The following is a 114343-nucleotide window of genomic DNA, read 5'->3' as shown; positions in this document are numbered from 1 at the left end:
ACCCCGTCGTACGGCGGTGGCGGTGACGGCGGCGCCGGGCACGGCTCGGGCGGCTGGGGCTCCTCCTACCAGCAGCCGGCGCCGAAGAACGGCGGCGGGCGCGGCCGTCTGCTCGCCGCGGTCCTGGTGGCCGCGCTGGTCGCGGGCGGCGCGGGCGGCGGCCTCGGCTACACGCTGGCCAAGGAGAACGACGGCAACGGCTCGACGACCGTCTCGGCGTCCACCAGCGGCGGCAACGTGAAGCGTGACCCGGGCACGGTCGCCGCCGTGGCCGCCAAGGCGCTGCCGAGCACGGTCACCATCGAGGCCGAGAGCAGCAGCGGCGAGGGCGGCACCGGCACGGGCTTCGTCTTCGACAAAGAGGGCCACATCGTCACCAACAACCACGTCGTGGCCGAGGCCGTCGACGGCGGCAAGGTGACGGCGACCTTCCCCGACGGCAAGAAGTACGACGCCGAGGTGGTCGGCCACGCACAGGGCTACGACGTCGCGGTCATCAAGCTGAACGACGCCCCCTCGGACCTGAAGCCGCTTCCCCTGGGCAACTCCGACGAGGTGGCCGTCGGCGACTCGACGATCGCCATCGGCGCGCCCTTCGGCCTGTCCAACACGGTGACGACGGGCATCATCAGCGCGAAGAACCGCCCGGTCGCCTCCAGCGACGGCAGCGGCAGCCAGGCGTCGTACATGAGCGCCCTGCAGACCGACGCGTCCATCAACCCGGGCAACTCCGGCGGCCCGCTGCTCGACGCGCAGGGCAACGTGATCGGCATCAACTCCGCGATCCAGTCCACCAGCAACGGCGGCTTCGGCACGGGACAGGCCGGCTCGATCGGCCTGGGCTTCGCCATCCCGATCAACCAGGCCAAGTACGTCGCCCAGGAACTGATCGAGACGGGCAAGCCGGTGTACGCCAAGATCGGCGCGTCGGTCTCCCTGGAGGACACGACGGGCGGTGCGAAGATCACCGAGCAGGGCGCGGGCGGCTCCGAGCCCGTCGACCCCGGCGGCCCCGCCGACAAGGCCGGCCTGCGGCCCGGCGACGTCATCACCAAGCTCGACGACCGGGTCATCGACTCCGGCCCCACCCTGATCGGCGAGATCTGGACCCACAAGCCGGGCGACGAGGTCACGATCACCTACGAGCGCGACGGCAAGGAACACACCACGGAACTCACCCTGGGCTCCCGCGTGGGCGACAGCTGACCTCACCCACGAACCCCGAACCCGTTACCCTTGTCCCCGCGCCGCCGATCACCGGCCGGCGCGGGGAGGCGTGCCCGAGCGGCCGAAGGGAACGGTCTTGAAAACCGTCGTGGCAGCGATGTCACCGTGGGTTCAAATCCCACCGCCTCCGCGCGACGAGCAGTGAGAACGGCCCCCGACCAGGTGCACGGTCGGGGGCCGTTGTGCGTTGTGGTGCTCGTGCGCGCTTCAGCGGGTGGGGGTGTCGCTGGACATCGTCAGGTCTGATCTTGTTGCTTCATGGAGGGCGTTCAGCGCCTTCACCAAGGGGATCGGGCGAAGTCCGGCCGTCCCGTTCGAGGGGACGCGTGCTGTTCCGAGGAGTTCCCGGGGCCGCTGGTCGACGGTGTGTGCGGCGGTGGTGGCCTTGTCGTCGCTCAGCAGGACGAAGGTCTCGAAGAGGATCGATCTCCTCTTCTCGTTCCCCTCCATCTCGGTCGGCGCGTCCCACCGGGTGGCCAGGCCGGACGACGTACCCGCGCGGGAACCTTCCGGCCGGGGAGTGCGGGTCAGGGGCGTTCGCGGGTGGCCGGGTTGTTCAGGCAGAGGGCGATGTTGCGGACCGCGGCGGTGAGTTCCTCGATCACCCGGGCCGCCTGCTCGGCGTTGTGGAAGGACGGGGTTCCTGTCAGCGCCAGATCCAGTTCCCGCGCGGACTGGAGGGCCGGTCCGAGGCCTTCGAGGGAAGGGGAGGCGGGGGCGGGCGCCTCGGCCGGCGTGGTGGCGGGCGCGCTCGTACCGGCCGCGGGAAGAGGCCCGGGGGGCGTCGGGTCCGCCGCGGGTGCGCCGGAGACCACGGGTGTGCCGGAGACCACGGGTGTGCCGGGGGCCGCGGGTGCCGGCTGGTGTGCCGGCTCGGGCGCGGTCGGGGGTGCCGACGGAGTGGTCGGGGGTGCCGACGGGGGCGCCGACGGGGCGGTCGGCGGTGTGCCGGTCCCCGGGTCTGTCCGGCGTCCGTCGAACGGGGCGGGGAAGGCGCCGAAGTCGCCGGTCACGGAGGCGCATTCCTCCGCTTCCGGCCGGTGCGGGTCCTGGAGGGTCCGCCGGTCGTGCGGGGACACGTCCGGCGCGTGGCGCGTGCGGGGGAGTACGAAGTGCTCGAAACCCGGGAACGAGGGGGTGGCGGGGTGGGCGGAGGAGCGCGGGTTGTACTCGGCCTGCCACTGCATGCGGTAACGGTCGACCTGGTCGGCGCAGGCCGTGCGGGCGTGGAAGACGGCCGTGTCCTCCCCCAGGTCCGGGTACCAGAGGTTCGGGCCCGGGAAGCGCACGGTCCGCACCCGCGGCCTGATCGGCTCGGCGCACCCCATGCAGCAGCCCTCCGGCACCATGAGCGGGATGCCGCCGTCCTGTTCCGGCCAGCGGGGGCCGCCCTCCCAGCGGTACTCCCCGTGGTGGCAGGGCGGCAGCTCGCCGCAGGCGCGGCAGACGGCGTAGTGCTCGGGGAGGACCCGCCAGTCGTGGCTGGCGGGAGCGCACCAGTGCTTCGGTGTGGAACGGGGCAGGTTCTCGTTGCGCAGCACCAGCACCACCGGGCGCTTGTAGAACTCGGCCCGCTCGGGGGCCGGTTTGACCGCCTGGTTGTTGGCCCGCCGCAGTTCGTTGGCGTGCCACCACAGTTCCACGTGGTCGCGCCAGGCCTTCTCGTAGGAGTCCGGCCACCAGTTGCCCGGGTAGCCGTTGATCTCCAGGATCCGCCACCCCTGCCGGTCCAGTACCACGATGGAGCCGGCTCGCAGTCGCATGTGCGTTCCGTTGTCCCCCTCGTCCGGCCAGTCGTGACGGCCGATACGAGTGGGCTGGTCTGGGAGCCACCTGCGAACCTGCATGTCATGCTCCTCGGCAACGAAACTTCATAGTTTCAACTGGGGCAGTGGGCAACATTCTGAACAATCAGGACGTTTGGGGCGCTGTAGACACGCGCACGCCGTTGACAGCAGGTGATCGAAAACGTCTTCCGCGGCATCGTTTTCTTTCGTCCGACCCCCTGCCACCAGGCTTTTTCGGATCTCGGGCCGTCGTCGGGGGTGGACTTCGCGGAGGCCGGGGAAGCGGCTTCGTACCCCGGTGACGGGGCCTGACACTCACCCGTACGTGTGATGACGTTCAGGCTGTCGCCACTCCGTACGTGTGCATCACCGCGCGGGACCGTCACCCCGCGCGCCCGGAACGGCCCGAACGGCGGCCGCTAGAGCTCTTCGTCCTCGGCCAGCCGTTCCCAGGGCAGGTCCCGCAGCGAGGGCTCCGCGTCGCAGCCGGACGGTACGCGCGGGGAGGGCTGGAACCAGACGACGGTGAGGCGGGAGCGGTACAGGGAGCGGTCGTGGGCCGGGTCGAGCGCCTCGGACCGGAAGCTGCCGACGCACGTCACGGCGGGCAGCACCTCCACGGGACCGAAGGCACCCGCGTACTGGTCGGGGTACTCGCGCGGGGGCGGGATCAGGTGGACCGGAGCGCCGGGGGAGTCGCGCTCGGCGGACCGGAGCAGCCAGTCGATCTTCCGGTCGTTGACGCGCTTGCACGGATAGCCCTCGAGCAGCCCGCCGTACGTCGACGACATCCGCAGCTCGGAGAGGTCGACCGAACGGCCGGAATCGAGGAGGACACGGGCGAGTGACATGGTCGGCACTTTAGGGCGGTGGTGCATCGAGGTCTTTCGGTTTTCGTGAGGGAGGGAGCACGAGCGACGGGCGGGGCGGTCAGGGGCGGTGCCCCGTCATCCGTGCCGCCGACGCGATCGTCGCGCGGGCTTCGCGTTCGGACAGGCCGGTGCCGAGGGCCGCGTCGACCAAGGGGTCCACCAGGGCGGGGCCGATGCCGTCCTCGTAGGCGCGGCAGGCCGCCCAGAACAGGCGGGTGTTGCGCTGGCCCTCGTGCGCCGCGAGGACGAACTGGACCAGGCCCTGGCCGTGTCCGTCGGCCGACGGGGGCGTCGGGTGACGGGTGCGGGGCGGTGGGAGGAGCAGGCGCAGGAGGGCGGGCGGGCAGGGCGCCGGGGGCAGGCGCGCGGTGCCCGGAGCGGTGGTGTACGGGCCGTGGTCGGTGTGGGAGCCGGGGCCGACGAGATAGCCGCCGGCGCCCCGGATGTCGATGCCGGGGGCCAGCCGGCCCGCGGAGTTGGGGACGACGACGTCCGGCGGACCGCTCAGCCACAGGTGACGGCCGCCGCTCGGGGTCAGGACGATCACCGTGGCGGGGATCGTGAACAGGTGGCGCCGGGCCAGTTCGCGCAGGGCGGCGAACGAGTCCGTACCGGTCTTGGTGTCCAGGTCGACGCCGATGAGGTGGTGCGGGGGCAGTCCGCAGGCGATGCCGTAACCGGTGGCGCGGGGCGCGGCGGCGAACAGCGCGCGGATGCGGGCGGGGTCGGTGGAGGCGTCGTGGACGCCGTGGCCGAAGCGGCCGCACTCGCCGCGGCAGGGCGGGCTTGACGGCTCCGGGTCGTCGCGGTGCGGGGAGCGCAGGGCCGGGAGTTTCGTCCGGGACAGGGGGATGACGGCCAGTCCGCGTTCGGCGGCTGACAGGGCGTGTGCGAGGGCCAGGGTCGCGGCCTGCCGGTCGGTGGTGGCCATGCCTCTATTTTCGTACACACGTTCGAGGATGGGAAGGGGGAGTGCGCGGCGCGCCGGGGTGGGGGCGTGGGTGGGAGAAGCGGCGGAACGCTTCGTCCCTTACGGGGAGCGGGGTGGGGGGGGCCTCTCGGGAAGGGGTGGAATTCAAGGGGCGCGTCGGGGTTTATCGCCTTGTCGTCACACTTGCGTGCGAATGAAGGTGTCCAGGGTGGTTCGCCGGGGATTCCCTGGGCAACCCTGATCTCGCGACGTCGTGCACAGCGCCGGGGCGGGGGGACAACTTCCCTGGTGACAGCCGTAGTTCACGCGCACACGGTGATGAGCCACACCCGGTCATGAGCCGGTGCGTCCTTGTTCTGGAGGGAACACAACATGGCAAGCATCCGTACCGCCCGCGTCATCGCCGCGGTCTCCGCCCTGCCGCTCGCGGTCGCCCTCTTCACCGGCGTCGCGGCGGCGGACAGCGGCGCCCTCGCGGACGACGGATCGATCGCGACGGCCACGAGCTCCGAGGCCGACGCCCTCGGCAGCGGTGTCGGCGGCGACAACTTCGGCAACTCGGCCACCTCGCAGCAGCAGGCCACCGGACCCGGCGCCACGAACCAGAACAACACCGCCCAGGTCACCGGCTCCGCCTTCACGGTCGTCAACCAGGGCAACGACAACGTGGCCATCGGCTTCACCCCGCTGTGGTGAGGCCGGCGCCCTGACCGTGCGGGGTGCTTCGTGGGGTGCGGGGCGTCCGGGCCGCGGTGCTTCGGCACCGTCGCCCGGACGTTCCGGGGACGGTTCCTCAGGGGTCGACCCGTACTGCCCCTCACCCGCTGGTCCACCTTCAGGAGGTGCAGCCAGCCCCACCCCTACAACCTGAGGGGGACGTGCCTTCGGGACCTGCGGGCGATCCGCCGGACCGGCCCCGCTCATAGCGTTGAGCCATGACCACACCCGTCTGCACCAGCGCTTCGAAAGCCGCCACTCCAGCGACAGCGGCGCAGACCCTCCCGTACCCGTCGTTCTCGTCGTACATGAGGGCTCGCCAGCCGGTGCTCCTGCGTACCGCCCGGTCGCTGACCGGGAATCCGAGCGACGCGGAGGACCTGCTGCAGACCGCGCTCACCAAGACGTACGTCGCCTGGGAGCGCATAGAGGACCACCGGGCGCTCGACGGCTACGTGCGCAGGGCGCTGCTGAACACGCGCACCTCGCAGTGGCGCAAGCGCAAGGTCGACGAGTTCGCCTGCGACGAGCTGCCCGAGCCCGACCCGGTGCCCGGCGGCGACGACCCGGCCGAGCAGCAGGCGCTGCGCGACGCGATGTGGCGGGCGATCATGCGGCTGCCCGCGCGGCAGCGGGCGATGGTCGTGCTGCGGTACTACGAGGACCTCAGCGAGGTGCAGACGGCCGAGGTGCTCGGCGTCTCGGTGGGCACGGTGAAGTCGGCCGTGTCGAGGGCGCTCGGCAAGCTCCGTGAGGACGCCGAGCTGGGGCTCGTCCGCGGCTGACACGCACCGGTCCGCGGACGCGGCGTGATCGATCATTCGCTCCCCTAGTGACATACCGCGCGGTATGTGCGCAGAATCAGCGCAACCCCTACCCCGCGCAGGCAATGTCGCCCAGGAGGACGCCCCGTGCTGAGCACCATGCAGGACGTACCGCTGCTGATCTCGAGGATCCTGACCCACGGGTCGACGATCCACGGCACCTCACAGGTGACCACCTGGACCGGCGAGGGCGAACCGCACCGCCGTTCCTACGCGGAGATCGGCGCCCGGGCGGCCCAGCTGGCCCACGCCCTGCGCGACGACCTCGGCGTCACCGGCGACGACCGGGTCGCCACCCTCATGTGGAACAACGCCGAGCACGTCGAGGCGTACTTCGCGATCCCCTCCATGGGCGCCGTCCTCCACACCCTGAACCTCCGCCTCCCGGCCGAGCAGCTCGCGTGGATCGTCAACCACGCCGCCGACCGGGTGATCATCGTCAACGGCTCGCTGATCCCCCTCCTCGCGCCGCTGCTGCCGCACCTCAAGACCGTCGAGCACGTGGTCGTCTCCGGCCCCGGCGACCGTTCCGCGCTGGCGGACGCCACCGCGCGGGTGCACGAGTACGAGGACCTGCTCGCCGGACACCCCGTCGCCTACGACTGGCCGGAGCTGGACGAGCGCGCCGCCGCCGCCATGTGCTACACCTCCGGCACCACCGGCGACCCCAAGGGCGTGGTCTACAGCCACCGTTCGATCTACCTGCACTCCATGCAGGTCAACATGGCGCAGTCGATGGGCCTGACCGACGAGGACACCTCGCTGGTCGTGGTCCCGCAGTTCCACGTCAACGCCTGGGGCCTGCCGCACGCCACCTTCATGACCGGCGTCAACATGCTGATGCCGGACCGCTTCCTGCAGCCCGCCCCGCTCGCCGAGATGATCGAGGGCGAGAAGCCGACCCACGCCGCCGCCGTCCCCACCATCTGGCAGGGGCTGCTCGCCGAGCTGACCGCCAAGCCCCGGGACGTCTCCTCCCTCACCCAGGTCACCATCGGCGGCTCCGCCTGCCCGCCCTCCCTGATGGAGGCGTTCGACGAGCTGGGCATGCGGGTCTGCCACGCCTGGGGCATGACGGAGACCTCCCCGCTCGGCACCATCGCCCGCCCGCCGGCCCACGCCGTGGGCACCGAGGAGGAGTTCGCCTACCGGCTGACCCAGGGCCGCTTCCCGGCCGGCGTCGAGGCCCGCCTCACCGGCCCCGGCGGCGAACGCCTCCCCTGGGACGGCGAGTCGGCCGGTGAGCTGGAGGTCCGTGGCGCGTGGATCGCGGGCGCCTACTACAACGGCCCCGACGCCGAACCCCTGCGCCCCGCCGACAAGATCAGCGAGGACGGCTGGCTGAAGACGGGCGACGTCGGGACGATCTCCCCCGACGGCTTCCTCACCCTCACCGACCGCGCCAAGGACGTCATCAAGTCCGGCGGCGAGTGGATCTCCTCGGTCGACCTGGAGAACGCGCTGATGTCCCACCCGGACGTCGCCGAGGCCGCCGTCGTCGCCGTCCCGGACGACAAGTGGGGCGAGCGCCCACTGGCCACGGTCGTCCTCAAGGAGGGCTCCACCGCGGACTTCACCACCCTGCGCGCCTTCCTCCAGGAGGAGGGCAAGATCGCCAAGTGGCAGCTCCCGGAGCGCTGGACGGTGATCGCGTCGGTGCCGAAGACCAGCGTCGGCAAGTTCGACAAGAAGGTGCTGCGCAGGCAGTACGCCGCCGGGGAGCTGGACGTCACCCGGCTCTGACACGGCGTACGCGGGATGCGCCGGGCGGTGGGGCGGAACCTCGCCGTCCGGCGGCGTGCGGCTCCGTCACCGGGTGTCCCGGTCGTACGGTGACGGCGTCACCGCCGTCACACCGTCACCGCCGCACCGCCGTGCTCCCCCACCCCAGCGCCAGCCAGACCGCCGCCACCGCCGACACCCCGCTCCAGCCGAAGTGGGTGAAGGCGGTGCCCGCGAGGGCCGAGGCGGTGGCGCCGCCGGCGAAGCCGGAGACGACATAGGCCGTGTTGGCGACGGCCGGGCTGGAGGTGGTGGTCAGGGCGAGGGTCTGGTTGGCGACGTGGGAGGCGACCAGGGCCGCGTGGATCGCGATCGCGGCGACGAACAGCGCCCAGACGACCTGCCCGCCCAGCCAGAACAGCGGCACGGAGACGGCCGCGAGCAGATACGCCCCCCGTACGACCCTGGCGGCGCCGAAGCGGTCGACCAGCCCGCCCGCCAGCGGCGCCACCGCGCTCGCCGCGAGCCCGAAGAGGCCGAACAGTCCGGCGGTGGCGGTGGACAGGTCGTAGGCCGGGCCCGTCAGCAGCAGGGCGAGCGAGGTCCACAGGGCGCTCCACGCGCCGAACATCCCCGCCTGGCGCACCGACGCGCGCCACAGGTCGGGCGAGCGGCGCAGCAGTCCGGGCAGTGCGGCGAGGCCGCCGAACAGCGAGCCGTCGCGGCGCCGCCGCCCGGACGGCAGGACGAGGGCGGTGGCGGTGCCCAGGGCGAGCGTGAGGACGGCCGCGCCCGCGAACACCCACCGCCAGCCGAAGGCCTCCCCGGCGAGTCCGCCGAGCACCCGGGCCGCGACGACGCCGGTGAACAGGCCGGCGATCACGGCCGCGACATGGCGGGCGCGGCGGGCGGCGGGGGCGCGCTCGGCGACCAGAGGGACGAGGAGCTGCGGTACGACGGTCCCGGCCGAGGCGACGAACACGGCGACGGCCAGTGCGCCGGTGCCGGGAGCGACGGCACTGGCGATCAGGGCGGCGGTGGTGACCAGGGTCAGGACGGTGACCAGCCGGCGCCGGTCGGCGGTGTCGCCGAGCGGGGCGAAGAAGAGCAGGCCGACGGCGTAGCCGAGCTGGGCGACCGAGGCGATCCAGGCCACGGCGGACGGCGTGGAGCCGAAGTCGCGGGCGATGAGGGAGAGCAGCGGCGCGGCGAGGTAGATGTTGGCGGCCGTGACCGCGGTGCACACGGCGATGAGCGTGAGGAACGCGCCGGAGCCGCGGGACGGGCCCGGACCCGGACCCGGATCCAGACCCGGATTCTGATCGGGAGCGGTGACCGGTGGCCTGCGGGCCTGTCGGCCGGTGGTGTTGGCGCTGGGCGCTGAGGACATGAGCGGGATACCCCTTCGAGCCTGCTCTAACAACCAACTGGTTGGTTGGCTGATGGAGGGAACAGTCTGCGTCCCCGCCGGATTCCCTGTCAACCAAACAGTTGGTTACAAGTGGCGCTACCCTGTCCCCATGGCAGTCAGGGACCCCGAGGCCACCAAGGCCCGGATCTTCGAGGCGGCGGTCACCGAGTTCGCCCGCCACGGCATCGCCGGTGCCCGCATCGACCGCATCGCGGCCGAGGCGAAGGCCAACAAGCAGCTCATCTACGCCTACTTCGGCAACAAGGCGGAGCTGTTCGCGATCGTCCTGGAGCGGAAGATGCTGGACCTCGCCGAGTCCGTCCCCGTCGACCCGGACGACATCGAGGGCTGGGTCGACCGGCTGATGGACTACCACGCCGCCCACCCCGAACTGCTGCGCCTGCTCTTCTGGGAGGGCCTGGAGTACGGCACCGACGAACTGCCCCACGAAGGCGAACGCCAGGAGCACTACGTCCGCAAGGTCGCCCTGCTCCAGGACGGCCAGGACCGGGGCGTCGTCACCGACGCCATCCCGGCCGGCGACCTGCTGTTCTTGCTGACCGCGCTGGCCAACTGGACGGCCGTCGTCCCGCAGATGCGCCGCATCCTGGTCGGCGGGGAGCCGGACGACCGCGCCCGGCTGCGCGCGTCCGTGAAGGAGGCGGCGCGCCGCCTGGTCGCCCGCTGACCGCGGCGCGGGTCAGTTGGTCCCGATCCGCGACAGCAGGTCGACGATCCTGTCCTGCACCTCTTCACTGGTGGACCGCTCCGCCAGGAACAGCACGGTCTCGCCGGAGGCCAGCCGCGGCAGGTCCGCCTGGTCGACGGCGGCCGTGTAGACGACGAGCGGGGTGCGGTTGAGCTGCCCGTTCGCCCGCAGCCAGTCGACGATCCCGGCGGGCCCGGCCTGGCGCGGGTGCACCCGCATCAGGTCCATCACCACCAGGTTCGGCCGGAACTGCCCCGCCAGCGCCACCGCGTCGGCGTCACTCGCGGCCCGCGCGACCTGCATCCCGCGCCGCTCCAGCGTCCCGGTCAGCGCCAGCGCGATCTCCGCGTGCTCCTCGATCAGCAGTACGCGCGGAGGGTGCTGTTCGCTGTCGCGCGGCGCGAGCGCCTTCAGCAGTACGGCGGGATCGGCGCCGTACGCGGCGTCGCGCGAGGCCTGTCCGAGCCCGGCCGTGACCAGCACCGGCACCTCGGCGGCCACCGCCGCCTGGCGCAGCGACTGCAGGGCCGTACGGGTGATCGGCCCGGTCAGCGGGTCCACGAACAGCGCGGCGGGGAACGCCGCGATCTGCGCGTCGACCTCCTCGCGCGAGTGCACGATCACCGGCCGGTAACCGCGGTCGCTCAGCGCCTGCTGCGTGGTGACGTCCGGCGCGGGCCACACCAGCAGCCGGCGCGGATTGTCCAGCGGCTCCGGCGGCAGCTCGTCGTCCATCGGCTGCGGACGCGGCGGGTCCGCCACCTCGACGGCCCCGCCCGGGCCGTCCAGCGGCTCGGGCCCCTCGGCGGCGTCCGCGTCGGGCGCCCCTATGGCGTACGACCGTCCGGTGCCCTCGGTCGTCGGCGCGAGCCGGGAGTGCGCCGGCGCGTGCGCGTGGGCGCTCGCGGGTACGGGCTCGGCCGACGGGTGCGGGCGCGCGTTCGGCTCGCTGCCCGCGGCCGGGTCGGGGCGCGTACCGAGCTTGCGGCGGCGGCCGGAGCCGCCCGGCTGGTGCGGGGGAGGCGTGGCCGACGGCAGCGGCTGCTGCACCTGGGCGGCCTGCCGGTTGAACGGCACGCCCTGCCCCAGCGTCCGCACGCTGATCGCCCGCCCCTGGGTGGAGTTCGGATCGACCGGCGCCGAGGCCTCCGCGGGCAACGGCTGAGCGGCCCGCTGCACCGGCGCGCCCTCGGGCGGCAACGGGGTGCCGGCGGCGGGGGTCGGCTGCGCCGGACCCGCGGCCGCCGGTACGGCCACACCGGCACCGGAGGTGTCACCGGCGGCGGGCCACTGCTGCGCAGCGGGGCCGCCTTCGGCCGCAGCACCCTGCCCGGGCGCGGCCTCGGCGGGAAGCGGCTGAGCGGCGGGAAGCGGCTGCGCCGCCTGTCCCTGTGCGGGTACGGGGGCGCCCTGCGGGGGAACGGCCGCGCCCTGTGCGGGCACGGGAGCGCCGTGTGCCGGGGGTGTGGCGCCTTGCGGCGGGATGGCGGCACCGTGTGCCGGTACCGGAGTTTCTTGCGGAGGGACGGCCACGCCCTGTGCGGGCACGGGAGCCCCGTGCGCCGGGGGTGTGGCACCCTGCGGCGGGACCGCAGCGTTGTGTGCCGGTACCGGAGCCCCTTGCGGGGGAACGGCCACGCCCTGTGCGGCTACCGGAGCTCCATGCGCTGAGGTCGCGGCACCTTGCGGCGGGACCGCAGTGCCGTGTGCCGGGACCGCGGCTCCGTGTGCCGGAACGGGAGCGCCGTGTGCCGGGACCGCGGCGCCCTGCGGCGGGACCGCGGCACCGTGTGCGGGCACGGGAGCCCCTTGCGGGGGAACGGCCGCACCCTGCGCGGGTACGGGAGCCCCCTGCGGCGCCGCGGAGGTGCCCTGCGGCGGGACCGCGGCCCCCTGGACCGGAACGGCCGCACCCTGCGCGGGCACGGGAGCACCCTGCGGCGGAACCGGAGCCCCCTGCGGCGCGGCAGGCGCCCCCTGCGCGGGTGCCGCCCCCCACTGCGCCGAAGCCCCTGAAGCCTGGGCGGTCGCCGCCTGAGCGGCCGGAACGGGAGCCTCGGTGGGTGTGCCGTCGGGCCCTGCCGGCCGGGCGACGGCCCGCCGGCGGCGGCCCGTCGGCGCGCTGGTGGGGTGCGGCTGCGGCGGGGTGCGGTCGTCGGCCTGGTCGTGCGGAACGGCGTCATGGCGACCGTTGTCGACCCCGGCCTGCCCGACAACCCCGGTCTGCCCGACCGCCTCGGCCTGGGTCGGCCGGTCGGTGTGCTGTTCCTGGTCCGCCTCGGCCGGTGGCAGTGCGAACACCGTACGGGGCGCGGCCTCCTGCGCCGCCGCCCGCTCGGTGGCGGCGGCCAGCGCACGCCGGCGCCGTCCCGTCGGCTGCGACTGAGCCTGCCCCGAAGCCTGAGCCGGAACATGCACCGCGACCTCGGACTGGGGCGCGTCCGCCGCCCCGTCCCCGCCGGACGGCGCGGACAGCGCCGGCGGCAGCGCGTGCTGTTCGCCGGACCCCTGCCGGACACGCTGCCCGGACGGCCCCGGCACCCCCTGCGGAGGTACGGTCCCGCCCAGCCCCGTGTTCGACGCGGCGGCCCCCGCCGCATGCTCGGCGGCGGTGACGACGGCCCCCTCGGACACCCCGGCGGCCCCCGCGAGCTCGACCTCGGCTCCCACCGCGGCCGGCGCGCCCTCGGCCGGCCGGCCGCGCCGCCGCCCGGTACCGCCGGACGCCTGCGCGGGCTCGTCGTCGGCGGCGGCCGCCGCCCGGCGCCTGCGCCGGCCGGTGGGCGCGGAGTCCGTACCGGAGCCGTCGTCCGCGCCCGGCACCTCGCTCTCCAGGAAGGCGTCCACGGACGCGCGCCGCGCCCGGCGCCGCCCGCCGCCACCGGGAGCCGGCTCGGCGGGAACGGGAGCGGTCTCCTCGGCCGGCACCACCGGCTCGGCGACCGGCACGGACCCCGCCCCGCCCCCGAGCGGCACCTCGAGGACGAACGCGCTGCCGCTCATCCCGGGCACCTCGTGCGTCTGCAGCACACCGCCGTGCGCCCGGACGATCCCGCGCACGATCGGCTCGTGCACCGGGTCGCCGCCGCCGTACGGTCCGCGCACCTCGATGCGTACGACCTCACCGCGCTGCGCCGCCGCGACCACGACCGTGTTGTCCAGGTAACCGCCCGCCGACACCGGCGTGTTGCCGGTCGCGTCGACACCCGCGACGTCCGCGACGAGATGCGCGAGGGCGGTCGCGAGCAGCCGAGGGTCGACCTCGGCCTCGATGGGCGGCGCGTGCACGGCGAACTGCACCCGTCCCGGGCCGATGAGCTCCACGGCACCGTCGACCCCGGCGGCGACGACGGCGTCGAGCATCACCTTCGTACGGGCGACCTGCTCGCCGCCGGCGTCGAGCCGCTGGTAGCCGAGGACGTTGTCGATGAGGGTGGTGATCCGGGCGTAGCCGGCCGACAGGTGGTGGAGCACCTGGTTGGCCTCGGGCCACAGCTGTCCGGCGTCGTCGGAGGCCAGCGCGGACAGCTCGCGGCGCAGCTCGTCCAGCGGGCCGCGCAGGGAGCGCCCGAGCAGGGTGAGCAGCTGGTCGTGCCGGGCGGCGAGGGCCTCGTAGCGGTCCTTCTCCCGCTCGCCGAGCGCGGCGTACCGCTCCTCGTTCGCGGCGAGTTCCTCCGCGTGCTGCTCGCGCAGCTCCTCCAGCTCGGTGACGTGGCCCTGACGCAGGGCGGTGAGCTCGGAGCCGTGCTCCTCGGCGAGCCGCTCCAGCTCCTCGGCGTGCTCCCGCTCGGCCTGTTCCTTCTCCTCGGCGAGCGCGTCGTAGGGACGGCGGTCGAGGAACGTCATGACGGCGCCGACGAGCTGGTCGCCGTCGCGCACCGGCGCGGTCGTCAGGTCGACCGGCAGCTTGTCGCCGTTCTTGGCGTACAGCACCTGGCCGCGCACCCGGTGCTTGCGCCCGGAGCGCAGGGTGTCGGCGAGCGGGGACTCGTCGTACGGGAAGGGGGCGCCGTCGGCGCGCGAGTGCAGGACGAGCGTGTGCAGTTCGCGCCCGCCGAGTTCGCCGGCCCGGTAGCCCAGTATCTGGGCGGCGGCCGGGTTGACGAGGACGATCCGCCCGTCGGTGTCGGTCCCGACGACACCCTCGGAGGCGGCCCGCAGGATCATCTCGGTCTGACGCTGCGAACGCGCCAGCTCGGCCTCGGTGTCGACGGTGCCGGAGAGGTCGCGGACGACGAGCATCAGCAGCTCGTCGCCGGTGTAGCCGGAACTGTCGTACGCCTGCTGGCCGTTCTCCAGATTCGCACTGGTGACCTCGACCGGGAACTCGGTCCCGTCGGTCCGCCGGGCGACCATCCGCGTCGGCTTGGTGCGCGCCCGGGGGTCGATGTGGTCGGGCCGCCGCATGGACCCGGGGATGAGCTTGGAGTCGAACTCCGGCAGCAGATCCAGCAGCCCCCGCCCCACCAGCGCCGTGCCGGGGGTCTCGAAGGCCTCCAGGGCGATGGCGTTGGCGTTGACGACCGTCCCGTTGGCGTTGACCAGCACCAGGGCGTCCGGAAGCGCGTCCAGTATGGCTGCGAGGCGAGCAGTGCCCCGGGATGGCCTGCTGCTCACGAGACGCTTCCTCCCTGTTACCGCGACGTGCCGACCGCTCGGGCCATCTTGCCAACCTGCCCGCAGCGTGTCACGCGAGGGAGTCTAAGGGCTGGGGTTGCGCTCGCGACGCCGGATGGGACGGACATCGCACGGGAAAGTGACGGCGATGTGACGCCCGGTAGGCCCGGAACCCGTGACTGCCTGCACCGACGCGCCACGAACCTTCGCGGGACCTTTACGCCCCCTGTGCCCCGACTCGCCACCACGCGCCCCCGCCACTCCCGCCACTCCCGTCGCTCCCGGAGGTCTCCCTCACCCGCGTCCCCCGGCGCCCGCTTCGGGCAGCAGCGGCACCAGCCGGTCCCAACGGGCGATCTCGCATCCGTTCGTACGGTCGTAGGTCGCGTCGACGGGGCGGCCGGCCCAGGTGCCGGTGACGCGGGCGGTGGCGGGCCCGCCGTACTGCAGGGTGCAGACGGCGTCCCGCGGTGCCGGGGCGAAGGCGTCCCGCCCCCACCGCGTGTTCCGCTCGACGGCCGCACAGGCCCCGGCGGGGTCGGGATGGCTGCCGCCGCCGGGCCGGCACCGCACCTCGTACGTCCCGTCCATCCCGCCGCCCGCGTCGCGCACGGTGACGGTGAGGCGGTCACCGCGCGGAGGAGCGTCCTGCGCGTACGCCGCCGGGGGCGCGGTGGACAGCGAGGTGAGGGCCGCGACGGCGACGAGCCGCCACAGCACGGGGCGCGCGGTGTCCGCACGCCGGATCTGCGACACGACCTGTGAGGTGAGCTGCGACATGACCTGATCAACGCGCCACCGCGCGGGACGTTGCGCCACACCGGCGCGACGGCCGGAAGTGCTTTGCCCTGCGGGCTCCCCGCCTAGTACCGTGGGTGGCGATTGGTGACAGCCCACGCGGGTGTGTCATCATCGGCACGCACCGATCCACTCGCGCTCACGCGCGGAGGGTTCTGTGCATGGAGGCGTCGCCTAGTCCGGTCTATGGCGCCGCACTGCTAATGCGGTTTGGGTCTTAAAGCCCATCGAGGGTTCAAATCCCTCCGCCTCCGCACCGATCACGAAGCCCCGGCCCCTGCGGCCGGGGCTTCGTCGTTGTCGCCCCGCCGATCCCGCGGTCGATCCCGCGTTTGCGCAGGTCACAAGGGGTGAGCCAAACGGATTTCACATGGCGGCGGCAGTCATGTAATGTTCTTCCTGTCGCCGCGAGCGGGCCGAAAGGGCCGGGAAGCGGCGAGAAAACTGAAGAGACAAGCACTCGTAGCTTAACGGATAGAGCATCTGACTACGGATCAGAAGGTTGCAGGTTCGAATCCTGCCGAGTGCACAGCAGACCGGAGGCCCCGTGGAGTGATCCACGGGGCCTCCGGCTTTCCCCGCTCCGGGGGTGGACGGGTACCCGGCCGCGGGGGCCGGGTACCCGTCGCGGTCAGGCGTTGTCCGTGGTCCTGCGGCGGCGTGCGGCGAGGACCGCTCCGGCGCCGAGGGCGGCGGTGAGGGCGCTCGTGAGGGCGAGCGGCGCCATCGCGGAGGACGTACCGGTCTTGGCGAGGCTGCCGTCGACGCGGGTTCCGGTGGTCACCGTCTGTGCGGTCACGCCGCCCTGTGCGGAGGGGCCCTTGTCCGTGCCGGGCTTCGTGGTCTCCGGTCGCTTGTCGTCGTTCTCGCCGGCCGGGCCGGGCTCGGCTTCCTCGGCCGGGCCGGTCTCGCTGCCGACGGGCAGGAGCTTGAAGTCGTAGCGCTTCATCGGGCCCAGGACGCAGGGGTTGTACGCGCTCCGGGCGTCGCCGGCGAACAGGGCGAAGGCGTCGGTGGCCTCGGCCACGGAGCCGACCTTCATCCGCAGCTTCACGTCGTTGCGCTCGCCCGGCTCGATGCTGTCGATGTGCGCGATGTGCTCGGGCTCGTCGCCGTTGAGGGTCTGCCAGTCCGAGCCGTCGGACCACTTCACCTCCAGGGCGCTCTTCGCGTCGCGCCGCTCGCCTTCCACGTGGAAGAACACCAGGGGGTCCACGGTCAGGGTGCGGTCGGTCCCGTTGGTCACGCGCAGGGTGAAATCGACGGTGGTCCCGGCGACGACCTTGGACGGCAGTCCCACCGCGAGGGAGGTCAGCCCGTTCTCGCGGACGCACTTCTTGGCGGCGGCGAGTGCTTCTTCGGCGGCCTTCTTGGCCTTCTCGGCCTCGTCGAGGGCGACCTGGAACATGCTGTGCTCGCGGGCGGCCGCCACCCTGGCGTTGCTCAGCGCGGTGCCGGCCTTCTCGGCCTCGGCGTCGGCCTCCTGCTGGGCGGTGACCGCCTTCGCCAGTTCCTCCTGGGCGGCTTCGAGGGCCTTCTGCGCCTCGGCCTTCCCCGCGTCGTCCTGGGCCGCTTCGAGTTCGGCCTCGGCGTCCGTGACGGCCTTCTCGGCCGCCTCCGTGACCTCGGCCGCCTCCTTCGCCGCCTTGTCCGCGGCGATCGTCGCAGCCCTGAGCGGATGCGTGTCGGATTCCAGGGCCTTCAGGGTGGCCTTGGCCTTCTCCTGTCCTTCCTTCTTGGCGATGACGGCTTCCTCGTACGCCTTCTTCGCGTCGGCGGCGGCCTTGACCAGTTCCGCGTACGTCGGCTGCTGCTGCACCTGTCCCGCGGACGTTCCGGCGGCGAGGGCCGGAGCGGCGGTGAGGAGCGTGACGGGCGCGGTCACCGCGACGGCGGCGGCCACGGCGAGGGTACGGCTGAATCTCACTAGGGACCTTTCCTGGTGGGAAGCGGGGAGAACGGCCAGCGAGAAGAAAATGCGGGCATCCTGCGTATTGCCGAGTTTATTTGCCCGGGACGGTGCGGGCCGGTGCTTTCTGCCGTACCACGGTTCCCTCCGGGGATATTCGACTGAAGGAAACGGGCGAATGAGGATGGTTGTTCAGGATGCCTGCATTTCTCTGTGATGTATGTCACTTGGGCGTGGGAGGGGGCAGGCCGGAGGCGTCAACGGGCATGCAATCGGGGCTGGTTCAAGCTCCGGCTTCTCCGCGGGGCAGGGGTTTCCGCATTCCCGAAAGGCCCCGGAAGGCCCCGGAAGATTTGTGCGGCACCGGTTTGTGCGGCGGACGGGGATTCCGGCCGCGCGGCATGGGTGTCACTCCGGGCGCCGGGGATTCTCGTGGCGCCGGAGTGCGGTGCGGAGGTGGTTGGTCAGGGCGGTGGCCGCCGCCGTGAGGAAGACGAAGGTGTAGAGGATCTGCAGGATGGTCACCAGGCGGGCCGCCTGGCCGTGCGGAGTGATGTCGCCGTAGCCGACGGTGGCGAGGGTGACCAGGGTGAAGTAGAGGGCGTCCAGGCGGGTGGCGATGCCGTCGAGCTCGCCGGGGCGCTGGGCCAGGGCCTGGTAGGCGGTCGCGAAGACCAGGATGGACAGGCTCATCAGCAGGGGGATGACCAGCCCCGGGCGGACGTCCGGACGGCCGAGCAGGACGTGGACGACCTGCCGCAGCAGCAGGAGCGCGATCAGCGTCAGCGCGAGGCCGAAGAGGAGCCAGCTCAGGGCCGGGCGGCGCGGGCCCAGGCGGTCCAGGGGCAGGAGGAAGTACGCGGTGACCATCGTCGCCACGCCCGCCGCCTGGACCAGCCAGGGCCACAGGGCGCTCCAGACCGCGGATGTGCGCCCTAGGCCCGGGACTCGCGGCGTGGTGCGCACAGGGCCCAGATGATGAAGCCGTCGATGATGAGGAGGGCGATCGACCAGACCGGCGCGTGGGGCAGCCACACGAAGTTGGCGACCATGCTGAGTCCGGCCAGCGCGATGCCCACCATGCGGGCCCAGGTGGCCCCGGTGAACAGGGCGAGGCCGGCGACGGTCACCAGGGCGCCGAGGATCAGGTGGATCCAGCCCCAGCCGGTGAGGCTGAACTCGTAGGTGAAGTTCCGGGTGGCGACGAAGACGTCGTCCTCGGCGATGGCGGCGATGCCCTGGAAGATCGCCATGATGCCGCCGAACGTCATCAGGACCGCCGCTGCCGCCGTCCAACTCGTCGCCCAAGGGCTCCTTGCTTCCCATCCGGCCTGGTGGTGGTGCGTGCCGCTGACATTGCTCGCCATGTGTCCGACCTTTCGGCTGTCCCCGAGCGTTGCCCTCCACCAGGTTTGCACTGTGGTTCCCGCTCGGCATCTCGGCGTCTCAGTCGGTGCGGCAGTGCTCCTCCAGGTAGTCGGCCGCGACCGTGTTCGCGCGGCGGAACCAGTCGTGGAGCACGGCGATCTCCTCCGGGGTGTAGTCGGCGAAGAGCTCGTTGATGCGGACGTAGTAGGGGTCGTAGATCTCGCGCGTGCGGGCCAGGGCGTCCGGCAGGGCCTCCACGCGGACGCGGCGGCGGTCCGCGGGGTCGGGGCGGCGGATGATGTAGCCCGCGCGTTCCAGGCGGTTGAGGATCCCGGTCATCGCGCCCGTCGTGACGTGGACGCGGTCCGCCAGCTCGCCGGCCGTGAGCAGGTCCTCGCCGGCCTCGATGACGAAGGCGAAGCAGGTCAGGTCGGTGACGTTCAGGCCCACCTGCTGGGCGATCTCGTGCTGGCCCACCAGGTGGGTCGCGACGAGCTGGTCCATCGCCCACAGCGCCTGCTCCGGCGTGGCGGGCTGGCGCGGCTTGGCTTGCATTCCGGGTTTCCTCGTTTCCCTTAGATCGTGAGGGGTTTCGTGGTAAATCTCTTACGACGTGAGAGATTCTGGCGTCGACGGCGGAGGGGGCGGGCACGTGAGCGCACATCCATATGACCACGGGCACACGGTCGCGGGGTGGACGGGTTTCGGGATCGCCGGGGCCGGTACCGCGGTGGTGGGGTTCGGGATCGTCACGGTGTCCGGGCCGCTGCTGGTGGGCGGGGCGTCGATCGCCCTCGCGGGCCTGGTCGTCACCTGGGTGCTGCACCTCGCCGGGTGGGGCAAGCCGCCGGGTCCCCGGCCGAGGGAGCAGTGGGGGTGGCGGGTGCGGGACCTGAGCGCCCGGCAGGGGCACGCTCGGTGCCTGGGCTGCCGGCTGGCGGGCCGGGGGCGGGGCACGGTGCGGGCGGCGGCCGGGCCGGTCGTCGTACCCGCGGCGCGCGGTGACGTACCGGACACGCGGTCTCCCGCGGGGGCGGGGCGGACCGACGGCTGAACCGCGGCGCACGGGCGTTGTCAGTGGTGCCCCCTAGTCTCGTCGGAGATGGCACAGGCGTGGAGATGCTCGGGGCTGCGGTGGTCGGCGGACGGTCCCGTGCTGGCGTGGGAGGGCGGCCGGCGCTCCGCGCTGACCTGGGGGAAACGGGTGGCCTTCGGGGTCGGGGAAGGGGGAGTGCGGACATGCGTGGGGGCACGGGGGTACGCGTGTCCGCTCGGGGCGGCCGTTCCGGGGCGGAGCACGGGGGCGCGCTGCGAGGAGTGCGCCCGGCTGGACCGGGCGCACTCGGTGGCCGCCGACACCCTCGCGGACGATCCGCGGCCCTACCGCGTGTACCTGGCGTGGTTCGGGCCGGGAATGACCAAGGTCGGGATCACCGCCGTGCGGCGGGGGCCGGCGCGGCTGCTGGAGCAGGGGGCGGTCTGCTTCAGCTGGCTGGGGACCGGGCCGCTGATGGCGGCGCGGCGCGCCGAGGAGCTGCTGCGCGCCGCGCTCCGCGTGCCCGACCGGATCCCCTACGCCGGCAAGCGGGCGGTGCGGGCGGTCCTCCCGGACGGGGAGGAGGAGCGGGCGGCCGAGATCGCCGGGTTGCACGCGCGGGCGGTCGCCCTGGACGGATGGCCGGAGTCGCTCGCCCGTGAGCCGTTCCGGCCGGTTGATCACGTCGGGGTGTTCGGCCTGTCGGGGGTGCCGGCCGCCGTGGGGGAGGTGAGCGAGCTGGTCGCCGGGGGTGCGGTGAGCGGGGAGCTGGTGGCCGCCGCCGGTCCCGATCTGCACCTGGCGACGGGGGCGGGGACGGGGACGGGCGTCGTGGTGCTGGACACCCGGCTGCTGACCGGGTGGGACCTGTTCCCGGCCCGGGGAGGGGAGTTCGCGGTGCCGGTCAGAGCGGTCAGGGACCGGGCGGCGGCGCAGGACGGGCTGTTCTGACCCCGGCCCGCCCCTTCGCGTGGGCGGCATCACGCCGGGTGGTTCCAGCCCCTCCGGAGCTTGAGGAGCGGGGGCCGGGGGCGGAGCCCCGGGGACGGGAAGGGGCGGCGGGGCGATCCGGTCTCCGGGCGTCCGACGACTGTGCTCACGGCGCTTTCCGGTGCCGCCGCGCCCACGCTCCCCTCATCGAACGGTGACGGGATCCGCCGACGGCATCCCCTCCGGACCCAAGCCCCCTCTGGACCCCGGCCGCGGTCGCGGGTGATCGTGGGCGGCATGAGCGCTCACCCCGACACCCGTACCGAAGCCGACGACGTACGGCGCTTCTGGAAGGGGCTCGGGCTGCCCGGGCTCGTCGACGTGCACACGCACTTCATGCCGGAGCGGGTGCTGCGCAAGGTGTGGGCCTACTTCGACGCGCTCGGTCCGCTGACCGGCGGCGTCGAGTGGCCGATCACCTACCGGGAGGAGGAGACCGCACGGGCCGCGCTGCTGCGGGAGTTCGGCGTACGGGGCTTCACCGCCATGCTCTACCCGCACAAGCCGGGCATGGCACGCTGGCTGAACGGCTGGGCGGCCGACTTCGCCGCCCGCACCCCCGACTGCCTGCACACCTCCACCCTCTTCCCCGAACCCGGGGTCGTGGACCACGTCCGGGACGCCGTCGACGCCGGCGCGCGGGTCTTCAAGGCGCACGTGCAGGTGGGCGCGTACGACCCGGCCGACGAATCGCTCGACGGTGCCTGGGGGCTGCTCGCCGAGGCGGGCGTGCCCGTGGTGATCCACTGCGGGTCCGGACCGGCGCCCGGCAAGCACACCGGTCCCGAGCCGATCGCCCGGGTCCTGGCCCGGCACCCCCGGCTGCGGCTGATCGTGGCGCACCTGGGGATGCCCGAGTACGAGGACTTCCTGGACCTCGCCGAGCGGTACGGGGAGGTGCGACTGGACACCACGATGGCCTTCACCGACTTCAGCGAGCGCCTGGCGCCGTTCCCCCGGCGGGCCCTGCCCCGGCTGGCCGACCTCGGCGACCGGATCCTGCTCGGCTCGGACTTCCCCAACATCCCCTACCACTACCTCCACCAGCTCCACGCCCTGGAGCGGCTGGACCTCGGGGACGCCTGGCTGCGGGCGGTGTGCCACGACAACGCGGCCCGGCTCTTCGGCCTGCCCGGCTGAGCGGGGCCGCCCCGCCCCGGCTGAGAACGTCCTGTGAGTTTCTCAGGCAAAACACAGGTTGCCGAAAGGGTGTTCTCAGAGGCCCTGGACATCGTGTGCGTCATGACCACGATCTCGCCCCAGGGGCGCACCGAACTGCTGAGGCCGGACGGGAGCCCCGTCCGCGTGCTTGTGGTGGACGACGAGCAGTCGATCACCGAGCTGCTGTCCATGGCCCTGCGGTACGAAGGCTGGCAGATCCGCAGCGCGGGGGACGGCCAGGGGGCCATCCGCACCGCACGCGAGTTCCGGCCCGACGCCGTCGTCCTGGACATGATGCTGCCGGACATGGACGGCCTGGCCATCCTCGGCCGGCTGCGCCGCGAACTGCCGGACGTGCCCGTGCTGTTCCTCACCGCCAAGGACGCCGTCGAGGACCGTATCGCCGGGCTGACCGCCGGCGGCGACGACTACGTCACCAAGCCGTTCAGCCTGGAGGAGGTCGTCGCCCGGCTGCGCGGACTGATCCGCCGCTCCGGCGCGGCCGACCGCCGCTCCGAGTCGATGCTGGTCGTCGGCGACCTCACCCTCGACGAGGACAGCCACGAGGTCACCCGCGGCGGCGACAACATCCACCTCACCGCCACCGAGTTCGAGCTGCTGCGCTTCCTCATGCGCAATCCGCGGCGCGTGCTCAGCAAGGCCCAGATCCTCGACCGGGTCTGGTCGTACGACTTCGGCGGGCAGGCGAACGTCGTCGAGCTGTACATCTCGTATCTGCGCAGGAAGATCGACGCGGGCCGGGAGCCGATGATCCACACCCGGCGCGGCGCCGGCTACATGATCAAGCCCGCGGTCTCGTGAGCGGACGGCGACGGCCGCGTCCGCAGCGGCGAGCGCGCACCCCGCGCACACTGCGGACGCGGCTCGTCGTCGCGTCCGTGGCGCTGATCGCGGTGGTGTGCGCGGTGATCGGTTCCGTGACCACGCTGGCGCTGCGGTCACATCTCTACGAGCAGCTCGACGGGCAGGTGAAGGAGGTCGCGGCGCGCGCGGCGGGCGGTCCCGAGAAGGACGGGCCGCCACCTCAGCTCCTGAGGGGCGTGGACCCTCTCGACTTCGTCACCATGGGTCCGCAGCGCATCGGCACCATCGGCGTCACCGTCGAAAACGGCCGGGTCACCGACGGGATCATCAGCAAGAGCAAGACGCAGGACGGCGTCCCGACGTCCGAGGCGACGCAGCTCACCGAAGCCCAGCTCGCGGCCTTCGCCACCGTCCCGCGCGACTACCGCCAGCACACCGTGCACATCCCGGGCCTGGGCGAGTACCGGGTGCAGTACGAGAGTGGCCGGAACGGCGAGTTCTACGTCGCGCTGCCGACCGACGACACGAACGACACCATCGAGACCCTCATCCTGGTCGAGGTCAGCGTCACCGGCGCCGGACTGGTCGCCGCCGGGATCGCCGGGTACGTACTGGTCGGCGTCGCCACCCGCCCCCTTCGCAAGGTCGCCGCCACCGCCACCCGCGTCTCCGAACTCCCCCTCCACACCGGCGAGGTGAACCTCGAGGAACGCGTCCCCGAGTCCGAGTGCGATCCGCACAGCGAGGTCGGCCGGGTCGGTGCCGCGCTGAACCGGATGCTCGACCACGTCCACGGAGCGCTGCACGCCCGCCAGGAGAGCGAGACCCGGGTACGGCAGTTCGTCGCGGACGCCAGCCATGAGCTGCGTACGCCCCTGGCCTCCATCCGGGGGTACGCCGAACTCACCCGGCGCGGCCGGGAGCAGGTCGGCCCCGACACCCGGCACGCGCTCGGACGGATCGAGTCCGAGGCGGGCCGGATGACCCTGCTCGTCGAGGACCTGCTGCTGCTCGCCCGCCTGGACGCGGGCCGGCCCCTCCAGTTCGAGGAGACCGACCTCGTACCGCTCGTCGTGGACACCATCAGCGACGCCCGGGCCGCCGGCCAGGAGCACGTGTGGCGGCTCGAACTGCCCGACGAGCCCGCGCCGGTGTGCGCCGACGCCGCCCGGCTCCAGCAGGTGCTCGTCAACCTGCTGGGCAACGCCCGCAACCACACCCCGCCGGGCACCACCGTCACCGCGCGGGTGCGCCGCAACGGCCCCTGGCTCTGCGTGGACGTGGTCGACGACGGGCCGGGCATCCCGCCCGGACTGCTCCCGAACGTCTTCGAACGGTTCGCGCGCGGCGACTCGGCGCGCACCCGTGCCACCGGTTCGACCGGACTGGGCCTGGCCATCGTGCAGGCCGTGGCGACCGCCCACGGCGGTGCCGTGACCGTCGACAGCGTCCCCGGACACACCGCGTTCACGCTCCACCTCCCCGCCGTCGAGCCGGAGTTGGCGCACGAGCCGTACTCACAGCCACGGCACAGCCTCACCACACGGGCACGACAGGGCGTCTGAGCAGAGTCGGTTCCATGCGAACCGATTCTTCTCCCGGCACCCTGCCGGCGCGGGAGCACCTCCCGGCCGCCGGAGCGGGTACGCCGGTCCTGGACGTAGTGATCCCCGTCTACAACGAGGAGAAGGACCTCAAGCCGTGCGTCCGCAGACTGCACGAGCACCTGACCCGCACCTTCCCCTACGCCTTCCGCATCACGATCGCCGACAACGCCTCCACGGACAGCACCCCGCACGTGGCCGGCCGGCTGGCGGAACGGCTGGCGGAGGTGCGGTCGGTGCGCCTGGAGCAGAAGGGGCGGGGCCGGGCGCTGCGGACCGTCTGGTCCGCCTCGGACGCTCCCGTCCTCGCCTACATGGACGTGGACCTGTCCACCGACCTCAACGCGCTGCTGCCGCTGGTCGCCCCGCTGATCTCCGGCCACTCCGACCTCGCCATCGGCTCCCGGCTGAGCCGCAGCTCCCGCGTCGTGCGGGGCGCCAAGCGGGAGTTCATCAGCCGTTCGTACAACCTGATCCTGCGCGGCTCGCTCCAGGCCCGCTTCTCCGACGCGCAGTGCGGGTTCAAGGCGATCCGCCGGGACGTGGCGCAGGTGCTGCTGCCGCTGGTGGAGGACAGCGGCTGGTTCTTCGACACCGAGCTGCTGGTCCTCTCCGAGCGTGCGGGGCTGCGCATCCACGAGGTTCCGGTCGACTGGGTCGACGACCCCGACTCCACCGTGCACATCGTGAGGACGGCGACCGACGACCTCAAGGGCGTCTGGCGGGTCGGCAGGGCCCTGGCCACCGGCTCGCTGCCGCTGGACCGGCTCGCCCGGCCCTTCGGTGACGACCCGCGCGACCGCACCATCCAGGACGTACCGCAGGGGCTGGCCCGCCAGCTCGTCGGCTTCTGTGTCGTCGGCGTCCTGTCCACCCTCTTCTATCTGCTGCTCTACAGCGGCTTCCGCACCTTCACCGGCTCGCAGACCGCCAACGGGCTCGCCCTGCTGGTCTCGGCGGTCGCCAACACCGCCGCCAACCGGCGGCTCACCTTCGGCGTGCGGGGGCGCGGCGGGGCCGTACGGCACCAGGCGCAGGGGCTCGTCGTCTTCGGCATCGGTCTCGCCCTCACCAGCGGCTCGCTCGCCGCGCTCAACACCGCGACCAGCGACCCCGCCCACTCCACCGAGCTGGCGGTCCTCGTCGCGGCCAACCTCGCGGCGACCGTGCTGCGGTTCCTGCTCTTCCGGGCGTGGGTGTTCCCGGACCGCGGCCAGTCCCACGAGACCCCCGCCGAGCCCGCCTGGCAGGACGCCACCCTGCCGCTCCAGCCGGTCCGCTCGCCGCTCCCCACCCGCCCTTCCCGCTCTTCCGACCTCGACCCGAGGGACTTCCGATGACCACGCGGCACGACCAGACGAGTCCCCCGGCGGACCCCGCCACCTGGGGACCCCCGCCCCCGCCCCCGGCGGCTGCGGCCCGCCACGCCGCCCCCGGACCGGGTGAACCCCGCGGGCCCCTCGCCCGCAGAGCGTGGCGCGGCCGGCCCGAGGACCCCCGCTGGGTGCGTCCCGCCTTCCTCGGCCTGCTGCTGGTGACCGGGCTGCTCTACCTCTACGGCCTGAGCGCCTCCGGGTACGCCAACTCCTTCTACTCGGCGGCCGTGCAGGCGGGCAGCGAGTCCTGGAAGGCGTTCTTCTTCGGCTCGCTGGACGCGGCGAACGCCATCACCGTGGACAAGCCCCCGGCCTCGCTGTGGCCGATGGAGCTCTCGGTGCGGATCTTCGGCCTGAACTCCTGGGCGATCCTTGTTCCCGAGGTGCTCATGGGCGTCGGCACGGTCGCCGTCGTGTACGCGGCCGTACGCCGCCGCTTCGGCCCGGCGGCCGGTCTGATCGCGGGCACGGTCCTCGCGCTCACCCCGGTCGCGGCGCTGATGTTCCGGTTCAACAACCCGGACGCGATGCTGGCGCTGCTGATGTCCGTCGCCTGCTACCTCGTCGTCCGCGCCCTGGAGGACGGCCGTACGAAGTGGCTGGTGTGGGCCGGGGCCGCGATCGGCCTCGCGTTCCTCGCCAAGACCCTCCAGGCCTTCCTGATCCTCCCGGCCCTCGCGCTGGTCCACGGCGTCTGCGCGCCCGTGCGGCTGAAGAAGCGGCTGGGGCAACTGGTCCTGGCGACCCTCGCGCTGGTCGTCTCCGGCGGCTGGTGGGTGGCGGTCGTCGAGCTGTGGCCTGCGTCGTCGCGGCCGTACGTCGGCGGCTCGCAGAACAACAGCTTCCTGGAGCTGACCTTCGGCTACAACGGCCTCGGCCGGCTCAACGGCGAGGAGACCGGCAGCGTCGGTGGCGGTGGCGGCGGTGGCGGCGGTGGACAGTGGGGTGAGACCGGCTGGGACCGGATGTTCAACTCCGAGATCGGCGGCCAGATCTCCTGGCTGCTGCCCGCCGCGCTGATCCTGCTCGTCGCCGGCCTGGTCCTCACCCGGAAGGCCGTACGGACCGACCTCGCCCGCGCCTCGTTCCTGGTGTGGGGCGGCTCGCTGCTGATGACGATGGTGGTCTTCAGCCACATGGCCGGCATCTTCCACCAGTACTACACGGTGGCCCTCGCTCCCTACCTCGCGGCCGTGGTCGGCATGGGCGCGGAGGCCCTGTGGGAGAAGCGGCGGGCGCCGTGGGCGTCGCTCGCCCTGGCGGCGGCCGTCACGGCCACGGCGGCCTGGGGGTACGTGCTGCTCGACCGCACGCCCGACTACCTGCCGTGGCTGAAGTGGCTGGTCCTGGTCGGCGGGCTGGTCGCGGCCCTCGGGCTGGTCTTCGCGGGCAAGGCGGGGCGGCGGGTGGCGCTCGCGGCGGCGGGGCTGGGCCTGGTGGCCGCGCTGGCCGGCCCGACGGCGTACACGCTGAGCACCGTGCAGGAGGGACACACCGGTTCGATCGTCACGGCCGGTCCGGCCGGGGCGAGCATGGGCGGCGGTCCCGGCGGGGGCGGGGGTGGCGGCTTCCCCGGCGGGGGCGGACCCGGCGGGCGGAACCAGCAGGACGGCCAGGGGCAGGGGCAGGGCCAGACCCCGCCCGGCGCGGGCGGCACCGGCACCGGCGGCTTCCCCGGCGGCGGACCCATGGGCCAGAACGGCCAGGGCGCCCCGCAGAACGGCACCGGCGACAGTGTCGAGGGCCGCATGGGTGGCGGCGGCGGAATGGGCGGCCTGCTCGGCGGCGCGGACGTCGACTCCGAGGCGAAGGAACTGCTGGAGGCCGACGCCGATGACTACACCTGGGTCGCCGCGGCCATCGGCGCCCAGAACGCCGCGAGCTACCAGCTCTCCACCGGCGAACCCGTGATGGCGATCGGCGGCTTCAACGGCACCGACCCGTCCCCGACGCTCGCTCGGTTCAAGCAGTACGTGGCGGACGGGAAGATCCACTACTTCGTCGCCGGCGGCGGCATGGGCGGCGGAATGGGCGGCGACTCCGGCAGCTCCTCGCAGATCTCCTCCTGGGTGCAGGAGAACTTCAAGGAGGTGACGGCCGGCTCGGCCACCTTCTACGACCTCACGCAGAAGACGACCGACGGCTGACGGCCCCCCGATGAGGGACGAGGGCGGTGACATCCCGTGTCACCGCCCTCACCCGCGTCCCCTACTCCCCCTCGGCCAGCCGCGCCGGGAAACCCCCGGTCGCCACCGGGCCCCAGCGCTCCGGGGTGATCCGGATGATCGACTTTCCCTGCTTGACCATGGCGGCGCGGTACTCGTCCCAGTCCGGGTGCTCGCCGGCGATGTTCCGGTAGTACTCCACCAGGGGCTCCACGGACTCGGGCGAGTCCACCACCTCGGCGGTGCCGTCGATCTGGACCCACGGCCCGTTCCACTCGTCGCTGAGGACGACCAGGCTCACCCGGCTGTCCCGCTTGGCGTTGCGGGTCTTGGCGCGCTCGGGGTACGTGGAGACCACGATCCGGCCCGAGTCGTCGACCCCGCAGGTCAGCGGCGAGCCCTGGGGACCGCCGTCGGCCCGCCGGGTCAGCAGGATCGCCCGGTGCCGGGGCCGTACGAAGTCCAGCAGCTCGTCGAGGGAGACACGGGTGTTCGTCGCGATGTTCGGTGCCATGGCGTCAGACTAGGCCGCCAGTGCCTCCGGGAGGTTGTCGTACACGGGGACGTCGCGGCGCAGGCCCGTCAGTTCGAGTACGCGGGCGGCCACACTGTCCGGGCGGGCCACCACGCACACGAGGGTGCCGGGGCGCAGCAGCCGGAGTACGTCGTTGACGAGGCGGACGCCCTGGGAGTCCATGAAGACGGTCGCGGTGAGGTCGAGGACCAGGACCCGGGCCCACCGGCCGTCGCCGGGACAGGCCTTGGCCACGATGACGTCGAGGAGCCCCCCGGCGTTGGAGAAGTCGATCTCCGGGGGGAAGCGGAACAGCGCGTGCTCGGACACGTCACGCGGTTCGGAGGGGTTCGGCAGGAAGGTCACGGTGCTCACCTGGCAGACATGCGTCGTCCGGGATTCCGGCAAGGCCACTTCCTGACCCGTCCGCCCATTCCACCATGCCGGAGGGCGGCGGTGGAAGCGGACCGGGGAGGCGATCGGCCCGGACGTCCATACCCCAGGTCCGGGCGTCACCTCATCGCAACCGAACAGATAGAGTTCTGTGCGTCCTGTGCTCGCAGTCAGGAATGTGCTGCGGAGCTCTCCTGCGCACGGCCGTGGTGCCGTGCATGCCGAAGAGGTTCGTGGTGGTTGCGTCCCGTTTTTCTGATTTGCCCCGTTTCCCGGCCGGGTTGGAGCTGGCGGAAGCGCTCACTGCGGCGGCACAGCGACTGCACGAGACGTCCACCCCGGACACCACCCTGGACACCGCCGTCCGTCTCGCGGTCGACCTCGTGCCCGGCGCCGACCACGCGGGCATCTCCGTCATCGAGCGGGACGACCGGCGCTCCACGCTCGCCTGGACCGACGACGTCGTACGCGCCGCCGAGGAGGGCGACGGCCCCGGGGACGGGCACCGGCCGTACTGGCACCGCCTGTGGACCGCCCCCGTGGCCGAGGTCGAGGACAGCGAGAACGGCGAGGGCGACGGGACGCTGTCCGGGCTCGGCCTGCGGTCCGTGCTGTCGCTGCGGCTGCGGGCCGACCGCCGCCGGCTGACCGTGCTCACCGCCTACGCCCGCAAGCCGCGCGCCTTCGACGAGGCCGCGCTGCGGGTCGGCCGGCTGTTCACCGCGCACGTCGGCATAGCCCTCGACTCCGCCACCGTGCGCGAGCAGCTCACCGAGGCCATGCGCACCCGGGACCTGATCGGCCAGGCCACCGGCATCCTCATGGAGCGCCTGGACATCGACGCGGCCGGCGCCTTCGACAGCCTGGTCCGCGCCTCGCAGCGGGAGAACGTCAAACTGCGCGACCTCGCCCGCCGCATCGTCGACCCCGACCACACCCCCTGACGGGGGGCTGACGGGGCCTCACGCGGCCGGAAGCGACTCCCCCTGCACGGCCTGGACGTCCAGCTCCACCCGGAGGGTCGTGCCGATGGCCGCGATGCCGGCCTGGACGACCTGGTTGTAGTTCATCGCGAAGTCCTCGCGCCGCAGTTCGGCCGTGGCGCGGAAGGCCGCCCGGGTGCCGCCCCAGGGGTCCGCCCCGGTGCCGAGGTAGGCCAGGTCCAGGTCGACGGGCCGGACGACACCCCGCATGGCCAGCTCGCCGTGGACCGTCCAGCGGTCGGAGCCCGCCCCGGTCAGACCGGTGGACCGGTACGTGATCTCGGGGTACCGCTCGACGTCCAGGAAGTCCGCGGACCGCAGATGGGTGTCGCGCGTCCCGTTGCCGGTGTCGATGGACGCCGCCCGGATCACCGCCTCCACGCGGGACCCGGCGACGTCGTCCGGCGCGATCTCCACCAGGGCCGCGAACTCGGTGAACCGGCCCCGCACACTGGAGATGCCCAGGTGCTGGGCGACGGCCGCCACGCTCGAATGCGCCGGGTCCACGGTCCACGGACCCGGCGGCGGCAGCTCGGTGCCGCCCTGCCGGGCCAGCGTCACCGTCCCGACCTCGGCCCGCCCGCTCGCGGTGACGATGGCGCTCGCGGCGGCGGGCGCGTACCCGACCGCGGTGACGACGACGGTGTACGCCCCCGGCGCCAGCGCGGTGGCGTCCCGCACGGCGCCCTCGGCGTCGGCCCCGGCGCGCAGCACCTGCGTACCGGTCCCGTCGGTCACCGTGACGACCGCGTGCGACACGGCCCATCCGTCCCGGGTACGGATCCTCGCGGTCAGTGGCATCCCGTTTTCTCCCTGCACATGCGTATACGCGTACGAAGTGGTCGTGGACGGACCGGCCCGCGGCGGGGGCGCGTCTCCGCTACAGGACGCGCCCGCCCGCCACGGGCCGGGGTTCGACTACTCGCCCGGGTGGGCGAGCTCGATGTCGTGGTCGTCGACACCGGTGCCGGAGACGGTCAGCGCGGTCGCCACCGGCGGGTAGCCCGTGGCGATGACGGTGTACTCGCCGCCGTCCAGATCGGCGAAGGCGTACGCGCCGTCCGCGCCGGTCGTCGCCGTGCCGGCCACGTTGCCGGCCGCGTCGACCAGGGTGACCCGGGCGTCGGCCAGCGGCCCGTGCGGAGCGCGGACCACGCCCCGCACCCGGGCGCCGGTCTCCAGGTCGACCTCGACCCGGGTGACCCCGGTGCCGCCCACCTCGACGGGCAGGGCGCGCGGCCGGTACCCGGCGGCGTTCACCGCCACGGTCACCGCGCCCGGCACCAGCTCGGCGAACGAGAACTCGCCCTGCTCACCGGTGCTCCCGGTGGCCAGCAGATCGCCGCGCACATCGGTGACGATCACCATCGCGTCCTTCACCGGCAGCCCGCCGTCCGCCGTGCGGACCAGCCCGGTCAGCCCGCTGGTGCCGCTGAGCAGGATGTCGTAGGCGACCGGTTCGCCGTTCACGACGATCGTGGACGCCTGCGGCTGGTGGCCGTCGGCGGCGGCGATCAGGACGTACGACCCGGCGCCGGGCGCGTCCACCGCGTACGCGCCGTCGGCCTGCGCCACCGACCGGCCGAGCTGACGCCCGCCCAGCGAGATCAGCGTGACGGCGGCCCGCGGCACGGGCGCGCCGTCGGCACCGCGCACGGCACCGCGTACCGGGATGCCACCGGAGACGGGTGCCTCCGGCTCACCGGGTCCGGCCGCCGTGGCGACGGCGGAGAGGCGCTGCGTGGCCGAGGGGGCCGATGTCACGGCCGCGACCGCGCCGGCCGGAACCGGCTCGTCGGCGGCGCGGGCGGCCTCGGCGGGGGCCGGTGCCACCGGCGGGGCGGTCTCGGCCGACGCCTCCGCGGCCTGGGCCAGCGCGCCGGAGGTCCGCAGCGGGACCTCCTTGATGAACAGCGTCACCAGGAAGGCGAGCAGGGCGACCGGGGCGACGTACAGGAAGATGTCGGCGATGCCGTGCCCGTAGGCGCTCTCCAGCCAGGTGCGGATGGACGGGGGCAGCAGGTCCATGTCGGGGATCGTGCCGCTGCCGGAGGCCTGGGCGGCGGCGGCCTGCTCCTGCGGGCTGAGCTGTCCGATGGTGTCCTGGGCGTAGCCGCTGATCCGGCTGGACATGACCGAGCCGAGCACGGAGACGCCCACCGCGCCGCCGAGGGACCGGAAGAAGGTCACGACGGAGGAGGCCGCGCCCAGGTCGCCCGGGGCCACCTGGTTCTGCGTGCACAGGACCAGGTTCTGCATCATCATGCCGACGCCGAGGCCCATGAGCGCCATGAAGACGCCGATGTGCCAGTACGGGGTGTCGTAGCGCATGGTGCCCAGCAGGCCCAGGCCCGCCGTCAGCAGCACGCCGCCGGCCAGCAGCCAGCTCTTCCACCTGCCGGTCTTGGTGATGATGATGCCGGAGACCGTGGACGATATGAACAGGCCGCCGATCATCGGGATGGTCATGACGCCCGACATCGTCGGGGACTTGTCCCGGGCGAGCTGGAAGTACTGGCTGAAGTAGACGGTGCCCGCGAACATCGCGATACCGACGAACAGCGAGGCCAGCGAGGCCAGCGTGATGGTGCGGTTCCGGAACAGGCGCAGCGGGATGATCGGCTCGCTCGCCTTCGACTCGACGAGCAGGAAGACCAGCGTCAGGACGATCGCGCCGCCGACCATGACGCCGGTCTGCCAGGACATCCAGGAGTACTTGTCGTCGGCGAAGGTGACCCAGACGAGCAGCAGGCAGACGGCCGCGGTGACGAAGAAGGCGCCGGCCCAGTCGACCTTGACCTTCCGCTTGACCACGGGGAGGTTCAGCGTCTTCTGCAGCACGATCAGCGCGATGATCGCGAAGGGCACGCCGACGTAGAGGCACCAGCGCCAGCCGAGCCAGCTGGTGTCGGTGATCACGCCGCCGAGCAGCGGGCCGCCGACGGTCGCGACGGCGAAGGTCGCGCCCAGGTAGCCGGAGTAGCGTCCGCGCTCGCGCGGGGAGATCATCGCGGCCATGATGATCTGCGCCAGGGCGGACAGACCGCCGGCGCCCAGGCCCTGGATGGCGCGCGCGGTGATCAGCATCGCCGGGTTCTGCGCCAGACCGGCCACGACGGAGCCGATGACGAAGACGACCAGGGCCGCCTGGACCAGGATCTTCTTGCTGGTGAGGTCGGCGAGCTTGCCCCACAGGGGGGTGGAGGCGGTCATCGTCAGCAGCGAGGCGGTGACGACCCAGGTGTAGGCGCTCTGGCCGCCGCCGAGGTCGGAGACGATCTCGGGCAGGGCGTTGGTGACGATGGTCGACGACAGGATGGCGCAGAACATGCCGAGCAGCAGCCCGGACAGCGCCTCCATGATCTGCCGATGGGTCATCGGAGCGTCTGCGGAGGAGCCTCCCCCGTGCTTGGCATGAGCCCGCACACCGTTCGGTGTGGTCGTTGCCATGGACTTCCTTCTCTTACGTGCTCGCGGGTGTACGGGTGGTCTGTTCGGGAGCGGGAGACGCCGGGCGGGGCACCGCTCGGCAGTCGCCGAAGCTGTCCCTGAGCCGGGCCATCAGCTGGGTGAGCCGGCTGACCTCGTCGTCGGACCAGTCGTCCAGGCGCTCGGCGAGAAGCCGGGTGGTCCGCCGGAACAGCTCGTCGAGCTGGGTCCGGCCGGCGGGGGTGAGGTGCAGGATGCGGGACCGTTTGTCGGCGGGGTCGGGGGAGCGTTCGAGCCAGCCGCGCTCGGCCAGGTGGGCGACGTGGCGGCTGGTGACCGACATGTCCACGGACAGCAGCTCGGCGATCTTGCTCATGCGCATGTCGTCGTGGCGGCCGAGCAGTGTCAGCACGGCGGCGGAGCCGCCGTGGCAGTCGGCCGGCATGATCCGGTTCATTTCCCGCTTGACGGCGCCGAAGGCGCTGAACTGTCGAACCAGCTCCTCGTACTGCGCCTGCTCGGCCATGACACCTCCCGTTTTGATTGCTTAGGGCAACGATAGGAATCGATGGTTGCTGAAGGCAAATAAAAACGGGGGCCCTGGCCCAAAAACTTGGCAAAGGCAAGTAATCGCGAAAGTAAACCCGCAGGCCCGGGTGGGTCCGCACCGCCGACGCCGCCCGCCGGCCCCGGTCGGCGCCGCCCGTCACTTCTCGCCGGCGTCGCCCGACGGCCCTTGCCGGCGCCCCCGCTTGGGCGCCTCACCGGGCATTCGCTAGGGTCTCGGGGCATGGCTAACACCCAGGGCCCGCAGGGCAACCACGACCCCGCCGGCAGCACCCAGATGTTCCGCGCGTTCGTCGACGAGGAACCCCAGGGCCGGCAGGCCGCCGCGACCACCGGCGGCGGCCCGCGGATCGGCCTGATCGTCGGCGTCGTCGTCGCCGTGGCGGTCGTCGCGGCGGTGGCTTGGCTCGCGCTGAAGTAACCGAGGCGGCCGACAGCGCGGCGGCCGCCGTCGCGCCCTCACAGGGCGCCCCGGCGGCCACGAAACCGATGTCACGCGCGGAGCGTCCCTCGGGCGCTCCGCCTTCCGTCGTGCCTCAGTCCGAGATGAGGCCCTCCCGCAGCTGGGCCAGCGTCCGGGTGAGCAGGCGCGAGACGTGCATCTGGGAGATGCCGACCTCCTCGCCGATCTGCGACTGGGTCATGTTGGCGAAGAAGCGGAGCATGATGATCCGCCGCTCCCGGGGCGGCAGCTTGGCCAGCAGCGGCTTGAGCGACTCGCGGTACTCCACGCCCTCCAGCGCCGTGTCCTCGTAGCCGAGGCGGTCCGCGAGCGAGCCCTCGCCTCCGTCGTCCTCGGGGGCGGGGGAGTCCAGCGAGGACGCCGTGTACGCGTTGCCGACCGCGAGCCCGTCGACGACGTCCTCCTCCGACACGCCCAGCACGGCGGCGAGTTCGGCGACCGTCGGGGAGCGGTCCAGCTTCTGGGAGAGCTCGTCGCCGGCCTTCGTCAGCGCCAGGCGCAGCTCCTGCAGCCGGCGCGGCACCCGCACCGACCACGACGTGTCGCGGAAGAACCGCTTGATCTCGCCGACCACCGTCGGCATCGCGAACGTCGGGAACTCCACGCCCCGTTCGCAGTCGAAGCGGTCGATCGCCTTGATCAGCCCGATGGTGCCGACCTGGACGATGTCCTCCATCGGCTCGTTGCGCGAGCGGAACCGCGCCGCCGCGTACCGCACCAGCGGCAGGTTGAGCTCGATCAGGGTGTCCCGGACGTAGGCGCGCTCCGGGCTGTCCTCGTCCAGTACGGCGAGTCGCAGGAACAGGGAGCGGGACAGGGTGCGGGTGTCGAGGGCCGCCGTGTCCGGGAGTTCCGGAGCGGGCGTGGTCGGGAGGGCCGGGCCCTCGTCGATGGGGCCGAGTGCGTCGAGAGCATGGGGAGCTGTCTCGCTCTCCGCGAGCGTGAGCACCTTCGAGCTGCCCTGTTCTGCGGACATGCCACCCCCTTTGGGTCGCGGGACGGTCGCGGCGGACGCTCCCCGATCGAGGAACGCAGCCATCACCTGGAATACCGGCGCCGAGGCTCCGGCAAACGCGCTTTCCGCAGAATGTCACATGTCGGCAACGCGCTGTAGTGACATGTCGACATCTGAGATGCGAATCGGCCCTGGAAACAAGGGGTCTGACGGGCTTTCGGAGCAGAAGCGCACAGAAAAGCGCTGTGGGACGATTCGCTCTTTCCGGTTACGCCTCGATCCTGTTTGCGGACCGCAGTCGCTGGAAGCTGCGCGCCAGTAGCCGGGACACGTGCATCTGCGAGACACCGAGTTCCGCGCTGATCTGCGACTGGGTGAGATTGCTGTAGTAACGCAGCAGCAGGATGCGCTGCTCCCGCTCGGGGAGCTGGACGAGCAGGTGCCGGACGAGGTCGCGGTGCTCGACGCCGTCCAGGGCGGGATCCTCGTACCCCAGCCGGTCCAGCAGTCCCGGCATCCCGTCGCCCTCCTGCGCGGCCTCCAGCGAGGTGGCGTGGTACGACCGTCCGGCCTCGATGCAGGACAGCACCTCCTCCTCGGTGATGCGCAGCCGCTGGGCGATCTCGGCGGTCGACGGGGAGCGCCCGAAGGCGGTCGTCAGGTCCTCGGTCGCACTGTTGACCTGCACCCACAGCTCGTGCAGCCGGCGCGGTACGTGGACGGTGCGGACGTTGTCCCGGAAGTACCGCTTGATCTCGCCGACCACCGTCGGCATCGCGAACGTCGGGAACTGCACGCCCCGGTCCGGGTCGAAGCGGTCGATGGCGTTGATCAGCCCGATGGTGCCGACCTGGACGACGTCCTCCATCGGCTCGTTGCGGGAGCGGAAGCGGGCGGCGGCGTAGCGCACCAGCGGCAGGTTGGCCTCGATGAGCGCGGCGCGCACGCGGGTGTGCTCCGGCATGCCCGGCTCCAGCTCCTTGAGCTGGCCGAAGAGCAGTTGCGTCAGGGCCCGGGTGTCGGCGCCGCGCCGCTTGGCGGGGCTCACCGGCCGGTCGTCGGCGGTCGCGGACGGGTCGGGAGGAGTCGTGTCGGGGGAAGCCGAGCCGGGAGGAGCCGAGCCGGAGGAGGACGAAGCGGGGGAGGACGGGCCGGGGGAGGACGGGGCGAGGGGGGACCGGTCGGGGGCCGGGGCCTGGACCGCGTCGGGGGACACCTCGTCCTGGGGCGGCGCAGTACTGGCCGGCACGGTCAACGCCACCTCTTCGTCGCTCACATCGTCCGTCAACTCATCCCTCAAAAGCGGTCATAGCATCACAAGACTGACTCAGTGTGTGCAAGCACCGCATATTCCGTGTTGAGTGCCGAAAGTGGACGTACGGCACGACAAAACCCCCCGCCGTCATGGCGGGGGGCTGCGGGAGACGGAGTGTCAGAATTCGTAGTCGGCGATCACCCACGTGGCGAACTCGCGCCACAGCCCGACACCCGCCTGGTGCTCCGGGTGCTCCACGTACCGGCGCAGCGCGTCGGCGTCCTCGAACGCCGAGTTGATGGCGAAGTCGTAGGCGATGGGGCGGTCGCTGATGTTCCAGGCGCACTCCCAGAAGCGGATCTCCGGGATCCTGCCGCCCAGCGAACGGAAGGCCTCCACGCCCTCCACGACCCTCGGGTCGTCGCGCTCGACGCCCTCGTTCAGCCGGAAGAGCACCAGGTGGCGGATCATCACTTTCCTCCGTTGGCCAGCCAGGTCATGAAGTCGCCGATGGCCTTCGCGGCCTCCGATATGCCCTCGAACCCTATCTGGACGTAGTCGGCCGCGGTCTCCGGGTCCGTGATGATCAGGTACAGCACGAAGACCACGATGACGTAGACGGCGATCTTCTTCGCGTTCACCGCCACCGCGGCCCCCCTGTCACTGGTGTCACACGAGTATCGAGCGGCCCCATGATCGCACGAAGGGCCCCGTCTGACGACGGGGCCCTTCACCGGCGGTAGCGGAGGGATTTGAACCCTCGGTGACTTGCGCCACACTCGCTTTCGAGGCGAGCTCCTTCGGCCGCTCGGACACGCTACCGAGGGAGACCTTACAGCAAGGTGGGGCGTGGTTTGAAATCGGTATTCAGCGGTTCCGGAAGAACTCCGTGAGCAGCCGGGCGCACTCGTCGGCGAGCACGCCCTCGATCACTTCGGGGCGGTGGTTGAGCCGCCGGTCGCGGACGAGGTCCCACAGCGAGCCGACCGCGCCCGCCTTCTCGTCCCGGGCGCCGTAGACCACCCGGTCCACCCGTGACTGCTGGAGGGCGCCCGCGCACATCGTGCACGGCTCCAGCGTCACCACCAGGGTGCAGCCGGCCAGCCGCCACTCCCCGAGCTCCGCGGCGGCCCGCCGGACGGCGAGGACCTCCGCGTGGGCCGTGGGGTCGCCGACGGCCTCGCGCTCGTTGTGGGCGGCGGCCAGCACGGTGGCGCCGTCCGGGGCCAGCACGACGGCGCCGACGGGGACGTCCCCGCCCCGGACGGCCCGTGCGGCCTCGTCCAGGGCGAGCCGCATCGCCGCCCGCCAGGGGTCGCGTACCGGATCCGGCGGTCCGGACGGGGTGGTGGTGGCCGGCACGGTCAGCGGACGGTCTCCAGGACCTCCGAGGCGCCCAGGGCGTCGGCGATCTCGGTGACGGCGTCCTCGGTCATCGAACGCAACTCCTTCTCGCTCACGCCCAGGTCCTCCAGGATCTGCGCGTCACCGACCGGCCCGTGCGGCACCGCGTCGGCGCCGCCGGCGGACGCGGCGCCGTCGTCCGCGTCGTCGTCCTCGTCGTCCGGTTCACCGTCCTCCGTGCCGTCGAGGTCGAGGGCGTCCAGGTCGGTGCCGTCGTCTCCGGGTTCCCGGCCGAGCAGTTCGTCGGTGAGCAGGATCTCCCCGTAGCTGCTGCGGGCGGCGGCGGCTGCGTCGGAGACGTAGACCCGAGGATCCTCCTCGCCGTCCACGCGGACGACACCGAACCAGCCGTCCTCCTGCTCGATCAGCACGAGCACCGTGTCCTCGTCGGGAGAGGCCTCCCGGGCCAGGTCGGCCAGATCCGACAGGGTTTCCACATCGTCGAGCTCCGTGTCGCTCGCTTCCCACCCGTCTTCGGTGCGCGCGAGCAGTGCGGCGAAGTACACCGTGACTCTCCCACTGGTCATAGGCGTGCCGGTTGGGGGTCCCCCCGGCGGAGGTGTTGCGGGCGGGGAGACGGCGCTCCGAGCCCCACCCACTCGGAATCGTGGCAGAAACAAGGCCATCAGGGGACGTCTTCGGCTCCCTGTGTCCGGCATTTTGATCGCAGTACGCCGAGTGCGCCCACGAAGGACTCACCAGCGCACTCCTTGCCGCCACGTGCGGATCGTACGCGGACTCACGCGCCTTCCCCGCACGGGCACTTCGGGAAACGTGTGCGCGTGGCGCGATCTTCCCGCGGCCGGGTGCGATTTTCTCCGGTGCGGCCGGTCGGCGGAGTCCGGTGCGGCCGGGCGGCGGAACCCGGTGCCGGCTACCAGCGGAAGGTGCGCATGCGCATCGCGTGGCGCAGCCGGGCGGCCTTGGCGCGGCGCGGCTGGACCCGGTCGCGCAGCTCCCGGGCCTCGGCGAGTTCGCGCAGGAACCGGGCGCGGCGGCGCCGCCGCTCGGCCTCCGTCTCCGTCTCCGTCCCTGCCGGATCGGGTGTCCCGCGCGGCGACGGATCGTCTCGGTTGTCCTGCTCAGGCATCGGTTCACCACCCCAGTCCGTCCCTCCCACCTTCCCCCGGACGGGCGGTTTGACGCCAGCGAACGAGTGACGGGCGCACGAGGGGCTTGCCGTGTGCGGGGACGCCGGGCCGACCGGGCCCGGTTAATGTTGACGCCATGCGTCTCCACGTCGTCGACCACCCCCTGGTCGCCCACAAGCTCACCACGCTGCGCGACCAGCGCACCGACTCCGCGACCTTCCGCCGTCTCGCCGACGAGCTGGTCACCCTGCTCGCCTACGAGGCCACGCGCGACGTGCGCACCGAACAGGTCGACATCCAGACGCCGGTCGAGCGGACCACGGGTGTCAAGCTCTCCCACCCGCGCCCGCTGGTGGTGCCGATCCTGCGGGCCGGTCTCGGCATGCTGGACGGCATGGTCCGGCTGCTGCCGACCGCCGAGGTGGGCTTCCTCGGCATGATCCGCAACGAGGAGACGCTGCAGGCCTCGACGTACGCCACCCGGATGCCGGAGGACCTCTCCGGGCGCCAGGTCTACGTCCTGGACCCGATGCTCGCCACCGGCGGCACGCTGGTCGCGGCGATCCAGGAGCTGATCCGGCGCGGCGCGGACGACGTGACCGCCGTGGTGCTGCTGGCCGCGCCCGAGGGCGTCGAGATCATGGAGCGCGAGCTGGCCGGCACCCCGGTGACGGTGGTCACGGCGTCGGTCGACGAGCGGCTCAACGAGCAGGGCTACATCGTGCCGGGCCTCGGCGACGCGGGGGACCGGATGTACGGGGCGGCGGAGTAGGCCCCGCGCCCCGTGGCTCGGTAGACCCCGTGGCTCGGTAGGCCCGGTGGCTCAGTGGGCCTCGCGGCTCAGCAGCTCTTCCCCGGCTCTCCGTGGCCCTTCTCCGGCTCAGCAGTTCTTCTTCGGGGCGGGCGTCGCCTCGGGTTCGGCCAGTGCGGTCAGGGCCCGGTCGGCGTCCGCCTTCGTCGTCAGGGTCTTGAACCCGTCGCCGATGATCAGGTCGAGCTCGGTGCCCTTGCGGGCGGGGTCGGTACGGCGTTCGGCGTCGGCGAGCTGGGTGCCGAGCACCGGCAGCGAGGTGTCGAGGGCGGCGGCGGGCCCGAGGAGTACGCCGGTGCCCTCGACCTTCTTGTCGTACTCCTTGGTCGCGTTGCCGATCTCGCCGATCTTGAAGCCGCGCTTCTTCAGCTCGTCGGCGGTCTTCTGGGCGAGTCCGCTGCGGGTGGTGGCGTTGAGGACGTTGACCGTGATCGTCCCGGGCCGGGGCAGCGCCTTCGGGACGGTCGTACGGCTCACCGTGTCGGCGCAGGCCGCCTTGGTGCCGTTCGCGGAAGCGGGGTCGCCGCCGCCGGTGAACACGTCGATGAGCTGGAGCGTGCCCCAGCCGCCCACGCCGAGCACGGCTGCGGAGGCGACGGTCAGGACGACGAGCCTGCCGCGCCGCCGGGGTCGGCGCATCCGCGGGTACTTGTCACCCGTGATCCGGTACTGGCCGCCCATGCCGGGTGGAGTGAGCATGCTCATGGGCGCAGCGTAGTGCGCTCGGGCGGCAATGCATACCAGATGATCATCCGACTGGGCGCAGCCCGACCCGAAAGGGTCAAACCGGGTCGCGCGGGAGGACGCCGGTCGGGCGTCAGTCCAGTTCGAGGACGCGGGCGTGCAGCACCTGGCGCTGCTGGAGCGCGGCCCGCACCGCGCGGTGCAGCCCGTCCTCCAGGTACAGATCGCCCTGCCACTTCACGACGTGCGCGAAGAGGTCGCCGTAGAAGGTCGAGTCCTCGGCGAGGAGGGTCTCGAGGTCGAGCTGCTGCTTGGTCGTCACGAGCTGATCGAGGCGGACCGGGCGCGGCGCGACGTCCGCCCACTGCCGGGTGCTCTCCCGGCCGTGGTCGGGGTACGGCCGGCCGTTTCCGATGCGCTTGAAGATCACACGGAAAGCCTACCGGTCAACGCGTTCCGGGCGCAGCCATGGCGACGCAGTGCGACGCCGGAAAAGGCACCCGAATACGGGGCGAAACGGGATGGTGATCTGATATGACCGATCGCGGGACCGGGCCATCGGCCGCCGCTTCCGAGACCCCCGGCCGTCCTTCCGCCCTCCTCCGGGGAGGCTTCCGTCCGCCTCCCGCGCTTCCCGGACGGGCGGTCGGCGCGGCGGGCCGACCGCGTCCCGGCTCAGCTCGCGCGCCAGTACCCCAGCGCGTGCACCCGCTGCTTCGGCACGCCCAGTTCCTTGCGCACGAACGCCGACAGCGCACGGGTGGTCGCGGTGTCGCAGGCGATCCACACGTACGGGTCGGGGGTGGACCGCAGCAGCTCGGGCAGGTCGGCCCGGACCCGTTCGAGCAGCGCCGCCCCGGCCCCCGACCGGGGCACCTCGCGCACCTCGATCCGGTCGGGGTCGGCCCGGAAGGGCAGTCCGTCGAGGGTGCCCTCGAACCAGACGGTCGCCGGAGCCGCACCCAGCGCGCCGAGCAGCGAGTTGACGGCCGGCAGCGAGGCCGGGTCGCCGATCGCGACGACGTGGGAGGGGCCGGGGTCCGGCTCCTCGAACCCCGTGCCCTGCACGGTCGCCTCGATGGTGTCGCCGGGCTTCGCCGCCCTGGCCCAGTCGCTGGCGCACCCCTCGTGCAGGGCGAACTCCAGGCTGAAGGTGCCGGCCGCCGGGTCGGGGTCGACCAGGGTGTACGCCCGCTGGTGCGGCTTGCCCGCGTTGTCGAACCACAGCCGCACCCACATCGTCGGGTGGACGCCGGTCGCCGCCAGCATCCCGCCGTCGGTGAAGCGCACCCGCCGGTAGTCGGCGGTGACGTCCTCCGCGCCGGTCACGGTGAACGTGAAGTCCTTCGCGCGGAACAGCTTGAGGACCGCGCCCTCCCAACCCCGCCCCTGCCCCATCGCGTCTTCACCCTTCGCGTACGATTTCGCCACGGTTTACTTAGGGGAGCCTAACCTAATGGGAAATGAGGGCACAGTGGGTGGCGAGATCTTCCGGGACCCCTGGGGCGTCCCCCATCTGCGCGCGGGGAGCGCGAACGGGCTCGCGTACGCCCAGGGCCGGGTCACCGCGCTCGACCGGGCCTGGCAACTCGAGGTCGAACGGCACCGCGCGCAGGGCACCTCGGCCTCGTTCCTCGGCCCCGAGGCACTCCCCTGGGACCGTTTCGCCCGCCGCGCCCGCCTGGCCGACACGGCCCGCCGCTGCTGGACCGAACTGCGGCGGACGGACCCGGAGACGGCGGAGTGGGTACGGGCGTACGTGTCCGGCGTGAACGAGGGCCTGGCATCCACCGGCGGGGCGGACTCCGGTCCGGCGCCCGCGCCGGACGCCGGCCCCGCCGAGAGCGGGCCCGGCTCGGCGGACCACCCCGCCGGGGACCCGGCCGGGCAGGCCGGCAGCGGGAGCCCGGTGGCCGAGGCCACCCCCGGGGCCGCCCCCGAGTTCGCCCGCGCGGGTCTTCGTCCCGGTCGCTGGGAGCCCTGGACCCCGCTCGCGGTCTGGCTCTCCACCCACATCCTGTTCGCCGGCTTCCCCGCCAAGCTCTGGCGGGCGCACATCACCGCCCACCTCGGTGCGGACGCCGTGGGCCTGTTCGCCTCCGACGGTCCCGGCACCGCCGGCAGCAACGGCTGGATGGTCGCCGGGAACCGTACGACCACCGGGCACGCGGTCATCGCCGGGGACCCGCACCGCTTCATCGAGGACCCCGGCGTCTACCAGCAGATCCGCCTGTCCTGCCCGGAGTTCGACGTCGTCGGCCTCGCCGTGCCCGGCGTCCCCGGCATCGCCCACTTCGGCCACACCGGCACGGTCGCCTGGGCCATCACCAACGCCATGGCCGACTACCAGGACCTCTACCGCGAGCGGCTGCGGCGCACCGGCGCCGGCGTGGAGGCGCTCGGCCCGGACGGGACGTGGCACCGTGCCGCCCGGCACACCGAGACCGTCGAGGTGGCGGGCGAGGAACCGGTCGAGGTCGAGGTCATCGAGACCGACCGCGGCCCCGTCGTCATCGGCGGCCCCGAGGGCCTCGACGACGGTGTGCCCGAGCCCGGCGAGCCCCCGCTCGCCGTCGCCCTGCGCTACCCGCCCCGCGTCACCGGCGACCTCGGCTTCGGCGCCCTGCTGCCGTTGCTGCGGGCCCGCCGGACCGCCGACGTGGACCGGGCCGTCGACCTGTGGGCCGAGCCGGTCAACGTGGTCATGGCCGCGGACACCGGGGGCGGCACCCTGCACCGGGTGGCCGGCCGGGTCCCGGTCCGCTCCGAGGCGAACGGGACCGCTCTGGTGCCCGCCTGGGAACCAGGTCACGAGTGGCGGGGCTGGCACGAGCCGCCGCGCGCCGGACTGACCGACGGGGTCGCGGTCATGGCGAACCAGCGCGGCCCGGCGACCCCGCTGGGCGTCGAGTTCGCCCCGCCGCACCGCGCCGCCCGCATCACCGCCCTGCTGGCCCGGCAGACCCGCTGGTCCGCGGCCGACATGTCCGCCATCCACATGGACACCCACCTCGCCTCCGCCACCCCCCTCCTGAACCTCCTCGCCGCCCTCGACGACCCCACGCCGAACGCCCCCGCCACCGCGGCCGGCGACCCGGCCCCCGGCGGACCCCTCTCCACCCCCGCCGCAGCCCTGCGCGACCGCCTCCTCCGATGGGACCGCCGGATGGACGCGGACAGTGCCGACGCGGCGCTCTTCGCGGCCGTGCGGAGCGCCGTCGTGCGGCGGATCGCCGCGCACCCCGCCTTCGCCGCGGCCGCCACGCCACCCCCGTACCCCGAGGTCTTCCGCCCCTGGCTCGCCCTCGTCCCCCGCGTCGGCCACGCCCTCGAACACCTCCTCTCCGCCGGGGAACTGTTCGGCGTCGACCGCCCGGCGGTGGTCCGCGCGGCGCTGGAGGAGGTGGCCGCCCGGCCGCCCGCCGGCACCTGGGGCGACACCCACCGCCTGGCCCCCTGGCGGGCGCTGCCGCCGACCACGCCGTACGACGAACCCGGCCTCTCCGGCGACCACGACTGCGTGCTGTGCACCTCCCCCGTGCCCGGTCTCACCGACCTCGCCGCACGCGGCCCGGCCGCCCGCTACGTCTGGGACCTGGCCGACCGGGAGAACAGCCGCTGGGTGGTGCCGCTGGGCGCGTCCGGCGTCCCCGGCTCGCCCCACCACCGCGACCAGCAGCCCCTGTGGCTCGCCGGAGACCTGGCCCCGGTCCTCACCGACTGGGCACAGCTGAAGAAGGAGACCGATGTCTGACCCGTACGCCTCCCGCACCGCCGTCCACGAGCAGGCGGTCGACGGCTTCGGCACCGTACGCGTCCTGCCGCTGGACCCGGCCGCCGACGCGCCCCTCCTGCACCGCTGGGTGAGCGAGGAACGCGCCGCCTTCTGGGGCATGAACGGCCTCACCGCACAGCGGGTCGCCGAGATCTACGCCCACATGGACACCCTCGACACCCACCACGCGTACCTCGTCCTCAAGGACGGCGAACCCGCCGCGCTGCTCCAGACCTACGAACCAGAGGCCGACCGCGTGGGCGACTGCTACCCCGTCGAACCCGGCGACATCGGCGTCCACCTGCTGCTCGCCCCCGCCGCCGGAACCGGGAGTCCGCGCCCCGGCTGGACCGCCGCCCTGGTGGGCGTCCTCGCCGCGTACGTCCTGCTCGGCCTCGACCGGAAGCGCATAGTGGTCGACCCGGACGTGGCCAACGAGAAGGCCGCCGCCCGCTTCCTCAAGCAGGGTTTCACCGCCGGCCCCGTGGTCGTGCTCCCGGAGATCGACCTCCCGGACGTGTACCTGCCCGAGAAGAAGGCACAACTCGCCTTCCTCACCCGCGAGGTAGCCTTCGGCGGGTGACCCCCGACGACCTCGTCGCCCACTACGGACTGGAGCCGATCCCCCGCGAGGGCGGCCGGTTCCGGCAGACCTGGGCCGGTCCCGCCCGCCCCGACGGCCGCCCCGAGGGCACCGCCATCGTCGCCCTGCTCACCGACGCCCCCGGCGACTTCTCCGCCCTGCACCGCCTGCCCGCCGACGAGATCTGGCACCACTACCTCGGCGACCCGCTCCACCTGCTCCTCCTCGCCCCCGACGGCACCGCCCGCACACCGGTGCTCGGCCCGGACGTCCTCGACGGCCAGCACCTCCAGCTCACCGTCCCGGCCGGCACCTGGATGGGCGCGCGGGTGGCGGCGGGCGGCGCATGGACGCTGTTCGGCTGCACGATGGCACCCGGCTTCACCTACGAGGGCTACGAGCACGGCGACGCGGCGGAACTGACGGCGCGCTACCCGGACCGGGCGGCGCTCATCGTGGAACTCTGCCGTCCATGAGCCGAAAGGGTCTGCTCGACGGTCAGGCCGCCCTGGTCACCGGCGCGGGCGGCGGCATCGGCCGGGGCATCGCGCGGAGGTTCGCCGAGGAGGGCGCGGCCGTCGCGCTGCACTGCCGTACGGCGACGGCCGCCGCGCGGGAGACCGCCGACCGCATCCGGGAGTCGGGCGGCGAGGCCGTCGTCCTCCAGGCCGACCTCACCGACGAGGACGCCTGCCACCGCGTGGTGGCCGAGGCGGCCGACCGGTTCGGCGGCCGGCTGACCGCGCTCGTCAACAACGCCGGCGTCCAGCCGGTCCAGGAGCTCGCCGGAATGACGGCGGCCGAATGGCGGGCGGTCGTGGACACCAACCTCACCACCGTCTTCGCCTGCACCCAGGCGGCGGCGGAGCTGATGCGGGACGCCGGGGGAACCATCACCCACATCGCCTCCGTCGAGGCCCACATTCCGGCACCCGGCCACGCCCACTACACCGCCTCCAAGGCGGCGGTGGTGGCGCACGCCCGCGCGGCGGCCCAGGAGTACGGGCCGTGGGGCGTGCGCGTCAACACGGTCTCGCCCGGCCTGATCGACCGGGAGGGCCTGTCCGACGCCTGGCCCGAGGGCGTACGACGCTGGCGGCGGGCGTCCGCCGTGGGCCGGCTCGGCCGCCCGGAGGACATCGGCGACGCCTGCGTGTTCCTCGCCTCCCGGCTCGCGTCCTGGGTGACCGGCCACGACCTGGTGGTGGACGGGGGAGCCACGGCCCGGCCGACCTGGTGAGCACACCGGGCCCGCCGTCCGTACGTAACCCGGAGCGGGACGGCCGGGAGGCGGGTACGACGTGGAGCGACGGCGGAGCGGGACGGCGGACGATGGCGAACGAAACGGAACCCCGAACGACCACGGAACCCCGGACGGCTGCGAAGCCCCGAGCGGTTGCGGAGCCCTGGACGGCTGCGGAACCCCGGACGGCTGCGAAGCCCCGAGCGGCTGCGGAACCCCAAGTGGCCGCGGAGCCCTGGACGGCCGCGGAACCCCGAGCGGCCGCGGAACCCCGAACCGCCGCGGAACCCCGAGCGGCCGTGGAACCCCGAACCGCCGTGGCCCCCGGCGGCTTCAAGGGCTGGTGCTGCTGGGTGCCCTGCTGGTCCTGCTCGTCCTCGGCGGCGCGGCACCGGCGAGCGCCCACGCCGCCCTCCGCGACAGCGACCCCGAGGACGGAAGCGTCGTCAAGTCCGCGCCCCGCCACCTCACCCTGACCTTCACGGAGTCCGTCGGCCTGCTCGACGACTCCTTCCGCGTCTACGGCCCCGACAACCGCAGGGTCCACCTGGGCGAGCCGCGGCACGCGGACGGCGCCTCCGACACCGCCCGCGCGGACCTGCCCGGCGACCTCGCCGACGGCACGTACACGGTGGCCTGGCGGGTCGTCTCCGCCGACAGCCACCCGGTCTCCGGCGCCTTCACCTTCTCCATCGGCGCGCCCTCGCCCACCCCGCCCGCCGCCCCCGCGGACCACGCCGAGCACCCGGTCACCAAGAGCCTCTACGACACCGGCCGCCACCTCGCGTACATCGCCGCCGCGCTGCTCATCGGCACGGCGGCGTTCGCGGCGCTGTGCCGGCCACCGGACCCCGCCCCGCTGCGGCTGCCGCTGCTCACCGGCTGGTGGACCCTGCTGACGGCCACGACCGCCCTGCTCGTCCTGCGCGCCCCGTACGAGAACGGCACCTCACCGGCGACCGCCCTCGACCTCCAGGCGTTCACCGACACCCTCACCGGCCGCCCGGGCGTCGCCCTGCTGACCCGCCTCGCCCTGCTGTCGGCGGCAGCGCTTCTCGTACCGCTCCTGAGGCGCCGCGACCCGCGGACCCGCCTGCCGGCCGGTGCGGCACTCGCGATCGCCCTGGCCCTGACCTGGGCGGCGGCCGAACACGCCTCCGCCGGTATCCAGGTCCCGCTGGCCATGACGTCGTCCGTGCTCCACCTGCTGGCGATGGCGTGCTGGCTCGGCGGCCTGACCGCCCTCCTCCTCACCCTCCACCGCGCGAAGACCCCGCCGCCGACCGCCACGGTCACGCGCTTCTCCCGCCTGGCCTTCGCCTCGGTGGCCGTCCTCGTCGTCACCGGCGTCTACCAGTCCTGGCGCGGTCTCGGCTCCTGGTCCGCCCTCACGGGGACGTCGTACGGCCGGACCCTGACCGTCAAACTCGCCGCGACGCTCTTCCTGCTGTCGGCGGCGGCCCTGTCCCGCCGCTGGACGGCCCTCCTGGCGGCACCGGCGGTGGTGGAGGAACGCGTACCGGAACTGGTGGGCGCGTCCGGCGCCCCGCCGGATCCGGAGCCGAGGCCGGTGACCTCACCGACGTACGGACCGGACGGACCGGAGGAACCGGAGGACCGTCACCGCCGAGCCCTGCGCCGCTCCGTACTGGCCGAAGCCGTCGTGGCGGTGGCCGTCCTGCTGGTCACCACGGTGCTGACCGGCACCCTCCCCGCCCGCGCGGAGGCGGAGGCGGCCAAGGCGCCCGAGCCGCAGGTGGCCGGTCTCCCCGGCGCGGAGGCGTTCACGGTCCCCTACGACGTGGGCACCCCCGGCGGCCGGGGCACGGTGCAGCTCACGATGGACCCGGGCCGGGTGGGCGAGAACGGCCTCCAGGCGGTGGTCTTCGGCCCCCGGGGCGCCCTGACCTCCGTACCGGAACTCCGCGCCTCCTTCACCCTCGCGGCGAAGGACATCGGCCCCATCGACGCGAAACTGACCGACCGCGGCGGCTACTGGGCCACCAGCGACCTCAACCTCCCCCTCGAAGGCACCTGGACGATGAAACTGACGATCCGGGTCTCCGAGGTGGACCAGGTGAGCGGGACGCGGCAGGTGGAGATCACCCGCTGAACGCGTGCCAGGCCGTCGATGACGCGTGACACGTAAGGATTTCGTCATCCGCCACGCTGTTCCGGACGGCCGGTCCGCCCCGTTGGATGGGAACCGAGACGGATGATTCCCAGGAAGGCGAACGACATGGGACGGGTGCGGAGCGCGCTGGTCAGGCCGTGGACGGTCGGGGTGCTGGTGGTGGCGGTCGCCGGGGCCGGCTTCGGGCTGTACTGGTTCCAGCCGTGGAAGCTGTGGCAGGACGAGACGGTGCGGGAGGCGCTGCCCGAGGTCACGGCGGCCGCCTCGGCACCGCCTGCCGGGGAACCGTCCGGGACGGCGGCCACCCCGCCTCCGGCCGGCCCGAAGACGCTGGCGAGCGGCGAGTTGATCAGCCACGAGCACGCGACGTCCGGCACGGTGAAGTTCGTGCGGCTGTCCGACGACAGCCATGTGGTGCGCCTGGAAGGGCTCGACACCAGCAACGGCCCCGACCTGCACGTGTGGCTGACCGACGCGCCGGTGAAGGAAGGACGCGCCGGCTGGCACGTCTTCGACGACGGCCGGTACGTCAGCCTCGGCAAGCTCAAGGGCAACAAGGGCAGCCAGAACTACGCCGTGCCCGAGGACGTCGACCCGTCCCGCTACACCAGCGTCAGCATCTGGTGCGACCGCTTCGACGTCTCCTTCGGAGCGGCGGAACTCACCCGCGCCTGACGGCCGGACCGGACGTCACGGCACCGCGTCACGCCGTCCCGCAGCGACTGCGGAGCAGTTCCACGCCGTCGCCTTCGAGATCGTCGCAGTACGCCGCTCGCCCGGTCATGGCCATGATCAGGGCCAAGGTGGGGCCGGACACGAGAGGCCCGGAACCGGTCGTGAACGGGCCGTCGTCCGCCACGAGTCTCAGGCCCCCGATGCGTCCCTTGGCGACGACCACGAGGTCCGTGCCCCGGTAGTACTCGGCCGTCCGGGTGACGACGTCGACCGGACGGTCGCGGCGGATGCCCAGCGGGCGCCGGATGTCCTCCCCGTGCACGATCGTCTCGCCCAGCATGGCGATGGCGGGCAGGGGAGGCTTGGTCGTGCTCGGGACGACGCGCCGGAAACGCTCGAGGGTCTCGCCCGGGGTCGCGCCGAGCTGTTCGGCCAGCCGCACGGCCACCTGCTTGTCGAAGTCGAACCGGCAGCGGATCACACCCGCCAGCCAGCGCACGGTGCCGAGACTCGCGCCCGCGGTCAGGTGCGCCAGTACCTCACGCACCGTCAAACCGTCGCAGAGCGAGGGAGTCGCCCACCGTTCGTCCGTCAGCCCCGCGAGGTCGGCCGCCAGCGCCGCCCGCTCGGCGTGGATCAAGGACCAGACCCCGGTCTCACGACGGTGGTCTGCTGTCTGTGCCGGATCAGTCATACGGAGGAGGACTCCCGCCCCGGAGCGAAGTCATCGCCCATGAGCGATCTTTGTCCGCGAGGCCGAGGTCCGACGGCACGTGACCGGTTTCCGGTGGTCGCGGACGGCGGGTACGGCGTCGCGGGCGAGGGACTCCCGGGCGAAAGGCCCGGCCCCGCGCTCCCTCGTACCCTGTCCCCGTGCCGTCCTCCCGCCTGCATCGTGTCGCCGTTCTCGTGCTCGTGGGGGCGAAGCCGCTCGACGTCGGCATTCCCGCGCAGGTGTTCACGACCCGCGCGAGCATGCCGTACGAGGTGCGCGTGTGCGGGGCGGACCCCGGTCTGGTGACCGGTGGCGACGGGCTGTCGTACTACGTCGCCCACGGTCTCGACGCGCTCGCGTGGGCCGACATCGTCTTCATCCCCGGCTACCGGTTCCCGGACCGCGACGACCCGCCGGGGGCCGTCGTCGACGCGCTGATCGCGGCCCACGGCCGGGGCACGCGGCTCGCCGCCATCTCGACGGGCGCCTTCGCGCTCGCCGCCACGGGCCTGCTCGACGGCAGACGCGCCACGACGCACTGGCACTACACGCGGGCGCTCGCGGCGAAGCATCCGCTCGTCCGGGTCGACGAGAACGTCCTGTTCGTCGACGAGGGCAGCGTGCTGACGTCGGCGGGCGCCGCCTCGGGCATCGACCTGTGCCTGCACATCCTGCGCGGCGACCTCGGGGTGGCCGCGTCGAACCACGCGGCCCGGCGCCTGGTCGCGGCCCCCTACCGCAGCGGCGGCCAGGCGCAGTACGTACCGCGCAGCGTGCCCGAGCCGCTCGGCGAGCGGTTCGCCGCCACCCGCGAGTGGGCGCTGCACCGGCTCGGCGAACCCCTCACCCTCGGGGTGCTCGCGCGGCACGCGGGGGTCTCGCCGCGCACGTTGTCGCGGCGCTTCGTCGAGGACACGGGGTACACGCCGATGCAGTGGGTCATGCGCGCCCGCGTCGACATGGCCCGCGAGCTGCTCGAGCGTTCGCAGCGGAGCGTGGAGCAGATCGCCGCCGACGTCGGTCTGGGCACCGGCGCGAATCTGCGGCTGCACTTCCAGCACATCCTCGGCACCACGCCGAGCGAGTACCGGCGCACCTTCGCCCAGGGCGAGTAGCCCGCCGGCACGTGGCGCGATCCTTTTGAACCGTGGCGATCGCGCCGCTGTCACGGGCGGACGCCGCACGCGACGCTGGTGGCGAACCGCAGGGATCGCAGGGACCGGAGGGACACCACTCATGACGCGCATCGCGATCAACGGATTCGGCCGCATCGGACGCAATGTGCTGCGCGCACTGCTCGAACGCGACAGCGACCTCGACGTCGTCGCCGTGAACGACCTCACGGAGCCCGCCACCCTCGCCCGGCTGCTCGCCTACGACACGACGGCCGGCCGGCTCGGCCGCCCGGTGACCGCCGACGGGGACGCCCTCGTCGTCGACGGCCGTCGCATCAAGGTGCTCGCCGAGCGCGAACCGGCGCGGCTGCCCTGGGCCGAGCTGGGCGTGGACATCGTCCTCGAGGCGACCGGCCGCTTCACGTCGGCCAAGGCCGCCCGTGCCCACCTCGACGCCGGCGCGAAGAAGGTGCTCGTCGGCGCTCCGTCGGACGGCGCCGACGTCACGCTCGCGTTCGGGGTCAACACCGGCGCGTACGACCCGGACGTGCACACCATCGTCTCGAACGCCTCGTGCACGACCAACGCGCTCGCGCCGCTGGCCGCGGTGCTCGACGAGCTCGCCGGCATCGAGCACGGCTTCATGACGACGGTGCACGCCTACACGCAGGAGCAGAACCTGCAGGACGGTCCGCACCGCGACGCCCGCCGCGCGCGTGCCGCCGCCGTCAACATCGTGCCGACCACGACGGGTGCCGCCAAGGCGATCGGTCTGGTGCTGCCGAACCTCGACGGCAAGCTGTCGGGCGACTCGATCCGGGTGCCGGTTCCGGTGGGCTCGATCGTCGAGCTCAACACGACCGTCGCCCGCGACGTGACGCGCGACGAGGTGCTGGCGGCGTACCGCGCGGCGGCACAGGGGCCGCTCGCCGGCATTCTCGAGTACTCGGAGGACCCGCTCGTGTCGTCCGACATCACGGGCAACCCGGCCTCGTCGATCTTCGACTCGGCCCTCACCCGCGTCGACGGCCGTCACGTCAAGGTGGTCGCCTGGTACGACAACGAGTGGGGCTTCTCGAACCGGGTGATCGACACGCTCGGGCTCCTCGCCGCCCGCTGACGCGGGGCGGGGGCGGCCCCGTCCCGCCGTCCGCTTCCGGAACCGCGGCCGCACACGTCGAAGGGCCCCCTGTTTCCAGGGGGCCCTTCGACAACGTGCCCGGTGAGGCACTGGCGGAGGATACGAGATTCGAACTCGTGAGGGGTTGCCCCCAACACGCTTTCCACCTGCTCGTCTGAGCGTTCAACTGGATCCGGGGGGCGTCCTGACCTGCGCCGGAGCATGCAGGCGGTCTCTGCCCGAACCGCAGAGGACGGAGGCGAATGCAATCAGAACCGCAACCACGGAAAGCCCACCCCTGTTCACACCTTGCGCCAGGCCGTGAGCAGTTCGTCGGGGCCGTAGGCCGCTTGAAGACCGGAACATCTGATCCCGCTGCGGGAGACCGCCACGAGCGGTACTGGCTCGTCGGTGACCGCCGCCCGGTGCTTCTGCAGTGCTGCCAGGTCGTGGTTGTCGAACGCGGAGTTCTCCAACCACTTGACCGAGCCGAGGAAGAGCAACTGCTTTGCCACCGGCTGCCGGTCGGCGCCCACCAAGTCGATTTCCACGTCGTTGTTGCGGGTCCAGTACCCGCCGATCGCCGGGGCGGCGGCCAGGAGCCCGTCCGGCAGGAGGCGGGCGAGGGATTCCCGGACCAGGGGCTCGATCGCGCGGCCCCGCCAGCTCGTCCACTGCTCCTTGATACGGCTCAGAGTGAGATCCCCTCGCATCCGCTCGATCTCCGCCATGTGCGGATCCAGAAACGCGAGCCAGAAGCGCAGGTAGGGGTCGGCCACCCGGTAGCGGCGTTCCTTCGACGGCCTGAGCGAGAGCGGCAGCTCGGCGGCCACGACCCTTTTCTCGGTCAGGACGTCAGTGGCTCGGGTGAGAGTGGTGTGGGCGATACCGCCCGCCGCGCGAGCAATGTTGGTGAAGGTTCGCTCCCCGGATCCGATGGCCCGCAGGACCTCCCTGCTCATCGCCTGCGGTGGAAACTCCGCGGCCAGTGACCGTTCAGCGGAGACCAGTAGTGCCGAGATCGGGTTGTCCAGCGAGTCGCGGAGGAACTCCCAGACATCCGCTCCGGCCCGCCACTCGGCACAGATCAGAGGCAGACCTCCCGTGATCAGAGCGGCGTCGAATGCGGCTGCCGGAGACAGGCCGAGCATCTCGCCGATGTCGGCCGGGTTCAAAGGCCCCACGATCATTTCTCGGCCCCGCTGGTGAAAGGGGCGGTCGTAGTTGTTCAGCGCCTCCATCATCGACAGATCGGACCCGACCAGGAGGAGAAGCACCGGCTTGCGGCTGAGCAGCCGGTCCCATGCTCGCTGGAGCATGCCCTCGAAGGCGTCGATGCGGTCCATCAGGTATGGAACCTCGTCGATGACGATGACGCTGGGAGTGTCGTCGGGCAGGATTTCCGCAAGCAGCCTGAGTGCCGCATTCCACTGCTCCGGGGTCTCCTCGGAGAACAGTTCCCTCTCCGGCAGGGTGGATCTGGCGACGGCGTCGAGCAGCTCCGTCAGCTCGTCCTCCGCCGTGCCGCCCGCCGCGGTGAAGAAGAGGTACGGCGTTCCGGTCCGCCGGATGAACTCCTCGACGAGGCTGGACTTGCCGACCCGCCTCCGTCCGCGCATGAGGATGCACTGACCGGGCTTCGCCGACCCGGTGGCGTCGTGAACCGCCTGCAAGGCCTTGCCGAGCACGTTCAGCTCGCGTTCCCGCCCGATGAAACGACGCATGTAGGCTCCCGGTAGAGATAGTATCTCTACCGATACTATCGCCGTCGATACAATCTACCCTGAGCAGCCGGTCTGCCGGAAGATGGAGGCCGATGTCGGCGGACTTGTCCGCAGCGCAGGGGTGACGGTGCTTCGGGGCTGCGACGCTGCCCTGCCTTCCTTCGCGGGGACGGGGCAGCAGCGGCCACCCCTGTGCGGCAGGCGCTTTTCGATACGCTGAGCCCTTTCCAACCTGACGGTTTAGCACGTCAGTTGGTGAGCCGGGACACGGTAGTTGTCACACGAACAGGCTTGTTGCCACGTGCGAGTCATGGCGTCGTAGAGCAGAGAATGGGTGTGCCTCTTTTTCAGTGAGTCCCTGCGCAGACCATTGCTGCTCACGGTTGTTCCCCGGGCAGAGCTTCGGCTGATCGCCCTGGCTGCACCCCTCATTCAGTGGCTTGGGGAGATGCTGGGAGACGGTACTCCTGCCGCCGTGCACGCGGACTGCGGCTCGTTCTCCACGGCCAGTTCCCTGACGGTGACCTCAGGCCCCCGGTGGCCGCGCTCCTTTGGTGTGACGGTGAAGGCGAAGCACCCCGTCACAAGTGTCTGGCCGGGGAGGAGGGCCCCCGGTCCATCGGGAACGCGCCGACCGCCCCATCGGGCGACCTGACCCGTGGTGCGGACGGATACTGTCCGCCTACCGACCAGCACCCTCGCGTCATCGTGGCCGGCGACCTACGCTCCGCCCGCTTCCAACGGATCATGACCGCCCTGGGCTCCGGCAGCGAGGCCGCGCTTCACGCCTACTACGCGGTCAGGGAAGTGCCCACCAAAGGCTGAGGCGCGGTAACCCAGGCTTCCAGGGCTTCCAGAAACCTGTCCAGCGTCACGTTCTCCCACTGTTGGCCGTGGCTGCGTAGTCTGTACGAAGACGGGCCGGGAAGGCGCTGAAGGTCTCGCGATTGCCAATGTGAGCGTCAGGTGTCAAGGGACTCGTCATGACTGCGACCTCAAGGAGCGCACGCGGTCGGCGGAGTCTCAGTGGCCGGGGCAAGCTCCATCGGAGCGTGATCAGCAGCCGAAGTTCAGATCCGATCGGGATCGCGTCCGGTCGGCCGTAGGTGAGGATGCGTGTGAGTGCCTCCCGCATGCGAGCTATGTCCGCGGCCGGCGCATGTAGGACTGCCTCGACTACCGGGTCGTCCAGGAACAGGGCTTCCAAGGAATCGGGGTCGAACGTGACCCGCAGGATGTCTCCTTCCAGCTCCACCGTGCGCACACATCCATACGCGGTGCCCTGGTCGGGAGTGGCAACGCAGTACGAGCTGCAGCCATTACGGATGTTCTGCGCATCGGGTTCCTCGAAGCCGCACTGGAACTCAAGCGTGAAGCTCTCTCCGCCTTCTGACTCGGTGACTCCGGCAGTCATGGCATGGGTGTCCGGTCCCGGCTCGTGCCACCCGTAGGCGATCTTCGCAGTGAATCTGTATGTCGCACGCGTGTTCTACCAAGTCCCGAGCCGGACGGCGCACCGTCGGCCTGCCCGATCCGCTGATCAAGATCCTGCGGCAGCACCAGGAAGCCCAGGAGCGGGAACGGATCGAGGCCGGTGCCGACTGGGAGCGCAAGGAGTACGTCTTCGCTTCGCCCACTGGTGGGCCGCTAAGTCCGAACACCGACTTCCACGTCTGGAAGCGGCTACTTCGGGACGCCGGCGTCCGGGACGGTCACCTTCGTGACGCGCGTCACACCGCCGCGACCGTCCTCCTGGTCCTCGGCGTCCCAGATGTCGTGATCGACTCGATCGCGGGATGGGAGCCCGGGGGGAGCGGCCCGGATGCGCGCCCGGCACATGCACGTCACCGAGCCGATGCTCCGGAGAGTCACAGGGCAAGTCGGGGGAGCCTTCCAGGATCAACCAGCGGATGACTGAGACGGACAGAACCGAAAGCCCCGACCCATGATGAGCCGGGGCTTTCGGTTGCCCAGACGAGCAGGTGTTAGGCCTACAAGGTCGAAAGCTGCGTGTTCTGCAGCTGTCAGCGGGTGACGGCCACGAGCACGGCCATCAGCGCCACCATCGCCGCAACGCTGCTCACCGCGGTCTGGACCGGCGCAGTCAGCGTGGGACGCGAGAGCACCAGCACACCGAGCGCCGAGGCCAGGAACAACGTCAGAACGGTGACCACTACGGCGAGCACGAGCATGATCAGGGTCATCAGGAAACATCCTTCGAGTAGGCGTGCGACTCACACGCATGAAGCGGAGCGCAGGAGCTCCACCCCTTCCGTGGACTGCGGGGGTCCCCGACAGCACGGCGAGGATGAGTGATGTGAGGGTTAGTGCCGCAACCCCTTCCTGAGCTGCGTCTTTGTTCTTCAGCCGCATTGACCGGGAGGGCCTTACGTCCTTAGGCGGTCAGGTGCGCGAACCCCGGGCCGACGTCCTTCCATACCCGAACGCGGCGTGCCTGTGCGTTGGCCGGACATGCTCCAACCGTTGTTGATAACAGGCGGACGTGATCGAACTTGCTGGGCGCAGGAGAGGCCGCTCTGTGGGCATCGGAATCGTCGTGGACGTGATGACCCATCGGCAAGAGCCCAGGGAGCCCCTGGACGCGAGCACAGCACCTGTTCCGAGACCAATTGAGACGGACCAACGTCGAAGGGCCCCCTGTTTCCAGGGGGCCCTTCGACAACGTGCCCGGTGAGGCACTGGCGGAGGATACGAGATTCGAACTCGTGAGGGGTTGCCCCCAACACGCTTTCCAAGCGTGCGCCCTAGGCCTCTAGGCGAATCCTCCGGTGGGAACATTACATGACCGAGAGGAGTGCTCGCGAACTCGTTCCCACCGGTCGGCATCGGGTACTGTGGGCGCAGCCCCTCACGCGGCGCTATCTGACTGAACTCCCCCAGGGCCGGAAGGCAGCAAGGGTAGGTCGGCTCTGGCGGGTGCGTGGGGGGCGCTTGCGTTCCGGGCGTACGGGTCGGTTGTCAGTGGACGCCTATAACCTCGTATGCGTGTCGTCTCTCGCGTTGTACCGCCGCTACCGCCCGGAGTCCTTCGCCGAGGTCATCGGGCAGGAGCATGTCACCGACCCGCTGCAGCAGGCGCTGCGGAACAACCGGGTCAATCACGCGTACCTGTTCAGCGGTCCGCGCGGGTGCGGCAAGACGACCAGCGCGCGGATCCTGGCGCGGTGCCTGAACTGCGAGCAGGGCCCGACCCCGACGCCGTGCGGGGAGTGCCAGTCCTGCCGCGACCTCGCGCGCAACGGGCCGGGTTCGATCGACGTCATCGAGATCGACGCCGCTTCCCACGGTGGTGTGGACGACGCCCGTGACCTGCGCGAGAAGGCGTTCTTCGGGCCCGCGGGCAGCCGCTACAAGATCTACATCATCGACGAGGCCCACATGGTCACGTCGGCCGGTTTCAACGCGCTGCTCAAGGTCGTCGAGGAGCCGCCGGAGCACCTGAAGTTCATCTTCGCCACCACCGAGCCCGAGAAGGTCATCGGGACCATCCGGTCGCGTACGCACCACTACCCGTTCCGGCTGGTGCCGCCCGGCACGCTGCGGGACTACCTCGGCGAGGTGTGCGGCAAGGAGGACATCCCCGTCGAGGAGGGCGTGCTGCCGCTCGTCGTGCGGGCCGGTGCCGGGTCCGTGCGTGACTCGATGTCCGTCATGGACCAGCTCCTCGCCGGCGCGGGTGCGGACGGTGTGACGTACGCCATGGCCACCTCCCTGCTGGGGTACACGGACGGCTCGCTGCTCGACTCCGTCGTCGAGGCCTTCGCGACCGGTGACGGTGCCGCCGCCTTCGAGGTCGTCGACCGGGTGATCGAGGGGGGCAACGATCCGCGGCGGTTCGTCGCCGATCTGCTGGAGCGGCTGCGGGACCTCGTCATCCTCGCCGCCGTGCCCGACGCCGCCGAGAAGGGGCTCATCGACGCCCCCGCCGACGTGATCGAGCGGATGCAGGCACAGGCAGGCACCTTCGGGGCCGCCGAGCTGAGCCGCGCCGCCGACCTCGTCAACGAGGGGCTCACCGAGATGCGCGGCGCCAACTCGCCGCGCCTCCAGCTCGAGCTGATCTGCGCCCGCGTACTGCTGCCCGCCGCCTACGGCGACGAGCGCTCGGTCATGGCCCGGCTGGACCGGATCGAGCGCGGGGTGAACTTCTCCGCGGGCGGTGCCGGTGCCGGTATGCCCGCCGTGGCGTACGCGCCCGGGCCGCAGGCCCACGGGGGAGCGCCGGAGCAGGGCCTCGTCGAGCCGGGGGGCGGTCCCGCCGCCGCCCGCGCGGCGGTACGAGGGCCCGGTCCCGCACCTGTTCCGGCGCCGCCCGCTCCCGCTCCCGCGCCCCCTGTCCCGCAGGTTCAGCAGCCCCCGGCGCCCGCCGCCCCGGTGCCGTCCGAGGCTCCGTCCGCGCCCAGTGCTCCCAGCGCCCCCGGTGCCTGGCCCACCGCCGCCTCCGCCGGTGGTGGCGGCCGTCGGCCGGGCGGCTGGCCCACGGCCGCGCCGGCGGGCGGGGCTCGGCCCGCGGCCTCGGCCGGCGCCCCCGCGCCCGCGTCTGCCGCCCCCCAGGCGGCCCCCGCGCCCACGCCCGCGCCCTCGGGCGGTGGCGGCGGTGGGCTCGACCCCCGCATGCTCTGGCCGAACATCCTGGAAACGGTCAAGAACCGTCGTCGCTTCACCTGGATCCTGCTCAGCCAGAACGCCCAGGTGACCGGCTTCGACGGCACGGTCCTCCAGATCGGCTTCGTGAACGCCGGAGCGCGGGACAACTTCCTCAGCAGCGGCAGTGAGGACGTACTGCGTCAGGCGCTGGCCGAGCAGTTCAACGTGCAGTGGAAGATCGAGGCGGTCGTCGACCCGTCCGGCGGCGGGGGTGGTGGCGGGGGCATGGCGGCGTCGGCCGCGGTCCCGGCCGGGCCGCCCGCCGGCGCCCGCAACGGCGGCGGTGGTTACGGCGGTGGCGGCGGGTACGACGGCCCCGGAGGCGGCCAGCGGCCCTCCGCTCCCCAGGCGAGCGCCCCGGCCGCCGCGCCCGCGCAGCCGGCGAGCGCCTCGCGGCCCGCGCCCGCCCCGGCACCGGCGCCCCGCCCGTCCGCTCCCGAGCCGCCGCCCGTCTCGCCCGAGGACGACGTTCCCGAGGACGACGACCCCGACCTGGACGAGTCCGCCCTCTCCGGGAAGGACCTGCTCGTCCGCGAGCTGGGCGCGACGGTCGTCGAGGAGGTCACGAACGACTAGGCGTTCGGAGGAAGGTACGAACGGCGTCCGCCCACCCCTTCGGAAGCCCGCACAAAACGAACCCGCCGTCTCCCGTTAGGCTGACCCCCGTGAAGGTCCTCGTCATCGGCAGCGGCGCCCGCGAACACGCCCTGTGCCACTCCCTGTCCCTCGACCCCGACGTCACCGCGCTGCACTGCGCCCCCGGCAACGCCGGCATCGCCGGGGTCGCCGAGCTGCACCAGGTCGACGCCCTCGACGGCGCGGCCGTGTCCGCGCTGGCCGCGCGGCTCGGTGCGGACCTCGTGGTGGTCGGCCCGGAGGCACCCCTCGTCGCCGGTGTCGCCGACGCCGTGCGCGACGCGGGCATCCCGGTCTTCGGCCCGTCCGGGGAGGCCGCGCGGCTCGAGGGCTCCAAGGCCTTCGCGAAGGACGTCATGGCGGGGGCCGGCGTGCCCACCGCCCGCAGTTACGTCTGCACGACGCCCGAGGAGGTCGACGCGGCCCTCGGCGCGTTCGGCGCCCCGTACGTCGTCAAGGACGACGGGCTCGCGGCCGGCAAGGGCGTCGTCGTCACCGACGACGTCGAGGCGGCCCGCGCGCACGCCGGTGCCTGTGAGCGCGTGGTGATCGAGGAGTTCCTCGACGGCCCCGAGGTCTCCCTCTTCGCGATCACCGACGGCGAGACGGTCGTACCGCTCCAGCCCGCCCAGGACTTCAAGCGCGCGCTGGACGGCGACGAGGGTCCGAACACCGGCGGCATGGGGGCGTACTCCCCGCTGCCGTGGGCCGACCCCAAGCTGGTCGACGAGGTCATGGAGACGGTCCTCCAGCCGACCGTCGACGAGATGCGGCGCCGTGGCACCCCGTTCTCCGGGCTGCTCTACGCCGGTCTGGCGATCACCTCGCGCGGTGTCCGCGTGATCGAGTTCAACGCCCGCTTCGGCGACCCCGAGACCCAGGTGGTCCTGGCCCGGCTGAAGACCCCGCTGGGCGGTCTGCTGATGGCCGCCGCCACCGGCAACCTCGCCCACCTGGAGCCGACGCGGTGGAGCGACGAGGCCGCGGTCACCGTGGTCGTCGCCTCGCACAACTACCCCGGCACCCCGCGCACCGGCGACCCGATCACCGGCCTGGACGAGGTCGCCGCCCAGGACGCCCCGCACGCGTACGTGCTGCACGCGGGGACGAAGCGGGACGGTGACGCGGTCGTCAGCGCGGGCGGGCGCGTGCTGTCCGTCACGGCGACCGGCAAGGACCTCACCGAGGCCCGCGACCGCGCCTACCGCGCGGTGTCCCGCATCGGCCTCGACGGCTCCCAGCACCGTACGGACATCGCGGCGAAGGCGGCGCGGGAGGCGCAGGACGCGTAAGCCGGACGGGCCGGTCCCCGTCCCGGCGCCGATGAACCCCGCAGGCCCCGGATCCGTCTCAGGATCCGGGGCCTGACCCTTGCCGTCCGTCATCCACCTTTCCCCAAAGCCATTCCATCGAGTGAGCGATGCGCCATCCGGCTGACGGGAACCGGGGCCCCAACTATGGTGCCGCGCAAGCGTTCCGGCACTTGGCCCATCGGCATTGCGATGTCGGTGGCGGGTGCCACAGTGGGGGAGTGGGCAACGCCGAGTCAGCGTCAGGACCGCCGGGAGGGAGGTGAGGACGGGCCATGAGCGGAAGCGCAACGGGAGCGGAGGCGGGCGCGCGGACGGCGCGGTCGCACGCGCTGGCCGTGCTGCGGGTCCGGAGCCGGGCGCTGGCCGTCGCGCTGCTGCCGGCCGCCGTCGCCGTGATCCTGCTCGTCGGCGGGTCCACCGGCCATCTGCCGGGCGGCGGCTGGGACCTCGCCCGCCGGCTCCTCGCACCGGTCGCGGTGCTGGTCCTGCTCGTCGCCGCCGGTGTCGCCCTGGTCGTCGTACGGGCCCGGCCCGCCATGAGCCCCACGGTCCCGATCGCCGAGGGCGCGGCCCCGGACCTGTACCGGATGGTGCGCGACCTCGCCGACCGGCTCGACGTCCCCGCCCCCTCCGCGATAGCGCTCACCCCGGACTGCGACAGCTGGCTGGAGGACCGCACCCACCCGGCCCACGGGCCCCCGCCCGCCGAGGAGCACGGCGACATAGCCGGTGCGGGGCAGCCCGCCCGGGGCAGGGCCGCCGCCGCGCCCGTGCTGGTGATCGGCTCCCCGTTCCTGTGGTGGATGCGGGTGGGCGAGCTGCGCGCGGTCCTCGCCCCGGTCGTGGCCGGTACGGGACCGTCGGCGCACCCGGACATAGCCGCCGCCCGGCGCTTCGTGCGGGGGCTGGACGCCGCGGTGGCCGTGGCCTCGGCGCCCCGCCGGGGGCCGGTGGTCCGCGGGGTGCTCGCGGGTGTCGGCCGGGTCGCCCGTCTGCTGCTGCGCGGCTGCCGGGGGCATGCCGCCGAGATGGAGCGCGGGGTCGCCGCGGCGGCGGCCGAGCGTGCGCAGGCCGTGGACTACGGGCTGCGGATCGTCGCCCAGGAGCAGGTGGGGCTGGCGTACGCGGGCTGGGACCGGCTGCTCACCCGGGTGGCGCTGCCGGCCTGGCGGATGGGCCGCTGGCCCTCGCGGCTCAACGCGGGAGTGGTGGCGGCGCTGACCGAGCTGTCCCGCCGGGACCGGCTGGCGGAGGGCTTCGCCTCCCGTCTCGGTGAGCGTCCCGCCTGCGACCTGCTGGAAGAGCCCGGCACGGTGGACGAGGCCGCCTCGCTCCTCGCCGCCCGCCTCTTCCACGGCGGACCCGCGGAGACCGGCCCGGACTGGTCCCCGGTCCACTGGGGCGACTACCCGGAGGAGGTCGTCGACCGCAAGTGGCGCACCGACGCCGCCCGCCTCCACCGCGTCCTGGACGCCCTCCACGTCCCGACCGCTCCCGACGAGCCCTCGGCCCCCGGCGGCCCCACCCTCGCCCGAGTCCTGACCCACCTGACCACCCGCCCCACGGCCCCCGACCCCCTTACGGCACCCGCCTCCCCCACGGACCGCACCCCGTCCACGAAGCCACCCCCGCCCACGGAATCCGCCCCGCCCGCGGATCCCGGCCCCCTTACGGCACCCGCTTCCCCCATGGTCCGCGGCTCGTCCACTGAGCCGTCCCCGCCCATGGAACCCGCCCCGCCGATGGCCACGGCCCGGCTCACCAGGCCCGCCCCGCCCACGGCGCCCGCCTCGGCCGGGGATCCCGCACCGTCCGAGTCCCACCCGTCCGGTGACCCCGCCACCTCGTTCACGAGCCGTGCCCCGTCCACGGAGCCCATCCGCCCTGCGGATCCCGGCCCCCTTACGGCACCCGCCTCCCCCATGGACCGTGGCTCGTCCACTGAGTCCACTGAGCCGTCCCCGCCCACGGAACCTGCTCCGCCGACGGATCCGGCCTCGTCCACGGAGCCCGGCTCGCCCGCTGAGCCCGCCCCGGTCATGTCCTCCGCCCGATCCATGGAGCCCGACCCGGCCACGCCCTCCACCCGGTCCGCCGAGCCGGTCACGGGTCCCGGTCCGTCCCCGGCTTCCGATCCCGACGACGAGGACCTGGCCGGTGCCACCCCCCGCAGTGCCGTTCTCGCCGTGCGGCTGAGTGCCGAGCTGGCCCGGGAAGAGGCGGTAGGGTCCTCCGCCGGCGGCGCGGGCACCGTTCCCCTCCGGGACGACCAGGCGCTCCCCCTCTTCCCGCTCCAGCCCCCGCGCACCGCGCGTGAGCTGCTCGCCGATCACGTCGCGGCGATGGTCTGCTGCGCCGCGATGGACACCGCGGGCGCCACCCCCGGCCTCGACTGGCTCGACGGCCCCACGCTTCTCCTCGGCGGCGCACGGGCCACCGATCTCTCCTCCCAGGTCCTGGCCCTCATCGAGGACGGCGACCCCTCCGCCCTCCGGCTGTGGCTGACCCGGCAGGGCATACGCCCCGAGAAGCCCGTACGGCTCGTCTGAGCCGGCGGCCCCCTCCCCCCGGATCTCCCGGAGCTCACCCTTCCGTTTTCGGTCAATTCAAGACGAACGGTGACGGAAGGCGTGCGCAATGTGATGTGCTTGGACCGTTCGCGCCCTCTGGCAAGAGCGCGCGACATACGACAACCACATAACACCAGGGAGGGGAGCGATCATGGGTTCGGAGCAGATCCGCCGCTGGGAATCGGGAGCATTGGCGCACGCCGTGAACGACCCCTTCGGACAGGGCCCCCTCCCGTGGCTGCGCGGCAGCGAGACGTACTTCGGCGACAGCGGCCAGGTCGTCCCCTGGTACGTGGACCCGGAGCCGTACACGGACACGGAACGGGCCGCCGCCCGCGTCCCGGAACGGGGCGGCCCGAGGATCCCCGCCCCCCGTGCCTCCTCCGACTCCGTCGGGCCCCGCGCCGCCGACGACGTGCACCGCCAGATCAAGGGCTTCGCCTCCACCGGCGCGGTCGCCCCCGGCGAGTCCATCGACTTCCACATCACCGTCGACCCGCCCCAGCCGTTCGACGTCGACGTCTACCGCATCGGCCACTACGGCGGCCACGGCGCCACCAAGATCACCTCCAGTCCCCGCCTCTCCGGCATCGTGCAGCCGGCGCCCCTCACCGCCGACCGCACCGTCTCCTGCCACCACTGGTGGCTGTCCTGGCGGTTACCGGTCCCGTCGTACTGGAGCGTCGGCGCGTACGTCGCCGTCCTCACCACCGCCGACGGCTACCGCTCGCACATCCCGTTCACCGTCCGCGACAGCCGCCCCGCCGACCTCCTCCTGGTGCTGCCCGACGTCACCTGGCAGGCGTACAACCTCTACCCGGAGGACGGCCGCACCGGCGCGAGCCTCTACCACGCCTGGGACGAGCAGGGCCGGCTGCTCGGCGAGGCCGACGCCGCCACCACCGTCTCCTTCGACCGCCCGTACGCGGGCGCCGGCCTCCCGCTGCACGTCGGCCACGCCTACGACGTCATCCGCTGGGCCGAGCGCTACGGCTACGACCTCGCCTACGCCGACGCCCGCGACCTGCACGCCGGCCGGATCGACCCCGCCCGCTACCGGGGCCTGATCTTCCCCGGCCACGACGAGTACTGGTCGGTCCCCATGCGCACCGCCGTGGAGCACGCCCGTGAGCACGGCACGTCCCTCGTCTTCCTCTCCGCCAACACCATGTACTGGCAGGTGGAGCTCGCCCCCTCCCCGTCCGGCCCCGCCCGCCTGCTGACCTGCCGCAAACGCCAGGGCCCGGGCAAACCGACCCTGTGGCGGGAACAGGACCGCGCGGAGCAGCAGCTCCTGGGCATCCAGTACGCGGGACCCGTCCCCGAGCCGCACCCGCTGATCGTCCGCAACGCCGGCCACTGGATGTGGGAGGCGACCGGCGCGCGGGAGGGCGACGGCATCGAGGGCATGGTCGCGGCCGAGGCCGACCGCTACTACCCGCGCACCCCGCTGCCCGGGCACGAGGAGCGCGTGCTGCTCGCCCACTCCCCGTACACCGACCGCCGGGGCGTCCGCCGCCACCAGGAGACGTCCCTCTACCGGGCCCCCTCCGGCGCCTGGGTCTTCGCCTCCGGCACCTTCGCCTGGTCACCGGCGCTGGACCGCCCGGGTCACGTCGACCCCCGCATCCAGCGCGCCACCGCCAACCTCCTGGACCGCATCTGCAAACGCGACTGACCCCGGGCCGCGACCGTTCGTCCCGTACGGGAGAATCGAGTCACTTGGAAAGAACCACAGGGAGAAACCGTGTCCGGATTCGTCGAAAAGCCCGAGCCGATCCAGGTTCCGGGTCTGGTGCATCTGCACACCGGCAAGGTGCGCGAGCTGTACCGGAGCGAGGCGGGCGACCTCGTGATGGTCGCCAGTGACCGCATCTCCGCCTACGACTGGGTGCTGCCGACCGAGATCCCCGACAAGGGCCGGGTCCTCACCCAGCTCTCCCTGTGGTGGTTCGACCAGCTCGCCGACCTGCTGCCCAACCACGTCCTGAGCACCGAGCTCCCGGCCGGCGCCCCCGCCGACTGGGCCGGCCGCACCCTGGTCTGCAAGTCCCTGAACATGGTCCCGGTGGAGTGCGTGGCCCGCGGCTACCTCACCGGCTCGGGCCTGGTCGAGTACGACGAGTCCCGTACGGTCTGCGGCCTCGCCCTCCCCGAGGGCCTGGTGGACGGCTCCGAACTGCCCGCCCCGATCTTCACCCCGGCCACCAAGGCCGCCGTCGGCGAGCACGACGAGAACGTCTCCTACGAGGAGGTCGCCCGCCAGGTCGGCGCGGAGACCGCCGCCCAGCTCCGCCAGGCGACCCTCGCCGCCTACTCCCGTGCCCGGGACATCGCCCGCGACCGGGGCATCATCCTCGCGGACACCAAGTTCGAGTTCGGCTTCGACGGCGACAGCCTGGTCCTCGCGGACGAGGTGCTCACCCCGGACTCCTCCCGCTTCTGGCCGGCCGAGCAGTGGGAGCCGGGCCGCGCGCAGCCGTCGTACGACAAGCAGTTCGTGCGGGACTGGCTGACCTCCGCCGAGTCGGGCTGGGACCGCAGGAGCGAGCAGCCCCCGCCGCCGCTGCCGGAGCAGATCGTGGACGCGACCCGCGCCAAGTACGTGGAGGCGTACGAGCGCCTGACCGGCACCACTTGGAGCTGAGCGCACGACGAGGGCCCCGGTCGATGACCGGGGCCCTCACATGGAGCGAACGACGAGGTTCGAACTCGCGACCTCAACCTTGGCAAGGTTGCGCTCTACCAACTGAGCTACGTTCGCATGCGCCGTGGCGCGAGAACCACTATACCCAACCCCGCTCCCGTGCGAGACGGACCGCCGCATGACGATTCTCCGCGCCGAGCTTCGAGACGGCGGAGGAGAGGTAGTTCCGCACGGTCCCCTGGGACAGCGCGGCCCGCTCCGCGATCTCCGCCACGGGTGCCCCGTCCGCCGCGAGTTCCAGCACCTCGGCCTCGCGCGCGGTCAGCGGGGAGTCGCCGGCGGCGATCGCGTCGGCGGCCAACTCGGGGTCGACGTAACGGTTTCCCGCGTGCACCGTGCGGATGAGCTCCGCGAGCCGCTGGGCGCTGACGGTCTTGGGGACGAACCCCCGCACACCCGCCGCGAGCGCCCGCTTCAGATGCCCGGGGCGCCCGTGACCGGTCACGATCAGCACCCGGCAGCCGGGCAGTTCCGTCCGCAGGGATGTGGCGACCTTCACACCGTCCGCGCCGGGCATCTGCAGATCCAGTACGGCGACGTCGGGGGCGTGCGCCCGCGCCATCGCCAGCGCCTCGGGGCCGGAGGCCGCCTCGGCGACCACGAGGAGGTCGTCCTCCAGGGAGAGCAGGGCGGCCAGCGCGCCCCGGATCAGATGCTCGTCGTCGGCGAGCAGTACGCGGACGACGTCCGTCACGACGCGACCTCCCACGCGGCCTCGGCACTCAGGGGAACCTCCGCGACCAGTCGGAACGCGCCCTTGCCGGTGCCTCCGGCGGTCAACGTGCCGCCCACCGCCGACAGCCGCTCCCGCAGCCCCGCCAGACCCGAGCCGCCCCCACCGCTCGGGCCGGCCGACCCGGACGGAGCCGCCGCCCCGTCGTTCTGCACCGTCAACACCACACGCCCCTCAGGCATCCGCACCGACACGGTGCACTTCTTCGCGTCCCCGTGCCGCAGCACGTTGGTGGTCGCCTCCCGCACGACCCAGCCGAGGGCCGACTGCACTTCACCGGGCAGCCCGCCCGTCTCACCGCTCACCTCGCAGTCGATCCCGGCCGCCCTCAGCACCCCCCGCGCACCGCTGAGTTCGGCCTCCAGGTCGATCTCCCGGTAGCCGCGCACCACGTCGCGCACCTCCCGCTGGGACTCCTGGGCGATGCGCTGCACCTCGATCATCTGCTCCACCGCCTCGGGCCGCTCGCGCCGTGCGAGCTGGACGGCCAGCTCGCTCTTGAGCGCGATCACGGCGAGGTTCCTCCCCATCACGTCGTGCAGGTCCCGCCCGAACCGCAGCCGCTCCTCGGCGACCGCGAGCCGGGCCCGGGTCTCGCGCGCCTCGTCGAGCGCGTAGACGGCGTTGAGCAGCCAGACGGAGAAGACCGCGGTGAAGGCGAGGAAGCCGCCGCCGGCCAGCACGATCGCGGCCGTTCCCAGCGCGGTGGGGACGGGCGCGCCCAGCAGCAGGAGCACAAGGCACGTTCCGGCCCCGAACCCGCCGACGACGGCGAGGGCGTGCCGCCGGTCGCGCACCCCGAGCGTGATCATGCCCGCGCCGAAGCAGAGCACGCCCCCGAAGGCCGAGCCCGCGGCGGTGTCGACGTCGTCACCCGGCGGCCCGTGCTCCGCGATGACGAGGGCGGCGACCGCGAGCGCCGAGGTCAGGACGCCGAGCGTCCACAGCAGCCGCAGGGGCTGGGGACGCCGTCCGCGGGTCCAGTCCAGGGACCGGGAGACGACCGCCATGCCCAGCGCGGCGTGCGCCATGACCGGCAGCGACAGGACGAGTGCGAGCCGTCCCCCCACCTGCCCGAAGGCCGGCAGGCCGATCGCGGCCATCTCGGAGACGCAGACGGAGTGGAACGACCACCGCGTGTACGTCTCGACCTTCGCGGGTGTGCTCTTGCGCCCCCACCAGCCGTCCGGCCTGCTCATGTCCCGGTCTCTCCCCGCCCTCGCGTACGTCAGTGCCTCGGCTCCCAGCGGAACCACCGCCGTACAGCAAACACCGCCAGCAGGGTCCAGGCCACCGCCGTCGCGAGGGCGCCCAGGGCTTCGTAGGCCGACAGGTCGCCGGTCCAGCCGCCGCGCACCAGGGTGACGACCGGGGTCAGCGGCAGCAGTTCGCAGACGGAGGCCACCCGGTCGGGGAGCAGTTCCAGCGGGACGAACATGCCGGAGCCGAGCATCGAGACGATCATCAGCGGCATCGGGGTGACCTGCGCGCTCTCCCCGGTCCGGGTGAAGCCCGCGGTGACGGCCGCGAGCGCGGCGCACATCACGAGCCCCAGCAGCAGGCCGAGGACGGCCAGATGCGGCGCGGACGGCGCGGACATGTCCAGCAGCACGGCGCAGGCCACGGTCAGCACCAGGCACTGCACCAGGCCGGTGAGGACGGACGGCAGCGCGGACCCGCCGAGGATCTCGGCGTCCCGCAGCTCGCCCGTGCGCAGCCGCTTGAGGACGAGTTCCTCACGCCGGACGACGAAGACGCCGACGAGGGCGGAGTACACGGCGAACAGCAGGGAGAAGCCGACGGCGGCGGGCAGCACGACGGCGCCGGGGGTCAGCCCCGCCTCGGCGAGGTCCATCTCCTCGGCCGCCGACCGCACGCTCAGCGGCAGCACCAGCGGCACGAACAGCGCGGCGACGAGGGTGCCCTTGCTCCGCCCCAGCAGCGTCATCTCGGCGCGGGCGAGGGAGGCCATCCGGCTCACCGGTGTGGTCGTGGTCCCGGCCGTGCCGGTGGTCCTGGTCGTGGTCGTGCTCATGCCGCGTACTCCTTCGTCGCCGCCGTTCCCGTCGTTCCCGCCGACGCGTCCTTGGCGATCCCGAGGAACGCCTCCTCCAGGGACGCCGACCGCACGTCCAGCCGGCGCAGTTCCACCCCGGCGCCCTGCGCCCACACCAGCAGTCCGGTGGCCGCCCGCTGCAGTTCACGGGTGCGCAGCCGGACGGTCCGGCCGTCGACCGTGTGCTCGCTCACACCCAGTTCGGCCAGCGGCGGCAGGTCTCCCACGAAGTAGCCCTCGGGCAGTTCGAAGGTGATCCGGGACGGCTCGCTCGCGGTCACCTCGGCCGGGGTGCCGGTGGCGGCGATCCGGCCCTCGTGCATGATCGCGAGCCGGTCGGCGAGGTTCTCGGCCTCCTCCAGGTAGTGCGTGGTGAGCAGCACGGTCGTACCGCCGTCGCGCAGCGCGCCCACCAGTTCCCAGGTGTCCCGGCGGCCCTCGGCGTCGAGTCCGGTGGTGGGTTCGTCGAGGAAGAGCACCTCGGGGTCGCCGAGCAGCGCGAGCGCCAGGTCCAGGCGGCGCCGCTGGCCCCCGGAGAGCTGCTTCACCCGGACGCCGGCCTTCGACTCCAGCCCGACCAGCGCCAGCACCTCCCGCTCGGGGCGGGCCCCGCTGACGCACCCCGCCCACATCCGGGCGGTCTCGGCGACGGTCAACTCGGAGGGGAAGCCGCCCTCCTGGAGCATCACGCCGGTGCGGGGCCGTACGGCGGCACGGTCGGTGTACGGGTCGTGGCCGAGCACCCGGACCCGCCCGCCGGCCGGGGCGGCGAGCCCCTCCAGCAGTTCGACGGTGGACGTCTTGCCGGCGCCGTTGGTGCCCAGCAGCGCGAAGACCTCGCCGCGCCGCACCGAGAAGTCGATCCCGCGGACCGCTTCGAACCCGCCCCCGTAGACACGTCGCAGGCCGGTGACCTCGATCACGTGTTCGTGTTCGTTCGCTTCCATGCTTCGAGCATTCCGGCGGCCGGGGCGGTCCGGCAGTGCGGGCTGTCATCACCGGACATGACAAATGTCAGACGGGCCTCGATCGAGCGCACGACGAAGGCCCCGGTCGATGACCGGGGCCTTGATCTGGAGCGGACGACGAGGCTCGAACTCGCGACCTCAACCTTGGCAAGGTTGCGCTCTACCAACTGAGCTACGTCCGCATTGCCCCCGACCAGCTCTCACTGATCGGTGCGAGCACCAGCCTACCCGATGCACAAGCGTGATCGGTACGGCGGTGCAGAGCGGGTGACAGGAATTGCACACTGCGCCTTCCCCCTGGAAGGGGGATGTTCTACTACTGAACTACACCCGCGTGTACTCCGTGAGCCGGGCCTTTCGGCCTCGCCCCTCGGCGTGCTCCAGACTCTAGCTGATCAGCAGGGGTGCTGCGCAAGTCGGTTGCCGGGCGGGGCCGGTGACCGGCCGTCCGGGCGGGCCGCCCGCCCGGAGCCGGAGACCGTCACGCGGTCGGCTCACCGCGCCGCGGCGAACGCCTCGTAGACCTTCTTGGGGATCCGCCCGCGCGCGGGGACGTCCATCTTGTTCGCCTGTGCCCAGGCCCGGACCGCCGCCGGGTCCGGGGCGACCTCCGTCTGCCGGTACGCCTTGCCGGAGCGCGACCGCTTGCGGCCGGCGTCCACGTAGGGCTCGAGGGCCGCACGCAGTTTCCTGGCATTGGTTTCATTGAGGTCGATCTCGTACGACTTGCCGTCCAGCCCGAAGGCGATCGTTTCCGCCGCTTCCGAGCCGTCGATGTCGTCAAAGAGAGTGACCACGACCTTCTGCGCCACGAATATCGGTCCCTTCGTGCGGCATCTCTCGTCCGGACGTCCGTGATGACGTGCCGGTACATCGTCGAGATGTCGGCTGTTCGCCTGTAATCGGGCAAAGTATCTGCTAATGACAATTCATTTGTACAGTGCCCGGCATTGCAATGTGAAGCCCGACTAAATCTGTCCGCGTGTCCGGTGCGCAATAGAGATGTGCGGGCGAACAGGGATCTTTCCCGGAACTTTTCCCTGATGTCTCCCCACGATGCCGAATCGTGACGGCGCTCACGTAGATTCCTACAACTCTACTCGCGTAGAAATTTTGTGCGGGTAGTCTGAAGGAACCTGCTCAGCACCACACACCGGGAGTGCCAGTGGCACGCGTCGTAGTCGACGTCATGCTCAAGCCGGAGATCCTCGACCCCCAGGGCCAGGCGGTGCAGCGCGCACTGCCGCGACTGGGTTTCGAAGGGATCTCGGACGTCCGTCAGGGAAAGCGATTCGAACTGGAAGTTGACGGGCCGGTCGACGAGGCCGCGCTCGCCCGTATCCACGATCTTGCGGAATCCTTCCTCGCCAACACCGTGATCGAGGACTTCACCGTACGGGTCGAGGAAGTCGCGGAGGCCGCGAAGTGACCGCTCGTATTGGCGTCGTCACTTTCCCGGGCAGCCTCGACGACCGGGACACCCAGCGCGCGATCCGCGTCGCCGGCGCCGAACCCGTCGCCCTCTGGCACAAGGACAAGGACCTCAAGCAGGTCGACGCCGTGGTGCTGTGCGGCGGTTTCAGTTACGGCGACTATCTGCGCGCCGGCGCCATCGCGCGCTTCTCGCCGGTGATGGACACCGTCATCGACCAGGCCAGGGCCGGCCTCCCGGTGCTGGGCATCTGCAACGGCTTCCAGATCCTCACGGAGGCCCACCTGCTCCCCGGCGGGATGCTCGGCAACGACCACCTGCACTTCATCTGCCGCGACCAGAAGCTGCGGGTGGAGAACGCGGACACCGCCTGGACCACCGACTACACGGCCGGCCAGGAGATCCACATCCCGCTGAAGAACATGGACGGCCGCTACGTGGCCGATCAGCGGACGCTGGACGAGCTGGAGGCGGAGGGCCGCGTCGCCTTCCGCTACCTGGACGTGAACCCCAACGGCTCGCTCAACGACATCGCCGGCATCACCAACGCGGCGGGCAACGTCGTCGGCCTGATGCCGCACCCCGAGCACGCCGTCGAGCCGCTGATCGGCACCGGCCGTACCGACGGCCTCCCGTTCTTCACCTCGATCCTCAAGAAGCTGGTCAACGCATGAGCCGGACGCCTCTGGACACGGTCGAGCACGCGGCCGCGACCCCCGACGTCGAGCTGCCCTGGGCCGAGCTGGGCCTGAAGAAGGACGAGTACGAGCGGGTGGTGGAGATCCTCGGCCGCCGCCCGACCGGCGCCGAACTCGCCATGTACTCCGTCATGTGGTCCGAGCACTGCTCGTACAAGTCCTCCAAGGTCCACCTCCGCCAGTTCGGCGAGAAGGCCCCCGAGAACGACGCCCTCCTCGTCGGCATCGGCGAGAACGCCGGTGTCGTCGACGTCGGCCAGGGCTACGCGGTCACCTTCAAGGTCGAGTCGCACAACCACCCCTCCTACGTCGAGCCCTACCAGGGCGCGGCCACCGGTGTGGGCGGCATCGTCCGCGACATCATCGCCATGGGCGCCCGCCCGGTCGCCGTGGTCGACCCGCTGCGCTTCGGCGCGGCGGACCACCCGGACACCAAGCGCGTCCTGCCGGGCGTCGTCGCCGGCATCGGCGGCTACGGCAACTGCCTGGGTCTGCCCAACATCGGCGGCGAGGTCGTCTTCGACGCCTGCTACCAGGGCAACCCGCTGGTCAACGCCGGTGCCATCGGCGTGATGCGGCACGAGGACATCCACCTCGCCAAGGCGTCCGGCGCCGGCAACAAGGTCATCCTGTACGGCGCCCGCACCGGCGGCGACGGCATCGGCGGCGCCTCGATCCTGGCCTCCGAGACCTTCGACGACGCCAAGCCGTCGAAGCGCCCCGCCGTCCAGGTCGGCGACCCCTTCCAGGAGAAGCTCCTCATCGAGTGCACCCTGGAGGCGTTCCAGGAGAAGCTGGTCGTCGGCATCCAGGACCTCGGCGCGGCCGGCCTGTCCTGCGCCACGTCCGAGCTGGCCTCCAACGGCTCCGGCGGCATGCGCGTCACCCTCGACGACGTCCCGCTGCGCGACTCGACGCTCTCCCCCGAGGAGATCCTGATGAGCGAGTCGCAGGAACGCATGTGCGCGGTCGTCGAGCCCGACAAGGTCGACCGCTTCCTCGAGATCTGCGACAAGTGGGACGTCATCGCCACCGTCATCGGCGAGGTGACCGACGGCGACCGCCTGGAGATCTTCTGGCACGGCGGCAAGATCGTCGACGTCGACCCGCGCACGGTCGCCCACGAGGGCCCGACGTACGAGCGCCCCTACGCCCGCCCGTCCTGGCAGGACGAGCTCCAGGCGGACGACGCGAACAAGCTGCCCCGGCCGCAGACGTCCGACGAGCTGAAGGACCAGGTCCTGAAGCTGGTCGGCTCGCCCAACCAGGCCTCCAAGCAGTGGATCACCCAGCAGTACGACCACTTCGTGCAGGGCAACACCGTCCTCGCCCAGCCCGAGGACTCCGGCATGATCCGCATCGACGAGGCGTCCGGCCTCGGCGTCGCGATCGCCACCGACGGCAACGGCCGCTACGCCAAGCTCGACCCGTACACGGGCGCGCAGCTCGCCCTGGCGGAGGCGTACCGCAACGTCGCCACGACCGGCGCCAAGCCCCTCGCGGTCTCCGACTGCCTGAACTTCGGCTCGCCCGAGGACCCGGCCGTCATGTGGCAGTTCGCCGAGGCCGTACGCGGTCTGGCGGACGGCTGTCAGCAGCTCGGCACCCCGGTGACCGGCGGCAACGTCTCGCTCTACAACCAGACGGGCGAGGCCGCCATCCACCCGACCCCGGTGGTCGCGGTCCTCGGCGTCATCGACGACGTGGCCCGCCGCACGCCGGTCGCCTTCCAGGAGGACGGCCAGCTGCTGTACCTCCTCGGCGACACGCGTGAGGAGTTCGGCGGCTCGGCCTGGTCCCAGGTCGTCCACGACCACCTCGGCGGCCTGCCCCCGAAGGTGGACCTGGAGCGCGAGCGCCTGCTCGCCGAGATCCTGATCTCCGCCTCCCGCGACGGCATGATCGACTCCGCGCACGACCTGTCCGACGGCGGTCTGGTCCAGGCGGTCGTCGAGTCGGCGCTGCTGGGAGGGAAGGGCGCGCGTCTGGTCGTACCGGACGGGCTCGACGCCTTCACCTTCCTGTTCTCCGAGTCGGCGGGCCGCGCGATCGTCGCCGTGCCGCGCTCGGAGGAGGTCCGCTTCAACGACATGTGCGGTGCGCGTGGCCTCCCGGCCACCCGCGTCGGCGTCGTCGACGGCGACACGGTGGAGGTGCAGGGCGAGTTCGCGCTCACCCTGGCCGAGCTGCGCGAGGCGCACGAGGGGACGATCCCGGCCCTGCTGGCCTGATCCCCCCGCTCCTTCCGCACGCAGCCCCCGCCCGGTCCGCCGGGCGGGGGCCGCGGCGTTATCGCCCTTGCCCGGGACGACGAGGGCGGAGTGCGCGCCGGGCGGACACCCCCGCCCGCGTACGCAGCCGCACCCGCCCTTCCGGCCGGGGGACGGCCCGCCCCGGACACCGCGCGCGGCACGGGCGTTCCCCGCGACGGCGAGGTGTCCGGCGTACCGGATCCGGCGCCGGTCGCGCCCGCATAGGCTGCCGCCATGCCACCGGCCAAGAAGCGCGCCCGTTCCTACGACCCCGCCAAGACCCGTGCCGCCGTACTGGCGCAGTTCGGGAACGTACGGGCCGCCGTGCGCACCCTCACCCCCGAGCAGCTCGCGCTGCCCACCCGGCTCGGCGACTGGACCGTACGGGAGCTGGCCGCGCACGTGACCATGGCGGTGGAGACGGTCAGCCGCAACCTCGACCGCGAGGCACCGCCGAAGGCCGAGCTGGCCCTCCTCGACTGGCCCTTCGCCACCGCCGCCCGGGCGAGCGCCATCGCCGACGACACCCGCGCGCTGGCCGCCGCCGACGCCGACCTCGACGCCCTCTACGCCCGCACCGAGCAGCGCTTCACCGAGCGCCTCGCCGACGCGCCGGGCACCCGGCTCCTCGCCACCCGGACTGGCGCCATCACCCTCGCCGACTACCTGGTCACCCGTACCGTCGAGCTCGTCGTCCACACCGACGACCTGAACGCCGCCGTGCCCGGCCTCGACATCCCGTACGACCGTCAGGCCCTGGCCGCCTGCACCCGGCTGCTGGCCGACGCGCTCGCCGCGAAGGCGCCCGGCGGCTCCACGGAGGTGCGGATCCCGCCGTACGCGGTCGTGCAGTGCGTGGAGGGGCCGAGGCACACCCGGGGCACCCCGCCGAACGTGGTCGAGACCGACCCGCTGACCTGGATCCGGCTGGCCGGCGGACGGACGGCCTGGCAGGACGCGGTGGCCGGCGCGAAGGTCAGCGCGAGCGGGGAACGGGCGGACCTCGGACCGTATCTGCCGCTGCTGGGATGAGTCCGGGACGGGAGGGGAACCGCCTGCTCCCCGCCCTCGTCGAATCGGCATGTACAGGCAGAAGCACCAGCAGCGCATGACCCTGACGGCCCTCGCCGTGCTCGTCGTCCCGCTCGCGGCGGCCTGTGGCAGCGAGAAGGCGGGCGCCGGCAGCGGCGCCGCGCGGGCTGAGGACCCGGTCACCGGCGTCCGCTGGACCATCGACAGCGTCACCGTCGACGGCACCACCCACCGCGCCCCCGACGGCGCGCACCTCACCCTCGACGACGACGGCGGCGTCGAGGGCGACTACGGCTGCAACCTGTTCAAGGGCCGGGTCACCTTCGAGGGCGACCGCATCCGGCTCGGCGACCGGGAGACCACCCTGCGGGCCTGCGACGAACAGGTCATGGACCTCGAAAGCACCCTCGCCGCCACCCTCGGCGACGGCGCCCTGAGGACCGACGTGAACGACGGCCGGCTCACCCTCACCACCGGGTCCGGCGACACCGTCCGCCTCAGCGGGGCCGGGGCCACCCCGCTGTACGGCACCGAGTGGACCGTCACCACCCCCGCCGTCGACGGCCGCGCCCACCTCACCTTCGACCAGGAGGAGGGCACCGTCTCCGGCCGCCTCGGCTGCAACCACGTGAACGCCGACGCCACCGTGCGCGACGGCCGTATCACGCTCGGCGTGCCCAGGCTGACCCGAATGATGTGCGAAGACTCACTCATGGACGGCGAGAAGGCGCTGACAAAGCTGTTCAACGGCACCGCGGACTACCGGATCGAAGGCCGAACCCTCACGCTGACCAGCGAAAACGGCACCAGTGTGCGGGCCGTCGCACAGCGGTGACCCACGGCCGGGGCCGTATCCCGCATTCGGACCAGCGGCCGGCCTCGCCTACACTCGGTGGCGTGCCACGTGGTGACGGACGACTCAACCACGACCTGCTCCCCGGTGAGAAGGGCCCCCAGGACGCTTGTGGCGTCTTCGGTGTCTGGGCTCCGGGTGAAGAGGTCGCCAAGCTCACGTACTTCGGGCTCTACGCCCTCCAGCATCGGGGCCAGGAATCCGCGGGTATCGCGGTCAGCAACGGCTCCCAGATCCTCGTCTTCAAGGACATGGGCCTGGTCTCCCAGGTCTTCGACGAGACCTCGCTCGGTTCGCTCCAGGGTCATATCGCGGTCGGACACGCCCGCTACTCGACCACCGGTGCCTCCGTGTGGGAGAACGCCCAGCCGACGTTCCGCGCCACCGCGCACGGATCCATCGCGCTCGGCCACAACGGCAACCTGGTCAACACGGCGCAGCTCGCCGAGATGGTCGCCGAACTCCCCAAGGAGAACGGCCGCGCGCCCAAGGTGGCGGCCACCAACGACACCGACCTGATCACCGCCCTGCTGGCCGGCCAGCGCGCCGCCGACGGCGAACCGGTGACCGTGGAGCAGGCCGCGCACGTGGTCCTCCCGAAGGTCAGGGGCGCCTTCAGCCTCGTCTTCATGGACGAGAACACCCTGTACGCGGCCCGCGACCCGCAGGGCATCCGCCCGCTGGTCCTCGGCCGGCTCGAGCGCGGCTGGGTGGTCGCCTCCGAGTCCGCCGCCCTCGACATCTGCGGCGCGAGCTTCGTGCGCGAGATCGAGCCGGGCGAGTTCGTCGCCATCGACCAGAACGGGCTGCGCACCTCCCGATTCGCGGAAGCGAAGCCCAAGGGCTGTGTCTTCGAGTACGTGTACCTGGCCCGCCCGGACACCGACATCGCCGGCCGGAACGTGTACCTCTCGCGCGTCGAGATGGGCCGCCGCCTCGCCGCGGAGGCCCCGGCCGAGGCCGACCTGGTCATACCGACCCCGGAGTCCGGCACCCCGGCCGCCATCGGCTACGCGGAGGCGTCCGGCATCCCCTTCGGCGCGGGACTGGTCAAGAACGCGTACGTCGGACGTACGTTCATCCAGCCCTCGCAGACCATCCGGCAGCTCGGCATCCGCCTGAAGCTGAACCCGCTCAAGGAAGTCATCAAGGGCAAGCGCCTGGTCGTCGTCGACGACTCGATCGTGCGCGGCAACACCCAGCGGGCCCTGGTCCGGATGCTCCGTGAGGCGGGCGCCGCCGAGGTCCACATCCGGATCTCCTCGCCGCCCGTGAAGTGGCCCTGCTTCTTCGGCATCGACTTCGCCACCCGCGCGGAGCTCATCGCCAACGGCATGACGATCGACGAGATCGGCACCTCGCTGGGCGCCGACTCCCTGGCGTACATCTCCATCGACGGCATGATCGAGGCGACCACCATCGCCAAGCCGAACCTGTGCCGCGCCTGCTTCGACGGCGAGTACCCGATGGAGCTGCCCGACCCGGAGCTCCTCGGCAAGCAGCTGCTGGAGACAGAGCTGGCCGCCGGCACCGCCGCCCCGGCCTCGGTCGACGCGATCCGCCGCCCGTAAGCCCTGACGGACGACACGAAAGCTCTCACAGTCATGTCCCAGAACACTGGTGCCAGCTACGCAGCGGCGGGCGTCGACATCGAGGCGGGCGACCGCGCGGTCGAGCTGATGAAGGAGTGGGTGAGGAAGACGCGGCGCCCCGAGGTCCTCGGCGGCCTCGGCGGCTTCGCCGGCCTCTTCGACGCCTCCGCCCTGAAGAACTACGAGCGGCCCCTGCTCGCCTCCGCCACCGACGGCGTCGGCACCAAGGTCGACATCGCGCGGCAGCTGGGCGTCTACGACACCATCGGCCACGACCTGGTCGCCATGGTCATGGACGACATCGTGGTGTGCGGCGCCGAGCCGCTGTTCATGACCGACTACATCTGCGTCGGCAAGGTCCACCCCGAGCGCGTCGCCGCCGTCGTCAAGGGCATCGCGGAGGGCTGTGTGCTGGCCGGATGCGCCCTGGTCGGCGGTGAGACGGCCGAACACCCCGGTCTGCTGGGTCCGGACGACTTCGACGTCGCCGGGGCCGGTACGGGCGTCGTGGAGGCCGACCGGCTGCTCGGCGCGGACCGCATCCGTACGGGTGACGCGGTGATCGCCATGGCGTCCTCCGGGCTTCACTCCAACGGCTACTCCCTCGTCCGCCACGTGCTGCTGGAGCGGGCCGGGCTCGCCCTGGACGCCCGGATCGACGAGCTGGGCCGCACCCTCGGCGAGGAGCTCCTGGAGCCCACCAAGATCTACTCGCTGGACTGCCTGGCGCTGATCCGCACCACCGAGGTGCACGCCTTCAGCCACGTCACCGGCGGCGGACTCGCGGCCAACCTGGCCCGCGTGATCCCCGACGGACTGCACGCGACCGTGGACCGCTCCACCTGGACGCCCGCACCGGTGTTCGACCTGGTCGGCCGGACCGGTTCGGTCGAGCGGCTGGAGCTGGAGAAGACGCTGAACATGGGCGTCGGCATGATCGCGATCGTGCCGCAGGAGTCCGTCGACGTGGCGCTGGCGACGCTGGCCGACCGCGGGGTGGACGCCTGGGTGGCCGGTGGGATCACCGACCGCGGCGAGCACACCACGGGCGCTGCCCTCGTCGGTGACTACGCGAAGTGAGCGACGGTGCGCCGCCCGCGCGGTGAACGTGCGGGCGGCACACCAGGCGCTCAGGGCCGCGGAGGCAGCACTAAACCCGGTCGGTGACCGGAGTCACCGACCGGGCTGGTGTCCAGCTGTTCAGCGCAAGGTCAAGCGCCGCGACGCTGTTGCGAGGACGGGCCGTCCTCGTCCTCGTCGTCGTCCTCATAGAGGTCGGCGTACCGTGCGTACAGGTCGTCGTCTTGCTCATCGTCCTCGAAATGCTCACCGTTCGGTGGCTGGTTCGACGGCGATGCGCCCAGCTCCTCGGCCAGGCGTGAGAGATCAGTCCCACCGCTGTTGTACTTCAGCTGGCGGGCGACCTTCGTCTGCTTGGCCTTGGCCCGGCCGCGCCCCATGGCTCGACCCCCTCAACGACGGGGCTCGACGGCCCCAGAGTCTTGACACGCGTTCATGGTCCAGAACGGACTCTCCGCGGAGAGACCGGTCCGTAGGGCTTCCACGGTACCTGAGCCCGCGCCCATACGGTACGTCGCCCGCATGACGTGCCCGCGCCCAGGACCTTCGAGGTACCCCGTCCTCGCAGGTCAATCGCGATTTTAACCACTTATCGGCGGTCGACCCGCCGGGAGAAGTGAGAGTTCTCTCCAAGTGCCCCCCGGCGGGTACCGCTCACCCGTACGGGGGCGGCCCGAGCCGGGCCGCCCGCGCGCACCTCATCGCGCCGGGCGCGCCTCCGCCATCCGCTGCTCGGCGATCCGGTCGGCCGCGGCGGCCGGCGGAATCCCGTCCTCCTTCGCACGCGCGAATATGGCCAGCGTGGTGTCGAAGATCTTCGACGCCTTCGCCTTGCACCGGTCGAAGTCGAAGCCGTGCAGCTCGTCGGCGACCTGGATGACACCGCCGGCGTTCACCACGTAGTCGGGCGCGTAGAGGATCCCGCGGTCGGCGAGGTCCTTCTCCACACCCGGATGGGCGAGCTGGTTGTTGGCGGCGCCGCAGACCACCTTGGCGGTCAGCACCGGCACGCTGTCGTCGTTCAGCGCCCCGCCGAGCGCGCACGGGGCGTAGATGTCCAGGCCCTCGGTGCGGATCAGCGCCTCGGTGTCGGCGACGGCCGACACGCCCTGGGGGTGCCGGTCGAGGATCCGCCGCACGGCGGCCTCGCGCACATCGGTGATCACGACCTCGGCGCCCTCGGCGCGCAGGTGCTCCACCAGGTGGTGGCCGACCTTGCCGACACCCGCGACACCGACCTTGCGGTCGCGCAGCGAGGGGTCGCCCCACAGGTGCTGGGCGGCGGCCCGCATGCCCTGGTAGACGCCGAAGGAGGTGAGCACGGACGAGTCGCCCGCGCCGCCGTTCTCCGGGGAGCGGCCGGTGGTCCAGCGGCACTCGCGGGCCACGACGTCCATGTCGGCGACGTAGGTGCCGACGTCGCAGGCGGTGACGTACCGGCCGCCGAGCGAGGCGACGAACCGGCCGTAGGCCAGCAGCAGCTCCTCGCTCTTGATCTGCTCCGGGTCGCCGATGATCACGGCCTTGCCGCCGCCGTGGTCGAGCCCGGCCATGGCGTTCTTGTACGACATCCCGCGCGCGAGGTTCAGCGCGTCGGCGACGGCCTCCTCCTCGGAGGCGTACGGGTAGAAGCGCGTACCGCCGAGGGCGGGGCCCAGCGCGGTGGAGTGGATGGCGATGACGGCCTTGAGGCCGGTGGCGCGGTCCTGACAGAGCACGACTTGCTCGTGGCCCCCCTGGTCCGAACGGAACAGGGTGTGCAGGACGCCGTCAGATACGTCGGTCACTGTGGTGACTCCTGAGTAAGTAGCGGCGGGTGGGGCCGGCTCCCGTAGAGGTGGCGGGGACCGTGGCACGAGATTAGATCCTTACGCGCCGGTCGGAGGCACCGTGTCGCGGATCACCTCCGTCCGGAGTACCGCCGTGCGACGGTTTGCGGGGGTTTCCCACCCGTCCGGGCGGGGGTCCGGCAGGTTTTCGCGACGGCCTTCGGGGGAGGGAGCAGGCGTGCCCAAGGTGTCCTCGGTGATCGTCCCCTACGCGACCTACTTGCGCGTGTACGAACCGCTGGCCGCCTTCCCGGAGCCGGAACGCGGTCACTGGGCCCGTTACGCCCGCCGCCCCGACCGCCCCTCCTGCCAGGACGAGCTCCGCCGGTCCCTGGCCGACCTGGCGCCCACCCCGCCGGTGCCGGTGCCGGTGCACGAGAGCGACGACGCGTTCGTGCTCGAGGCCGACGGCGTGGTCTGCGTCTGCCCCTGGCGCACCCGGCTGCGCGGCTGGCAGGCCCTGGGCGAGCTCGCCGAGGAGTTCCCGCTGCCGGTCCTGGACGCGCTCCTGCCCCCGGTCGTACGGCACCAGGCGACCCGGGACTACGAGCGCTGGCTGGCCGGCCACCCCGACGCCCGGCCGTGGATCCGCACCGCGACCTGGCAGGTGCCGATCAACTGGTTCGTGCTGTTCGCGGACGACGAGCGGGAGTACGTCAAGGGGGCCGCCGGCGAGGAGCCCGTCCTGCGCTACCGGACCCCGATGGTCCAGGCCCGCCGGCGGGTGGCGCGGGGGCTGCGGGCGCTCAGGGACGCCGTGGACGAGAGCCTGCTGATCGACGGCCTCGTGGACGTCGGGCGCTGGCTGGAGGAGTTCCACCCGCGCTCGCTGGTCGAACTGGACTACGGCGGACTGGTGCACGCCCTGCCGGCCGGCACGCTCGAGGACGACCACTCGGCGGCGGACGTGGCCGAAGGGATCGCGGCGCTGCGGCGCGGTGACGGGGAGGGCGCCGGGGCGGCCTACGGGCGCCTCGTGGAGCGCTGGCGGTCGGTCCGCGACCTGCGTTCGGCGAACTGACGTTTGACCAAACGCCGTTCTTGGGGTTTTGTCTTCGCCCTGAGGAGTCTGAGGTTCCGTCAGCGCGGGCCCGACAACGGACGTAGAGGCCGATCCGGGCGTATGTCCCAAGCGCGTCAAGCGTGACGGACCGCACTTACGTGGCCCTTGCGCCCCTTGCCCACCCTCATGCCAAAATAGGACAAGGAGTCCGGGGAGGACTCTTCCGTCCTGCTGTGCTCAACTATGGGCGGATTCTCGGTAATGCACGCTTTGGGGGGTCCGGTGACTCCTGATCGCTGCTGTGACTGATCGTCACAGTGGCGTGACTGTCCGCTATGGCATGGTCCATCGGCTTCCGCGGCTGATGAACACCTGGGAGGGCAATTCCATCGGTTTGGCCGACGTGGCTGGACAGATGGTGTAGTTGTAGTGCCGAGGACAAGCCGTTCGTCCTATAACCGACTCGACTCGCGTCCGCCATTTCGGGCAACGCGGGTCAAGGTGCAGAATTTAGAGGAAAGAACCGAGAAGGTTCGGTTCTCCCGAGGAGGCCGCTCATGACCGCTCGCACCCCTGATGCCGAGCCGCTGCTGACCCCGGCTGAGGTCGCCACCATGTTCCGCGTCGACCCGAAGACGGTCACGCGCTGGGCGAAGGCAGGCAAGCTCACGTCGATCCGCACGCTCGGTGGGCACCGCCGCTACCGCGAAGCCGAGGTCCGCGCACTGCTCGCGGGCATTCCGCAGCAGCGCAGCGAGGCCTGAACCACCGCATGAACCGGGCGGTACCGGCTGGTCCCCCACCGGCCGAGACGCCCGGGAACCCTGGCTCCAAGCGACGCGGGGACTGCCCCAACAGGCCCCTCGCCCAAGCTGATCAGAGCTTTCCAGGCAACTGAACAAGGGTGCGTCGTCGATCGCGCTGGACTCCGCCGAGTCCGGCGCGATCTTTTTTGTGCGCTCGTGAGGGGGCCGGTCCGGTCCTGACAGGCCCCCGGGAGCGCTCTGTGCGCGGGCTTGTCGGACTCTGGGGACGGGTGGGGGATCACCTGTGTGCCGGCCGGCGCGGACCTCTCCGAGTGGTGCAATTGCACATATTAAATTGACCTGTTGTAGGAGAGGTGTAAGTACTGCACTTCTTGAAACTCATACGGTGACACCCGTCACATACCGGTTGGCTTGTTGAGCCTGTGGCATATGCGCTAGAGGGAACGGGCGTTGGGGCCGGGTTGTTCCCCGGCCGGCCGGGAGGCGTCCGGGGCGTCCATCGCCAGGCGCAGGAGGTGGTGGCAGATCGGGCAGTGCCGGGTGAGGTGCCGGTACGACGACGCGGCCGCCAGATGCGCACGGAGCAACGCCCGTGTCTCGTGCCTGGCCGATGTCGTCATGCGCCACCTCCGAGGGGCAACACGGAGTCGTGCCCTGCCTCCTGGAGTACCGAGGGACGACGACCCCGTCAAGACGGCAGGGGGCGCACGGCGCCCCGCACGCGTGGCGGGAGCCCGGCTCCTCGGACCCGGGCGCCTGTCATGCGGAGGGCGCGTGTCCCCGCGCGGGGCGGCGGGCTCACATGCGGAGCGCGCATGCGCACCCCTCGTGGGCGCGGGCCTCGCGCGCAGGACGGCCCCGGAGGGACCCGCCGCGCCCGCTCACGACTCCGGCCGGGGCGGCGCACTCATAGGGGAGGTGCGTGGGCCCTTGGGACGCGTGGGTCCTCGGGGGGTGTGGGTTTTGTGGGGGTGGCGGCCCTGAGGGGATTTGCTGTGTTTGGTCGCGGCTTCGGTCGGGGGTGCTCATGCGGAAGGCCGGCGTCCCCTGCGGGGTGTGGGTTTTGTGGGGGTGGCGGTCCTGACGGGATTTGCTGTGTCCGATCGCGGCTTTGCCACAGGGCGCGTATGTGTCCTCGTGGGGGAAGCCCGGGGGTGCTTGGCGGGTGCGGGCCTTGCGCGTAGGGCGGTCCTGACGGGATTTGCTGTGTTTGATCGCGGCTTCGCCGCGGGGCGCGGCCTCGGTCGGGGTGCTCGTGCGGAAGGCACGCGTCCCTTGAGGGGTGTGGGTTTTGTGGGGGTGGCGGTCCTGACGGGATTTGCTGTGTCCGATCGCGGCTCCGTCGCGGGGCGCGGCCTCGGTCGGGGTGCTCGTGCGGAAGGCCCGCGTCCCTTGTGGGATGCGGGCCTTCCGGTTGTTGCGGTCCTGACGGGATTTGAACCCGCGGCCTCCACCTTGACAGGGTGGCGAGCACTCCAAACTGCTCCACAGGACCAGGTTTCGCGGCGCGATTCCTGCGTTGCGCTGCGAGAAGGACTGTACAGGAGGTGGAGCCTCCTGGTCGAACTCACCCTGTGTGCGGGTGCCGTTACGGTACGGCCGCGTCGATCGCCTTCACGATCCGCTTGTCCGACACGGGGTACGCCGTGCCGAGCGCGTGGGCGAAATAGCTGACCCGCAGCTCCTCGATCATCCAGCGGATGTCCAGCACCTGCCGCGGCACCGGCCGCCCCTGCGGCAACTGCTCCAGCAGCCACGCGTACTCGTCCCGCATCTCGTGGACCTTCGCCATGCGCGTGCTGTCCCGCTGCACGTTCGAGGGCATCTGCTGCAGGCGCCGGTCCGCGGCCACCAGGTAGCGCATCAGGTCCGGCAGCCGCCGCAGCCCCGCCTCCGTCACGAAACCGGGCCGTACGAGCCCGTCCAGCTGCCCCCGTACGTCCTGGAGGTTGGGCAGCAGCGCGGGGCTCCGTACGCCCTTCAGACGGCGCTCACAGGCCTGCCACGCCGCCAGCACCTGCTGCACCTGGCCCACCGCGCGGACCGTCGTGTCGACGATCTCCGCGCGGACCTTGTCGAACAGCTTCCGGAACGACTCCTCGTCCCACGCCGGCCCGCCGAAGTCGGCGATCAGCCGGTCCGCCGCCGCCATCGCGCAGTCGTCGAACAGGGCCTGCACCGAGCCGTGCGGATTCGCGGACAGCGCCAGCTTCTGCGCGTTCGTCAGCTTCTCGGACGCGAACTTCGCGGGGTTCACCGGAATCCCCAGCAGGATCAGCCGGCGCGTGCCCTTCCACATCGCCTCCGCCTGCTCGGCCTCCGTGTCGAACAACCGCACCGACACCGTGTCGCCGTCGTCGACCAGCGCCGGATACGCCTTCACCGGCTGACCGGCCCGGCGCGTCTCGAACACACGGGTCAGCGAGCCGATCGTCCAGTCCGTCAGCCCCTTGCGCTCCAGCGACTCGCCGCCCTGGCGCTGCGCCGTGGCGGCGGCCGCCTGCGACAGCGCCTTGCGGGCCTTCGGCCGCAACTGGAGCTTGAGCGCCTCCAGGTCCTTGTCCTCGGCGACCTTGCGGCGCCGCTCGTCGACGATCCGGAACGTCACCTTCAGATGGTCCGGAACCCGGGACCAGTCGAAGTCCTCCGCCTCGAACGGCACCCCGACCATCCGCTTCAGCTCACGGGCCATCGTCACCGTGAGCGGCTCCTGCAGGGGCACCGCCCGCTCCAGGAACGCCTTCGCGTAGTTCGGCGCCGGCACGTAGTTCCGCCGGATCGGCTTGGGGAGCGACCGGATCAGCTCCGTGACGACCTCCTCGCGCAGCCCCGGGATCTGCCAGTCGAAGCCCTCGTCCGTCACCTGGTTCAGCACCTGGAGCGGAACGTGGACCGTCACACCGTCCGCGTCCGCACCCGGCTCGAACTGGTACGTCACCCGGAACTTCAGCGGCCCCTGCCGCCACGAGTCGGGGTAGTCGGCCTTGGTGACCGCCTCCGCCGACTCGCGGATCAGCATCTCCCGCTCGAAGTCGAGGAAGTCCGGCTGCTCGTGCCGCTTGTGCTTCCACCACGAGTCGAAGTGCGCCCCCGACACCACGTGTTCGGGGATCCGCTGCTCGTAGAAGTCGAACAGGGTCTCGTCGTCGACCAGGATGTCCCGGCGCCGCGCCCGGTGTTCCAGCTCCTCGACCTCGGTCAGCAGCTTCCGGTTGTCGGCGTAGAACTTGTGGTGCGTCCGCCAGTCGCCCTCGACCAGCGCGTTGCGGATGAACAGCTCGCGCGAGACCTCCGGGTCGATCCGGCCGTAGTTCACCTTCCGCTGCGCCACGATCGGCACGCCGTACAGCGTGACCTTCTCGTACGCCATCACGGCCGCCTGGTCCTTCTCCCAGTGCGGCTCGCTGTACGTGCGCTTGAGCAGGTGCTCCGCGAGCGGCTCCACCCACTCCGGTTCGATCTTCGCGTTGACCCGCGCCCACAGCCGGGACGTCTCCACCAGCTCGGCCGACATCACGAACCGCGGCGGCTTCTTGAAGAGCGCCGAGCCCGGGAAGATCGCGAACTTGGCGTTCCGCGCGCCCAGGTACTCGTTGCGTCCGCCGTCCTTGCGGCCGGTGCCCGGACCGGAGTCCTTGGACTCCTTCACGTCCTTCATGCCGATGTGCGACAGCAGACCGGCCAGCAGGGAGACGTGGATGCGGTCGTCGGGGGCGTCCTCCTCGTTGAGGTGGATGCCCATCTGCTTGGCGACCGTGCGCAACTGCGTGTAGATGTCCTGCCACTCGCGGATCCGCAGGAAGTTCAGGTACTCCTGCTTGCACATCCGGCGGAACGACGACGAGCCGCGCTCCTTCTGCTGCTCGCGGACGTACCGCCACAGGTTCAGATACGCGAGGAAGTCGCTGGACTCGTCCCGGAACCGGGCGTGCTGCTGGTCGGCCTGCGTCTGCTTGTCGGCGGGCCGCTCCCGCGGGTCCTGGATGGACAGCGCGGCGGCGATGACCATCACCTCGCGGACACAGCCGTTCTTGTCCGCCTCCAGCACCATGCGCGCCAGCCGCGGGTCCACCGGAAGCTGCGCCAGCTTCCGCCCGGTCTGCGTCAGCCGCTTGCGCGGGTCCTTCTGCGCCGCGTCCAGCGCGCCCAGCTCCTGGAGCAGCTGCACGCCGTCGCGGATGTTGCGGTGGTCCGGCGGGTCGATGAACGGGAACTTCTCGATCTCACCCAGGCCGGCCGCCGTCATCTGCAGGATGACCGAGGCGAGGTTGGTGCGCAGGATCTCCGCGTCCGTGAACTCCGGCCGGGCCAGGAAGTCGTCCTCGCTGTACAGCCGGATGCAGATGCCGTCCGACGTACGGCCGCAGCGGCCCTTGCGCTGGTTGGCGCTGGCCTGCGAGACCGGCTCGATCGGCAGCCGCTGCACCTTGGTGCGGTGGCTGTAGCGGGAGATGCGGGCGAACCCGGGATCGATGACGTACTTGATGCCCGGCACGGTCAGGGACGTCTCGGCCACGTTCGTCGCCAGCACGATCCGGCGACCGCTGTGCTGCTGGAACACCCGGTGCTGCTCGGCGTGCGACAGCCGGGCGTACAGCGGCAGCACCTCGGTCGACCGGTACCGCTTCTTCGTCAGCGCGTCCGCCGTGTCCCGGATCTCCCGCTCACCGGAGAGGAACACCAGGACATCGCCGGGCCCCTCCGCCATCAGCTCCTCGACGGCGTCCGTGATCGCGGTGATCTGATCGCGGTCGGCGTCGTCGGAGTCCTCCTCGAGGAGCGGCCGGTACCGCACCTCCACCGGATACGTGCGCCCGCTGACCTCGATGATCGGCGCGTCCCCGAAATGCCGGGAGAAACGCTCCGGGTCGATGGTCGCGGACGTGATGACGACCTTGAGGTCCGGCCGCTTCGGCAGCAGCTGTGCCAGGTAGCCGAGCAGGAAGTCGATGTTCAGCGACCGCTCGTGCGCCTCGTCGATGATGATCGTGTCGTAGGCGCGCAGCTCGCGGTCGGTCTGGATCTCCGCGAGCAGGATGCCGTCCGTCATCAGCTTGACGAAGGTGGCGTCCGGGTTCACCTGGTCGGTGAAGCGGACCTTCCAGCCGACGGCCTCGCCCAGCGGCGTGTCCAGCTCCTCCGCCACCCGCTCCGCGACCGTGCGCGCGGCGATACGGCGGGGCTGCGTGTGCCCGATCATGCCCCGGACGCCCCGGCCCAGCTCCATGCAGATCTTCGGGATCTGCGTGGTCTTGCCGGACCCGGTCTCACCCGCGACGATCACCACCTGGTGATCGCGGATCGCCTCGGCGATCGCGTCCTTCTTCTGGCTGACGGGGAGCTGCTCGGGGTACGTGACCGCGGGCACCCGGGCGCGCCGCCCGGCCATCCGCTCCTCGGACCCGGCGACCTCCGCCTCGATCTCGGCGAGCACGGCGGCGCGGGCCTCCGGCTTGCGGATCTTGCGTGCGCCTTCGAGCCTGCGCCCGAGCCGGTGCGCGTCGCGCAGCGACAGCTCGGTGAGGCGGGAGGCGAGGGAGCCGAGAGCGGGGGCAGAGTGCGTAGACATACGGACTCCAGGATCTCATCCCGCGAAAATTCGCGGCCAATGATTTTGCCGGGGCACATGGACGGGGTCCCCCGTGCGGGGCACATGCGCGAGGACCCGTGTGAGGGGACACACAACAAGGCCCCGATCGATGATCGGGGCCTTTGCTGTGGCTGGGGCCGGGGTCGAACCGGCGACCTATCGCTTTTCAGGCGATCGCTCGTACCAACTGAGCTACCCAGCCGAGGTGTTTCGCGTGAAACACCAGCGGTCCTGACGGGATTTGAACCCGCGGCCTCCACCTTGACAGGGTGGCGAGCACTCCAAACTGCTCCACAGGACCAAGCGTGTCGTACGACAGTGTCGCACAGGGTGGTGCGTGCCCCCAACGGGATTCGAACCCGTGCTACCGCCTTGAAAGGGCGGCGTCCTAGGCCGCTAGACGATGAGGGCTATCGGCCCGCCTGGGCGCTTCTCAGCGCGTCGGGGACGTGAGAAGCATACGTGCTGTCGGGAGCGTTCGCCAAAACGGTTTACGGCGAGGGCGTCGAGGGGGTGGCCGAGGGGGTCCCGGAGGAGCCGGAGGAGGGGGACGGCGAGGTGGTCGCGCCCGGCTGGTTCTCCTTCGGGAGGTGGCGGCTGACCTCCGCCGTGGTCAGGCCGAGGCCGCCCAGTTCGATGGAGTCCCAGGCCTGGAGGCGGCGGGTGTCGCGGTCGAAGTAGAGGATCGACGTCTCGATCGGGTCCGGGTACTTCCCCTCGATCGCGCGCAGGCCGCTGCCGCCGGTGGAGCCCTCGACGCGCAGCCGGGTGCCGTACTTCATGACCTCCGTCTCCTCGCGGTGGATGTGCCCGGCCAGCACCAGCGGCACGGTGCCGTCGACCTCGCGCGCCGCCGACGGCTCGTGGGCGACCGCCACGTCCACCGGGGTGCCGGCGGTCCGCTGGTCGCGCAGGGCGGAGGCGAGCCGGGCACCCGCCAGCTCCTGGGACTGTTCCGCCCCGGTCCTCTTCGAGCGGTCGGGGGTGAACTGCGGATCCCCGATGCCGGCGAAGCGCAGCCCGGCGACGGTCTTCGCCCTGCCGTCGTCGAGGACGTGGACGTTCTTCAGGCCTTCGAGGTAGCGCTGGGTGACCAGCGAGTCGTGGTTGCCGCGGACCCAGACGTAGGGGGCGCCCAGGTCCTCGATGGGGTCCAGGAAGCCGTTCTCGGCGGCGGTGCCGTGGTCCATCGTGTCGCCCGAGTCGACGATCACGTCCACCCGGTACTGCTCCACCAGCGAGGCGATGATCTTCCAGCTCGCCGGGTTGAGGTGGATGTCGGAGACGTGCAGCACGCGGAGGGTGGTCGGGTCCGGCTGGTAGGCGGGGAGGGTGGAGGTGGCGTCGTACAGCTTGGTCACGTTGGTGACCAGGCGCGCCAGCTCCTTCTGGTAGACGTCGAACTCGGTGACGATGCTGCGCGCGTCGCCGACCAGGGACGGGGCGGAGGAGAGCAGCCCGGAGAACTTGGGCTCCAGGACGGAGTCGGGGTTCCAGGTGGCGTACGCCGTGCCGCCGGACGCGGCCAGCAGGCCGAGGGCGAGGCCGCCGGCGGCGAGGGCGCGGCGGGGGCGGCGGTAGACGGCGAGGCCGAGGGCGGTGGCGCCGGTGACCACGGCGACGCAGGAGCGCACGGCGAGGTCGGCGGTGCCGTGGGCGATGTCCTCGGTGACCTCGTCCTGGAGGCCGGAGAGGCGCTCCGGGTGGTCGACGAGGGCCTGGGAGCGTTCGGGGTCGAGCTGGTCGACGTTGACGTCCAGGCGGACGGGGGCGATGTGGCTGTCGAGCTGGAGGGCGCCCAGCGGGGAGATGTTGATCTTCGTGCCGCCGGTGACGGAGGGGCGCAGGGTCATGGTGGTGTTCATGGGACCCACGGGGACCCGGACGTTGCCGACGATCAGCAGGCCGAGCCAGGCACCGAGGACGACCACGGCGACGAGACCGGCCGCGCGCGTCCAGGGCCGCGGCTGCGGGGCGAGGGTGAGCGTCGCGGTGGTGGGCCGGAGTGAGCGCCGGCGGCGGGGGCGGGCCCGCGGGACCCGTGGAAGGCGGTGGAGGGCGTTCAGGACGGCGGAGGGGACGCGGGCCATTGGTCCCGTATGCCCAAGTCGGTGGCCGGATATGCGGGTGCCGTACGCAACTCGTACGGACGGCTCGTACCCGACAATGGCTTCGTGCTGGAGATGACGCGCGAGATGTTCGAGGAGCTGGTCGCCGAGGCGCTGGACCGGATCCCGCCGGAGCTGACGCGACTGATGGACAACGTCGCGGTGTTCGTGGAGGACGAGCCGCCGGCGGACGATCCGGAGCTGCTCGGGCTGTACGAGGGGACTCCGCTGACGGAGCGGGGCGAGTGGTACGCGGGGGTGCTGCCGGACCGGATCACCATCTACCGGGGGCCGACGCTGCGGATGTGCGAGTCCCGGGAGGACGTCGTCGCCGAGACGGAGATCACGGTGGTGCACGAGATCGCCCACCACTTCGGCATCGACGACGCCCGCCTGCACGCGCTCGGCTACGGATAGGCCGTACACGAGGCCCTGCGCGTGTCTTCTTGCGGGTGGCGGGAGTTGGGGTTGTTGACCCTGTACTCCAACCGGAGGTGGCCCCGTGCGCCGCTTGTACGTACCCGTCCGCCTGGCCGCCACGGCCGTGGCCGTCGCCGCTGCCGCCGGCTGCATGAGTGTGGGTGAGGACGGTGCGGGCGGGAGCGGCGGGCCGTCGCACTCCGCGGAGAGGCCGGGCGGTGAGGCGCCGGACGGGGGCGCCACGGTGTCGGGCGGCGGTGCCGGGTACGGCGCCGCGTCGGCCGGCGGGGCGCGCGGGGACGGCGAGGGCGAGGGGCACAAGGGCCGGGGGAAGAAGGGCAAGGCCGGGAAGGCGGCGTCCGCCGGGGCCTCGCCGTCCGCGGGGGCGAGCCGGTCCGCGCCGGCCGACGACGAGCCGGACGGGCCCGCGGAGCCGACCCCGGACGACGCCCCCGTCCCCCCGGAGCCCTCGCGCACGCCCGACCCGCAGCCCTCGCCGACGCCGCCCGAGCCGTCGGTCACACCGGAGCCGACGCAGGCGGAGCCGTCCTCGTCGGCGCACCAGCCGCCCGGGACGCAGTTGGCGCAGCGGGAGCCGGCGCCGGAAGCGGGGGCGCCGGTCTAAAGCCCTCCTCTCCAGCGCTTCCCCGCCCGCCGGACCCCGCTCTCACCTGCCGATTTGCTATTGGGGGTGCCGGGTGCGTATGGTGGCAGATCGTTTGATCCTATTTGCCCGGCGCCACTGCAGAGCGCGCCGTGTGGCGCGTACTCTCTCCCTTGCCGTGGTGGACCGCATCGAGGCGGTCGTAATTGCGAACTGCGAATCACGGAGTTGACGGGCGCGTGCCGAAGAGACTCCGGAAGGTTTCGCATTCGTATGCCCATCGCCAGTACTGATCACGTCGTCGTGCCCGAGAACACCGAGGACACCGACATCACCCCCGCCCCCGAGGCGGCCCCCGAGACCACCTTCGCCGACCTCGGCCTGCCCGAGGGCGTCGTGCGCAAGCTCGCGCAGAACGGCGTGACCACCCCCTTCCCGATCCAGGCCGCGACCATCCCGGACGCCCTGGCCGGCAAGGACATCCTCGGCCGTGGCCGCACCGGCTCCGGCAAGACCCTCTCCTTCGGTCTGCCGACCCTGGCCACGCTGGCCGGCGGCCGCACCGAGAAGCACAAGCCGCGCGCCGTCATCCTGACGCCGACGCGCGAACTGGCCATGCAGGTCGCCGACGCGCTCCAGCCGTACGGTGACGTCGTCGGCCTGCGCATGAAGGTCGTCTGCGGCGGTACCTCCATGGGCAACCAGATCTACGCCCTGGAGAAGGGCGTCGACATCCTGGTCGCCACCCCGGGCCGGCTGCGCGACATCATCAACCGCGGCGCCTGCTCCCTGGAGAACGTGCAGATCGCGGTCCTCGACGAGGCCGACCAGATGTCCGACCTGGGCTTCCTGCCCGAGGTCACCGAGCTGCTCGACCAGGTCCCGGCCGGCGGCCAGCGGATGCTGTTCTCCGCCACCATGGAGAACGAGATCAAGACCCTCGTCGACCGGTACCTGAACAACCCGGTCAGCCACGAGGTCGACGCGGCGCAGGGCGCGGTGACGACCATGTCGCACCACATCCTCGTCGTGAAGCCCAAGGACAAGGCGCCGGTCACCGCGGCCATCGCCTCCCGCAAGGGCCGCACCATCATCTTCGTCCGCACCCAGCTCGGCGCCGACCGCGTCGCCGAGCAGCTCCGCGACGCGGGCGTGAAGGCGGACGCGCTGCACGGCGGCATGACCCAGGGCGCGCGCACCCGCACCCTGGCCGACTTCAAGGACGGCTACGTCAACGTCCTGGTCGCCACCGACGTCGCCGCGCGCGGCATCCACGTCGACGGCATCGACCTGGTCCTCAACGTGGACCCGGCCGGCGACCACAAGGACTACCTGCACCGCGCGGGCCGCACGGCGCGCGCCGGCCGCACCGGCACCGTCGTCTCCCTGTCGCTGCCGCACCAGCGCCGCCAGATCTTCCGGCTGATGGAGGACGCGGGCGTCGACGCCACGCGCCACATCATCCAGGGCGGCGCCGCCTTCGACCCCGAGGTCGCCGAGATCACCGGCGCCCGGTCCATGACCGAGGTGCAGGCCGAGTCCGCGGGCAACGCGGCGCAGCAGGCCGAGCGCGAGGTCGCCCAGCTCACCAAGGAGCTGGAGCGCGCCCAGCGCCGCGCCTCCGAGCTGCGCGACGAGGCCGACCGCCTGCTGGCCCGGGTCGCGCGCGAGCGGGGCGAGGACGTCGAGACGGTGGCCGCCGAGGCGGCCGAGGCCGAGGTCTCGCTGCCGGAGCAGCCGACCGCGCGGGACGTCGAGCGGACCGAGCGCGTGGAGCGTACGGAGGCTTCGGCACCGTACGAGCGGCGCGAGCGCAGGGACGACCGTCGTGACGACCGTGGCGGCTTCCGCCGCGACGACCGTCGTGACGACCGTGGTGGGCGTTCCTTCGAGCGCCGTGACGACCGCGGCGGTTTCAACCGTGACCGTGGTGACCGTCGTGACGACCGTGGCGGCTTCCGCCGCGACGAGCGTCGTGACGACCGTGGTGGGCGTTCCTTCGACCGTCGTGACGACCGCGGCGGCCGTTCCTTCGAGCGCCGTGACGACCGCGGTGGCTTCAACCGTGACCGTGGTGACCGTCGTGACGACCGTGGCGGCTTCCGCCGCGACGAGCGTCGTGACGACCGTGGTGGGCGTTCCTTCGAGCGCCGTGACGACCGCGGCGGTTTCAACCGCGACCGTGACCGCGGCGAGCGTGGCGGCTTCCGCCGTGACGACCGTGGCGGCCACCGCGGCAGCGACCGTCCGTTCAACCGCGACCGCCAGGGCGACCGCCCCGGTTTCCACTCCGGCTCCCACGACCGCCCGTACGGCCGTCGTGACGACCACCGCGGCGGCTCCTTCGGCCGCCGCGACGACAAGCCGCGCTGGAAGCGCAACGGCTGACACGGGCTCATCGAGCCGACCGGGAGGGCCCGCACGACACCCGTCGTGCGGGCCCTCCCGCGTTCCGCGCGGGACACGTCCGGACCCGCCTGCGCGATACCCGATCGGAGTCCCGGCCATGTCCGGCTATGCTCGGGGAGGCAACATCGCCAGGGGCCCTTAGCTCAATTGGCAGAGCAGTGGACTTTTAATCCATTGGTTGTGGGTTCGAGTCCCACAGGGCCTACTTCTCGCAGGAGCGGCACATCGCCTCCGACCTGCTGCGCGGCGCTCGGACCGGCTTCGGCCGGCTCGGGCGCCGTGTCATTTCGCGGGGCGCTCGTCCCGGTTCGGGTCGAGGAGCTGCACGGCGATCCCGGTGAGGACCAGGCCCGCCGCGATGAGGAGGCCGTCGGGGACGACGATGCCCGCGGCGAGCATGGTCACCCCGACGGCCAGCGCGCACCAGGCGCTCGTGCGCCGGTACTCGCGGGGGCGGGCCGGACGGCCCTCGGAGAGTGAGCGGACGAAACGGGGGTCCTCGTGTTCGAGACGGGCCGCGAGGTCGACCAGGCGCTCGTCGTCGGACTGGGGCACGGCTCCTCCTTCCCAGGGGGCGGCCGCCCGGTGACACCGCCGGCGGCCATCGCTCCGTGACGCCGGGGTGTAAGCGGGTGAACCGTCGGCCTGCCGCGAACTCGGCCCGGTACAAAGGAGTTTGCCCCTGTGCCGATGCCGTCACCCGCCCGGTGCGGAAGACTCCAGCGTCGCCCACCGCCACCGCCCGCGGCCATCCGTCGCGGGCCCCATCCGCCCCGGGTGCCACCGCCTACGCGGACCGTCCGGCCGGTCGTGGTCCCGGGGGAAAATGGGGGCTGTCACCGATGGCGCGGGAGCCCGCCCGGCGCACACGCTGGACAGGACGGCCCGCGCCGCGCCCCCGGTCCGCGGGCCGTCGGCTCCCCCGCACCGGGAGCCCACGGCGAGCGGCCGACGGCGAGGAGGCGGTACGGGGTGCCCCTGTTCTGGCGGATCTTCCTGCTGAACGCCGTCGTGCTCATCGCGGCCACGGCCCTGCTGCTGGGGCCCGTCACGGTGTCCACGCCGGTCCTGCTCACCGAGGCCGCGGTCCTCACGGTGGGGCTGGCCGCCATGATCGTCGCCAACGCGCTGCTGCTCCGCGTGGGTCTCGCCCCGCTGCAGCGCCTGACCCGCGCGATGACGACGACGGACCTGCTCCGCCCGGGACACCGCCCGGCGGTCGGCGGGCGGGGCGAGATCGCCGAGCTGATCGCCACGTTCAACACCATGCTGGACCGGCTGGAGGACGAGCGCGCCACGAGCAGCGCCCGCGTCCTGTCCGCGCAGGAGTCCGAGCGCCGGCGCGTCGCCCGTGAGCTGCACGACGAGGTCGGCCAGTCCCTCACCGCCGTCCTGCTCCAGCTCAAGCGCGCCGCCGACCACGCCCCGCCCGGCCTGGGCGAGGAGCTGCGCCAGGTGCAGGAGACCACCCGGGCCGGCCTGGAGGAGATCCGGCGCATCGCCCGCCGGCTGCGCCCCGGCGTGCTGGACGAGCTGGGGCTGGCCAGCGCGCTCAAGGCCCTCGCCACCGAGTTCGGCGGGCCCGGTCTGAGCGTCCGGCACCGCCTCGACGGGGACCTGCCCGAGCTGGACCGGGAGTCGGAGCTGGTCATCTACCGGGTCGCCCAGGAAGGCCTCACCAACGCCGCCCGCCACGCCCGGGCCCGCCGCGCCGAGCTCGCCCTGCGCCGCGCGCCCGGCGGTGTGGAGCTCCGCGTCCGTGACGACGGCCGCGGCATCGGCGTCGCCCCGGAGGGCGCCGGCATCCGCGGGATGCGGGAGCGCGCCCTGCTCGTCGGCGCCCGGCTGACCGTGGACCGCGCCGCCGACGGCGGCACCGAGGTACGCCTGGCCGTCCCCGTCCCCGCCCGTTTCCCCGCACACGCCCTCGTCCCCGTACGGGAAGCCGCGCCCGCTCCCGTACGGGAGTCCGCGCCCGCCCTCGTACGAAAGTCCGCGCACGCCCCGCCGCCCCCGTGACCGACGCCCCTCGACCGGAAACGCTGGAACATGACCGACCCGGCCCCCACCCGCATCCTGCTCGCCGACGACCACGCGCTGGTCCGCCGGGGGGTTCGCCTCATCCTCGACGGCGAACCGGACCTGACCGTCGTCGCCGAGGCCGCCGACGGTGCCGAAGCCCTCGAACAGGCCCGTGAGCACCGCCCCGACCTTGCCGTCCTGGACATCGCGATGCCCCGCCGCACCGGTCTCCAGGCGGCCCGCGAGCTCTCCCGCACCCTGCCGGGGACCCGCATCCTCATCCTCACCATGTACGACAACGAGCAGTTCTTCTTCGAGGCGCTCGCCGCCGGGGCCTCGGGCTACGTCCTGAAGTCCGTCGCCGACCGCGACCTCGTCGAGGCCTGCCGCGCCACCGTGCGCGGCGAGCCGTTCCTCTACCCCGGCGCCGTCAACGCCCTCATCCACAACTACCTCGATCTCGCGCGGGAGGGCCGCACCCTGCCGGCCAAGGCGATCACCGACCGCGAGGAGGAGATCCTGAAGCTGGTCGCCGAGGGCCACACCTCGCAGCAGATCGCCACTCTCCTCGTCATCAGCCCCAAGACCGTGGAGCGGCACCGCGCCAACCTGCTGGCCAAGCTCGGCCTGAGGGACCGCCTGGAACTCACCCGGTACGCCATCCGCGTGGGGCTGATCGAGCCCTGACCGGCAGACTGGACCCCCACACCTGCCCCACCCGGAGTACGCCGATGCCGCACCCGTACGTCCTGCTGTCCGCCGCCGTCTCCCTCGACGGCTACCTGGACGACACCGGCCCCGAGCGGCTGCTGCTGTCCGGCCCGGCCGACTTCGACCGGGTCGACGAGGTACGGGCGTCCGTGGACGCCATCCTGGTCGGCGCCGGCACGATCCGCGCCGACAACCCCAGGCTGCTGGTCAACTCGCCCGAGCGGCGCGCCGCCCGCCTCGCCGCGGGCCGGGCCGAGTACCCGCTCAAGGTCACCGTCAGCGGCTCCGGCGACCTGGACCCGGCGGCCCGGTTCTGGCACACCGGCGGCGAGAAGGTCCTCTGCACGACCGACCGGGGCGCCGAGCGCGCCCACGCCCTCGGTCTCGCCGCCGACGTCGTCCCGCTCGGCGCCGAGCTCGACTGGCGGCGGCTGCTGGAGCACCTGCACGCCGAGCGCGGGGTGCGGCGGCTCATGGTCGAGGGCGGCGGCACGGTCCACACGCAGCTCCTCACCGAGGGGCTGGCCGACGAGCTCCAGCTGGTCCTCGCCCCGCTGTTCGTCGGCGATCCCAAGGCCCCCCGTCTCTTCGGCCCCGGCGCCTACCAGGGCGGACGGCTGCGGATGGTCGAGACCCGCCCGGTCGGCGACGTCGTCCTGACGCGCTACGAGCCCACCGCCCCCGGCACAGGCCCGCTGCCCTCCGCCGCCGACCACCACTGGCTGGCCCTCGCCTGCGAGCTGGCCGCCGAGTGCCCGCCCTCGGAGACGGCGTTCAGCGTGGGCGCGGTCGTGGTGGCCGCCGACGGTACGGAGCTGGCGCGCGGCCACTCCCGGGAGGGCGCCGACCCGGTGGTGCACGCGGAGGAGGCCGCGCTCGCCAAGACCGACCCCACGGACCCCCGGCTCGTCACCGCCACCGTGTACTCCAGCCTGGAGCCCTGCTCCCGCCGCGCGTCCCGGCCCGCGCCCTGCGCCCGGCTGATCCTGGACGCGGGGGTACGGCGGGTGGTCACGGCCTGGCGCGAGCCGGACACGTTCGTGGCGGGCGCCGACGGCAGCGGCGTGCTGGCGGACGGGGGCGCCACCGTGGTCGTCCTGCCGGAGCACGAGGACCGCGCCAAGGCACCCAACGCTCATCTGTTCGGCCGCTGAGACCGGGCCGCCGGTAATGGGTGTGCGCCATGTCCCGCTGATGGCGTACACTGGTCCTACCGACGCGGGGTGGAGCAGCTCGGTAGCTCGCTGGGCTCATAACCCAGAGGTCGCAGGTTCAAATCCTGTCCCCGCTACTGAAGGCCGAGGGCCGGAATCCAAAGGATTCCGGCCCTCGGTGTTTTCCGCTCCCCATCCGCTCCCCGCCCGTTCCTCACCCATTCCCCGTTCTCACTCAACGTGAGCGATCCACCCCGCAGCGCATAACAACTGACACACCGTCAGAAACCACCCGCCACGCGAGGCGACCTGAGGAGCGGTCAACTCGCCCGTTTTTGGCCGCTCGTGGAGCTTAAGTCCCCCCGGAAATCGTTAACGATCAAGAGGAACGGCTTGGAATCCGGCCCTCGCGTCTATTAACGTTCGATAACGCAGCGCGGTCGTCCCAGCCGTCACAGAAGGCGGCTCCGTGCGCACGCGCCGAATCCCGCAAGGGAACCGGGGAACCACCACCATGGGGTGAATCGCGTGGATACCGCCGTGGCAACACGGCTCGTATACGCGCGTAGGAGACCTTCCCGCTCCGAACCCGTCAGCTAACCCGGTAGGCGAAGACGGAAGGAAAGGAGCGCGCCCACGTGGCGTCCAACCCGCCTGCCCCCGAGGCCCCGTTCAAGCCGAGCGACACCGTCGCCTACGGCGCCGGCCGCACCGACGAGGGCCCCTTCGAGGAGTGGAACCCCACCGCGGAGTCCCTTCGCCCTGTACGTGGCCGGCATCGCGTCTCCAAGCAGCGCGGCGGAGGACTCGCCCGCAGCTCCACCGTCCTGGGCGTCGGCGTCATAGCGGCCGTCGGCGCCGGCGGCATGGCCAGCGCCCAGACCGGCAAGCCGCCGGTCTCGATCTCCATGCCCGACCTCCCCAACGTGGGTTCCCTCATCTCCGACGAGGAAACCCCCAAGGGATCGTCCACCCCCCTCAGCACCCTCGCCATGACCGCCGCCGACACCGAGCAGGGCACCGCCGGCGCCGGTGAGGCGCTGCGCACCCGGATCATGGCCCAGGTCGAGCAGCAGCAGAGCCAGGCCGAGACCAAGGCCGCCGCCGAGGCCGTCGCCGCCGCCGAGAAGCAGGCCGCCGAGGCCGCGGCCAAGGCGGAGAAGGAGGCCGAGGCCAAGGCCGAGGCCGCCAAGAAGAAGGCGGAGGAGGAGGCCGCGAAGAAGGCCGAGGCCGAGCGCCTCGCCGAGCTGGCCAAGCAGTACGCGCTGCCGACCTCCTCGTACACCCTCTCCTCGACCTTCGGCCAGGCCGGCGCCTACTGGTCCTCCGGCTACCACACCGGCCTCGACTTCGCCGCCCCCACGGGCACGCTGATCAAGGCGGTCCACACCGGCACGATCACCTCCGCCGGCTGGGACGGCTCCTACGGCTACAAGACCGTGCTCACGCTCGACGACGGCACCGAGGTCTGGTACGCCCACCAGTCCTCCATCAGCGTCAGCGTCGGCCAGAAGGTCAACACCGGCGATGTGATCGGCCGCGTCGGCTCCACCGGCAACTCCACCGGCGCCCACCTCCACCTGGAGGTCCACTCCGGCGGCTCCGGCTCGGGCATCGACCCGATGGCGTGGCTGCAGAGCAAGGGCCTCACCCCCTGAGCCCCACCGCTTCCGAACCCCGGCAGTCCCGACGACGACCCCCCGACGTCAGGGCTGCCGGTCGGGTGTTCTCGGGGGCGGTGCGGGGCCGTCAGGACCGGCGGGCGTTCGGGTCGTGCGTGGTGTACGGGTACCCGTACGGCGGCTGTCCGTGCGGTGGATGCCCGTAGCCGCCGTACGCGCCGTACCAGCCGTACCCCGCCCACGGTGCCGCGGCGACCGGAACCCGGGGCGCGGTCGCGCGGGCCGCGTGCTCCAGGGCGGGCCGGGCCGCTGACCGCCGGTGCCACAGCTCCAGCAGCAGCTCGCGTTCCCGCGTGATGAAGTCCGTCCCCGCCCGTCCGAGCCGCCCCCGGTGCCGCAGGAACGCCAGCGACGTCGCGTACGCCTCGTACGCGGCGACCGATCGTGCCGCCGCCCTCCCGCCGTGGCGGCGCGCGTACCGCCGGGCGACGCGCCGCGCCCGCATCGAGCCCAGTGCGAACGGCTCCGCCGCGTTGAGCCACCCGGCGGCCACGTACGCCGGCAGCTCCGCCCGTACGGTCCGCAGCTCCCGCTGCCGCGTCCACACCGCCAGCCAGGTCAGCAGACCGAACGCCGGCACCATGAACGCCGCGTACACCGCGAGGAAGCCGTACTGGCCGAGCGCCGAGGAGCCGTTCCACAGCGCGTGCACGCCCATCGCGAGGAGCAGCCCGCCGAGCGGCGGCAGCACGCGCCGGGCCCGCTGCCGGTCCGTGGACAGCGCGGCGATGCCGAAGCCGATCCCGGTGAGCACGGTGAACAGCGGATGCGCGAACGGCGACATCACGACGCGGACGAAGAAGGTCGCCGCGGTGACCGAGGCGATGCCGCTGTCGCCGGTGAGCTGGTCGGTGCCGAAGGCGGTGCCGAGGTAGAGGATGTTCTCGGTGAACGCGAAGCCGGTGGCGGTGACCCCGGCTATCACCACGCCGTCGATGATCCCGGTGAAGTCGCGTCTGCGGAACAGGAACACCAGCAGGACGGCCGCGGCCTTCGCGGACTCCTCCACCACCGGCGCTATGACGGTCGAGCCGAGGGTGTCGGCGCCGGTCGGGTCGGCGGTCGCCGTCGCTATCCACCGGGTGGCGAAACTGTTCGCGACGATCGCCATCAGCGCCGCCGCGCAGGCACCCCAGGCGAAGGAGAACAGCAGGTTCCGCCAGGGTCCCGGCTCGACCCGGTCCAGCCACCGGAAGGCGGCGACGAGCAGCGGCACGGGCAGGACGGCGAGGCCGAGCCCGACCAGGAACCCCCGCGTCCCGGTCTGCTCGCGCACCAGCGCGAGGATGACGAGACCGGACAGGGCGAGCAGCGTGATCAGCGCGCCGTACCGCACCCAGGGGCGCTGCCACCAGTGCGCGTGCCGCGGCGCTCCGCCGGGAGGCGTCGGGTGCGGGGGACTGGTGGCCACGGGATCGACCCTCACGAGGCGGGGCTGTATCAGGCTCGGTCTGCTGCCTGCTCGTCCCGCGGTACGCGGCGGAAGAGCACGTCGTTCACGACATGACCCTTCTCCAGTCCCTGCCCCTCGAAACGGGTGAGCGGCCGGAAGGCCGGACGCGGCGCGAAACCGCCGTCCGGCCGCGTGTTCTCGAAGCCGGGGTGCTCGGTGAGCACCTGGAGCATCTGCTCCGCGTACGGCTCCCAGTCGGTGGCGCAGTGCAGCACCGCCCCCGGCGCGAGGCGGGTCGCGGCGAGGGTGAGGAACTCCGGCTGGATCAGCCGCCGCTTGTGGTGCCGCTTCTTCGGCCAGGGGTCGGGGAAGTACACGCGCAGCCCGCCGAGCGAGCCGGGGGCGAGCATCTCGCGCAGCAGGATGATCGCGTCACCGTTGCCGACCCGTACGTTGGTCAGCCCCAGCTGGTCGGCGAGGTTGAGCAGATTGCCCTGGCCGGGGGTGTGGACGTCCACGGCGAGGATGTTGGTGGCCGGGTCGGCGGCGGCCATCCGCGCGGTCGCCTCGCCCATGCCGAAGCCGATCTCCAGGACGACCGGGTTGTCGTTGCCGAAGAACTCCGCGAGGTCGAGCCGCCGGCTGCCGTCGATGTCGAAGCCCCAGGCGGGCCACAGCCGCTGCAGGGCGTCCGCCTGCCCGGCGGTCACCCGGCTGCGCCGCGGCTGGAAGCTCCGGATCCGCCGCTCGAAGTGCGACCCGGCGGGATCGGCCTTCGGTCCGTCGGGGAACCGGGGCTCCCCCTTGGCCCGGGTGTGCCGGACCGGCACTCCGGGCGTGTGCGGCGAGTCCTGGCCGGGGGCGGGACGAAGGGCTTCGGAAGCGTTAACGGTGTCAGACACAGTGCCTCCGATTTTACGGGGCCCGCGCACCGAGCCCCGGAACGGAATCCCGGGGGCGGCTCTCGCGGGGCCGGCGGGGCCGGCGGGCGGCCGCGTGCCGTGGGCGCTGTGCGCCGGCCAGGTCGCGGTTCGGGGCGTCCCTTGCGGGCCGGCTGCGGCTGTGCGGCCGTGTGCCCGTCGGTGTCCCGTTCACCCGGCCAGGGCGACGTGGGCCCGCGCTCCTGGTCGCCGCCGTGGCCCCGTGCGCGGGGGCAGCGACGCGTCGGTCCGGGCGTCCGGGGTTCAGCGTCCCGCCGTCTCCAGCGCGGCCAGGGCCCGTCGCGCGACCTCGCGGCCGATCGGCAGGGATGCCGTCGCCGCCGGGGAGGGGGCGTTCAGTACGTGGACCGTGCGGGCGGTCTCCTGGATCAGGAAGTCGTCGGCCAGGGTGCCGTCCCGCAGGACCGCCTGGGCCCGTACCCCGGCCGCCGCCGGCACCAGGTCGTCCTCCCGCACCGCGGGCAGCAGCCGGCGCACGGCCCGGGTGAAGGCCCGTCCGGAGAGCGAGCGGTGCAGTTCGCCGGTGCCGTACCGCCAGTGGCGGCGGGCCAGCTGCCAGGAGCCCGGCCAGACCAGGGTCGCCCCCAGCTCGCGCGGACGCACCGTGCGCCAGTCGTAGCCCTCGCGGGCCAGTGCCGGTACCGCGTTGGGGCCGACGTGGACGCCGCCGTCGATGCCCCGGGTGAGGTGGACGCCGAGGAAGGGGAACGCCGGGTCGGGCACCGGGTAGACCAGGCCGCGCACCAGTTCCGGCCGGGCCAGCTCGTAGTACTCGCCGCGGAACGGCACGATCCGGGCGCCGGGCTCGTCGCCGGTGCGGCGGGCGATCTCGTCGCAGTGCAGACCGGCGCAGTTCACCAGCACCCGGCCGCGTACGACGTCGCCGCCGGCCGTCAGGACGGCGACTCCCCGGTCGGGGCGGCGGTCGACGCGTATCACCCGTGCCCCGTAGCGGATCTCCGCGCCCGCCGCCTCCGCCGCCTGGGCGAGCCGGCGGGCCACCGCGGTGAAGTCGCAGATGCCGGTGGTGCCGACGTGGATGGCGGCCAGGCCGTCGACCTCCGGCTCGTACTCCGCGATCTGCGCGCCGGACAGCTCGCGGACCGCGATGCCGTTCTCCCGGCCGCGCTGGACCAGGGCGTGCAGCCGGGGCAGCTCCTCGCGGGTCGTGGCGACGATCAGCTTGCCCGTCACGGCGTGCGGGATGTCGTACTCCGCGCAGAACTTGACCATCTCCGCGGCGCCCGACACCGCGTACCGCGCCTTCAGCGAGCCGGGGCGGTAGTAGACGCCGCTGTGGATGACGCCGCTGTTGCGGCCCGTCTGGTGCCGGGCGGGCCCCGGCTCCTTCTCCAGCACCGCGACCCGCGTGCCCGGCGCCGCGCGCGTGAGCGCGTACGCCGTCGACAGGCCGACGATCCCGCCGCCGATCACCAGTACGTCGCAGTCGTACGACCGCCCCGTCACCACCCGCACCACCTCCCGCGTCCGATAGTGCACTGCGCCACTGACAACGCCTTCAAACCCGAAAGGCGGGTTCTTGACGCGCGGACCGGGTCAGGCGGTCGTCATCAGCAGCGGGCGGGCGCGTTCGCGCAGTTCGACCACGCGGGGTTCGTCGCTGTAGGGCTCCAGACGGTGCAGGAGGTCCCTGACGTACTCGGTGGTGCGGACGGACGAGATGCGGCCCGCGACCTCCACCGCGCGGACGCCCTGCTCGCAGGCCGCGTCCAGGTTGCCCGACTCCAGTTCGGCGACCGCCGAGACGACCAGCCGCAGTCCGTGCGAGCGCACGAACTCCTCCGTCGGACTGGACAGCGCCTGCTCGGTGAAGCGGCGGACCTGGCGGGGCGCCTTCAGGTCGCGGTAGCACTCCGCGGCGTCGGCGGCGAAACGGTCGTAGGAGTAGAAGCCGAGCCAGGTCGGGTCGCTGTCGCCGGGACGGGAGCGTTCCAGCCAGCTCTCCGCCGACCTCAGGGCGGCACCGGCCGCCTGGGCGTCCCCCGCGCGGGCGTGCGCGCGCGCCTCGACGAGGCGGAAGAAGCTCAGGGTGCGGGCGGTGGCCAGCCCCCGGTTGCGTTCGAGGGCGGCCTGGGCGAGGTCCACGCCCTCGTCGCCGAAACCGCGGTAGGTCGCCTGCAGCGACATCGAGGCGAGTACGTAACCGCCCAGGGGGACGTCGGCCGCCGCGCGGGCCAGGCGCAGGGCCTGGATGTAGTAGCGCTGGGCGGCCTCCTGCTGGCCGGTGTCGAAGGCCATCCAGCCGGCCAGGCGGGTGAGTTCGGCCGCCGCGCCGAAGAGGGAGCGGCCGACGTCGTCGGAGTAGGAGCCGAGCAGCAGCGGGGCCGCCTCGACCCTCAGGCATTCGGGGACCATCGACGAACGCCAGTCCCCTCCGCCGTACTTGGAGTCCCAGCGTCGGGCGTCCTCGGCGGCCTCCCGCAGTTTCCGCACATCGCTGTGGCCGACTTTGGACGGTGCGCCGGAGCCGTCGGCGGGGTTCGCCTCGCGCGCCACCGAACTGTCGGCCGGGGTTATCAGCCAGCGCGACGCGGGCGTCGCGTACGCGCTCACCGCGAACGATCCGGCGAGCGACTGCCAGATGCCGCCGGAGCCGGCTCTGCGGCCCGCCAGGTCCAGCCGGTACAGCTCCGTGGCGGAGCGCACCGCCTGTCCGACGTCACGGGGGAAGGCGAGGCCCACCTCGGGTGCGGGGTCCGCGTCCGCCAGGCCGATCTCGTGGAGCGGCACCGGACGGCCCAGCTTCTGGCCGATGGCGGCGGCGATCAGGTGCGGAGCGGCGCCCTGCGGCACCATGCCCTTCGACACCCAGCGCGCCACCGACGTCTTGTCGTAGCGAAGTGTCAGTCCCCGCTGGGCGCCAAGGTCGTTGACGCGTCGCGCGAGGCCTGCGTTGGAGATTCCCGCGAGGGCGAGAACGGCGCCGAGCTTTTCGTTCGGCCCGCGTTGCTCCCTGGACATGCGCCACCCCTCGACACAGACGGCTGCCGCGCTGGCATAACCACGCGGCATTCGTAAACCCAGCGTAGTTCGCCGCATCCCAAGCGTTAAGGGGCATTCTTCCGGATGGCGGGATTGTGGTCCGTACTGAAGTACGGGTCCGATACGCGCAGTTGCGGCGCGCTCCCGGTGTGTGGCCGTGCGCCCGTGTGTGCGCTCTTCTCCGGCCATCACGGGAGCGGTTCCATGGTCGGTGCGTGGGTCGGCCCGCTGTACTGGATCCAGTGGGCTGGGGGACACCGCCGCCCTCATCCCCGCGGGCGGTGGAACGGTCCGGGAGGCGTGTTCCGTCTCCCGGACCGCGCGACCGCCCAGCGGTGCGCAGAGCCTGTACGGAGCGTGTTCGAGACTGACCTCACCGCTCCGATTTGGCCGAAAATAGACCCCACTCTTTCGGGTGTATCACCGCTTCTACGCTGGTAGTTGACGGCGCGTTGGGGGTTTAAAGGGCGCGCTGTGGGGGCGCATTCGCGTCGTGATGGCCTGGTCGGCCGTGTGGCGCCGGTACGGTGACTCCTCTGTGGCGGGCGCCCGTCCGGGGCGGGGCGGGTGTCTCCGCCGGGGCGCATCCGACGGAGCGCGTACGGTTCCGGCACCCCTCCTGAGCGCCTCCTTCATGGCAGCATGGGGAACCGGTTCGTACGGTGCACTGGTTGTCCACAGCATGTGGAGGCGGCGATGCGGTGGTTGGTGGGATGGAGCAGCACCGCCGCGGGCGCCACGGGGTTCGGCCCCACCGGCTCCGCCGGCGCCACCGGGATGGACGGCGAGACCGTGCACCCCGTGGGATCCCAGCTCCTGTGGGGTGACCCCGACCCGCTCTGGGCGGTCGGCGACTGGCGCCCCGACGAGGTACGGGTGGTCAAGGCCGACGAACAGACCCGGATCGCCGTCCTCGGCACGTGCGGGGCCTCCGACGAGCAACTGCGCGTCGCGCTGTTCGCCGCGCGGGGCGGGGCGCTGCGGCACCTGACCGCCTGGCCGGGGAGTTACACGGCGGTCGTGCAGGTGGGGCGCCGGGTCACCGTCTGCGGCGATCTCGCCGGCGCCCGTCCGGTCTTCCACACCCCGTGGGCGGGCGGCACCGCGTACGCGACCGCCGCGCTGCCGCTTGCCGACCTCATCGAGGCCAACCTCGACTTCGGACACCTCGCCGCGCTGCTCGCCGCCCCCGACGTGCCGGCCGCGCTCCACGACTCCACCCCGTACGACGGCGTGAAACGCATTCCGCCGGGGCATGCGCTGATCCTGCGCGCCGGGGCGCGCGAGATCGCCGGGTACGAACCCGTCGCCTCGCTCGCCGTCGCCGCGCCGCCCGCCGACCCCGACCACGCGGTGGACGCCGTGCGGGACGCGCTGGTCGAGGCCGTACGGACACGGCTGGCCGCGCCCCGGCACGTTCCCGGCGCCGGTATCGACCCCGGGCCCGTGCCCGGGATGGGCCCCGCCGAGCGGCGGGCGGCCCGGGGGACGCCCGTGCCGGGGATCGGGGCCGACCTGTCCGGCGGGCCGGCGTCCGGGGCGCTGGCGCTGCTGGCCGCGGGGCTGCCCGGGATGCCGGGGACCGTGCTGGGGCACGGGACGGGGGCGGGGGAGCGGCTGCTGGCCGTCACCTTCAACGACCTCGCCGGCGGGTCCGGTGGGGCGCGGGACGACGACGAGCTGTCGCGGGCGGGGGCGCTGGCCGCCAATCCGCGGCTGCACCACGTGGTGGTGACCGGCGCGGAGTCGACGCTTCCGTACGTCGATCTGGACGGGCCGCTGACGGACGAGCCCGGGCCCTCGCTGGTGTCCGCCGCGCGGCACCGGGCGCGGCTGGCGGCGGGGAGCGCGGATCACTTCACCGGGTACGGGGCGAAGCAGGTGCTGGACGCGCATCCGGCGCGGCTGGCCGATCTGCTGATGGACCGCAAGCGGCGGCATCTGGTGCGGCCGGTGGCCGCGCTGGCCAAGGCCGACGGGTCCGTGATGGTGCCCGCGCGCGTGTACGCCGCCGCCCGGCGGCTGGCGCGCACGCCGTACCGGGCGGGGCTGGAGTCGCTCGCGGAGCGGCTGCTGCAGCGGCGGCTGGACGACGACGGGCCCGGGGGTGCGGCGGACGCCTCGCTGGCCGCGCTGACCTGGGGGAGACCCGGGCCGGCGGCGCGCTGGCTGACGGGCGAGGCGCTGGCTGAAGTATCGGTTCGCCTGCAGGCGTCGACGCGGCGGTCCGAGGTGGGGCCGGGGCAGCGGCCCGGCGATTTCCGGGCGCGGGCGGCGCTGGCCCGGCACGCGGCGGATCTGCGGGTGCTGGAGCAGGCGGCCGAGATCCGTTCCCAGCGGCTGCACGCGCCGTTCCTCGACAACCAGGTCGTGCGGGCGTGCCGGGCGCTGCCGGAGGCGCTGCGGGTGCAGCCGGGGGCGCGGGCGTCGATCCTGCGGTCGGTGTTGGAGGGGGCGGGGGTGCGGGAGCTGCCGACGGGTTGGGGGGCGCCGGGGGCGGCCGGCCCCGCGGCCGCGGCGCGTACCGGGCTGCGGGTGGCGGCGGACTCGCTGGTGGCGCTGTTCGACACGCCGCTGCTGGCGGAGGCGGGGCTGGTCGAGGCGCGGGTGGTCCGCAAGGCCCTGCGGGGCGCGGCGGAGGGCGAGCCGCTGCCGCTGGACGGCCTGGCGGATCTGGTCGCCCTGGAAGTGTGGCTGCGCCGCCTGCTGGCCCGCAGGGGAACCTGCTGGACCGGCACCCCGGCCCGCCAACGCGCGGTACCGGGCGGAATCGCCCCCCAACGCGGCGCCCTCGGCGCCGGCACGGCCGGCACGGCCGGCACCCGCTGAGGTCCGCCTGCGGCGCGGCGTTCGGTCTGGTGGGGGGGATGCCTGTGGCGCGGCGTTCGGTTCGGTGGGGGGATGCCTGCGGCGCCTGTGCGGCTTCGGTGGGGGCGTGTGTAGCGCCCACGGCCGGTGGGTGGGTCGGGGCCGCGTCGGGGGTGTCCGTCCTCGGACTGGCGCGACTGCGTTCCTTGGAGGGGGTGCGGGGTGCGGACGCGCCAGCCGCTGCGGGCGGCCACCCCCGCCCCGTCCCCTCCCCGCCGTACGCGACCACCTACCACCGCCCCGCGGGCAGCCGCGCCGCATCCCCGCTCTCCGCGGGCAGCCATGCGCTCTCCGCGGACAGCCGCCTGCCGCCCCCGCTCTCCGCGGGCAGTCGTGCCGCATCCCCGCTCTCCGCGGGCAGTCGTGCCGCTGGGGCGGCACGGGTGGGCGCGACGGCACCCCGTAAGCGCCGGGCCGCGCGAACACCCCCCGGACCACACCAGCGCAGGGCATCCCGTACGGCGCCGGGCCGCACGGACACACCCGGCTCACACCAACGCGAAGCACCCGACAGCGCCGGAGCCGCACTCCCACCGGCACCGCCGAACACCCCCTACGCCGGGCGTGAACGCAACCCCTCCAGCAGGATGTCCAGCAACCGCGCCGACGCCGCAGCCTGCTGCGCCGCATCCGGCAGGGACGGCGCCGCCGTAGCGATCACCAGCAGGACGTCGGACACCGACACATCCGGCCGAAGCTCACCCGCAGCCCGCGCCCGGTCCACCAACTGCCCCACGACATCCAGCAGCTGCGCCGCCCCGGCGTCGTCCTCCGCCGCCACGGCCACCGGCGCCTCCGGCACCAGCCGCAGCTCACCCGCCCCCGCCACCTGCGTCCGCTGCTGCGGCAACCGCGCATGGTCCGGCAGACCGTGCTCCTCCGCCACCCCCACCCGCAGCACCTGCGGCGGCAGCAACCGCCCCGCGCCGGACGCGACCGACGTGCGCAGGAAACGGGACAGCGCCGACCACGGCTCGTCCTCCTGGCCGAGCGCCGCCCGCGCCTGGTCGGTCAGCCGGGAGGTCTCCTCCTCGGCGATCCGCCGCACCAGGACGTCCTTGCTCGGGAAGCGCCGGTACACCGTGCCCACGCCGACCCGTGCCCGGCGCGCCACGTCCTCCATCGGCGCGCCGTAGCCCAGCTCGCCGAAGACCTCCCGCGCGGCACGCAGCACGTGCTCCAGATTGCGCTGGGCGTCCACGCGCAGCGGTGTCGTACGCGCCCCGTTCGGGCGTCCGCCGCCCGTGGGCGCGTTCATCGTCGCGCCGGCCGCGAGAGCGGAAGACCAATGAGAGTCCTGAACATGCATATGTATTCCCCCGGTAATGACGTCTCCCCCCGGAGACTTCTCCCCGCCATTGATGTCCGGGGCGCGTGGAACAGGCCCGGCTTGTCGGTCCCGCCCGTCGCGAGCCCGATGAGCGCATCCCCCTACACCCCGTCGACAGAAGAACATAGTTGAGAGGGGGTCAATTCAGAAGGGGCAGGTTCCGCACGGAGCGCCCCCCGATCGGAGTACGGGGCGCATACGTCCCGAATGTACCCCTGAGCGAGGTCCAGTTCACCGCTGCTGACCTGGGGGAATTCCGGCAGGGACGGTGAATCGGCCAACCCGGTGCACGCGGGCCCTCCGGTCACACAATTCGTCGGGGCTGTGGACAAACGCAAGCGGCGGGTGCGTCATGGGATGGTGAAGGAACGTGCGCGCATTCTCGTTGTCGGCGGCGGCTACGTCGGGATGTACACGGCCCTGCGCCTCCAGCGGAGGCTGAAACGGGAACTCGGGCGGGGTGAGGCCGAGATCACGGTCGTCACCCCGGATCCGTACATGACGTACCAGCCCTTCCTCCCCGAAGCGGCCGCCGGTGCCATTTCCCCTCGCCACGTCGTCGTACCGCTGCGTCGTGTCCTCGACCGGTGCCACGTCGTCATCGGCGAGGCCACCCGCGTCGACCACGCCGAACGCACCGCCACCGTCAGCACGCTGGCCACCGCCGAGGAGGGCACGGGAGGGCGGCGGATCACGTACGACGAGCTGGTGCTCGCGCCCGGTTCCGTGTCGCGCACCCTGCCGATCCCCGGCCTCGCCGACCACGCCATCGGCTTCAAGACGGTGGAGGAGGCCATCGGCCTGCGCAACCATGTGCTGGAGCAGATGGACATCGCCTCCTCCACCCGTGACCCCGCCATCCGGGACGCCGCCCTGACCTTCGTCTTCGTCGGCGGCGGCTACGCGGGCGTCGAGGCGCTCGGCGAGCTGGAGGACATGGCGCGCTACGCCGCGCGGTACTACCACAACGTCCGGCCCGAGGACATGAAGTGGATCCTCGTCGAGGCGTCCGGGCGCATCCTGCCCGAGGTCGGGGAGGAGATGGGCCGGTACACCGTCACCGAACTGCGCCGGCGCAACATCGACGTACGTCTCGAGACGCGGCTGGAGTCCTGCGCCGACCGCGTCGCCGTGCTCAGTGACGGGTCACGCTTTCCCACGCGTACGGTCGTGTGGACCGCCGGCGTCAAACCGCATCCCGTCCTCGCCGCCACCGATCTGCCGCTGAACGGGCGAGGGCGGCTGAAGTGCACCGCCGAGCTGGCCGTGGACGGGGCCGCGCACGCGTGGGCCGCCGGGGACGCCGCCGCCGTCCCCGACGTCACCGCGCGGGAGCCGGGGCGGGAGTGCGCCCCCAACGCGCAGCACGCGCTCCGCCAGGCGCGCGTCCTCGGCGACAACGTCGTCCACTCCCTGCGGGGCGAGCCCCTGGAGACGTACGCCCACAAGTACGCCGGTTCCGTCGCCTCGCTGGGACTGCACAAGGGCGTCGCCCAGGTGTACGGGCGCAAGCTCAAGGGCTACCCCGCCTGGTTCATGCACCGGACCTACCACCTCAGCCGGGTCCCGACCTTCAACCGCAAGGCGCGGGTCGCCGCCGAGTGGACGCTCGCCGGGCTCTTCAAACGGGAGGTCGTCTCGCTCGGTTCACTCGAACACCCCCGGGCGGAGTTCGAACTGGCGGCCGGTGGAAAGCCTTCTCAGGACCCCCCGCACAACCCGAAGGGGTCGTCCTGACCGGACCCAGGAACTCCGGCGGCCGGACCGGCGTCTGACGGATGTCGGCCCGGTCGGCACCCTGCCAGACTGGTCCACCACCGCGGGCGGGCCCCCGCCCACCCCGGTGCGGCCCCCGGGGCCCCGGCCGGTCCCGGTTTCCGGCCGCCGACAACTACACGAGGCAAGGATTCGTGAACTTCACGCGCTGGAGCGCCCGGCTCCCCGGAACGCAGCGCCGCGCCGCAGCGCGGAACGAGCAGGCGGTCTCCCCGGACCGGCGGGGAGAGGGCTCCGTGCCCGGGGCCCGCGCCGAACAACTCACCGACGACGTGCGGCCCGTGCCCGCCGTCGACGATCTCGGGGTGCGCGAGGTCCTGGACCACGTCCCCTCCCTCGTCGCCCTGGTCCACGGCCCCGACCACCGCATCGCCTACGTCAACGACGCCTACACGGCGGCCTTCGGCGCCCGCCCGATCGGCGCCCCCGCGCGCGGGGCCCTCCCCGAGCTGGAGGCACTCGGCCTGCTGCCCCTCCTCGACCAGGTCCTGCGCAGCGGCAAGCCCCGCACGGTGAAGTCCCGCAAGGCCCCCGACGGCCGCTCCTACACCTTCACCTGCACCCCGGTCACCGAGGGCGAGGGCCGCGGGGTGCTCGTCTTCGCCACCGACGTCACCGACCACGCCGAGGCCGCCGAACGCCTGCGCGCCAGCGAACGCCGCCAGCGCGAGACCGCCGTCACCCTCCAGCGCTCCCTCCTCCCCCAGGAGCTGGAGGAGCCCGACGACCTGCGCGTCGCCGCCACCTACCACCCCGGCGGCACCGAGGCCGCCGTCGGCGGCGACTGGTACGACGTGATCACCCTGGGCGGCGGCCGCACCGCCCTCGTCATCGGCGACGTCATGGGACGAGGGGTGCGCGCGGCGGCGGTCATGGGCCAGCTCCGCACGGCCGTACGGGCCTACGCGCGCCTCGACCTCCCGCCGCACGAGGTGCTCCAGCTCCTCGACGGCCTCGCCATGGAGATCGACGCCAACCAGATCGCCACCTGCGCCTACGCCATCCACGACCCCAACGAGGGCAGCCTGGTGTACGCCTCCGCCGGCCACCTGCCCATCCTGGTCCGCGACGAGAACGGCACCGTCCGGCGCGCCGACGAACCGACCGGCCCCCCGCTCGGCACCGGCGGCTGGATGCACGCGTCCGGCTCCGTCCCCCTCACCCCCGGCTCCACCGCCGTCCTCTACACGGACGGCCTGGTCGAGCGGAGGAACGAGGACCTGGACGAGGGCATCGCCGCCCTGGAACGCGCCCTGGCCGGAGCCACCGGCAGCCCCCAGGTCGTCTGCGACCGCCTGATCCGCTCGGCCGGCGTCACCCCGGACCACGACGACGACGTCGCCGTGCTGGTCCTCCAGCACCCCGCCCGCAAGGGAGCGGAGAGCGAGCTCTTCCGCAACGCCGCGCTGGAACTGCTCGGCGGGGTCGAGGCGGCCCCCCGCGCGCGTGCCTTCGCCTCCGGCGTGCTGACCAGCTGGCGCTTCCCCGCCGAGCTGCACGACCTGGGCGTCCTGGCCGCCAGCGAACTGGTCGCCAACTCCCTCCAGCACGGCACGCCGCCCATGCGGCTGCGGCTGCGCCGCACCGACCGCCGCCTGATCATCGAGGTCACCGACGGCGACGACCACCTGCCGAGGCGCCGCCGCGCGGAACCCGGCGACGAGTCCGGCCGGGGCATCGCCATCGTCGCGACGATCGCCTCCGGCTGGGGCAGCAGACGCACCCCGGGCGGCGGCAAGGCGGTCTGGTGCGAATTCCTCCTGCCGAAGCCGAAGCCGAAGACGCCCGGCTCGTAACGGAGCCGGGCGTACGGGTCGGGTTGTACGGGGTGAGGCAGGGGCGCGTGGATCAGGCGTGCGCCGGAGCCTGTCCCGCTGCCGCGCCGCTCTGCACCACCACACGGCTCCGCGCCACCGACGGCTGGTCCTGCACGTCCGTGAGCTGCCGCCCGAGCCGCACCGCCAGCACCGTGATGCCCAGCGAGAACAACAGGAAGATCACGACGTACGGCGCGTGCAGCGAGGCGCCCAGCGGCCCGCCCACGGCCGGGCCCACGGCCAGCGCGAGCTGCTTCACCAGGGCGAACGCCGAGTTGTACTGTCCCGCCATCCCGGTCGGCGCGAGATCGGCGACCAGCGGCGCGAGCGTCGGCGACAGCATCGCCTCACCGAGCCCGAAGAGCGCGTACGTCGAGATGAACGCGGCGGTCGCCATCGTCTGGCTCCCGTTCCCCAGCCCCGCGTATCCGGCCACGGCCCACGCCACGGCCCAGATCAGCCCCACGGACGCGATCACGCGCGAGCGCTTGCGCCGCTCGACGAACCGCAGCACCGCGAACTGCGCGACCACGATCATCAGGGTGTTCGCGGCCAGCGCCGTCCCCAGCGCGGAGGTGGAGATCCCGGCGGCCTCGACGCCGTACGCGCTCAGCCCCGACTCGAACTGTCCGTAGCAGGCGAAGAACAGCACGAAGCCCAGCACACACAGCTGCACCATGGCCCGGTTGCCCAGCAGCTGCTTCCAGCTCCCCTTGGCCGACCGCGCCGAAGCGCCCCCGACGCGCGGCGCGTGCGGCATCCGCGCCGTCGCCATCACCACGACCAGCAGCAGGAACATCGCCGCCTCGATCGCGAAGAGGAGAACGAAGGAGCCCGCTTCCGTGGGGTCCACGAGGTGACCGCCGATGAGACCGCCGACGCCGAGCCCGAGGTTCTGCAGGAAGAACTGCGTGGCGAACGCCCGCGACCGGTTCTCCATGGTCGAGCAGTCCACGATCATCGTCGCGAGCGCCGGCTGCATCACCGCCTGTCCGGCGCCCAGCGCCGCCGCCGACAGCAGCACGGTCGTCGCACCGCTCGACAGGCCCAGGCTCAGCGCCCCGACCGCGGCCGTGACCAGGGCGACGAGCAGCACCGGCAGCGGGCCGCGCCGGACGATCGCCCGTCCGGCGAACGGCAGCACGATCAGCGCGGCCACGGCGAAGACGGCGAGCACGAGACCCGCCGTCATGGCTCCCAGCCCTCGCACCTGCGCCACGTAGACGTACAGATACGGGACCGTGAAGCCCAGCCCGAACGCGCTGAGTGCGTTGCCCACGTGGATCCGGCGCATCGCCGCGCCCATCGCCCTGGTCACGTTCACCTCTCTCAAGCAAGTAGTTAGGAGTGAAGACTTAGAAGCTAAAGTTCGATGCTAAAGGCTACACAGTGAAGGACTTCAAGGCAAAGGAGGGGCGTGCCATACTGCGGCCATGGGCGATACCTCCGGCCTCGGCGAGCCGACACTCGAAGAGCAGATCGCCGCGTACCAGCGCGAGTTCCAGGACCTCGACCCCCAGGTCGAGAAGATCGTCAACGCGCTGTCCCGCCTGAACCGCCGCATGAACGTCGCCTACGGCCGCCAGACCGCCGAGCTCGGCATCACCAACGCCGACTGGGAGGTCCTCAAGGCCCTCGTCCTCTCCGGCGCCCCGTACCGCATGGGCCCCGGCGACCTGGCCAAGCGCCTCGGCCTGACCCCGGCCGCCATGACCCACCGGATCGACCGCATGGTCGCCGAGGGGCTGGTCGACCGGGAGCGGGACGAGACCAACCGGGTCCGCGTGATCGTGGAGCTGACCTCCGCCGGCCGCGAGAAGTGGCTCGAGGCGATGCGCCTGGCCACCGTCTTCGAGGAGGACCTCCTCCAGGACCTCGACCCGGACGAGCGGGCGACGCTGGGCGAGGTCCTCACCCGCCTCCTGCGCCGGGTGGAACACGCCCAGCCGGACGCCGGCGGACGCCTCAGCGACCTGGACTGAAAAATCTTGGGCGGGGGCCGTTGACAGCCACCTCTCCGGTCCGTAAGGTTCTTCGGGTTGCCACGGGGCCGTAACGGTTCTTCGGCAGCACCTTCCGCCGCATCAGCGGCACTCAAAACCCCAGCACGACCTCCCGGTGGGAGCGATTTCGGCGCGCCCGAATTCAATTCCACCCCTCGATTTGAGGAACACGGAGAGAGTCCGCTAAGGTTTGAGACGTCGGAACGGCCCAACGGCCGGGAAGACAACCCGCTCTGACCGGGAATCAGGCCCGAAAGGATCTGATAGAGTCGGAACCGCCGGAAAGGGAAACGCGAAAGCGGGAACCTGGAAAGCACCGAGGAAATCGGGTCGGAAAGATCTGATAGAGTCGGAAACGCAAGACCGAAGGGAAGCGCCCGGAGGAAAGCCCGCGAGGGTGAGTACGAAGGAAGCGTCCGTTCCTTGAGAACTCAACAGCGTGCCAAAAGTCAACGCCAGATATGTTGATACCCTGACCCGGTCGGTTCGATCGGGTTGAGGTTCCTTTGAAAAAGAACACAGCGAGGACGCTGTGAACCGCCGGATCATTCCTCCGGTGGTTCCGCTCTCGTGATGTGTTGCACCGGATCACCGGTAAACATTCACGGAGAGTTTGATCCTGGCTCAGGACGAACGCTGGC

The 114343-nt window shown here is 72.4% G+C and carries 94 protein-coding genes, 14 tRNA genes, 1 other RNA gene, 3 pseudogenes and 1 riboswitch (1 of these 113 cut by a window edge); of the genes and pseudogenes, 56 read left to right on the top strand and 56 right to left on the bottom strand.

Going from position 1 to position 114343, the window contains the following annotated elements; all coding sequences use genetic code 11:
* Positions 1-1206 carry the 3' portion of a S1C family serine protease gene (locus tag ACZ62B_RS07465; RefSeq protein WP_469689408.1) on the top strand. It extends 303 nt beyond the left edge of the window, so 1206 of the gene's 1509 nt are visible here — the last part of the coding sequence; the start codon falls outside the window, past its left edge; it ends in the stop codon at positions 1204-1206.
* 64 nt (positions 1207-1270) lie between these two features.
* Positions 1271-1357 (top strand) — tRNA-Ser (locus ACZ62B_RS07460).
* Between the two features lie 77 nt (positions 1358-1434).
* Here ACZ62B_RS07460 and ACZ62B_RS07455 read toward each other — a convergent pair.
* From ACZ62B_RS07455 to ACZ62B_RS07440, 4 genes are all read right to left on the bottom strand, one after another.
* Positions 1435-1677, bottom strand: a complete 243-nt coding sequence (locus ACZ62B_RS07455; RefSeq protein WP_468721147.1) for a hypothetical protein — start codon at positions 1675-1677, stop codon at positions 1435-1437.
* Positions 1678-1754: 77 nt separating this feature from the next.
* Entirely contained in the window at positions 1755-2990 is a 1236-nt protein-coding gene (locus ACZ62B_RS07450; RefSeq protein ID WP_469689407.1) for a hypothetical protein, read from the bottom strand.
* 443 nt (positions 2991-3433) lie between these two features.
* Entirely contained in the window at positions 3434-3865 is a 432-nt protein-coding gene (locus ACZ62B_RS07445; RefSeq protein ID WP_469689406.1) for a hypothetical protein, read from the bottom strand.
* A 79-nt stretch (positions 3866-3944) separates the two neighbouring features.
* Positions 3945-4817 carry a bifunctional DNA primase/polymerase gene (locus ACZ62B_RS07440; protein WP_344569933.1) on the bottom strand — a complete coding sequence of 291 codons (873 nt, stop codon included), beginning with the start codon at positions 4815-4817 and terminating at the stop codon, positions 3945-3947.
* A gap of 372 nt (positions 4818-5189) precedes the next feature.
* Between ACZ62B_RS07440 and ACZ62B_RS07435 the strand changes: the two genes are divergently transcribed.
* From ACZ62B_RS07435 to ACZ62B_RS07425, 3 genes are all read left to right on the top strand, one after another.
* Positions 5190-5513, top strand: coding sequence for a hypothetical protein (locus ACZ62B_RS07435; RefSeq protein ID WP_469689405.1), 324 nt, complete (start codon positions 5190-5192; stop codon positions 5511-5513).
* 239 nt (positions 5514-5752) lie between these two features.
* Entirely contained in the window at positions 5753-6319 is a 567-nt protein-coding gene (locus tag ACZ62B_RS07430; protein ID WP_085571229.1) for a SigE family RNA polymerase sigma factor, read from the top strand.
* A 126-nt stretch (positions 6320-6445) separates the two neighbouring features.
* Positions 6446-8101, top strand: coding sequence for a long-chain fatty acid--CoA ligase (locus ACZ62B_RS07425; protein WP_344569940.1), 1656 nt, complete (start codon positions 6446-6448; stop codon positions 8099-8101).
* 115 nt (positions 8102-8216) lie between these two features.
* Here the strand turns inward: ACZ62B_RS07425 and ACZ62B_RS07420 are convergent, their stop codons facing one another.
* Positions 8217-9470 carry an MFS transporter gene (locus ACZ62B_RS07420; protein WP_469689404.1) on the bottom strand — a complete coding sequence of 418 codons (1254 nt, stop codon included), beginning with the start codon at positions 9468-9470 and terminating at the stop codon, positions 8217-8219.
* Positions 9471-9600: 130 nt separating this feature from the next.
* Here ACZ62B_RS07420 and ACZ62B_RS07415 point away from each other — a divergent pair, with 130 nt between their 5' ends.
* On the top strand, positions 9601-10179 hold the full coding sequence (locus ACZ62B_RS07415; protein WP_344569944.1) for a TetR/AcrR family transcriptional regulator: 579 nt from the start codon (positions 9601-9603) through the stop codon (positions 10177-10179).
* 12 nt (positions 10180-10191) lie between these two features.
* Here the strand turns inward: ACZ62B_RS07415 and ACZ62B_RS07410 are convergent, their stop codons facing one another.
* Both ACZ62B_RS07410 and ACZ62B_RS07405 read right to left on the bottom strand, forming a co-directional pair.
* Entirely contained in the window at positions 10192-14817 is a 4626-nt protein-coding gene (locus ACZ62B_RS07410) for a PAS domain-containing protein (RefSeq protein ID WP_469689403.1), read from the bottom strand.
* Between the two features lie 294 nt (positions 14818-15111).
* A complete protein-coding gene (locus ACZ62B_RS07405) occupies positions 15112-15597 on the bottom strand; it encodes an SSI family serine proteinase inhibitor (RefSeq protein WP_468887354.1) in 486 nt (161 codons plus the stop codon).
* Between the two features lie 181 nt (positions 15598-15778).
* Between ACZ62B_RS07405 and ACZ62B_RS07400 the strand changes: the two genes are divergently transcribed.
* Both ACZ62B_RS07400 and ACZ62B_RS07395 read left to right on the top strand, forming a co-directional pair.
* Positions 15779-15869: transfer RNA gene (locus ACZ62B_RS07400), tRNA-Ser, on the top strand.
* Between the two features lie 202 nt (positions 15870-16071).
* Positions 16072-16144: transfer RNA gene (locus tag ACZ62B_RS07395), tRNA-Arg, on the top strand.
* 102 nt (positions 16145-16246) lie between these two features.
* Here ACZ62B_RS07395 and ACZ62B_RS07390 read toward each other — a convergent pair.
* The 4 genes from ACZ62B_RS07390 to ACZ62B_RS07375 form a co-directional block, all read right to left on the bottom strand.
* The gene (locus ACZ62B_RS07390) at positions 16247-17542 is read right to left on the bottom strand and encodes a cell envelope integrity TolA family protein (RefSeq protein ID WP_344569514.1); all 1296 of its coding nucleotides are present in this window, start codon (positions 17540-17542) and stop codon (positions 16247-16249) included.
* A 390-nt stretch (positions 17543-17932) separates the two neighbouring features.
* Positions 17933-18394 (bottom strand): potassium channel family protein, encoded by a 462-nt coding sequence (locus ACZ62B_RS07385; protein WP_344569530.1) that lies wholly within the window; start codon positions 18392-18394, stop codon positions 17933-17935.
* A 65-nt stretch (positions 18395-18459) separates the two neighbouring features.
* Positions 18460-18891, bottom strand: a complete 432-nt coding sequence (locus ACZ62B_RS07380; protein ID WP_344569512.1) for a DUF7144 family membrane protein — start codon at positions 18889-18891, stop codon at positions 18460-18462.
* 79 nt (positions 18892-18970) lie between these two features.
* On the bottom strand, positions 18971-19447 hold the full coding sequence (locus tag ACZ62B_RS07375; protein WP_468887351.1) for a MarR family winged helix-turn-helix transcriptional regulator: 477 nt from the start codon (positions 19445-19447) through the stop codon (positions 18971-18973).
* 97 nt (positions 19448-19544) lie between these two features.
* Here ACZ62B_RS07375 and ACZ62B_RS07370 point away from each other — a divergent pair, with 97 nt between their 5' ends.
* The 7 genes from ACZ62B_RS07370 to ACZ62B_RS07340 all read left to right on the top strand — a co-directional run bounded on the left by ACZ62B_RS07370 (position 19545) and on the right by ACZ62B_RS07340 (position 28031).
* On the top strand, positions 19545-19946 hold the full coding sequence (locus ACZ62B_RS07370; protein ID WP_344569509.1) for an HGxxPAAW family protein: 402 nt from the start codon (positions 19545-19547) through the stop codon (positions 19944-19946).
* 48 nt (positions 19947-19994) lie between these two features.
* A complete protein-coding gene (locus ACZ62B_RS07365) occupies positions 19995-20879 on the top strand; it encodes a DUF2797 domain-containing protein (RefSeq protein WP_468887349.1) in 885 nt (294 codons plus the stop codon).
* A 276-nt stretch (positions 20880-21155) separates the two neighbouring features.
* Positions 21156-22058, top strand: a complete 903-nt coding sequence (locus ACZ62B_RS07360; protein ID WP_468887347.1) for an amidohydrolase family protein — start codon at positions 21156-21158, stop codon at positions 22056-22058.
* Between the two features lie 102 nt (positions 22059-22160).
* Positions 22161-22901 carry a response regulator transcription factor gene (locus ACZ62B_RS07355; protein WP_344569503.1) on the top strand — a complete coding sequence of 247 codons (741 nt, stop codon included), beginning with the start codon at positions 22161-22163 and terminating at the stop codon, positions 22899-22901.
* On the top strand, positions 22898-24469 hold the full coding sequence (locus ACZ62B_RS07350) for a sensor histidine kinase (RefSeq protein ID WP_469689402.1): 1572 nt from the start codon (positions 22898-22900) through the stop codon (positions 24467-24469). Before ACZ62B_RS07355 ends, ACZ62B_RS07350 begins: the two co-directional genes overlap by 4 nt.
* A gap of 14 nt (positions 24470-24483) precedes the next feature.
* Positions 24484-25848 (top strand): bifunctional glycosyltransferase family 2/GtrA family protein, encoded by a 1365-nt coding sequence (locus tag ACZ62B_RS07345; protein WP_344569499.1) that lies wholly within the window; start codon positions 24484-24486, stop codon positions 25846-25848.
* A complete protein-coding gene (locus tag ACZ62B_RS07340; RefSeq protein ID WP_469689401.1) occupies positions 25845-28031 on the top strand; it encodes an ArnT family glycosyltransferase in 2187 nt (728 codons plus the stop codon). Before ACZ62B_RS07345 ends, ACZ62B_RS07340 begins: the two co-directional genes overlap by 4 nt.
* 61 nt (positions 28032-28092) lie before the next feature.
* Here the strand turns inward: ACZ62B_RS07340 and ACZ62B_RS07335 are convergent, their stop codons facing one another.
* Together ACZ62B_RS07335 and ACZ62B_RS07330 are read right to left on the bottom strand one after the other, a co-directional pair.
* On the bottom strand, positions 28093-28563 hold the full coding sequence (locus ACZ62B_RS07335) for a PPOX class F420-dependent oxidoreductase (RefSeq protein WP_344569495.1): 471 nt from the start codon (positions 28561-28563) through the stop codon (positions 28093-28095).
* A 9-nt stretch (positions 28564-28572) separates the two neighbouring features.
* Entirely contained in the window at positions 28573-28929 is a 357-nt protein-coding gene (locus ACZ62B_RS07330) for an STAS domain-containing protein (protein ID WP_469689400.1), read from the bottom strand.
* Positions 28930-29174: 245 nt separating this feature from the next.
* On the opposite strand from ACZ62B_RS07330, the gene ACZ62B_RS07325 reads away from it, so the two are divergent.
* Positions 29175-29900 (top strand): ANTAR domain-containing protein, encoded by a 726-nt coding sequence (locus ACZ62B_RS07325; RefSeq protein ID WP_344569493.1) that lies wholly within the window; start codon positions 29175-29177, stop codon positions 29898-29900.
* Between the two features lie 18 nt (positions 29901-29918).
* Here the strand turns inward: ACZ62B_RS07325 and ACZ62B_RS07320 are convergent, their stop codons facing one another.
* The 3 genes from ACZ62B_RS07320 to ACZ62B_RS07310 all read right to left on the bottom strand — a co-directional run bounded on the left by ACZ62B_RS07320 (position 29919) and on the right by ACZ62B_RS07310 (position 33894).
* A complete protein-coding gene (locus tag ACZ62B_RS07320) occupies positions 29919-30740 on the bottom strand; it encodes a YceI family protein (RefSeq protein ID WP_344569492.1) in 822 nt (273 codons plus the stop codon).
* A 117-nt stretch (positions 30741-30857) separates the two neighbouring features.
* Positions 30858-33317: an MFS transporter gene (locus ACZ62B_RS07315; protein ID WP_468887341.1), complete on the bottom strand. Its 2460-nt coding sequence runs from the start codon at positions 33315-33317 to the stop codon at positions 30858-30860.
* An 85-nt stretch (positions 33318-33402) separates the two neighbouring features.
* Positions 33403-33894, bottom strand: coding sequence for a MarR family winged helix-turn-helix transcriptional regulator (locus ACZ62B_RS07310; protein ID WP_468721114.1), 492 nt, complete (start codon positions 33892-33894; stop codon positions 33403-33405).
* Between the two features lie 264 nt (positions 33895-34158).
* Between ACZ62B_RS07310 and ACZ62B_RS07305 the strand changes: the two genes are divergently transcribed.
* Positions 34159-34356, top strand: a complete 198-nt coding sequence (locus ACZ62B_RS07305) for a hypothetical protein (RefSeq protein WP_344569486.1) — start codon at positions 34159-34161, stop codon at positions 34354-34356.
* 115 nt (positions 34357-34471) lie between these two features.
* Here the strand turns inward: ACZ62B_RS07305 and ACZ62B_RS07300 are convergent, their stop codons facing one another.
* The 8 genes from ACZ62B_RS07300 to ACZ62B_RS07265 all read right to left on the bottom strand — a co-directional run bounded on the left by ACZ62B_RS07300 (position 34472) and on the right by ACZ62B_RS07265 (position 39102).
* Entirely contained in the window at positions 34472-35374 is a 903-nt protein-coding gene (locus ACZ62B_RS07300) for an RNA polymerase sigma factor SigF (protein ID WP_073933416.1), read from the bottom strand.
* Positions 35375-35621: 247 nt separating this feature from the next.
* Complete coding sequence (locus ACZ62B_RS07295) at positions 35622-36608, bottom strand: RNA polymerase sigma factor SigF (protein ID WP_468721274.1); 987 nt, start codon at positions 36606-36608, stop codon at positions 35622-35624.
* 177 nt (positions 36609-36785) lie between these two features.
* Positions 36786-37079, bottom strand: coding sequence for a Dabb family protein (locus ACZ62B_RS07290; RefSeq protein WP_030820366.1), 294 nt, complete (start codon positions 37077-37079; stop codon positions 36786-36788).
* Positions 37079-37255, bottom strand: a complete 177-nt coding sequence (locus ACZ62B_RS07285) for a hypothetical protein (RefSeq protein ID WP_344569483.1) — start codon at positions 37253-37255, stop codon at positions 37079-37081. The genes ACZ62B_RS07290 and ACZ62B_RS07285 overlap by 1 nt, the downstream gene beginning before the upstream one ends.
* A gap of 90 nt (positions 37256-37345) precedes the next feature.
* A tRNA-Ser gene (locus ACZ62B_RS07280) sits at positions 37346-37430 on the bottom strand.
* Between the two features lie 45 nt (positions 37431-37475).
* Positions 37476-37907 (bottom strand): tRNA adenosine(34) deaminase TadA, encoded by a 432-nt coding sequence (tadA, locus tag ACZ62B_RS07275; RefSeq protein ID WP_468721272.1) that lies wholly within the window; start codon positions 37905-37907, stop codon positions 37476-37478.
* Positions 37908-37972: 65 nt separating this feature from the next.
* Positions 37973-38518: a tRNA adenosine deaminase-associated protein gene (locus ACZ62B_RS07270; protein ID WP_468721270.1), complete on the bottom strand. Its 546-nt coding sequence runs from the start codon at positions 38516-38518 to the stop codon at positions 37973-37975.
* A 368-nt stretch (positions 38519-38886) separates the two neighbouring features.
* A complete protein-coding gene (locus ACZ62B_RS07265; RefSeq protein WP_344569481.1) occupies positions 38887-39102 on the bottom strand; it encodes a hypothetical protein in 216 nt (71 codons plus the stop codon).
* Positions 39103-39239: 137 nt separating this feature from the next.
* On the opposite strand from ACZ62B_RS07265, the gene upp reads away from it, so the two are divergent.
* Positions 39240-39875, top strand: coding sequence for a uracil phosphoribosyltransferase (upp, locus tag ACZ62B_RS07260; protein ID WP_344569479.1), 636 nt, complete (start codon positions 39240-39242; stop codon positions 39873-39875).
* 108 nt (positions 39876-39983) lie between these two features.
* On the opposite strand, the gene ACZ62B_RS07255 is transcribed toward upp, so the two are convergent.
* The 3 genes from ACZ62B_RS07255 to ACZ62B_RS07245 all read right to left on the bottom strand — a co-directional run bounded on the left by ACZ62B_RS07255 (position 39984) and on the right by ACZ62B_RS07245 (position 41996).
* Positions 39984-40595 carry a LytR C-terminal domain-containing protein gene (locus tag ACZ62B_RS07255; protein WP_344569522.1) on the bottom strand — a complete coding sequence of 204 codons (612 nt, stop codon included), beginning with the start codon at positions 40593-40595 and terminating at the stop codon, positions 39984-39986.
* Between the two features lie 136 nt (positions 40596-40731).
* On the bottom strand, positions 40732-41028 hold the full coding sequence (locus ACZ62B_RS07250) for a type II toxin-antitoxin system VapB family antitoxin (RefSeq protein WP_004943146.1): 297 nt from the start codon (positions 41026-41028) through the stop codon (positions 40732-40734).
* A gap of 245 nt (positions 41029-41273) precedes the next feature.
* Entirely contained in the window at positions 41274-41996 is a 723-nt protein-coding gene (locus tag ACZ62B_RS07245) for a siderophore-interacting protein (protein WP_344569477.1), read from the bottom strand.
* Positions 41997-42072: 76 nt separating this feature from the next.
* Between ACZ62B_RS07245 and ACZ62B_RS07240 the strand changes: the two genes are divergently transcribed.
* The 6 genes from ACZ62B_RS07240 (at position 42073) to ACZ62B_RS07215 (ending at position 49008) form a co-directional block, all read left to right on the top strand.
* Positions 42073-44352, top strand: a complete 2280-nt coding sequence (locus tag ACZ62B_RS07240) for a penicillin acylase family protein (protein WP_344569475.1) — start codon at positions 42073-42075, stop codon at positions 44350-44352.
* Positions 44345-44956 (top strand): GNAT family N-acetyltransferase, encoded by a 612-nt coding sequence (locus ACZ62B_RS07235; protein WP_469689399.1) that lies wholly within the window; start codon positions 44345-44347, stop codon positions 44954-44956. Before ACZ62B_RS07240 ends, ACZ62B_RS07235 begins: the two co-directional genes overlap by 8 nt.
* Positions 44953-45432 (top strand): cupin domain-containing protein, encoded by a 480-nt coding sequence (locus ACZ62B_RS07230; protein WP_344569471.1) that lies wholly within the window; start codon positions 44953-44955, stop codon positions 45430-45432. The genes ACZ62B_RS07235 and ACZ62B_RS07230 overlap by 4 nt, the downstream gene beginning before the upstream one ends.
* The gene (locus ACZ62B_RS07225; protein WP_468887334.1) at positions 45429-46196 is read left to right on the top strand and encodes an SDR family NAD(P)-dependent oxidoreductase; all 768 of its coding nucleotides are present in this window, start codon (positions 45429-45431) and stop codon (positions 46194-46196) included. The genes ACZ62B_RS07230 and ACZ62B_RS07225 overlap by 4 nt, the downstream gene beginning before the upstream one ends.
* A gap of 346 nt (positions 46197-46542) precedes the next feature.
* Positions 46543-48312, top strand: coding sequence for a copper resistance CopC/CopD family protein (locus tag ACZ62B_RS07220; protein WP_469689398.1), 1770 nt, complete (start codon positions 46543-46545; stop codon positions 48310-48312).
* Positions 48313-48438: 126 nt separating this feature from the next.
* Positions 48439-49008 carry a DM13 domain-containing protein gene (locus ACZ62B_RS07215; RefSeq protein WP_468887330.1) on the top strand — a complete coding sequence of 190 codons (570 nt, stop codon included), beginning with the start codon at positions 48439-48441 and terminating at the stop codon, positions 49006-49008.
* A gap of 28 nt (positions 49009-49036) precedes the next feature.
* On the opposite strand, the gene ACZ62B_RS07210 is transcribed toward ACZ62B_RS07215, so the two are convergent.
* Complete coding sequence (locus ACZ62B_RS07210; RefSeq protein WP_468721097.1) at positions 49037-49702, bottom strand: maleylpyruvate isomerase family mycothiol-dependent enzyme; 666 nt, start codon at positions 49700-49702, stop codon at positions 49037-49039.
* Between the two features lie 179 nt (positions 49703-49881).
* Between ACZ62B_RS07210 and ACZ62B_RS07205 the strand changes: the two genes are divergently transcribed.
* Complete coding sequence (locus tag ACZ62B_RS07205; protein WP_344569464.1) at positions 49882-50838, top strand: GlxA family transcriptional regulator; 957 nt, start codon at positions 49882-49884, stop codon at positions 50836-50838.
* A 121-nt stretch (positions 50839-50959) separates the two neighbouring features.
* Positions 50960-51958 (top strand): type I glyceraldehyde-3-phosphate dehydrogenase, encoded by a 999-nt coding sequence (gap, locus tag ACZ62B_RS07200; protein ID WP_344569462.1) that lies wholly within the window; start codon positions 50960-50962, stop codon positions 51956-51958.
* Between the two features lie 302 nt (positions 51959-52260).
* On the opposite strand, the gene ACZ62B_RS07195 is transcribed toward gap, so the two are convergent.
* Entirely contained in the window at positions 52261-53682 is a 1422-nt protein-coding gene (locus ACZ62B_RS07195) for an ATP-binding protein (RefSeq protein ID WP_468887328.1), read from the bottom strand.
* A gap of 615 nt (positions 53683-54297) precedes the next feature.
* On the opposite strand from ACZ62B_RS07195, the pseudogene ACZ62B_RS07190 reads away from it, so the two are divergent.
* Positions 54298-54507, top strand: a pseudogene (locus ACZ62B_RS07190) (pyridine nucleotide-disulfide oxidoreductase); the annotation flags it as partial.
* Here the strand turns inward: ACZ62B_RS07190 and ACZ62B_RS07185 are convergent.
* Positions 54474-54578 (bottom strand): annotated as a pseudogene (locus ACZ62B_RS07185) (DUF7660 family protein); the annotation flags it as partial. The pseudogenes ACZ62B_RS07190 and ACZ62B_RS07185 overlap by 34 nt on opposite strands.
* A 592-nt stretch (positions 54579-55170) precedes the next feature.
* Between ACZ62B_RS07185 and ACZ62B_RS07180 the strand changes: the two are divergent.
* Positions 55171-55600: pseudogene (locus ACZ62B_RS07180) on the top strand (tyrosine-type recombinase/integrase); the annotation flags it as partial.
* A gap of 106 nt (positions 55601-55706) precedes the next feature.
* Here the strand turns inward: ACZ62B_RS07180 and ACZ62B_RS07175 are convergent.
* Positions 55707-55886, bottom strand: a complete 180-nt coding sequence (locus ACZ62B_RS07175; RefSeq protein WP_468883915.1) for a hypothetical protein — start codon at positions 55884-55886, stop codon at positions 55707-55709.
* Positions 55887-56382: 496 nt separating this feature from the next.
* A tRNA-Ser gene (locus ACZ62B_RS07170) sits at positions 56383-56470 on the bottom strand.
* A 72-nt stretch (positions 56471-56542) separates the two neighbouring features.
* Here ACZ62B_RS07170 and ffs point away from each other — a divergent pair.
* From ffs to ACZ62B_RS07140, 6 genes are all read left to right on the top strand, one after another.
* Positions 56543-56641: signal recognition particle sRNA small type (gene ffs, locus ACZ62B_RS07165), an RNA gene on the top strand.
* A 47-nt stretch (positions 56642-56688) separates the two neighbouring features.
* Positions 56689-58926, top strand: coding sequence for a DNA polymerase III subunit gamma and tau (locus tag ACZ62B_RS07160; protein ID WP_469689397.1), 2238 nt, complete (start codon positions 56689-56691; stop codon positions 58924-58926).
* Positions 58927-59015: 89 nt separating this feature from the next.
* Positions 59016-60278 carry a phosphoribosylamine--glycine ligase gene (gene purD / locus ACZ62B_RS07155; RefSeq protein ID WP_468721092.1) on the top strand — a complete coding sequence of 421 codons (1263 nt, stop codon included), beginning with the start codon at positions 59016-59018 and terminating at the stop codon, positions 60276-60278.
* A gap of 293 nt (positions 60279-60571) precedes the next feature.
* Positions 60572-62848 carry a hypothetical protein gene (locus ACZ62B_RS07150; RefSeq protein WP_468721089.1) on the top strand — a complete coding sequence of 759 codons (2277 nt, stop codon included), beginning with the start codon at positions 60572-60574 and terminating at the stop codon, positions 62846-62848.
* 172 nt (positions 62849-63020) lie between these two features.
* Complete coding sequence (locus ACZ62B_RS07145; RefSeq protein ID WP_468721087.1) at positions 63021-64547, top strand: N,N-dimethylformamidase beta subunit family domain-containing protein; 1527 nt, start codon at positions 63021-63023, stop codon at positions 64545-64547.
* Positions 64548-64616: 69 nt separating this feature from the next.
* Complete coding sequence (locus ACZ62B_RS07140; RefSeq protein WP_344556161.1) at positions 64617-65516, top strand: phosphoribosylaminoimidazolesuccinocarboxamide synthase; 900 nt, start codon at positions 64617-64619, stop codon at positions 65514-65516.
* A 41-nt stretch (positions 65517-65557) separates the two neighbouring features.
* Here the strand turns inward: ACZ62B_RS07140 and ACZ62B_RS07135 are convergent.
* From ACZ62B_RS07135 to ACZ62B_RS07100, 8 genes are all read right to left on the bottom strand, one after another.
* A tRNA-Gly gene (locus ACZ62B_RS07135) sits at positions 65558-65633 on the bottom strand.
* A 22-nt stretch (positions 65634-65655) separates the two neighbouring features.
* A complete protein-coding gene (locus ACZ62B_RS07130) occupies positions 65656-66270 on the bottom strand; it encodes a response regulator transcription factor (protein ID WP_085572245.1) in 615 nt (204 codons plus the stop codon).
* On the bottom strand, positions 66267-67508 hold the full coding sequence (locus ACZ62B_RS07125; RefSeq protein ID WP_468883924.1) for a sensor histidine kinase: 1242 nt from the start codon (positions 67506-67508) through the stop codon (positions 66267-66269). Before ACZ62B_RS07125 ends, ACZ62B_RS07130 begins: the two co-directional genes overlap by 4 nt.
* A 29-nt stretch (positions 67509-67537) precedes the next feature.
* Positions 67538-68344, bottom strand: a complete 807-nt coding sequence (locus ACZ62B_RS07120) for an ABC transporter permease (RefSeq protein ID WP_344556156.1) — start codon at positions 68342-68344, stop codon at positions 67538-67540.
* On the bottom strand, positions 68341-69312 hold the full coding sequence (locus ACZ62B_RS07115) for an ABC transporter ATP-binding protein (RefSeq protein WP_468721082.1): 972 nt from the start codon (positions 69310-69312) through the stop codon (positions 68341-68343). The genes ACZ62B_RS07120 and ACZ62B_RS07115 overlap by 4 nt, the downstream gene beginning before the upstream one ends.
* A 127-nt stretch (positions 69313-69439) precedes the next feature.
* Positions 69440-69515: transfer RNA gene (locus ACZ62B_RS07110), tRNA-Gly, on the bottom strand.
* Between the two features lie 80 nt (positions 69516-69595).
* Positions 69596-69667 (bottom strand) — tRNA-Gly (locus ACZ62B_RS07105).
* 160 nt (positions 69668-69827) lie between these two features.
* Positions 69828-70145 (bottom strand): histone-like nucleoid-structuring protein Lsr2, encoded by a 318-nt coding sequence (locus ACZ62B_RS07100; protein WP_073933441.1) that lies wholly within the window; start codon positions 70143-70145, stop codon positions 69828-69830.
* 353 nt (positions 70146-70498) lie between these two features.
* Here ACZ62B_RS07100 and purS point away from each other — a divergent pair, with 353 nt between their 5' ends.
* The 7 genes from purS (at position 70499) to purM (ending at position 78272) form a co-directional block, all read left to right on the top strand.
* The gene (gene purS, locus ACZ62B_RS07095; RefSeq protein ID WP_006133353.1) at positions 70499-70762 is read left to right on the top strand and encodes a phosphoribosylformylglycinamidine synthase subunit PurS; all 264 of its coding nucleotides are present in this window, start codon (positions 70499-70501) and stop codon (positions 70760-70762) included.
* Positions 70759-71439, top strand: coding sequence for a phosphoribosylformylglycinamidine synthase subunit PurQ (gene purQ, locus ACZ62B_RS07090; RefSeq protein ID WP_344556151.1), 681 nt, complete (start codon positions 70759-70761; stop codon positions 71437-71439). The genes purS and purQ overlap by 4 nt, the downstream gene beginning before the upstream one ends.
* Complete coding sequence (gene purL / locus ACZ62B_RS07085; protein ID WP_344556149.1) at positions 71436-73694, top strand: phosphoribosylformylglycinamidine synthase subunit PurL; 2259 nt, start codon at positions 71436-71438, stop codon at positions 73692-73694. Before purQ ends, purL begins: the two co-directional genes overlap by 4 nt.
* Positions 73695-73949: 255 nt before the next feature.
* Entirely contained in the window at positions 73950-74747 is a 798-nt protein-coding gene (locus ACZ62B_RS07080) for a maleylpyruvate isomerase family mycothiol-dependent enzyme (protein WP_344556147.1), read from the top strand.
* A gap of 49 nt (positions 74748-74796) precedes the next feature.
* Entirely contained in the window at positions 74797-75582 is a 786-nt protein-coding gene (locus ACZ62B_RS07075) for an META domain-containing protein (protein WP_344556145.1), read from the top strand.
* 62 nt (positions 75583-75644) lie between these two features.
* Positions 75645-77171: an amidophosphoribosyltransferase gene (purF, locus tag ACZ62B_RS07070; protein WP_073933446.1), complete on the top strand. Its 1527-nt coding sequence runs from the start codon at positions 75645-75647 to the stop codon at positions 77169-77171.
* 33 nt (positions 77172-77204) lie between these two features.
* Positions 77205-78272, top strand: coding sequence for a phosphoribosylformylglycinamidine cyclo-ligase (purM, locus tag ACZ62B_RS07065; protein WP_344556142.1), 1068 nt, complete (start codon positions 77205-77207; stop codon positions 78270-78272).
* A gap of 131 nt (positions 78273-78403) precedes the next feature.
* On the opposite strand, the gene ACZ62B_RS07060 is transcribed toward purM, so the two are convergent.
* Both ACZ62B_RS07060 and ACZ62B_RS07055 read right to left on the bottom strand, forming a co-directional pair.
* Positions 78404-78652 carry a DUF3073 domain-containing protein gene (locus ACZ62B_RS07060; RefSeq protein WP_073933448.1) on the bottom strand — a complete coding sequence of 83 codons (249 nt, stop codon included), beginning with the start codon at positions 78650-78652 and terminating at the stop codon, positions 78404-78406.
* 318 nt (positions 78653-78970) lie between these two features.
* Entirely contained in the window at positions 78971-80059 is a 1089-nt protein-coding gene (locus ACZ62B_RS07055) for a Leu/Phe/Val dehydrogenase (protein WP_344556139.1), read from the bottom strand.
* A 220-nt stretch (positions 80060-80279) separates the two neighbouring features.
* Here ACZ62B_RS07055 and ACZ62B_RS07050 point away from each other — a divergent pair, with 220 nt between their 5' ends.
* Together ACZ62B_RS07050 and bldC are read left to right on the top strand one after the other, a co-directional pair.
* Positions 80280-81122, top strand: a complete 843-nt coding sequence (locus ACZ62B_RS07050; RefSeq protein ID WP_469689396.1) for a DUF8083 family protein — start codon at positions 80280-80282, stop codon at positions 81120-81122.
* A gap of 539 nt (positions 81123-81661) precedes the next feature.
* The gene (gene bldC, locus ACZ62B_RS07045; RefSeq protein WP_003949541.1) at positions 81662-81868 is read left to right on the top strand and encodes a developmental transcriptional regulator BldC; all 207 of its coding nucleotides are present in this window, start codon (positions 81662-81664) and stop codon (positions 81866-81868) included.
* Positions 81869-82305: 437 nt separating this feature from the next.
* Here bldC and ACZ62B_RS07040 read toward each other — a convergent pair whose 3' ends face one another.
* From ACZ62B_RS07040 to ACZ62B_RS07010, 7 genes are all read right to left on the bottom strand, one after another.
* Positions 82306-82491, bottom strand: a complete 186-nt coding sequence (locus ACZ62B_RS07040) for a DUF6274 family protein (protein ID WP_344556136.1) — start codon at positions 82489-82491, stop codon at positions 82306-82308.
* Positions 82492-83291: 800 nt separating this feature from the next.
* Positions 83292-83366: transfer RNA gene (locus ACZ62B_RS07035), tRNA-Asp, on the bottom strand.
* A 93-nt stretch (positions 83367-83459) separates the two neighbouring features.
* Positions 83460-87440 carry an ATP-dependent RNA helicase HrpA gene (hrpA, locus tag ACZ62B_RS07030; RefSeq protein WP_344556135.1) on the bottom strand — a complete coding sequence of 1327 codons (3981 nt, stop codon included), beginning with the start codon at positions 87438-87440 and terminating at the stop codon, positions 83460-83462.
* Between the two features lie 149 nt (positions 87441-87589).
* Positions 87590-87663, bottom strand: a tRNA-Phe gene (locus ACZ62B_RS07025).
* 24 nt (positions 87664-87687) lie between these two features.
* Positions 87688-87762, bottom strand: a tRNA-Asp gene (locus ACZ62B_RS07020).
* Between the two features lie 37 nt (positions 87763-87799).
* Positions 87800-87872: transfer RNA gene (locus ACZ62B_RS07015), tRNA-Glu, on the bottom strand.
* An 80-nt stretch (positions 87873-87952) separates the two neighbouring features.
* Entirely contained in the window at positions 87953-89551 is a 1599-nt protein-coding gene (locus ACZ62B_RS07010) for a metallophosphoesterase family protein (protein WP_469689395.1), read from the bottom strand.
* Between the two features lie 84 nt (positions 89552-89635).
* On the opposite strand from ACZ62B_RS07010, the gene ACZ62B_RS07005 reads away from it, so the two are divergent.
* The 4 genes from ACZ62B_RS07005 to ACZ62B_RS06990 all read left to right on the top strand — a co-directional run bounded on the left by ACZ62B_RS07005 (position 89636) and on the right by ACZ62B_RS06990 (position 93207).
* Entirely contained in the window at positions 89636-89986 is a 351-nt protein-coding gene (locus ACZ62B_RS07005; RefSeq protein WP_159534388.1) for a metallopeptidase family protein, read from the top strand.
* A gap of 85 nt (positions 89987-90071) precedes the next feature.
* Entirely contained in the window at positions 90072-90614 is a 543-nt protein-coding gene (locus ACZ62B_RS07000) for a hypothetical protein (protein ID WP_469689394.1), read from the top strand.
* A 252-nt stretch (positions 90615-90866) separates the two neighbouring features.
* Positions 90867-92981 (top strand): DEAD/DEAH box helicase, encoded by a 2115-nt coding sequence (locus ACZ62B_RS06995; RefSeq protein ID WP_469689393.1) that lies wholly within the window; start codon positions 90867-90869, stop codon positions 92979-92981.
* Between the two features lie 153 nt (positions 92982-93134).
* Positions 93135-93207, top strand: a tRNA-Lys gene (locus ACZ62B_RS06990).
* Positions 93208-93284: 77 nt separating this feature from the next.
* Here ACZ62B_RS06990 and ACZ62B_RS06985 read toward each other — a convergent pair.
* Entirely contained in the window at positions 93285-93557 is a 273-nt protein-coding gene (locus ACZ62B_RS06985; RefSeq protein ID WP_073933456.1) for a DUF3040 domain-containing protein, read from the bottom strand.
* 417 nt (positions 93558-93974) lie between these two features.
* Between ACZ62B_RS06985 and ACZ62B_RS06980 the strand changes: the two genes are divergently transcribed.
* The 5 genes from ACZ62B_RS06980 (at position 93975) to ACZ62B_RS06960 (ending at position 98547) form a co-directional block, all read left to right on the top strand.
* Complete coding sequence (locus ACZ62B_RS06980) at positions 93975-95021, top strand: HAMP domain-containing sensor histidine kinase (protein WP_468721060.1); 1047 nt, start codon at positions 93975-93977, stop codon at positions 95019-95021.
* A gap of 30 nt (positions 95022-95051) precedes the next feature.
* Positions 95052-95711 (top strand): response regulator transcription factor, encoded by a 660-nt coding sequence (locus ACZ62B_RS06975; RefSeq protein ID WP_344556122.1) that lies wholly within the window; start codon positions 95052-95054, stop codon positions 95709-95711.
* 44 nt (positions 95712-95755) lie between these two features.
* On the top strand, positions 95756-96889 hold the full coding sequence (locus tag ACZ62B_RS06970) for a dihydrofolate reductase family protein (protein ID WP_468721058.1): 1134 nt from the start codon (positions 95756-95758) through the stop codon (positions 96887-96889).
* Positions 96890-96952: 63 nt separating this feature from the next.
* Positions 96953-97026, top strand: a tRNA-Met gene (locus ACZ62B_RS06965).
* Positions 97027-97357: 331 nt separating this feature from the next.
* Positions 97358-97515, top strand: a riboswitch (cyclic di-AMP (ydaO/yuaA leader).
* Positions 97516-97527: 12 nt separating this feature from the next.
* A complete protein-coding gene (locus ACZ62B_RS06960) occupies positions 97528-98547 on the top strand; it encodes a M23 family metallopeptidase (RefSeq protein ID WP_344556120.1) in 1020 nt (339 codons plus the stop codon).
* A gap of 91 nt (positions 98548-98638) precedes the next feature.
* Here the strand turns inward: ACZ62B_RS06960 and ACZ62B_RS06955 are convergent, their stop codons facing one another.
* From ACZ62B_RS06955 to ACZ62B_RS06940, 4 genes are all read right to left on the bottom strand, one after another.
* Positions 98639-99982 carry a PrsW family intramembrane metalloprotease gene (locus ACZ62B_RS06955; RefSeq protein WP_468721056.1) on the bottom strand — a complete coding sequence of 448 codons (1344 nt, stop codon included), beginning with the start codon at positions 99980-99982 and terminating at the stop codon, positions 98639-98641.
* A 29-nt stretch (positions 99983-100011) separates the two neighbouring features.
* Complete coding sequence (gene trmB, locus ACZ62B_RS06950) at positions 100012-100866, bottom strand: tRNA (guanosine(46)-N7)-methyltransferase TrmB (RefSeq protein ID WP_468721054.1); 855 nt, start codon at positions 100864-100866, stop codon at positions 100012-100014.
* A gap of 282 nt (positions 100867-101148) precedes the next feature.
* Positions 101149-102405 (bottom strand): L-2-hydroxyglutarate oxidase, encoded by a 1257-nt coding sequence (lhgO, locus tag ACZ62B_RS06945; RefSeq protein ID WP_468721052.1) that lies wholly within the window; start codon positions 102403-102405, stop codon positions 101149-101151.
* A 57-nt stretch (positions 102406-102462) separates the two neighbouring features.
* A complete protein-coding gene (locus ACZ62B_RS06940; RefSeq protein WP_344556113.1) occupies positions 102463-103887 on the bottom strand; it encodes an MFS transporter in 1425 nt (474 codons plus the stop codon).
* A gap of 717 nt (positions 103888-104604) precedes the next feature.
* Here ACZ62B_RS06940 and ACZ62B_RS06935 point away from each other — a divergent pair.
* Entirely contained in the window at positions 104605-106737 is a 2133-nt protein-coding gene (locus tag ACZ62B_RS06935; RefSeq protein ID WP_344556111.1) for an asparagine synthase-related protein, read from the top strand.
* A 592-nt stretch (positions 106738-107329) separates the two neighbouring features.
* On the opposite strand, the gene ACZ62B_RS06930 is transcribed toward ACZ62B_RS06935, so the two are convergent.
* A complete protein-coding gene (locus ACZ62B_RS06930; RefSeq protein WP_469689392.1) occupies positions 107330-108085 on the bottom strand; it encodes a TetR/AcrR family transcriptional regulator in 756 nt (251 codons plus the stop codon).
* A gap of 378 nt (positions 108086-108463) precedes the next feature.
* On the opposite strand from ACZ62B_RS06930, the gene ACZ62B_RS06925 reads away from it, so the two are divergent.
* Both ACZ62B_RS06925 and ACZ62B_RS06920 read left to right on the top strand, forming a co-directional pair.
* Positions 108464-109843 carry an NAD(P)/FAD-dependent oxidoreductase gene (locus tag ACZ62B_RS06925; RefSeq protein ID WP_344556107.1) on the top strand — a complete coding sequence of 460 codons (1380 nt, stop codon included), beginning with the start codon at positions 108464-108466 and terminating at the stop codon, positions 109841-109843.
* A 173-nt stretch (positions 109844-110016) separates the two neighbouring features.
* Complete coding sequence (locus ACZ62B_RS06920) at positions 110017-111678, top strand: ATP-binding SpoIIE family protein phosphatase (RefSeq protein WP_469689391.1); 1662 nt, start codon at positions 110017-110019, stop codon at positions 111676-111678.
* A gap of 52 nt (positions 111679-111730) precedes the next feature.
* On the opposite strand, the gene ACZ62B_RS06915 is transcribed toward ACZ62B_RS06920, so the two are convergent.
* Positions 111731-113005, bottom strand: coding sequence for an MFS transporter (locus ACZ62B_RS06915; protein ID WP_468721264.1), 1275 nt, complete (start codon positions 113003-113005; stop codon positions 111731-111733).
* A 127-nt stretch (positions 113006-113132) separates the two neighbouring features.
* Between ACZ62B_RS06915 and ACZ62B_RS06910 the strand changes: the two genes are divergently transcribed.
* Complete coding sequence (locus ACZ62B_RS06910; RefSeq protein ID WP_344556104.1) at positions 113133-113681, top strand: MarR family winged helix-turn-helix transcriptional regulator; 549 nt, start codon at positions 113133-113135, stop codon at positions 113679-113681.
* Positions 113682-114343 lie beyond the last annotated feature (662 nt).

Source organism: Streptomyces sp. NPDC053426, from assembly GCF_055585405.1.
The sequence above is the reverse complement of the archived record's forward strand: the minus strand, read 5'-3'. Positions and strand labels throughout refer to the sequence as shown.

Coding starts and splice junctions, on each gene's coding strand:
- ACZ62B_RS07455 (WP_468721147.1), bottom strand. CDS start 1,677: ATGGAGGGGAACGAGAAGAGGAGATCGATCCTCTTCGAGACCTTCGTC.
- ACZ62B_RS07450 (WP_469689407.1), bottom strand. CDS start 2,990: ATGCGACTGCGAGCCGGCTCCATCGTGGTACTGGACCGGCAGGGGTGG.
- ACZ62B_RS07445 (WP_469689406.1), bottom strand. CDS start 3,865: ATGTCACTCGCCCGTGTCCTCCTCGATTCCGGCCGTTCGGTCGACCTC.
- ACZ62B_RS07440 (WP_344569933.1), bottom strand. CDS start 4,817: ATGGCCACCACCGACCGGCAGGCCGCGACCCTGGCCCTCGCACACGCC.
- ACZ62B_RS07435 (WP_469689405.1), top strand. CDS start 5,190: ATGGCAAGCATCCGTACCGCCCGCGTCATCGCCGCGGTCTCCGCCCTG.
- ACZ62B_RS07430 (WP_085571229.1), top strand. CDS start 5,753: ATGACCACACCCGTCTGCACCAGCGCTTCGAAAGCCGCCACTCCAGCG.
- ACZ62B_RS07420 (WP_469689404.1), bottom strand. CDS start 9,470: ATGTCCTCAGCGCCCAGCGCCAACACCACCGGCCGACAGGCCCGCAGG.
- ACZ62B_RS07415 (WP_344569944.1), top strand. CDS start 9,601: ATGGCAGTCAGGGACCCCGAGGCCACCAAGGCCCGGATCTTCGAGGCG.
- ACZ62B_RS07405 (WP_468887354.1), bottom strand. CDS start 15,597: ATGTCGCAGCTCACCTCACAGGTCGTGTCGCAGATCCGGCGTGCGGAC.
- ACZ62B_RS07385 (WP_344569530.1), bottom strand. CDS start 18,394: ATGGTCACCGCGTACTTCCTCCTGCCCCTGGACCGCCTGGGCCCGCGC.
- ACZ62B_RS07380 (WP_344569512.1), bottom strand. CDS start 18,891: ATGGCGAGCAATGTCAGCGGCACGCACCACCACCAGGCCGGATGGGAA.
- ACZ62B_RS07375 (WP_468887351.1), bottom strand. CDS start 19,447: ATGCAAGCCAAGCCGCGCCAGCCCGCCACGCCGGAGCAGGCGCTGTGG.
- ACZ62B_RS07365 (WP_468887349.1), top strand. CDS start 19,995: ATGGCACAGGCGTGGAGATGCTCGGGGCTGCGGTGGTCGGCGGACGGT.
- ACZ62B_RS07360 (WP_468887347.1), top strand. CDS start 21,156: ATGAGCGCTCACCCCGACACCCGTACCGAAGCCGACGACGTACGGCGC.
- ACZ62B_RS07355 (WP_344569503.1), top strand. CDS start 22,161: ATGACCACGATCTCGCCCCAGGGGCGCACCGAACTGCTGAGGCCGGAC.
- ACZ62B_RS07345 (WP_344569499.1), top strand. CDS start 24,484: ATGCGAACCGATTCTTCTCCCGGCACCCTGCCGGCGCGGGAGCACCTC.
- ACZ62B_RS07340 (WP_469689401.1), top strand. CDS start 25,845: ATGACCACGCGGCACGACCAGACGAGTCCCCCGGCGGACCCCGCCACC.
- ACZ62B_RS07335 (WP_344569495.1), bottom strand. CDS start 28,563: ATGGCACCGAACATCGCGACGAACACCCGTGTCTCCCTCGACGAGCTG.
- ACZ62B_RS07325 (WP_344569493.1), top strand. CDS start 29,175: ATGCCGAAGAGGTTCGTGGTGGTTGCGTCCCGTTTTTCTGATTTGCCC.
- ACZ62B_RS07320 (WP_344569492.1), bottom strand. CDS start 30,740: ATGCCACTGACCGCGAGGATCCGTACCCGGGACGGATGGGCCGTGTCG.
- ACZ62B_RS07315 (WP_468887341.1), bottom strand. CDS start 33,317: ATGACCCATCGGCAGATCATGGAGGCGCTGTCCGGGCTGCTGCTCGGC.
- ACZ62B_RS07310 (WP_468721114.1), bottom strand. CDS start 33,894: ATGGCCGAGCAGGCGCAGTACGAGGAGCTGGTTCGACAGTTCAGCGCC.
- ACZ62B_RS07305 (WP_344569486.1), top strand. CDS start 34,159: ATGGCTAACACCCAGGGCCCGCAGGGCAACCACGACCCCGCCGGCAGC.
- ACZ62B_RS07300 (WP_073933416.1), bottom strand. CDS start 35,374: ATGTCCGCAGAACAGGGCAGCTCGAAGGTGCTCACGCTCGCGGAGAGC.
- ACZ62B_RS07290 (WP_030820366.1), bottom strand. CDS start 37,079: ATGATCCGCCACCTGGTGCTCTTCCGGCTGAACGAGGGCGTCGAGCGC.
- tadA (WP_468721272.1), bottom strand. CDS start 37,907: ATGCGGCTCGCCCTGGACGAGGCCGCACGGGCCGTCCGGGGCGGGGAC.
- ACZ62B_RS07265 (WP_344569481.1), bottom strand. CDS start 39,102: ATGCCTGAGCAGGACAACCGAGACGATCCGTCGCCGCGCGGGACACCC.
- upp (WP_344569479.1), top strand. CDS start 39,240: ATGCGTCTCCACGTCGTCGACCACCCCCTGGTCGCCCACAAGCTCACC.
- ACZ62B_RS07255 (WP_344569522.1), bottom strand. CDS start 40,595: ATGGGCGGCCAGTACCGGATCACGGGTGACAAGTACCCGCGGATGCGC.
- ACZ62B_RS07245 (WP_344569477.1), bottom strand. CDS start 41,996: ATGGGGCAGGGGCGGGGTTGGGAGGGCGCGGTCCTCAAGCTGTTCCGC.
- ACZ62B_RS07235 (WP_469689399.1), top strand. CDS start 44,345: ATGTCTGACCCGTACGCCTCCCGCACCGCCGTCCACGAGCAGGCGGTC.
- ACZ62B_RS07225 (WP_468887334.1), top strand. CDS start 45,429: ATGAGCCGAAAGGGTCTGCTCGACGGTCAGGCCGCCCTGGTCACCGGC.
- ACZ62B_RS07215 (WP_468887330.1), top strand. CDS start 48,439: ATGGGACGGGTGCGGAGCGCGCTGGTCAGGCCGTGGACGGTCGGGGTG.
- ACZ62B_RS07210 (WP_468721097.1), bottom strand. CDS start 49,702: ATGACTGATCCGGCACAGACAGCAGACCACCGTCGTGAGACCGGGGTC.
- gap (WP_344569462.1), top strand. CDS start 50,960: ATGACGCGCATCGCGATCAACGGATTCGGCCGCATCGGACGCAATGTG.
- ACZ62B_RS07195 (WP_468887328.1), bottom strand. CDS start 53,682: ATGCGTCGTTTCATCGGGCGGGAACGCGAGCTGAACGTGCTCGGCAAG.
- ACZ62B_RS07175 (WP_468883915.1), bottom strand. CDS start 55,886: ATGACCCTGATCATGCTCGTGCTCGCCGTAGTGGTCACCGTTCTGACG.
- ACZ62B_RS07150 (WP_468721089.1), top strand. CDS start 60,572: ATGAGCGGAAGCGCAACGGGAGCGGAGGCGGGCGCGCGGACGGCGCGG.
- ACZ62B_RS07145 (WP_468721087.1), top strand. CDS start 63,021: ATGGGTTCGGAGCAGATCCGCCGCTGGGAATCGGGAGCATTGGCGCAC.
- ACZ62B_RS07125 (WP_468883924.1), bottom strand. CDS start 67,508: ATGAGCAGGCCGGACGGCTGGTGGGGGCGCAAGAGCACACCCGCGAAG.
- ACZ62B_RS07120 (WP_344556156.1), bottom strand. CDS start 68,344: ATGAGCACGACCACGACCAGGACCACCGGCACGGCCGGGACCACGACC.
- ACZ62B_RS07115 (WP_468721082.1), bottom strand. CDS start 69,312: ATGGAAGCGAACGAACACGAACACGTGATCGAGGTCACCGGCCTGCGA.
- purL (WP_344556149.1), top strand. CDS start 71,436: ATGAGCCGGACGCCTCTGGACACGGTCGAGCACGCGGCCGCGACCCCC.
- ACZ62B_RS07080 (WP_344556147.1), top strand. CDS start 73,950: ATGCCACCGGCCAAGAAGCGCGCCCGTTCCTACGACCCCGCCAAGACC.
- ACZ62B_RS07075 (WP_344556145.1), top strand. CDS start 74,797: ATGTACAGGCAGAAGCACCAGCAGCGCATGACCCTGACGGCCCTCGCC.
- purM (WP_344556142.1), top strand. CDS start 77,205: ATGTCCCAGAACACTGGTGCCAGCTACGCAGCGGCGGGCGTCGACATC.
- ACZ62B_RS07060 (WP_073933448.1), bottom strand. CDS start 78,652: ATGGGGCGCGGCCGGGCCAAGGCCAAGCAGACGAAGGTCGCCCGCCAG.
- bldC (WP_003949541.1), top strand. CDS start 81,662: ATGACCGCTCGCACCCCTGATGCCGAGCCGCTGCTGACCCCGGCTGAG.
- ACZ62B_RS07040 (WP_344556136.1), bottom strand. CDS start 82,491: ATGACGACATCGGCCAGGCACGAGACACGGGCGTTGCTCCGTGCGCAT.
- hrpA (WP_344556135.1), bottom strand. CDS start 87,440: ATGTCTACGCACTCTGCCCCCGCTCTCGGCTCCCTCGCCTCCCGCCTC.
- ACZ62B_RS07010 (WP_469689395.1), bottom strand. CDS start 89,551: ATGGCCCGCGTCCCCTCCGCCGTCCTGAACGCCCTCCACCGCCTTCCA.
- ACZ62B_RS06995 (WP_469689393.1), top strand. CDS start 90,867: ATGCCCATCGCCAGTACTGATCACGTCGTCGTGCCCGAGAACACCGAG.
- ACZ62B_RS06975 (WP_344556122.1), top strand. CDS start 95,052: ATGACCGACCCGGCCCCCACCCGCATCCTGCTCGCCGACGACCACGCG.
- ACZ62B_RS06970 (WP_468721058.1), top strand. CDS start 95,756: ATGCCGCACCCGTACGTCCTGCTGTCCGCCGCCGTCTCCCTCGACGGC.
- ACZ62B_RS06940 (WP_344556113.1), bottom strand. CDS start 103,887: ATGTCCAGGGAGCAACGCGGGCCGAACGAAAAGCTCGGCGCCGTTCTC.
- ACZ62B_RS06935 (WP_344556111.1), top strand. CDS start 104,605: ATGCGGTGGTTGGTGGGATGGAGCAGCACCGCCGCGGGCGCCACGGGG.
- ACZ62B_RS06930 (WP_469689392.1), bottom strand. CDS start 108,085: ATGCATGTTCAGGACTCTCATTGGTCTTCCGCTCTCGCGGCCGGCGCG.
- ACZ62B_RS06925 (WP_344556107.1), top strand. CDS start 108,464: ATGGTGAAGGAACGTGCGCGCATTCTCGTTGTCGGCGGCGGCTACGTC.
- ACZ62B_RS06915 (WP_468721264.1), bottom strand. CDS start 113,005: ATGGGCGCGGCGATGCGCCGGATCCACGTGGGCAACGCACTCAGCGCG.
- ACZ62B_RS06910 (WP_344556104.1), top strand. CDS start 113,133: ATGGGCGATACCTCCGGCCTCGGCGAGCCGACACTCGAAGAGCAGATC.